This is a genomic window from Rheinheimera texasensis (assembly GCF_964031785.1).
Lineage (GTDB): Bacteria > Pseudomonadota > Gammaproteobacteria > Enterobacterales > Alteromonadaceae > Pararheinheimera > Pararheinheimera texasensis_A.
This window is the reverse complement of the sequence record NZ_CAXIRE010000019.1, coordinates 115,344-230,686: the sequence shown is the minus strand read 5'-3', so window position 1 is coordinate 230,686 and position 115,343 is coordinate 115,344. Positions and strand designations below refer to the sequence as shown.

At 53.6% G+C, this 115,343-nt stretch carries 92 protein-coding genes and 1 tRNA gene (1 of these 93 only partly in view); 52 read left to right on the top strand and 41 right to left on the bottom strand.

Annotation, left to right across the window (positions count from 1 at the left end; all coding sequences use genetic code 11):
• Positions 1-167: 167 nt before the first annotated feature.
• Genes ABNT34_RS09520 through ABNT34_RS09510 form a run of 3 tightly spaced genes read right to left on the bottom strand, consistent with a single transcriptional unit; the run spans position 168 to position 2,332 of the window.
• Positions 168-1,322: a glutathionylspermidine synthase family protein gene (locus ABNT34_RS09520; protein ID WP_348731001.1), complete on the bottom strand. Its 1,155-nt coding sequence runs from the start codon at positions 1,320-1,322 to the stop codon at positions 168-170.
• 10 nt (positions 1,323-1,332) lie between these two features.
• Positions 1,333-1,908, bottom strand: coding sequence for a DUF1190 domain-containing protein (locus tag ABNT34_RS09515; RefSeq protein ID WP_348730999.1), 576 nt, complete (start codon positions 1,906-1,908; stop codon positions 1,333-1,335).
• Between the two features lie 10 nt (positions 1,909-1,918).
• Positions 1,919-2,332 carry a DUF350 domain-containing protein gene (locus ABNT34_RS09510; protein ID WP_348730997.1) on the bottom strand — a complete coding sequence of 138 codons (414 nt, stop codon included), beginning with the start codon at positions 2,330-2,332 and terminating at the stop codon, positions 1,919-1,921.
• 167 nt (positions 2,333-2,499) lie between these two features.
• On the opposite strand from ABNT34_RS09510, the gene ABNT34_RS09505 reads away from it, so the two are divergent.
• The 8 genes from ABNT34_RS09505 (at position 2,500) to ABNT34_RS09470 (ending at position 16,851) form a co-directional block, all read left to right on the top strand.
• Complete coding sequence (locus tag ABNT34_RS09505; protein WP_348730995.1) at positions 2,500-4,125, top strand: methyl-accepting chemotaxis protein; 1,626 nt, start codon at positions 2,500-2,502, stop codon at positions 4,123-4,125.
• Between the two features lie 190 nt (positions 4,126-4,315).
• Positions 4,316-6,382, top strand: a complete 2,067-nt coding sequence (locus ABNT34_RS09500) for a M13-type metalloendopeptidase (RefSeq protein ID WP_348730993.1) — start codon at positions 4,316-4,318, stop codon at positions 6,380-6,382.
• A 182-nt stretch (positions 6,383-6,564) separates the two neighbouring features.
• On the top strand, positions 6,565-8,010 hold the full coding sequence (locus ABNT34_RS09495; protein ID WP_348730991.1) for a capsule assembly Wzi family protein: 1,446 nt from the start codon (positions 6,565-6,567) through the stop codon (positions 8,008-8,010).
• Positions 8,011-8,459: 449 nt separating this feature from the next.
• Entirely contained in the window at positions 8,460-11,273 is a 2,814-nt protein-coding gene (locus ABNT34_RS09490) for a TonB-dependent receptor (RefSeq protein ID WP_348730989.1), read from the top strand.
• A 165-nt stretch (positions 11,274-11,438) separates the two neighbouring features.
• Positions 11,439-12,938, top strand: coding sequence for a tryptophan halogenase family protein (locus tag ABNT34_RS09485; RefSeq protein WP_348730987.1), 1,500 nt, complete (start codon positions 11,439-11,441; stop codon positions 12,936-12,938).
• 7 nt (positions 12,939-12,945) lie between these two features.
• Positions 12,946-15,555, top strand: a complete 2,610-nt coding sequence (locus tag ABNT34_RS09480; protein WP_348730985.1) for an alpha-amylase family glycosyl hydrolase — start codon at positions 12,946-12,948, stop codon at positions 15,553-15,555.
• An 85-nt stretch (positions 15,556-15,640) separates the two neighbouring features.
• A complete protein-coding gene (locus ABNT34_RS09475; RefSeq protein ID WP_348730983.1) occupies positions 15,641-15,865 on the top strand; it encodes a hypothetical protein in 225 nt (74 codons plus the stop codon).
• A gap of 56 nt (positions 15,866-15,921) precedes the next feature.
• Positions 15,922-16,851, top strand: a complete 930-nt coding sequence (locus ABNT34_RS09470; protein ID WP_348730981.1) for an endonuclease/exonuclease/phosphatase family protein — start codon at positions 15,922-15,924, stop codon at positions 16,849-16,851.
• Here ABNT34_RS09470 and ABNT34_RS09465 read toward each other — a convergent pair.
• Positions 16,838-17,002 (bottom strand): hypothetical protein, encoded by a 165-nt coding sequence (locus tag ABNT34_RS09465; protein ID WP_348730979.1) that lies wholly within the window; start codon positions 17,000-17,002, stop codon positions 16,838-16,840. The genes ABNT34_RS09470 and ABNT34_RS09465 overlap by 14 nt on opposite strands.
• A gap of 36 nt (positions 17,003-17,038) precedes the next feature.
• Positions 17,039-17,788, bottom strand: a complete 750-nt coding sequence (locus tag ABNT34_RS09460) for a transporter substrate-binding domain-containing protein (protein WP_348730977.1) — start codon at positions 17,786-17,788, stop codon at positions 17,039-17,041.
• 252 nt (positions 17,789-18,040) lie between these two features.
• Here ABNT34_RS09460 and dusC point away from each other — a divergent pair, with 252 nt between their 5' ends.
• The gene (dusC, locus tag ABNT34_RS09455; protein WP_348730975.1) at positions 18,041-18,982 is read left to right on the top strand and encodes a tRNA dihydrouridine(16) synthase DusC; all 942 of its coding nucleotides are present in this window, start codon (positions 18,041-18,043) and stop codon (positions 18,980-18,982) included.
• 5 nt (positions 18,983-18,987) lie between these two features.
• Here dusC and ABNT34_RS09450 read toward each other — a convergent pair whose 3' ends face one another.
• The 3 genes from ABNT34_RS09450 to ABNT34_RS09440 all read right to left on the bottom strand — a co-directional run bounded on the left by ABNT34_RS09450 (position 18,988) and on the right by ABNT34_RS09440 (position 22,404).
• On the bottom strand, positions 18,988-20,163 hold the full coding sequence (locus ABNT34_RS09450; RefSeq protein ID WP_348730973.1) for a multidrug effflux MFS transporter: 1,176 nt from the start codon (positions 20,161-20,163) through the stop codon (positions 18,988-18,990).
• 185 nt (positions 20,164-20,348) lie between these two features.
• Positions 20,349-20,906, bottom strand: coding sequence for a sugar O-acetyltransferase (locus tag ABNT34_RS09445; RefSeq protein WP_348730971.1), 558 nt, complete (start codon positions 20,904-20,906; stop codon positions 20,349-20,351).
• 16 nt (positions 20,907-20,922) lie between these two features.
• The gene (locus ABNT34_RS09440) at positions 20,923-22,404 is read right to left on the bottom strand and encodes a hypothetical protein (RefSeq protein WP_348730969.1); all 1,482 of its coding nucleotides are present in this window, start codon (positions 22,402-22,404) and stop codon (positions 20,923-20,925) included.
• Positions 22,405-22,639: 235 nt separating this feature from the next.
• Here ABNT34_RS09440 and ABNT34_RS09435 point away from each other — a divergent pair, with 235 nt between their 5' ends.
• Complete coding sequence (locus ABNT34_RS09435; protein WP_348730967.1) at positions 22,640-23,317, top strand: DUF3334 family protein; 678 nt, start codon at positions 22,640-22,642, stop codon at positions 23,315-23,317.
• 44 nt (positions 23,318-23,361) lie between these two features.
• Here the strand turns inward: ABNT34_RS09435 and ABNT34_RS09430 are convergent, their stop codons facing one another.
• Genes ABNT34_RS09430 through ABNT34_RS09415 form a run of 4 tightly spaced genes read right to left on the bottom strand, consistent with a single transcriptional unit; the run spans position 23,362 to position 26,586 of the window.
• Complete coding sequence (locus tag ABNT34_RS09430) at positions 23,362-24,618, bottom strand: ATP-binding protein (RefSeq protein WP_348730965.1); 1,257 nt, start codon at positions 24,616-24,618, stop codon at positions 23,362-23,364.
• 2 nt (positions 24,619-24,620) lie between these two features.
• Positions 24,621-25,313: a response regulator transcription factor gene (locus ABNT34_RS09425; protein ID WP_348730963.1), complete on the bottom strand. Its 693-nt coding sequence runs from the start codon at positions 25,311-25,313 to the stop codon at positions 24,621-24,623.
• Positions 25,313-25,699: a DUF3019 domain-containing protein gene (locus tag ABNT34_RS09420; protein WP_348730961.1), complete on the bottom strand. Its 387-nt coding sequence runs from the start codon at positions 25,697-25,699 to the stop codon at positions 25,313-25,315. The genes ABNT34_RS09425 and ABNT34_RS09420 overlap by 1 nt, the downstream gene beginning before the upstream one ends.
• A complete protein-coding gene (locus tag ABNT34_RS09415) occupies positions 25,699-26,586 on the bottom strand; it encodes a MipA/OmpV family protein (RefSeq protein WP_348730959.1) in 888 nt (295 codons plus the stop codon). Before ABNT34_RS09415 ends, ABNT34_RS09420 begins: the two co-directional genes overlap by 1 nt.
• A gap of 160 nt (positions 26,587-26,746) precedes the next feature.
• Between ABNT34_RS09415 and ABNT34_RS09410 the strand changes: the two genes are divergently transcribed.
• The 3 genes from ABNT34_RS09410 (at position 26,747) to rlmF (ending at position 29,102) form a co-directional block, all read left to right on the top strand.
• The gene (locus ABNT34_RS09410) at positions 26,747-26,953 is read left to right on the top strand and encodes a hypothetical protein (protein ID WP_348730957.1); all 207 of its coding nucleotides are present in this window, start codon (positions 26,747-26,749) and stop codon (positions 26,951-26,953) included.
• 164 nt (positions 26,954-27,117) lie between these two features.
• A complete protein-coding gene (locus ABNT34_RS09405; RefSeq protein WP_348730955.1) occupies positions 27,118-28,164 on the top strand; it encodes a LacI family DNA-binding transcriptional regulator in 1,047 nt (348 codons plus the stop codon).
• Positions 28,161-29,102, top strand: a complete 942-nt coding sequence (gene rlmF, locus ABNT34_RS09400; protein WP_348730953.1) for a 23S rRNA (adenine(1618)-N(6))-methyltransferase RlmF — start codon at positions 28,161-28,163, stop codon at positions 29,100-29,102. Before ABNT34_RS09405 ends, rlmF begins: the two co-directional genes overlap by 4 nt.
• A gap of 153 nt (positions 29,103-29,255) precedes the next feature.
• Here rlmF and ABNT34_RS09395 read toward each other — a convergent pair whose 3' ends face one another.
• From ABNT34_RS09395 to ABNT34_RS09370, 6 genes are all read right to left on the bottom strand, one after another.
• Complete coding sequence (locus ABNT34_RS09395) at positions 29,256-31,658, bottom strand: glucan 1,4-alpha-glucosidase (RefSeq protein WP_348730951.1); 2,403 nt, start codon at positions 31,656-31,658, stop codon at positions 29,256-29,258.
• 46 nt (positions 31,659-31,704) lie between these two features.
• Positions 31,705-33,186, bottom strand: coding sequence for an MFS transporter (locus tag ABNT34_RS09390; RefSeq protein ID WP_348730949.1), 1,482 nt, complete (start codon positions 33,184-33,186; stop codon positions 31,705-31,707).
• A gap of 457 nt (positions 33,187-33,643) precedes the next feature.
• Complete coding sequence (locus ABNT34_RS09385) at positions 33,644-34,516, bottom strand: HDOD domain-containing protein (RefSeq protein WP_348730947.1); 873 nt, start codon at positions 34,514-34,516, stop codon at positions 33,644-33,646.
• Positions 34,517-34,647: 131 nt separating this feature from the next.
• Positions 34,648-35,643, bottom strand: coding sequence for a hypothetical protein (locus ABNT34_RS09380; protein WP_348730945.1), 996 nt, complete (start codon positions 35,641-35,643; stop codon positions 34,648-34,650).
• A gap of 72 nt (positions 35,644-35,715) precedes the next feature.
• Complete coding sequence (locus tag ABNT34_RS09375) at positions 35,716-35,889, bottom strand: DUF2256 domain-containing protein (protein ID WP_348730943.1); 174 nt, start codon at positions 35,887-35,889, stop codon at positions 35,716-35,718.
• 77 nt (positions 35,890-35,966) lie between these two features.
• Positions 35,967-36,431 carry a hypothetical protein gene (locus ABNT34_RS09370; RefSeq protein WP_031570078.1) on the bottom strand — a complete coding sequence of 155 codons (465 nt, stop codon included), beginning with the start codon at positions 36,429-36,431 and terminating at the stop codon, positions 35,967-35,969.
• Positions 36,432-36,589: 158 nt separating this feature from the next.
• On the opposite strand from ABNT34_RS09370, the gene glpE reads away from it, so the two are divergent.
• Entirely contained in the window at positions 36,590-36,913 is a 324-nt protein-coding gene (gene glpE / locus ABNT34_RS09365; RefSeq protein ID WP_348730940.1) for a thiosulfate sulfurtransferase GlpE, read from the top strand.
• A gap of 5 nt (positions 36,914-36,918) precedes the next feature.
• Complete coding sequence (locus ABNT34_RS09360) at positions 36,919-37,752, top strand: rhomboid family intramembrane serine protease (RefSeq protein WP_348730938.1); 834 nt, start codon at positions 36,919-36,921, stop codon at positions 37,750-37,752.
• A 9-nt stretch (positions 37,753-37,761) separates the two neighbouring features.
• Here ABNT34_RS09360 and ABNT34_RS09355 read toward each other — a convergent pair whose 3' ends face one another.
• On the bottom strand, positions 37,762-38,145 hold the full coding sequence (locus ABNT34_RS09355; protein WP_348730936.1) for a flagellar basal body-associated FliL family protein: 384 nt from the start codon (positions 38,143-38,145) through the stop codon (positions 37,762-37,764).
• Positions 38,146-38,434: 289 nt separating this feature from the next.
• Between ABNT34_RS09355 and ABNT34_RS09350 the strand changes: the two genes are divergently transcribed.
• The 3 genes from ABNT34_RS09350 to ABNT34_RS09340 all read left to right on the top strand — a co-directional run bounded on the left by ABNT34_RS09350 (position 38,435) and on the right by ABNT34_RS09340 (position 40,405).
• Positions 38,435-38,953 (top strand): chorismate lyase, encoded by a 519-nt coding sequence (locus ABNT34_RS09350; protein WP_348731704.1) that lies wholly within the window; start codon positions 38,435-38,437, stop codon positions 38,951-38,953.
• Positions 38,954-38,955: 2 nt separating this feature from the next.
• Complete coding sequence (gene ubiA, locus ABNT34_RS09345; RefSeq protein WP_348730934.1) at positions 38,956-39,816, top strand: 4-hydroxybenzoate octaprenyltransferase; 861 nt, start codon at positions 38,956-38,958, stop codon at positions 39,814-39,816.
• Positions 39,817-39,961: 145 nt separating this feature from the next.
• Positions 39,962-40,405: a DUF3429 domain-containing protein gene (locus ABNT34_RS09340; protein WP_348730932.1), complete on the top strand. Its 444-nt coding sequence runs from the start codon at positions 39,962-39,964 to the stop codon at positions 40,403-40,405.
• Between the two features lie 91 nt (positions 40,406-40,496).
• On the opposite strand, the gene ABNT34_RS09335 is transcribed toward ABNT34_RS09340, so the two are convergent.
• The 7 genes from ABNT34_RS09335 to ABNT34_RS09305 form a co-directional block, all read right to left on the bottom strand.
• Positions 40,497-42,593 carry an amidohydrolase family protein gene (locus tag ABNT34_RS09335; RefSeq protein ID WP_348730930.1) on the bottom strand — a complete coding sequence of 699 codons (2,097 nt, stop codon included), beginning with the start codon at positions 42,591-42,593 and terminating at the stop codon, positions 40,497-40,499.
• A 106-nt stretch (positions 42,594-42,699) separates the two neighbouring features.
• Positions 42,700-43,899 carry a hypothetical protein gene (locus tag ABNT34_RS09330; RefSeq protein WP_348730928.1) on the bottom strand — a complete coding sequence of 400 codons (1,200 nt, stop codon included), beginning with the start codon at positions 43,897-43,899 and terminating at the stop codon, positions 42,700-42,702.
• The gene (locus ABNT34_RS09325; protein ID WP_348730926.1) at positions 43,896-45,068 is read right to left on the bottom strand and encodes a hypothetical protein; all 1,173 of its coding nucleotides are present in this window, start codon (positions 45,066-45,068) and stop codon (positions 43,896-43,898) included. Before ABNT34_RS09325 ends, ABNT34_RS09330 begins: the two co-directional genes overlap by 4 nt.
• Before the next feature lie 2 nt (positions 45,069-45,070).
• Complete coding sequence (locus tag ABNT34_RS09320) at positions 45,071-46,300, bottom strand: arginase family protein (RefSeq protein ID WP_348730924.1); 1,230 nt, start codon at positions 46,298-46,300, stop codon at positions 45,071-45,073.
• Complete coding sequence (locus ABNT34_RS09315) at positions 46,284-47,468, bottom strand: hypothetical protein (RefSeq protein ID WP_348730922.1); 1,185 nt, start codon at positions 47,466-47,468, stop codon at positions 46,284-46,286. The genes ABNT34_RS09320 and ABNT34_RS09315 overlap by 17 nt, the downstream gene beginning before the upstream one ends.
• 65 nt (positions 47,469-47,533) lie before the next feature.
• Positions 47,534-47,674, bottom strand: coding sequence for a hypothetical protein (locus tag ABNT34_RS09310; protein ID WP_348730920.1), 141 nt, complete (start codon positions 47,672-47,674; stop codon positions 47,534-47,536).
• Positions 47,675-47,726: 52 nt separating this feature from the next.
• The gene (locus ABNT34_RS09305) at positions 47,727-47,885 is read right to left on the bottom strand and encodes a hypothetical protein (protein ID WP_348730918.1); all 159 of its coding nucleotides are present in this window, start codon (positions 47,883-47,885) and stop codon (positions 47,727-47,729) included.
• A gap of 278 nt (positions 47,886-48,163) precedes the next feature.
• On the opposite strand from ABNT34_RS09305, the gene ABNT34_RS09300 reads away from it, so the two are divergent.
• On the top strand, positions 48,164-51,331 hold the full coding sequence (locus ABNT34_RS09300; RefSeq protein WP_348730916.1) for a DEAD/DEAH box helicase: 3,168 nt from the start codon (positions 48,164-48,166) through the stop codon (positions 51,329-51,331).
• Positions 51,332-51,613: 282 nt separating this feature from the next.
• Here the strand turns inward: ABNT34_RS09300 and ABNT34_RS09295 are convergent, their stop codons facing one another.
• Complete coding sequence (locus tag ABNT34_RS09295) at positions 51,614-51,994, bottom strand: DUF3718 domain-containing protein (RefSeq protein WP_348730914.1); 381 nt, start codon at positions 51,992-51,994, stop codon at positions 51,614-51,616.
• Positions 51,995-52,352: 358 nt separating this feature from the next.
• On the opposite strand from ABNT34_RS09295, the gene ABNT34_RS09290 reads away from it, so the two are divergent.
• Positions 52,353-52,952, top strand: a complete 600-nt coding sequence (locus ABNT34_RS09290) for a hypothetical protein (protein ID WP_348730912.1) — start codon at positions 52,353-52,355, stop codon at positions 52,950-52,952.
• A gap of 3 nt (positions 52,953-52,955) precedes the next feature.
• On the opposite strand, the gene ABNT34_RS09285 is transcribed toward ABNT34_RS09290, so the two are convergent.
• The 4 genes from ABNT34_RS09285 to ABNT34_RS09270 all read right to left on the bottom strand — a co-directional run bounded on the left by ABNT34_RS09285 (position 52,956) and on the right by ABNT34_RS09270 (position 57,429).
• Positions 52,956-53,684 (bottom strand): response regulator transcription factor, encoded by a 729-nt coding sequence (locus ABNT34_RS09285; RefSeq protein ID WP_348730910.1) that lies wholly within the window; start codon positions 53,682-53,684, stop codon positions 52,956-52,958.
• Positions 53,650-54,762: a histidine kinase gene (locus ABNT34_RS09280; RefSeq protein WP_348730908.1), complete on the bottom strand. Its 1,113-nt coding sequence runs from the start codon at positions 54,760-54,762 to the stop codon at positions 53,650-53,652. Before ABNT34_RS09280 ends, ABNT34_RS09285 begins: the two co-directional genes overlap by 35 nt.
• Entirely contained in the window at positions 54,759-55,799 is a 1,041-nt protein-coding gene (locus ABNT34_RS09275) for a histidine kinase (RefSeq protein ID WP_348730907.1), read from the bottom strand. The genes ABNT34_RS09280 and ABNT34_RS09275 overlap by 4 nt, the downstream gene beginning before the upstream one ends.
• Before the next feature lie 130 nt (positions 55,800-55,929).
• Entirely contained in the window at positions 55,930-57,429 is a 1,500-nt protein-coding gene (locus tag ABNT34_RS09270) for a YifB family Mg chelatase-like AAA ATPase (protein WP_348730905.1), read from the bottom strand.
• A gap of 171 nt (positions 57,430-57,600) precedes the next feature.
• On the opposite strand from ABNT34_RS09270, the gene ABNT34_RS09265 reads away from it, so the two are divergent.
• The 6 genes from ABNT34_RS09265 to ABNT34_RS09240 all read left to right on the top strand — a co-directional run bounded on the left by ABNT34_RS09265 (position 57,601) and on the right by ABNT34_RS09240 (position 65,776).
• Positions 57,601-59,070 (top strand): TrkH family potassium uptake protein, encoded by a 1,470-nt coding sequence (locus ABNT34_RS09265; RefSeq protein ID WP_348730903.1) that lies wholly within the window; start codon positions 57,601-57,603, stop codon positions 59,068-59,070.
• 99 nt (positions 59,071-59,169) lie between these two features.
• Positions 59,170-59,952, top strand: coding sequence for a TetR/AcrR family transcriptional regulator (locus ABNT34_RS09260; RefSeq protein ID WP_348730901.1), 783 nt, complete (start codon positions 59,170-59,172; stop codon positions 59,950-59,952).
• Entirely contained in the window at positions 59,949-62,261 is a 2,313-nt protein-coding gene (locus ABNT34_RS09255; RefSeq protein WP_348730899.1) for an MMPL family transporter, read from the top strand. The genes ABNT34_RS09260 and ABNT34_RS09255 overlap by 4 nt, the downstream gene beginning before the upstream one ends.
• A gap of 1 nt (position 62,262) precedes the next feature.
• Positions 62,263-63,105, top strand: coding sequence for an outer membrane lipoprotein-sorting protein (locus ABNT34_RS09250; RefSeq protein ID WP_348730897.1), 843 nt, complete (start codon positions 62,263-62,265; stop codon positions 63,103-63,105).
• Positions 63,106-63,261: 156 nt separating this feature from the next.
• Positions 63,262-65,001: a FimV/HubP family polar landmark protein gene (locus ABNT34_RS09245; RefSeq protein WP_348730895.1), complete on the top strand. Its 1,740-nt coding sequence runs from the start codon at positions 63,262-63,264 to the stop codon at positions 64,999-65,001.
• Between the two features lie 19 nt (positions 65,002-65,020).
• The gene (locus ABNT34_RS09240; protein ID WP_348730893.1) at positions 65,021-65,776 is read left to right on the top strand and encodes a transporter substrate-binding domain-containing protein; all 756 of its coding nucleotides are present in this window, start codon (positions 65,021-65,023) and stop codon (positions 65,774-65,776) included.
• Here the strand turns inward: ABNT34_RS09240 and ABNT34_RS09235 are convergent, their stop codons facing one another.
• The gene (locus tag ABNT34_RS09235; RefSeq protein WP_348730891.1) at positions 65,777-67,114 is read right to left on the bottom strand and encodes an amidohydrolase; all 1,338 of its coding nucleotides are present in this window, start codon (positions 67,112-67,114) and stop codon (positions 65,777-65,779) included.
• A gap of 191 nt (positions 67,115-67,305) precedes the next feature.
• On the opposite strand from ABNT34_RS09235, the gene ABNT34_RS09230 reads away from it, so the two are divergent.
• Complete coding sequence (locus tag ABNT34_RS09230) at positions 67,306-68,049, top strand: TerC family protein (RefSeq protein ID WP_348730889.1); 744 nt, start codon at positions 67,306-67,308, stop codon at positions 68,047-68,049.
• A 68-nt stretch (positions 68,050-68,117) separates the two neighbouring features.
• On the opposite strand, the gene ABNT34_RS09225 is transcribed toward ABNT34_RS09230, so the two are convergent.
• Positions 68,118-68,744 carry a trimeric intracellular cation channel family protein gene (locus ABNT34_RS09225; RefSeq protein WP_348730887.1) on the bottom strand — a complete coding sequence of 209 codons (627 nt, stop codon included), beginning with the start codon at positions 68,742-68,744 and terminating at the stop codon, positions 68,118-68,120.
• A gap of 227 nt (positions 68,745-68,971) precedes the next feature.
• Here ABNT34_RS09225 and ABNT34_RS09220 point away from each other — a divergent pair, with 227 nt between their 5' ends.
• The gene (locus ABNT34_RS09220; protein ID WP_348730885.1) at positions 68,972-70,801 is read left to right on the top strand and encodes a M4 family metallopeptidase; all 1,830 of its coding nucleotides are present in this window, start codon (positions 68,972-68,974) and stop codon (positions 70,799-70,801) included.
• Between the two features lie 70 nt (positions 70,802-70,871).
• Here the strand turns inward: ABNT34_RS09220 and ABNT34_RS09215 are convergent, their stop codons facing one another.
• Complete coding sequence (locus tag ABNT34_RS09215) at positions 70,872-72,215, bottom strand: DUF2252 family protein (RefSeq protein WP_348730883.1); 1,344 nt, start codon at positions 72,213-72,215, stop codon at positions 70,872-70,874.
• A 471-nt stretch (positions 72,216-72,686) separates the two neighbouring features.
• Between ABNT34_RS09215 and ABNT34_RS09210 the strand changes: the two genes are divergently transcribed.
• A complete protein-coding gene (locus ABNT34_RS09210) occupies positions 72,687-75,701 on the top strand; it encodes an EAL domain-containing protein (protein ID WP_348730881.1) in 3,015 nt (1,004 codons plus the stop codon).
• Between the two features lie 109 nt (positions 75,702-75,810).
• Positions 75,811-77,454, top strand: coding sequence for a S41 family peptidase (locus ABNT34_RS09205; protein ID WP_348730879.1), 1,644 nt, complete (start codon positions 75,811-75,813; stop codon positions 77,452-77,454).
• 36 nt (positions 77,455-77,490) lie between these two features.
• Here ABNT34_RS09205 and ABNT34_RS09200 read toward each other — a convergent pair whose 3' ends face one another.
• The 6 genes from ABNT34_RS09200 to leuA all read right to left on the bottom strand — a co-directional run bounded on the left by ABNT34_RS09200 (position 77,491) and on the right by leuA (position 85,163).
• Positions 77,491-77,952 (bottom strand): hypothetical protein, encoded by a 462-nt coding sequence (locus ABNT34_RS09200; protein ID WP_348730877.1) that lies wholly within the window; start codon positions 77,950-77,952, stop codon positions 77,491-77,493.
• A 2-nt stretch (positions 77,953-77,954) separates the two neighbouring features.
• On the bottom strand, positions 77,955-80,159 hold the full coding sequence (locus ABNT34_RS09195) for an adenylate/guanylate cyclase domain-containing protein (RefSeq protein ID WP_348730875.1): 2,205 nt from the start codon (positions 80,157-80,159) through the stop codon (positions 77,955-77,957).
• Positions 80,160-80,458: 299 nt separating this feature from the next.
• On the bottom strand, positions 80,459-81,061 hold the full coding sequence (leuD, locus tag ABNT34_RS09190) for a 3-isopropylmalate dehydratase small subunit (protein ID WP_348730873.1): 603 nt from the start codon (positions 81,059-81,061) through the stop codon (positions 80,459-80,461).
• The gene (gene leuC, locus ABNT34_RS09185) at positions 81,058-82,470 is read right to left on the bottom strand and encodes a 3-isopropylmalate dehydratase large subunit (protein WP_348730871.1); all 1,413 of its coding nucleotides are present in this window, start codon (positions 82,468-82,470) and stop codon (positions 81,058-81,060) included. Before leuC ends, leuD begins: the two co-directional genes overlap by 4 nt.
• Positions 82,471-82,480: 10 nt before the next feature.
• Entirely contained in the window at positions 82,481-83,551 is a 1,071-nt protein-coding gene (gene leuB, locus ABNT34_RS09180; protein WP_348730869.1) for a 3-isopropylmalate dehydrogenase, read from the bottom strand.
• A 25-nt stretch (positions 83,552-83,576) separates the two neighbouring features.
• Positions 83,577-85,163 carry a 2-isopropylmalate synthase gene (leuA, locus tag ABNT34_RS09175; protein WP_348730867.1) on the bottom strand — a complete coding sequence of 529 codons (1,587 nt, stop codon included), beginning with the start codon at positions 85,161-85,163 and terminating at the stop codon, positions 83,577-83,579.
• A 552-nt stretch (positions 85,164-85,715) separates the two neighbouring features.
• Between leuA and ABNT34_RS09170 the strand changes: the two genes are divergently transcribed.
• The 20 genes from ABNT34_RS09170 (at position 85,716) to ABNT34_RS09075 (ending at position 112,053) form a co-directional block, all read left to right on the top strand.
• Positions 85,716-85,802: transfer RNA gene (locus ABNT34_RS09170), tRNA-Leu, on the top strand.
• Between the two features lie 103 nt (positions 85,803-85,905).
• Positions 85,906-87,135, top strand: coding sequence for an adenosine deaminase family protein (locus ABNT34_RS09165; RefSeq protein WP_348730865.1), 1,230 nt, complete (start codon positions 85,906-85,908; stop codon positions 87,133-87,135).
• A 508-nt stretch (positions 87,136-87,643) separates the two neighbouring features.
• Positions 87,644-87,838 (top strand): hypothetical protein, encoded by a 195-nt coding sequence (locus ABNT34_RS09160; RefSeq protein ID WP_348730863.1) that lies wholly within the window; start codon positions 87,644-87,646, stop codon positions 87,836-87,838.
• A 166-nt stretch (positions 87,839-88,004) separates the two neighbouring features.
• Entirely contained in the window at positions 88,005-90,017 is a 2,013-nt protein-coding gene (locus ABNT34_RS09155) for a M64 family metallopeptidase (protein ID WP_348730861.1), read from the top strand.
• Positions 90,001-90,468, top strand: coding sequence for a hypothetical protein (locus ABNT34_RS09150; RefSeq protein ID WP_348730859.1), 468 nt, complete (start codon positions 90,001-90,003; stop codon positions 90,466-90,468). The genes ABNT34_RS09155 and ABNT34_RS09150 overlap by 17 nt, the downstream gene beginning before the upstream one ends.
• A 127-nt stretch (positions 90,469-90,595) precedes the next feature.
• Positions 90,596-92,008 carry a HAMP domain-containing sensor histidine kinase gene (locus ABNT34_RS09145; RefSeq protein ID WP_348730857.1) on the top strand — a complete coding sequence of 471 codons (1,413 nt, stop codon included), beginning with the start codon at positions 90,596-90,598 and terminating at the stop codon, positions 92,006-92,008.
• A 2-nt stretch (positions 92,009-92,010) separates the two neighbouring features.
• Positions 92,011-92,589 (top strand): hypothetical protein, encoded by a 579-nt coding sequence (locus tag ABNT34_RS09140; protein WP_348730855.1) that lies wholly within the window; start codon positions 92,011-92,013, stop codon positions 92,587-92,589.
• 1 nt (position 92,590) lies between these two features.
• Positions 92,591-93,955 (top strand): sigma 54-interacting transcriptional regulator, encoded by a 1,365-nt coding sequence (locus ABNT34_RS09135; RefSeq protein WP_348730853.1) that lies wholly within the window; start codon positions 92,591-92,593, stop codon positions 93,953-93,955.
• 20 nt (positions 93,956-93,975) lie between these two features.
• The gene (locus ABNT34_RS09130; RefSeq protein WP_348730851.1) at positions 93,976-94,293 is read left to right on the top strand and encodes a DUF2288 domain-containing protein; all 318 of its coding nucleotides are present in this window, start codon (positions 93,976-93,978) and stop codon (positions 94,291-94,293) included.
• An 88-nt stretch (positions 94,294-94,381) separates the two neighbouring features.
• On the top strand, positions 94,382-95,791 hold the full coding sequence (locus ABNT34_RS09125; protein WP_348730849.1) for an HDOD domain-containing protein: 1,410 nt from the start codon (positions 94,382-94,384) through the stop codon (positions 95,789-95,791).
• Between the two features lie 355 nt (positions 95,792-96,146).
• Positions 96,147-96,302 carry a hypothetical protein gene (locus ABNT34_RS09120; protein ID WP_348730847.1) on the top strand — a complete coding sequence of 52 codons (156 nt, stop codon included), beginning with the start codon at positions 96,147-96,149 and terminating at the stop codon, positions 96,300-96,302.
• A 120-nt stretch (positions 96,303-96,422) separates the two neighbouring features.
• The gene (locus ABNT34_RS09115; RefSeq protein ID WP_348730845.1) at positions 96,423-100,280 is read left to right on the top strand and encodes a two-component regulator propeller domain-containing protein; all 3,858 of its coding nucleotides are present in this window, start codon (positions 96,423-96,425) and stop codon (positions 100,278-100,280) included.
• 108 nt (positions 100,281-100,388) lie between these two features.
• Positions 100,389-101,180: a DeoR family transcriptional regulator gene (locus ABNT34_RS09110; protein WP_348730843.1), complete on the top strand. Its 792-nt coding sequence runs from the start codon at positions 100,389-100,391 to the stop codon at positions 101,178-101,180.
• 2 nt (positions 101,181-101,182) lie between these two features.
• The gene (glmS, locus tag ABNT34_RS09105; protein WP_348730841.1) at positions 101,183-103,012 is read left to right on the top strand and encodes a glutamine--fructose-6-phosphate transaminase (isomerizing); all 1,830 of its coding nucleotides are present in this window, start codon (positions 101,183-101,185) and stop codon (positions 103,010-103,012) included.
• A 135-nt stretch (positions 103,013-103,147) separates the two neighbouring features.
• Positions 103,148-105,865 (top strand): DUF2339 domain-containing protein, encoded by a 2,718-nt coding sequence (locus tag ABNT34_RS09100; protein ID WP_348730839.1) that lies wholly within the window; start codon positions 103,148-103,150, stop codon positions 105,863-105,865.
• A complete protein-coding gene (locus ABNT34_RS09095) occupies positions 105,858-106,628 on the top strand; it encodes a DUF3800 domain-containing protein (RefSeq protein ID WP_348730837.1) in 771 nt (256 codons plus the stop codon). The genes ABNT34_RS09100 and ABNT34_RS09095 overlap by 8 nt, the downstream gene beginning before the upstream one ends.
• Before the next feature lie 371 nt (positions 106,629-106,999).
• Positions 107,000-107,380, top strand: a complete 381-nt coding sequence (locus ABNT34_RS09090) for a PadR family transcriptional regulator (protein WP_348730835.1) — start codon at positions 107,000-107,002, stop codon at positions 107,378-107,380.
• Position 107,381: 1 nt separating this feature from the next.
• Positions 107,382-107,951, top strand: a complete 570-nt coding sequence (locus tag ABNT34_RS09085; protein WP_348730833.1) for a hypothetical protein — start codon at positions 107,382-107,384, stop codon at positions 107,949-107,951.
• Positions 107,952-107,976: 25 nt separating this feature from the next.
• Positions 107,977-109,170 (top strand): metallophosphoesterase, encoded by a 1,194-nt coding sequence (locus ABNT34_RS09080; protein WP_348730831.1) that lies wholly within the window; start codon positions 107,977-107,979, stop codon positions 109,168-109,170.
• A 432-nt stretch (positions 109,171-109,602) separates the two neighbouring features.
• Positions 109,603-112,053: a TonB-dependent receptor gene (locus ABNT34_RS09075; protein ID WP_348730829.1), complete on the top strand. Its 2,451-nt coding sequence runs from the start codon at positions 109,603-109,605 to the stop codon at positions 112,051-112,053.
• Between the two features lie 182 nt (positions 112,054-112,235).
• Here the strand turns inward: ABNT34_RS09075 and ggt are convergent, their stop codons facing one another.
• Entirely contained in the window at positions 112,236-113,978 is a 1,743-nt protein-coding gene (gene ggt, locus ABNT34_RS09070; RefSeq protein WP_348730827.1) for a gamma-glutamyltransferase, read from the bottom strand.
• Positions 113,979-114,083: 105 nt separating this feature from the next.
• Between ggt and ABNT34_RS09065 the strand changes: the two genes are divergently transcribed.
• Both ABNT34_RS09065 and ABNT34_RS09060 read left to right on the top strand, forming a co-directional pair.
• A complete protein-coding gene (locus ABNT34_RS09065) occupies positions 114,084-114,908 on the top strand; it encodes an AraC family transcriptional regulator (protein ID WP_348730825.1) in 825 nt (274 codons plus the stop codon).
• A 45-nt stretch (positions 114,909-114,953) separates the two neighbouring features.
• Positions 114,954-115,343 carry the 5' portion of a DUF4256 domain-containing protein gene (locus tag ABNT34_RS09060; RefSeq protein ID WP_348730823.1) on the top strand. It continues 156 nt past the right edge of the window, so only the first 390 of its 546 coding nucleotides appear in the window; its start codon is at positions 114,954-114,956; the stop codon falls past the right edge of the window.

Genomic DNA, 115,343 nt, shown 5'->3' with positions numbered 1-115,343 from the left:
GCTGCCATCAAGATGAAACAAATGACAGCGTTGTCAAAATCAACTTTCAGACAAGAAAGTGATTTTTATCTGATTAAATTCTGATATCAGGGCAGGTGTGTGATTTAGTGAGGATTTCAGTAAAGACGCCACAGGCAACGCAAACAACTGTCTGTGGCGATAACGGGTTAATCGAGAATGATATGTGGCAAAAACCTGGAGCTGTCTTTGGTGATCAGCGAATTGTCCTCGCGAATGCCGATGCCGGCGGCACTGTCACCCACCAGCCACGAGCCAATCAGCGTGTAGCTGTCGCCAAATTTTGGTAAGGCGTGAAAAGCCTGACGGATATAACCACTGTCGTGGTAAGGGCCATCGACTTTTAGCCGCTGACCACTGTGATCGACCAGTTCAATATTGGCGCCTTCGCGCGAATACAAAGGTTTACGCACCCAGCCGCTACTCAGAACGCTCTGCGGCTCGCTGTCAAAAAACGCTGGCAACAGATTGGGATGATTCGGGTATTTTTGCCATAACAGCGGCAAAATGCCTTTGTTGGACAACAGCATTTTCCAGGCAGGTTCCAGATAGGCTGTTTTGCTGCTTTTCAGGTGTACGCCGAAATCTTCCCGCAGCATAAATTCCCACGGATAAAGCTTAAACAGCGACTGCAGCGGATAGTTGTCGGTATCAACCAGCTGGCCGCTGATTTCGCCGATTTGATCGAGGCCAATAAACCGCGCATCAATGCCGGCCTGCGTGGCGATATCCATCAGATAATGCACTGTGCCTTTATCTTCGATATTGTCGGCCACGCAGCTGAAATACAGCGGTTGCAGTATGTTCAGCGTGGCAAAACGGTGCTCCAGTTGGTCCTGCAGCGAATTAAACTGGTCGGCGCCTTGTGGCAGTTTGCCGCGCATCAGCTGGTCTTCCAGCCAGACCCACTGGAAAAAGCCGGTTTCGTACAGTGAAGTTGGCGTGTCGTAATTCAGTTCCAGCAGTTTGGCCGGGCTTTTGCCGTCATAGGCCAAATCCAGCCGGCCATACAAATGGGGTTGTTGGCTACGCCAGCTTTCTGCGATCCAGTCCCAATACAAAGCCGGCACATCCAGCTGTTGTAATAGTTGTTCGCTGGCGAGAATTTCCGGCACCAGTGACAAAGCCATCTGGTGTAGTTCTTCTGTCGGCTCTTCAATGTCCTGCTCAATTTGCTGCAGGCTGAACTGATAATAAGCCGACTCGTCCCAATAAGGTTCGCCATCAAAGGTATGGAAATTAAAACCGACCGATTCGGCATAACTACGCCAGCCGGCCCGTTCGGCGATACGGACTTTTTTCATCGCAATAACCCTATCCGCCGAATGAACTGCTTTGCTGGTCGCTGCGCCGTTGCGCCTGAGCACCAAAACCACCACGATTGACCATTTTGCCGGGTGCAACCTGCATCCGTGATGGCATCACATTGACCGGGCCGGTTTGGCGGGCGACCGGCTGATTGTTGGCAGTGCGGAAGGTCGACAGGTCGTCTTTGGATTTATACAGCGGCTGAGTTGGCACATGTTGTTTGGCTGAACTGCTTTTATTCAGCATCTGACCGGCAAGAAACCCCATCATCATTGGCATAAAAAAACCACCGGAGCTGGCTTGTTGCTGCTGGGGTTGCGGGCAGTTGCCGACGCCAAAATCGGCTTCACATTCGGCCTGAGTCTGATATTTCGGCGCCACCTGCTGGTGCAGTGCTTCGGCTTTGGCAAATTCGGCTTTGCAGCTTTCTGGTGGATTGTAAAAAGCAGCACATTCATCGGCGTCTTTATACACAGCGCTGGTGACTGGCTCTTCACTGCTGCAACTGGCGAGGAAAAATCCGGTCGCCGGTACCATCAGGATCAGTGCCGCTTTACGGCTGCGTTTAGTCATTTTGCTCATAATGCCTCCGTCAGAATGTCATGCTGGCGGCGTTGATGAGGCCCACAGCGATGGAAGCGCCAGCCGCGAGAATACCGGAGGCAATTTCACCTGCGCTGATACGTTGCGGTAATTGGCGCACGGTTAAACGTACGGCGACAAAGGTCAGAATTTGGATCACCAGCGCAAAGGCACCCCAAATTGCACAATCTGCCAGTGAAATTGAATGTTCGATGGCGCTGGCCAGCGGCAGGGCAAAACCAAGCAGCGCACCGACAAAAGCGATGGCTGCGGCCGGGTTATTGGCGCGGATCAGGGCAAATTCGTCGTGCGGCGTGACCCAACTGTAAAAGCGGCAAAACAGCAGTATTAATAAAATGGCTAAAACAAAAAAGCTCAGAAAAGCTGGTAAACCAGCGATGGAGGCAAGAATAGAGTCTGTCATGAGGAAGTCCTTGTCGACGAAAGCCTGAGGGTTTTCCCTATCATCCTGAAATTTATTCATAAACGCAATCATTGCTGCGGCCCGCACCTGGCCGCACAAGGTGATTTGCCTTGGGCTGGACTATGCTCAAAAAGCGATATCCCGACGTCAATTCCGAGGTGTTCATCATGTTCAATCAACTGAAAGTGCGAAGCCGCCTGGTGCTGCTCGCTGCTCTGCCATTGACGGCGCTGGTACTGATGTGTCTGTTGTCTTTATATGATATGAAATTGTTAGCTGCTGGTGTCGACAGCCTGTATCAGGACAGAGTCAAACCGCTGCAGCAAATCAAACAGGTGTCCGATGCTTATGCGGTGACTATCGTCGATACCTTGCATAAACACCGGGCGGGTTTACTCGACGCCGGCCAGACGCTGCAGCTGTTAGATCAGGCTGAAGCTCAGGCTGAACAAGCCTGGCAGGCCTACCGCAATACCCGCATGACGGCGGATGAGCAGCAACTGCTCAATGAAGCTGAACGTGATATCAGTATCTGGACCGCGCAGCTGGCGCAGTACCGGCAACTGCTGGGTAGTAATCAGCTGACCGACGAAGCCGCTAAAAGTTTTAATGAAAAATTGTATGCCAGCGCCGATCCGCTCAGTGCCGCGCTGACCAAACTGATTGACCTGCAGCTGAGTGAATCCGGGCGTTTTACCGCTGAAGCGCAGCAAACACTGGCGAAAACGGTCTGGTTGTTTATTTGCATAGTGGTGCTGGTCAGTCTGGTCTTGCTGTTGTTATCAGTGCTGGTCAGCCGTTCTATTCAGCGACCGTTATCTAATCTGCAATCGACCATAGTGGCGGTTGGCCAGCATTCAGACTTGCGGCTGCGGGCGACAGTCACGGGCCAGGACGAAATTGCGCAGACGGCGTTGGCGTTTAACCAGACGGTGAGCCGGGTTCAGCAGTTTTTTGCCGAACTCAGTCAGGCGGTCGCACAACTGGCGGCGGCTTCAGAGGAAATGAGCACTATCAGCCATCAGGTCAGCAATACGGCGTTTGAGCAGGAGCAGCAGGCAAATTTAATTGCCACAGCGATTAATCAGATGTCAGCAGCGATTCAGGAAGTGGCGAATAGCGCGCAGCATACTTCTGATCAGGCGAATCAGACCGATGTGCAGACCCAGCAAGGTGTGCAGCAGGTCAATGCCAATATCATCGCCATCACCCGCTTATCCGAGGCTATTCAGTCGGCGGGTACTGTGATTAGCCAGCTCAACAGTGAAACGGACAAAATCAGCCAGGTGCTGTCGGTGATTCAAAGTATCGCGGCGCAGACCAACCTGCTGGCGCTCAACGCAGCCATTGAAGCCGCGCGGGCCGGCGAGGCGGGCCGTGGTTTCGCAGTGGTGGCCGATGAAGTGCGGACGCTGGCGACCAATACCCAACAGGCGACTGAGTCGATCCGCAGCATGATTGACAAGCTGCAGGGCGCGGCGCGCGAGGCGGTCAGTGCCATGACAGAATCGCAGGGCCACGCTGAGGGCAGTGTGCACAATGCCGAGCAGGCCGGTACTGTCCTCGAGCAAATCAAACAGTCGATTTCTGCAATCGTCGATATGAACGTACAAATCTCGACGGCCACTGAACAGCAAACCATTGTTGCGGAAGAAATTAACCGGAACATTACCGACTTTAACGGCAGTATCTCAGAGGTCAGCCGCAGCTCGGCGCAAAGTGCTGATGCCAGTGAAGCGCTGGCTGAACTGGCGGCGCGTTTGCGGACTCAGGCGGCGTCGTTTCAGGTGTAATGGCACTACTGATCGGCAGATGGCGGGTGCTGGTGCCGGACGAGCAGTGCCATCCCGTCTGCCCCTGCGTTCATAGCAGCTAATGCTCTGTCCGTCGCAGATCGGCGCTGCTGCGCCTGTCGGGTGCTGGACATTCAATTCCTCCTCACTACACTCGGAACAAATTTCATTGTTGTTCCGGGAAACTCTTATGTCGCAAAAAACTGTGATTGCGCTGGCCGTGGCGGCCGCGCTGACTTTTCATCTGACGGGCTGTGGCAAAGCGCCGGAACCTGTGGCCCCGCAAGCTCAGGTTGAAGCCGTGCAGCTGAAATCAGGCATTGAACTGGGCAATCTGGATACGCAGGTCAAACCGCAGCAGGACTTCTTCCGTTACGTCAACGGCAACTGGCTGGCGAAAACGGAGATCCCGGCAGACAAATCGCGTTGGGGCAGCTTTGACGAACTGCGTTATAACGCGGAAAAACATGTGCTGGAACTCGTTCAGCAACAAGCCGTCAAACCGGCCGAAAGCGGTACCGATGCGCAGAAAATCGGCGATTTGTACCGTGCTTTTATGGACACAACCACCATTGATAAGCTGGGCCTGCAACCGCTCGCCACAGACATCGCCGCCATTGATGGTCTGAAGAACGCTGATGAATTGGCTATGTTCTGGGGCAAACTGCAAGCACAACGTTATGGCACACCGGTGACTTTATTCGTCGGCCAGGACCAGAAAAACTCCACCCAATATATCAGCCTGATCAATCAATCTGGCCTTGGCATGCCAGACCGGGATAACTATTTAAAAACTGACGAAAAAGCAGAAAAAATCAAACAGCAATACCGCTGGATGATTGCAAAATTCTGGGAATTGGCCGGTTGGCCGGATGGCTCTGCCGCAGCGGACCGGATTTATGCAATTGAACAGCAACTGGCGACTATTCAGTGGAGCCGGGTGCAAAACCGCGACCGCACTGCGACTTACAACAAAATGACGCCGGCGGAGCTGGCAACCGCAGCGCCTGGTTTTAACTGGGCGGGTTTCCTCGAAGGCGCGGGAATGCCGGCGATCGACAGCCTGGTCGTACGTCAGCCGACGTATTTAACCGAATTTGCCAAATTACAAAGCCAGATCAGTCTGGCTGACTGGCAGCTGTACCTGAAGTTTCATCTGATCCGCAGCCATGCCGCCTTGCTGGCAAGTAGCTTCGAGCAGGCCAGTTTTGATTTTTATGGTCGCGCACTGAATGGCCTGCAACAACAAAAACCACGGGAAGAACGTGCTGTTGCCGCTATTGATGAGGCCTTGGGTTTTATGGTCGGCAAGTTGTATGTCGAAAAACACTTCAAACCGGAAGCCAAAGCGCGGATGGAGCAGCTGATTAAAAATCTGCGCGCTGCTTTTGAGCAATCCATCAACGGCCTGGAGTGGATGAGCCCTGAGACGAAGCAACAGGCGCTGGCCAAGCTCGCCAAGTTTAATACCAAAATTGGTTACCCGGATGTCTGGCGTGATTACAGCTGTCTGGAGATCAAAGCCGGTGATTTAGTCGGCAATATGCAGCGCAGCAGCGCCTGTGAATATCAGCGCAATACCGGCCGTCTCGGCAAACCGGTCGATCGCACCGACTGGGGCATGACCCCACAAACGGTCAACGCTTATTACAGCTCGACGATGAATGAAATTGTGTTCCCTGCAGCAATTCTGCAACCGCCGTTTTTTAATGTCGAAGCCGACGACGCGGTCAACTATGGCGCTATCGGCGGTGTGATTGGCCACGAAATTACTCATGGATTTGATGATCAGGGCCGCCGCTCCGACGGGGACGGTAACCTGCGTGACTGGTGGACGCCGGACGATGAGCAGAAATTTAAACAACGCGCCCAGCTGATGATTGACCAGTACAGCGCCTTTAATCCGATTGATGACTTGCACCTGCAAGGCGCGTTGGGCCTTGGCGAAAACATCGCTGATCTGGGTGGTTTGACCGTGTCCTACCGTGCTTATCAGAATTCGCTGGGCGGCAAACCAGCACCGGTGATTGACGGCTTTACCGGCGAAAAACGTTTCTTCACCGGTTGGGCGCAAGTCTGGCGGATCAAATTCCGCGACGAAGCACTGCGTCAGCAAATTATCACCGGGCCGCACTCACCGGGCATGTACCGTGTGCTGGGGGTTTTGTCGAATATGCCGGAATTTTATCAGGCCTATGACGTCAAACCGGGCGACGGTATGTACCGGCCTGATGATGTGCGCGTGAAGATCTGGTAACAGCAGTTATTTGCCAGACAAAACGGGACTTCGGTCCCGTTTTGCGTTAGAGCGGTCACACATCGCATGACGCACGGCAACCGCAGATTTGTACTGAAATTGTACCGGATGCGGCGGCTGCCATTTGGTGGCTGAGTGTCGCCGTGTATAATCGGCCCAACTTTTCGCCAAGGGAATGAATTTTGAAACTCAAATTGTTATCTCTGTTGGTCTGTGGTGCCGCAGCTATCAGCACACCGGCTTTGGCCGGCTGGTGGATTGAAGCGGATGATTTGTCGCTACGCAACGATATTCAGCTGCTGTCGGATGCAGGTTTTATTCGCCAGCCCATCAACACCTATCCGCTGATGTGGAGCGGCATCCTGCAGGACTTACAACAACTGGACCCGTCGACGCTGGACCAGGACGCACAACAAGCGCTGCAGCGCGTGATGATGATCTGGCAACGTGACCGCCGTGAGGTGCAGGCCAGCCTGAGTCTAGCCGGTGAAACTGAACAGCCGGCCTTTGTGCGCTTTGGCGATACTTTACGTGACAAAGCCCAGGCGCAGGCCAGCGGCAGTTATCAGACCGAGCATGTCAGTGCGCGGCTGCAGGTCAGTCAGGTCAGTCAGCCGTTTGACCAGAATAAATCCCGCCTCGACGGCAGTTATGTCGCGGTCAAAGCCGGCAACTGGATTGTCAGTGCCGGCGCTCTGGAAAAATACTGGGGCCCGTCTTTTGATACCAGCGCCATTCTGTCGACCAATGCCCGGCCGGTACCGGCCATTACGCTGAGCCGTAATTCCAGCGTAGCTGATGCAGATGACTGGCTGCCGGCCTGGACTTTCACTACCAGCTTTGGCCAGCTCAGCAGCCGTGCCCATGTGCCTGATGCCAAACTTTGGCAGGCGCGGCTTGGCATCAAACCGCTGAATTCACTGGAAATGGGCTTTAGCTGGGTCATGACTTATGGTGGCGAAGGTTTTGGCAATGGCCTGAATGACTGGTTTGACGGCCTGTTTCGCGGCGGTCAGATTGAAGGCACAGAAAACATGCTGGCCGGCTATGATTTACGTTGGAGCACCAGCCTGCTGGGCCAGCCAGTCGGTATCTACTGGTCAGCGATTGCTGATGACTTTGGTACCAAAAATCTGCAGCTGTACAAAGTGTCTTACCAGCTTGGCATCGATACTTATATTCGCGCGCTGAGCAGCCGCGTTTATCTGGAAGCGCTGGATACGGCGATTGACTGCAGTAATGACCGCAAATTTAACTGTTATTATGAGCACAGTACCCATTTTGATGGTTACCGCCGTTATGGTCGCGCTTTTGGTACCTCGTATGACAATGACAGCAAAGTCCTGAATATCGGTATCCTGACGCAGCTCGACAGTCAGACCAGCTGGCATAACAAGCTGGCCTGGTTACGGCTGAACGTTGACGGTGGCCGGGTGGATTTACCCTCGCAGTGGACCCAAACCCAATTGCCGGCCCGTACTGTGTTGTTGTGGCGTACCGAACAACAATGGCGCGAACAGGCCGACCAGTGGAAATGGGGGCTGGAGTTCAGTAATACCGAGGATAAAGCCAGTGGTAGCCGTGACTGGCAATCCGAACTATTCCTGAGCTGGAGCCGCCAGTTTTAGCGGCTGTTGCATAGACAGCTAAAACCTTTGTGCATACGTATGCAATTTGTTGCTGCTTGGCAGCAGCAAATTGCCTGATTTTTGCTATTACCCACCCCAAATTTCCCGCTGTATCAGCGTCGTCTGAACTAATCATCGCTTCAATTTGAAACTAATCATTTTTTTCACAAATTCTGTGCTATTCGTTACATGGGACTGGCCTTGATGTTGGGACATTTCAGTGCGGATCCGCCGGAAAAACCAACAACAAAAGCGCTGATTGCACGTGGCTGGTGCAAGGTTTCGAAAAGTTGCACTGCCCCGGCGCAAAAGCGCGATTATGAATACGTATTCATGTTGTATCGGGGGGAGGTTCCACATAGAAATAGCATGGTTGTCATACTTCATGCCCCTTGGTATGGAGCACACAACCAAATAACTATGAAACACCACACCGGGGATGAAGGGCAATGAAACACTATAAACTCAGCGTACTGACGCTGGCACTGGCCGCGGCCGGTTTCAGCACCTCAGGCTTTGCAGCACAAGAAGCTGCTGCAGATGCCGGCAAAAAACTCACACCTACTGAAGCCCGTGCTAAAGCAAAAGCCGAAGCTGCAGTTGAAGTTATCGAAATCAAAGGTTTCCGTCGTTCTGTTGTTGAATCCATCAACACCAAACGCTTCTCTACCAACGTCGTCGAATCTATCTCTGCGGAAGACATCGGTAAATTACCGGATTCCAGTATCGCCGAATCAATTTCGCGCCTGCCGGGCCTGGCATCACAACGTTTGGACGGCCGCGCCAGCAAAGTCAGTATCCGTGGTTTCGGTGAAAACGAAAGCGCCACCACCTTCAACGGCCGTGAGCAAGTCTCTATCGGCGACAACCGCGGCGTAGAATTCGATTTATACCCGTCTGAAATCATGAGCGGCGTGACCGTGTATAAAACACCAAACGCCACGCTGGAAGCCGAAGGCATCGCCGGTGTTATCGACATGCAGACGGTCAAACCATTAAGCCGCGAGCGCACTATTCAGTTCAACGGCCAGTATGAAATGACCAGCCTGGACAAACTGAACCCGGACGGTAAAGACTCAGGTGCCCGTGGCACTTTCTCTTACATCGACAAGTTCGCCAATGACACTATCGGTGTAGCCTTTGCTTATTCAAAAATGAGCTCACCAAACCAGGAAAAACGCTGGAACGCCTGGGGTTACCCGGAGTTTTCAGTTGCTGGTAAAAACTATTCCATCCTTGGTGGTGCCAAGCCGTTTGTACGTTCATCGGTACTGGACCGTGACTCCGCTTTGTTAGTGATTGAAGCTGCACCAAACGACAAGCTGAAAATGACTTTTGATGCGCTGTACGTTGATTTCTCTGACGAGAAAATCCTGCGCGGTATCGAAATTCCATTCGCCTGGGGTTACAACCGTGGCACTTCAGCAGTTGAAGTAGACCCGGCCACAGGTTTCGTTACTAAAGGTAAAGTCAGCAATGAATACCTGGTGGTACGGAACGACCTGGAAAACCGCGATGCCAAAATGAACGCTTTTGGTTTTAACGCCGATTACAACCTGAATGACGACTGGACTTTAAACTTCGATGCCAGCCACTCATCGGTTGAGCGTGAAATTTGGTCTTTCGAAAGCTACGCCGGTACTGGCCGTGGTGACAAGCTGGGTGTCGGTGACAACCTGAGCTATGAATTAAAACCTGGCAACTCAGGCGCCGTCTTTACGCCAAGCCTGAACTACGGCGACTACAACCTGATTAAACTGGGTGGCCCACGCAGCTGGGGTTGGAGTACAGCACTGAACCAGAAATTCGGTGTAGTCGGTAACGATCTGTACGAAAACACTGCACAAGATGGTTTTATCAACGCGCCAACCGTTGATGACGAAATGAATGCATTTAAGCTGGCTGCGACCCAGATGCTGGAAGACGCCGGTATGTTTACCAAAATGCACTATGGCGTGTCGTACAAAACCCGTGAAAAAGACAAAAAGTCTGAAGGTTACTTCATGACTTTAAAAGATTTCCCGGCGATGGTGTCAGTGCCTGAGCAGTACCGCATGGGTACTGTGAACCTGGATTTCATCGGCATGGGCAACATGATTGCTTATGATTCCGGCGCTATGCTGAACGACGGTTATTATGTACTGACCGCTGAAAGCCTGACCAACCAAAGCCACTCATTCAAAACCTGGACAGTTGGTGAAGATGTCACTGCGCTGTATACCCAGGCCGATTTAGAAGCTGAAGTCGGTGGAATTCCGGTCACCGGTAGTGTTGGTGTGCGTTATGTCAAAACTGAACAGGACTCACAAGGTACAGCCTTTGGTACTGTGAATGGCCTGATCGTGGCTTCACCAACAGATATCGACCACAGCTACAGCCATGTGCTGCCAAGCCTGAACCTGATTTTTGATGTGGCAGAAAACCAATCCGTACGTTTTGGCGCTGCAAAAACACTGTCTCGTCCGCTGATGGGGGATATGAACGCCTCTATTGGCGCGACTTACAGCCAGCAGGTTGACAGCAATGGTAACAATTGGAGCGTCAACGGTGGTAACCCGCTGCTGGAGCCAAAAGAAGCGCTGGGTATCGACCTGTCCTATGAGAACTACTTCTCTGACGAAGGTTATTTCTCTGTGGCTTACTTCTGGAAAGACCTGAACGAGTGGATCTTCGACGGTAAGTACCAGGTTGATTTAGCTGGTGTGGCAGATCCAAGCACAGGCCAAGTGCCTCCATCTTCACGTGCAACCGGTTCAGGTAAAGTCAACGGTGGCGGCGGTACGCTGCAAGGGACTGAATTCTCTGCAACAGTACCACTGAGTGCTGTCAGCGACATCCTGGAAGGTTTTGGTCTGATCGCGAGCTACACGATTGTTGATCAGGATATTCAGGACCCACTGGGTAAAGATTACGAGTTGCCAGGCCTGTCAAAAGAAATCATTTCTGCGACGGCGTTCTTTGAGCGCAATGGCTTCCAGGCCCGCGTCAGCGCGCGTAAACGTGGCGACTTTAAAGGTGACGTCTACGGTATCGGTTTCGACACGCAACAAGTGGATATCGAAGGCGAGACAATTGTTGATGCTCAAATTGGTTACGACTTCGGTGAAGCCGGCTTTAAAGGTCTGGAAGGTCTGTCGATTTTCCTGCAAGGCCAGAACTTAACCGACGAGCCATTTGTGTCAACCCAAGGCGATGCGCTGAAGATCCGTGACTATCAGGAATACGGCAAAACCTACCTGTTAGGCTTCAGCTACAAGCTGTAATTTCTGCCACAATCAAAGCCCTGGTTCGCCGGGGCTTTTTTATGTACAGGATGTACGGTATGCCGCAAATGCATGGAGCAATTTGTGGCGATGTACAGGATGTACGGTATGCCGCAAATGCATGGAGCAATTTGTGGCGATGTAAAGTGACAAAACGGAGTCGTGATGCAAGCAAATAAACCGGTGCGTGAGGTAGTGATTTTAGGCGGCGGCACAGCCGGCTGGATTTCAGCGTCGCTGCTCGTGAAGTTACTGGGTAAATCTATTCGCATCACTTTGGTGGAAAGTGATGAGATTGGCATTGTTGGCGTCGGCGAAGCGACTATTCCGCCGATCATGACCTTTAACGCGGCACTCGGTATTGATGAAAAAGCCTTTGTCCGCGCCACTAAAGGCACAATTAAACTCGGTATTGAGTTTGAAAACTGGCGCCAGATTGGCGACCGCTACATGCATGCGTTTGGCAGCATTGGTAAAGAATTCCCCAGCTGTAACTTCCATCATTTTTGGGTGCGCAGCCAAAAACTCGGCATGCCTTATGACTTCTGGGATTTTTCGCTGGCCTATCAGGCGGCAGTGCAGCATAAATTTGGTCATCTGGCGAAAATCGACGGCGTGAATCTGCCGGGTCTTTCTTACGCCTATCATTTTGACGCCGGTTTGTATGCGCAGTTTTTGCGTCAGTTCAGCGAAAACCTCGGGGTGCGGCGCATTGAAGGCAAAGTCAGTCAGGTGCTGCGCCATGCCGACAACGGCGATGTGGCCACACTGGTGCTGCAAAACGGTGAGCAGGTGCACGGCGATTTATTTATAGATTGCAGTGGCTTACATGCGCTACTTATCGAAAAAACTTTAAACACCGGTTATGAAGACTGGAGCCACTGGTTGCCGGCCGACAGCGCGCTGGCGGTGCCTTGTGCCTCGGTGGACCCTATCACGCCGTACACCAAATCCATCGCTCACGCCAAAGGCTGGCAATGGCGCATTCCGCTGCAACACCGCATCGGCAATGGCTTTGTCTATTCGTCAAAATATTGCAGCGACGAAGAAGCCAAAGCGACTTTGTTGGCCAACCTCGATGGCGAACCTTTGGCCGAGCCGCGCAAAATCAGCTTTAAAACCGGCCGGCGCCGCAAACAATGGAGCCATAACGTGGTCAGCATCGGTTTATCCAGTGGTTTCCTCGAACCGCTGGAGTCGACCAGTATCCACCTCATTCAATCTGGTGTGCTGCGTTTACTGAAGTTTTTCCCCAATAACGGCATTTCGCCGGCGATGCGCGACGAATTTAACCGTTTGTCGCAGATTGAATTCGAGCAAATCCGCGATTTTATTATCCTGCACTACAAGCAAAACGAACGCACCGACAGCCAGTATTGGCTGGACTGCGCACGAATGGACGTACCAGAAACCCTGCGCCGTAAAATGGCGATGTTCCGCGAAACCGGCATGGTGCAGCGTGAACAGGATGAGCTGTTCTCTGAGATCGCCTGGCAGCAGGTGATGATAGGTCAGGGCGTGATCCCGGCGGATTATCACAGTATGGCCAATGCCATTGATGAAACCGCGCTGAAAGAGCTGCTGGATAACCTCAAAGCGGTGATGCAGGTCACGGTCAACCGCTTGCCTGCGCATCAGGACTTTATTGATTTCTGTGTACGCTGAGGGACGGATGTATAAAACGAACAAAGGATTCATCTGGCTGACGATGCTGGCGATGAGCACCGCAGCAACTGCTCAGCCCGGACCTTTACAGGTGCCGTCACCGGACTGGCGCGACCAGGTGATTTATTTTGTGCTGACCGACCGTTTTGCCGATGGTGACCCGGCCAATAACAACCAGGGCGCCGGCGAATATAACCCGGTCAAATCAAGCCACTACAGCGGGGGCGACCTTCAAGGTATTCAGCAAAAGCTGGATTATATTCAGGGGCTTGGCGCAACTGCCGTCTGGTTGACACCGCCGGTGGCGAATCAGTGGTGGAGTGACAAAGCGCAGTATGCCGGGTACCACGGTTATTGGGCCACCGACTTTGCCAATATCGACGCGCACTATGGCATGCTGACGGATTATCAGGCGCTGTCGCGTGATTTGCATGGTCGTGGCATGTATCTAGTGCAGGATATTGTGGTCAATCATACCGGCAATTTTTTTGGCTACGACGGCCCATATGATGCGGCCGATACGGCGAAAAACTTCGTGTTGTATGAGGGCGACAGCAGCGCTCAGCGCGCGCCGGTGCAGCCGCCTTTTGATCAGATTAACCGGTTAAATCCGGCGCACGCTGCTGCCGGCATTTATCACTGGACGCCACCGATCAGTGATCCAACCCTGCCAGGCCAGGAATTTAGTTATCAGCTGGCGACGCTGGCCGACATCAACACCGCCAATCCGCGCGTGCGGCAGGCGCTCAAGCACAGTTACCGCTATTGGCTGGAACAAGCCGGGGTAGATGCCTATCGCATTGATACCGCTAAATATGTGGAGCACGAATTCTGGCAGGATTTTTTGCATGCACCCGATGGGGTGCTCGCCAAAGCGCGGGAGCTCGGCAAACAGAATTTCCTCGCCTTTGGTGAAGTGTTCGAAGCCTCCAGGCCGTTTGAGGCCGATGGCGAAGCCAAACTACGGCGTTTTCTGGGCAGCGAAGAAAAACCAGAACTCAATTCTGTCATCGCCTTTCCGCTGTATTTTGAGCTGAACCGGGTGTTGGCAGAAGGCCAGCCTGCGGCGCAACTCGGTTACCGGCTGCAACAGCACGTCAGCCAATTCCCGCAGCCGCATTTGTTGCCGACTTTTTTAAATAATCACGATACCAAACGCTTTTTGGCCGCTGGCAGCCCGGCGGCATTTTTACAGGCTTATGCGCTGCTGTTTACTATTCCTGGCATCCCGGTGATTTATCAGGGTGATGAACAGCTGTTGCCGGAAACCCGTCAGGCCATGTTTAAAGGCGGTTGGGGCGCTACGCAGGATGCTTTCCGGCCAGAGCACAGCATGTATAAGCATATTCGTCAGCTGGCCGATTTACGCAAGCAACACCGCTTATTCAGCCGCGGCGAGTTTAGCCTGCTGCAGGCTGAAACTGCCGGTGCCGGCATTCTGGCTTATCAGATGCAGCATCAGGGGCAAAAGGCTGTGGTGGTAATGAATACTGCCGACAGCCCGCGTTTATTGGCCGGACTAAAACTCGGTGCCAGTCAGGCCCGCGTGTTATGGCAAAGCCCAGGTGCGGGATCCGGCCCGTTACCGGTTAATCCCGCTGGCGAGTTGACGCTGGAATTGCCGGGGCGTGCCGTGTTGGTGTTGCAACCGGCGGGCGAGGCTGCCAGTCAGGCTGTTGCCGGTGGCAAGTTAACGTTCAGCGAGTTACCGCCAAGCTCGTTAACAAGCAGCCCGTTACAGCAGGACGTCTGGCTGCAAGGCAGCACAGACAGACCGGATCTGCCAATCTGGCCGGTGCTTGATGGCCAGTTACATCAACTGCCGCCAGTGCACGCTGCGGCGGATGGCAGTTTCCGCTTATTGCTACCAGTGCGGGACTTGGGCCTGCAGCAGCATCGTTTACAGCTGTATCAGGCCGAAACCGGCGTGCTGAGCCCGGTCTGGCAATATCAGACCGACGTCAAAGCTGCCAGCTGGACTGCTACTGCAGAGGACCCGCCAGACGATGACAAAGGTTTTGACGGCAATTACACAGGCCCTACCCAGCCGCACGCGCAGCAGCAGCGCGATATCCGCGGGCTGAGTGCCCGTGCTGGCGGCAATATACTGGAACTGGAACTGCAGATGCAGCAAATCAGTCAGTTCTGGGCGCCGGCCAACGGCTTTGACAATGTGCATCTGGCGCTGTTTTTCCATCTGCCGCAGGCGACACAACTGCCCGGTGCCACTGTGTTGCCAGGGCTGAACCGCAGCATGCCGCATCAGCTTTCCTGGCAACTGGGGCATTTCCTGTTTGGCTGGGGCAATTCGGTGTTTAATGCCGCAGGAGCCAACGCCACGTCGACCGGGCAAAAACTTGGTGCAGCGCCCGAAGTGACTGTGGATGCGGCCAAAGGTCTGATCCGTATCCGTTATAACGCCGCAGCACTGGGTTTGCCGGGTTGGGATGGCGCGAAAATTTACCTGTCGACCTGGGATAAAACCGGTGAGGGCGTGCTGCGCAGTATCGAATTAACACCGTCGCCATGGAATTTTAGTGCGAAGACCACAGATGCACCGAAAGTGATGGATGACCTCTGGCTGGAACTGAAAACGGTCAACAGCTCTGACCACTGACAAGCTCGGGAACCTGCCGTGCTTCTCTCAGTCACATCAAGGCCCGTGTTTATTTCGGGCCTGACAGTGATGCGAGGAGAAGAGGATGTTGTCAACAATCCGCAGCCGGATCATCCGGTTTTTGCAGCTCAGCCAATGTCGTTTTGATATCGACGGTCAGAAAATTCATACCTGCAACGCCTGCCTGACTTTTCAGCAGCAGGCGTTGCTTATTGAACGTCCCGGCAAACCCAGCCGGCTGATGCCGTATGAAAAACTCAATCTCGACCGTTTATTGTTTTTGATTAATCCTGCCATCACAGTGCACTAACCGCTGTGTTCCAGCTGAAAAGTTGGGGGTAGTTGTCCGCGTCAAGGAGTCCGGGCTTGGCTGAACTGCGTGTCGCCACTTTAAATCTGCTGAATTTTGCCGCGCCGCCGCTGGCTTGTTATGAATGGGACAATATTTATAATCAGGCGCAGTGGCTGCAAAAAACCAACTGGCTGAAAACTCTGCTGCAACAGCAGCAGCCGGATATTCTGGCGCTGCAGGAAGTGTTTTCCGTCACTGAATTGCGTGAGCTGCTGGCGACCTTGGGTTATGCCTGGTTTGCCGTGGTCGAGCAGCCGGAATTACTCGACCAGCACGTGTTTACCCGCCCGGTGGTCGCCATCGCCAGCCGTTACCCCATGCTTGAGGTTGCAGAAATCACTGCCGATGTGGCTGGACTGGCGCAGCTTGGGCTGAATAACTTCCAATTCAGCCGCAAACCTGTGCTGGTGCAACTGGAAACGCCACAGTTCGGCAAGGTCCGGGTGGCGGCTGTGCATCTGAAATCACGCCGGCCGGCAGAATTGCCGGATGCTGCGCTGGCACTATGGGCGTCTGAGCTGCAGCGTGGTTACGAAGCGGCGTTACTACGTCAGGCGTTGGCTTTGCATTGTCGGTCTGAAAAAGGCCAGGCTGAACCGCTGATTGTGGCCGGTGATTTTAATGATGTGCTGAGTTCGGCGTTGTTACAGCCGCTGCTGGCGACAGATCGCAGCCAACAGCCATTATTCCTGTTGCAGGATGCAGCAGAGCTGGCGGCTGAAGCTTACCGCGCGCCGACACATTATTATGGTGCTGGCGGCCAGGTACTGGATTATGTATTAGTGTCTGCTGCTTTTGATCCACGCCACCATCATGCTTGTGGCGAGGTTAGCAACTATCGGGTGGTGGACCGGCATCTGGTGAGTCCGGTATTTGCGCGTGATGGCTACAGCAGCGACCACGCGTATGTGGAAATTTGTCTGAATCCGCTTAAATGCCGCTAGTAGCTGGTTCTGTGGTGGCCGGGGCTTCTGTGGCCGGACTGGTTTCAGTGTCTGCTTTTTGTTTCAGCCGGATCGAATTTTTCACCTGAATATTTTTTTTCTGTTTGGCGCGTTTGGCGATTTTCTTTTTCAGGGCTTTGGCTGAGCTCATGGCAGGGTTCCGGTACTAGTCATCAAAAGCCCTATTCTAGCGGATCGTCGGCGTCGCGCCCAGCTTTGCTTGCTTTGCCAGCTGTTCGCTTAATACTTTGGGCCGGTAACTTTGCTCCAGCCGCTGCAATTCGCCGCTTTGCTGCAGGCGCCGGATGGCTTTATTCAGCGCCGCCATCGTCGCCAGATTCACCGTTTGCTGACTGGCCATCAGGTGGGCCGGTGTCACATGTAATTGAGGGCTGGCCAGTCGGATATCCATGATCCGGTCCGGTCCGACAAAATGATAAAACAGGTCGGCGTCGATCAGCACCAAATCACCGCGACTGGGTGTGGCGAATAACAGTTCAGTGCCAACCTGCGCGTCCGGATAAGCCGTGTAACGTTTTTGCTGTTTAAATCTGTTACGGTACTGCTCAAACTCAATGCCATACCAGCCGCTGGCGGGGCCTATCATCCGCAAACCAAGCCGTAGCGCATCGGCGAGGCCCAGCTCGTCCGGCAGGTCGCTGCGCGTGCGGGCGAACAGGCCAACCACTTCCTGCCGGTACGGCTGGCTGAAGCAGGCAAAACGTTCGCGGTCCGGGTTTTTTGAGGCGCGGATCATCAAATCAATCTCGCCATCCTGCAGGCTTTTGACAATACGGGCGCCGGTCATCGGCGTCACATGCCAGCGGATCTGACAGCCGGCCGCCTGCATAATAGCGCTGACCAGCTCGACGTCCATGCCACGCAGCTGGCCGCTGGCATCGTGATAAGCCGATGGTGCATGCAGATCGAGGTGCACCCGCAAGGGCTTCGGACACACAGCATTCGCTGCAGTTGCAGCTATGGCTTGGGCTGCATACAGCAGCACAGAGAGAGTAAAAATCAGCGCTTTAAACACACAATACCTATCAGCTCGGCCTGACCACTTCAACGGGCCGTATCGGCGCCATTATCGCGGATCCGGGGCCTGTGTCTGGTCTTATCTGCAGATTTGGTAATTGTCGCCGCTTCTGGCTAAAATGTCGGCCTTTTTCTGACAATTGGCGCAAATATGCGGATTATTCTGGCTCCGATGGAAGGGGTGGTCGACCATTTAATGCGGGACATGCTGACGCGCATTGGTGGTTTTGATTTATGTATCACCGAATTTGTCCGGGTCGTGGACCAGTTGTTGCCGCGCCGGGTTTTTACCCGCTTGTGCCCTGAACTGCTCAATGGCGGCAAAACGCCGGCAGGCACGCCGGTGCGGGTGCAGCTGCTGGGGCAGGAACCACAATGGCTGGCGGAAAATGCTGCCCGCGCTGTGGCGCTCGGCTCGCCGGGCGTGGATTTAAACTTTGGCTGTCCGGCCAAAACGGTCAACAAAAGCAAAGGCGGCGCAGTGCTGCTGAAAGAAACCGAAACGCTGTACCGCATCATGCAGGCGGTCCGCAGTGCAGTACCGGCCGAGTTTCCGGTCACGGCGAAAATGCGGCTCGGTTTTGATGACACCAGTCTGGCGCTCGACAACGCCCGGGCGCTGGCCGAAGCCGGCGCGTCGGAGCTGACGGTGCATGCCCGCACCAAAGCCGATGGTTATCGCCCGCCGGCCTATTGGCCCTGGATTGCTGAGATCCGCAAAGTCATCAGCATTCCGGTGATCGCCAATGGCGAGATTTGGCAGCCGGCCGATGCGGCGCTCTGCCGCGAGCAAAGTGGTTCCAGCGATATTATGCTCGGGCGTGGCGCGCTGGCGCAGCCGAATCTGGCACTGCGCATTCGCGACGGCGTGCCGTTGCTGCCGTGGCCTGACGTGTTGGCGATGCTGATGCGCTACTCCGAATACGAAATCGCCGGCGACAAAGGCTTGTATTACAGCAACCGCATCAAACAATGGTTCAGTTATCTGCGTCTGCAATATCCGGAAGCTGAGGTATTGTTCCAGCAACTGCGGCTGCTGCGCAAAAGCGCCGACATCGTCGCGCTGTTGCAACAGCAGCTACAGCGCCACTGAAACCATTATTGGGCGTGCGCGAGGCGGCTGTGCCTGAACCACAGCGCCAGCCCCATACCGCCAACACCGCTCAGCATCAGCAGCGCAAACGGCAGCACCGACGTCTGACCGCCGAGTGCCAGTAATGGCCCGGCGGCGGCGCCGGCACCAAAACGTAAAGTGCCAATCACTGCGGTCGCAGTGCCGGAATGCTCTGGAAATTCCATCAGAATCAACGCGTCGGCGTTGGTGGCACAAATGCCGAGACTGGCCATCAACGGAATGATCGCGGCGACTACCGCCCACAACGGCGCGTCCAGCACGCCAACGGCCGTCAGCAGCAAAGCCCAGAGCGCAGCGCTGCCAAAAGCCACCTTTAATAACTTCGCGCTGCCAAGATGCACCACGAGCCGGGCATTGGCAAAATTTGCACCGATCAGCGCCAGCACGTTACAGCCAAACAGAATACTGAAAGTGCTGGTGTCGACATGGAAATGACCAATGTAGATAAAAGGCACTGCGGTCAAAAAACAGAAGAAACTAAAGGATGCAAACATCGACACGGCAATCAGCGGCTGTGCCAGTTTGCGGCTTAATACAGTCCGGTAGGCGCTGAAAAACTCCGGTTTGCGTTTGTTGTCAGGATGGGTCGCCGGAAAAAACTTTGCGCTGCACAACAAAATCAACAACCCGTAACCAGCCAAAGTCAGAAAAATCCAGCGCCAGTCACTGATCGCCAGTACAGCGCTACCAATGGCCGGTGCCAGCAGCGGTGCCAACATCATCATCATCGACACATAGGACATGCCCTTGGCGGTATGCTCCTGATAGAGCTGTCGAATCAGGCCTGGCACCACCACAGTCGCCGCGGCGCCAAAAAATGCCTGCAGGGCACGGCCTGCCAGAAAACTGTTAATGTCGGTGCTGCGGCTCAGCCAGATGCTGCTGAGCACAAAACCAGCGAGGCCCAATAGCGCCAGCGGCCGGCGCCCGACGGCATCGGCCAGTGGCCCAAACAACAACATGCCGAGCGCATAAAAAGCTAAAAAGATACTCAGCGATTGCTGTACAGCGCCGGGGTCTGTCGCCAGCGCCTGACTTAACAGCGGCATCGCCGGCAGATACATATCGATGGCCAGCGGCGTAATGGCCACGACAGAAGCAAAAAGTGCGATTAACGCGAGCGAAGGGCGATGGGCCATAACTTTTATCAGTTCGGAAAAAACGATATTTTACCGCATCGAAGGCATTTAAATGATCGTAAAAGCTGAAAGGAAGCGAACCTCTGAATGCAGAATTGTGAATTGTCGCCGCGGGCAAATTGTGGGCAAAGTCACCCGCGGCGCTGCTGAGGCAGGTTCCCTCAGAGCCCGCAACAAAATAACGCTCAGCGCGGTAATGTTTTAATCAGCTTTGCCGGCTGGCCTGCCACCAGGCTGTATGGTTCCACGTCACGATTCACTACAGCACCTGCCGCAATCACCGCACCTTCGCCAATGTTGACGCCTGGCAGAATAATAGCGCCGCCGCCGATCCAAACCCGGTTGCCGATAAAGATCGGATGCGCCTGCTCAATACCTGTGACCCGCTCGCTGGCAGCCATCGGGTGGCTGACAGTATAAATCTGTACCGCGGGCCCGAGCATCACGTCATCGCCAATGGTGATAGTGGCAGCGTCGAGCATCACACAATGATGGTTGGCGTAAAAGCGCTGGCCGAGCAGGATATTGATACCATAATCGCACCAGAAGTCTGGTTCGATATAACAGCTGCCGACACGGCCGAATAATTGGCGGGCCAGTTGCTGGTGGGCTTTAAAGGGTTCCGGGCCTTGTTGGTTCAGCTGGCGGCACAGCTGTTTGGCGCGGCGGCGCTGTTCGGCCAGTTCGCGGTCTGCTGGGCTAAACCATTGTTGCGTCGCCATTTTTTCACGTTCAGATGTCATAAATTTCTACTGCTGGTTAATTTTGTTGCAGCTCAGTGCGGTTCCATAAATTCTGATGCTTTGCCGGCGCAAAAAATTCATCCGGATGCCAGCAGCGCGGCAAAAAATGCCGCAGCTGTGCCGGCTCAAAGTTCGACGACAGTTTACTCAGGATCTCTTGTAACCGCGCTTCCGGGATCACTGCGAGCTTCTGCCGCGCCGGTTTAAAATACAGATTGTGGTCGACGCTGACGGCCAGATTCTGGCCTGAGGTTTTAAACCGCAGGTTGCGGGTCACACCACGACAGAGCGGCGTTTCCGGGCTTGGTGGATATAACGAATTCACAATGGCAAATTCATAACGTTCCGGCGCAGCCGCAGATTTCTCCTTCGGCAGGTACACGATGCCGTAACCTTGCGGAAAAATGCCGGTGATCATCAGCAACTGGTCGACCATACGTTCATCATATTGACCGGTACGGGCGCCATTTTTCAGGATCAGTGCGACTTTCGGTAACGATTCATAGATAAAACGGGCCCGCCCCGGTAACACGGCTGACGCGTAAACTTGCGGGATACGCAGCAAATTGCCAACGCCGCTGCCGGGTGCCGCAGCGGTACGCAACACTGTTGCGGCAAAAGCGATTTTTTCCTGTTCATTTTGCTGAAATTCGGCGCGTTCACTTTTGGAATTACCACGATACAGTGGCATGCCGATGCCTTTGAGTAAAAACCGCAAACTGGCCTGCAGACTGACGTCGAGAAACTCCTGGCGCTCGGCGGCACTGAATTGCAGGCGATAATTCGGCTGGCTGCCGTCAGCCCGCAACACACGCAGCGCATCCGGATGATAGTGGCCGACGTCCTGCAATAACACCGCCATCAGCAGCGGGATTTGCACATCGTCGCGAAATGGACAATAAGGCTGTGGCCCGGGTAAATGCAGCATTTCTGCGCGTTGTTGGGCTCTTTTCAGGATATAACTGTTGGTGATGAGGTTCTGTTCCAGCAGATGGTCCAGTAAGCGCAGGCTCAAAACGGCTTTGTAAAACGGTTTATATTTCTGCTGCATTGCCGCCATCGAGTCGCCTTCGCTCGGTGCCAGTAATTGCAGTGTGCCAAGCAAACGGGATGAACGCAGGATGGTTTCCGGCCGGTTTTGGCCGTCGGTCAGCTCCAGCAACTGCTGGCAAATCAGATACAACTGGCTGTAGCGTTGTTGTTGCAACTGTTCGTAGCGGTGCTCGGCATCAAACAGCTGCTGGCGTTTTTGCTGCACATCGGCAATGAGGCTGGCTTCGGTTTTGCGGTTCGCCTGCGCCAGCCGGGCCTGACTTAGCTCCCAGGCTTCGTGCAGCTGAGCGATGTCGGCGGTATCCTGTGCGTCCCGACTGAAAAAACGTGCTGCGCTGCCGTAAACCGACAACTGAAAACGCGAGCCACTTAATAAGCCGCCAATCAGTTTTGCCAGATTTTTGCTGTAACTGTTTTCAACCGATGTATTCGGGTCGGTGGCCATCCACGCTGTTCCCTGTTGTGAGGCGTGCGCAAAACTACACGATAGCTGAAGTTGGCGCCGGCGTGAAGCCAGCTGCGGTGACCGGACCATATTTGGAACAAAGTTGCGCGGCGTGGCTGGCTGGCATAGTATTCAGCTTAACATTCAGCTTAATATTCGAAGACATGTCCTTTTGCGGTGTGATGCTTTGGTTTGAACATCATGCAGTTGCAATCCGGCCCAACCAGGAGCCTTCATGAGAAAAAATAAAATTATTAATACCGATGACGTCTTACTGACGCTCTGTACCGCCGTGACTCAGGTCTTCGCCGCTGCCGGCAACGCGCAAATTGCTTATTCGCCGATGGTGCAGAAGATCCATAAAACCTGTTTACGGCCGGATCTGGGCTGTTTTGTGTTATTTGATGGCGGTTTTTCCGGCCTGGTGGTGATCAATTTCACCGCAGAAGCGGCGATGGAAATTTACCGCAAGTACATGATGAGTATGGGAATGCCGGAAACAGAACTGGCGCAGTTCCACACGTCAGACGAAGTCGGCAACGTGATGGGCGAGTTGATGAACCAGATTGTCGGTGACTTCACCAACCGGGTGCGTCAGGAATTACAGACCTCGATTAACCAAAGCCAGCCGAAGATGATGGCGATTAATAAACAAGTGCAGATCCTGATTAATACCCAGCTGGACCAGCCACAAGCCCGGCGGGTGACTTTTAACACGCCGCTGCACAATATTTTCTATCTGGAACTGGCGATGGATAAAACCGAGTTTATTCAGCTCCATGAGTTTGAAACTGCCGAAGAAGAAAATGTTGATGACATTCTGGCCAATGCAAACAATCAGTCGACAGCCGCCGCGGATAGCTCTGCAGCGCAGGATGTGGATGACGACTTCCTGGCCAATCTGGGGCTTTGACCACAGAGCTTGAGTGGTTGCTCTTTACCCAATAACGCGGCCCTTCAGGCCGCGTTATTGTTTTTAGCTCCGGTCTGCAGTAGCGGTAATTCCAGACTAAAGCGCGCGCCGCCGAGCAGCGAATCGTCAATCCGCAGACGCCCCTGATGCCAGCCGACTATGCGGCTGACGATAGCGAGGCCCAGCCCAAAACCACCTTTGTCGCGGCTGCGGCTTTGGTCAACCCGGACAAAAGGCTGCAGGATAGCGTCTCTTTGCTCGGCAGGAATGCCGGGGCCATCATCTTCGACGACAAAACTCAGCCAGCTGCCTTGTTGTTGCACCGACAGCAACACCTGACTGCGGGCATAGCGTTTGGCATTCAGCAGCAGGTTTTGCAGCGCCCGTTCCAGATAATGGCCATCGCAGGTCCAGTGCAGCCGTGCCGGCCTTTGCAGCAGGATCGGTGCACCCGGCAGCGGTGCCAGTTTTTCCAGCAGGTTTTCCAGCAGCTCCACCAGATTGACGTCCTCAAAGCTTAACCGCACCGTTTGCGCTTCCAGCCGGGCATAATCGAGCATTTCATCAACCAGTTGATCAAGTTCGGCTAAATCCTGCTGCATCGCGCGTTTTTCGCTGTCCGGCAGCGCTTGCAGTTCCAGTGCAAACTTCAGCCGGGCCAGCGGGGTGCGCAGTTCATGGGATACGGCGTGGGTCATTTCGCGTTGCAGCGACATCAGCCGCAGAATTTGCCGGGCCATTTGTTGCACGCTACCAGCGATGGGGGCGAGCAACGAGCGTTCCGGTAACGGCTGATCAGGCAACTGCATGCCCTGACCAAACTGGCGCAGCTGGCGCTGCAGTGTTTCGATATCACGGGCGACCGGCCATAAAAAACCGGCCAGCGCTATGCCCAGCAGCAGGAAAAATAACAGGGTAAACAGATAAGTGTTATGTGCCGGAACTTCGACCTGCACAGGACCAAATTGCAGCAGCTGATCCTGCAGCATCTGGTAGAAATACACCTGATTGTCGCTGAATAGCGGGACTAACTGACCGCGTTCCAGCGCTTGATATTCAGCGTCGGACCAGGCGATGCTTTGTGGTGGCAGGGGTTGCAGCCCCAGATTCAGTTGTGCGGCTACTTGTTCGGCACTTTGTTCCGGTGCGGCCAGCTGGTAGGCCAGGCTTTGACCTAACAGCTCCACCCAGCCAGGCAATTCCGGGCTTTGACTCTGTTCCCACAAACGCTCGACTGACCAGCCGACCGCCAATAACACCAGCAGAATAAACAGGTAAAAGCGCAGGAACAAACGGCGCATGGTCAGTTCCAGGCGTCCGCAACGAATAAATAACCTTTGCCCCAGACCGTTTTAATGCGAAATGGAGTTTCGGCGTTATCGCCCAGTTTGCGGCGCAAATGTGAGACCCGCACATCGACAGTGCGGTCCAGCCCGTCATACTCGCGGCCGATGATTTGTTTGTGGATAGCTTCGCGGCGTACCGTCTGGCCGGCATGTTTGGCCAGCATCCACAACAAATCAAACTCGTAACTGGTCAGTTCGACCAACTGATTATCATAATAGGCTTCGCGAGCGGACTGATTGAGCTTAAGTTTGCCAAACTCCAGTCGCTGCTGATCTGCGGCACTGCCGCCTTGAGTACGGCGCAGCAAAGCGTGAATACGGGCCAGCAGGACACGCGGCTCGACCGGTTTAATCACATAATCGTCGGCACCCAGTTCAAGGCCAAGCACTTGGTCGATGTCGCTTTGTTTGGCGGTCAGCATTAGCACCGGCTGTTTGTACCAGGCGCGCAGCGCGCGACAAACGGCAAAACCGTCGAGTCCCGGCAGCATCAGATCCAGCACGACCAGTTCAGGGCCAAACTCTTTGCATTGCTGTTCTGCCTGCAGACCATTGTCACAAACCTGGACTGTAAAGCCGTGTTGTTGCAAAAAACTCTGCACCAGGCTCGCCAGTCGTTGATCGTCTTCAACCAACAGAATTTTACTCATCAGAACACACTCCAGGGTGCGACCAGCCGGCGTTTGCGTGCAGGCTGGCGACTTAACACGGATAATTGACGGGACAAACGTGGTTGTCCCTCAGCACGTAACAGCAACAGCGCCGAGCCTTCGAGCTGGGCCTGATAACTCAGCTCGCCAGAGGTTTGTTGCTGCCAGCAATGTAACGACAGCCCTTCAAGCTCGGCACACAGCGAGATCGGTTTGGGGTGTTGCCACGACAGACGGAAATCCAGCTGGCAACGATCTGATTTCTGGTCGGCGACACAGACAACAGGGGCAATTTGCCAGCACAAGGTCTGGTCACATTGCCTATCCGCCGCTGCGGCCTGCGCAGCGGTATGAACCAGCAAAATCAGCCACAGCACAGACCGCATCAGAGAAACCGGTAACTGAAGCCGATAAACCAGCTATGCGCAGTGGACTCCTGCAGCAACGGGCTTTGTACCTTGCCACCTGCCGCCGGCACTGCGACGTCAGTGTTGAGCCAGCGATGTCGCCACAAACTCAGCAGTTGCCAGCGCTCGGTCAGCGGATACTGCCATTGCAGACTGATTTCTGGCTGCCAGCTGGCCAGCGCACGATATTCCAAGCCTTCGCCTTCACTGGCGTTCAGACCATAATAGGTATTCATTAAATGCTGATCCTTCCATGCCAGCGCTACACCGAGTTGCCAGTGTCCAATCCGGCTTTGCCAGCCGGAGCTCGCCGCCAGACGCAGATGCTGCCCGTCATATTGTTGGCTGATATCATGCCACCAGTTCAGTTTCAGCTGTAATCCGGGTAAAAACCAGTCCAGTTGTAAACCACCATCCAGCGCCAATGGCCTTTTGTCTGCCTCGGCAATAGAAAGTTCTTGTTTCATCGCAACTTTTTGTACGGGGCCTGCTACACCGGTGCCAGAGATAAATTGTGTTTCAAACAGGTTGACGGCAGACCGTCTGCGGAAATACCCTTGTTCTTCGTTCAGACGACTGACCAGGCTGAACTGGATGTCATCGTGCAGTTGCCAGCTATAACCTAAGGTCGCATTGTCGAAAAACCAGTGTTCGCCGTAATAGCTGATGTCTGGCATCAGCCAGAGCGGAAAATTGTGACCGCCGTAGAGTGGATTGGAACGAAATCCGGCGCCTATGGCCAGATTGATTTGCCATTGTTCTGTGGCAACGCAGGGAGCCTGCGTGTTGCTGTCCGTGCAGTCGGCGTGTACCGGTGTGGCGACACCGATAACAACAAGAATGAAGTACAATGCCCGTAACATCATGATCTGAGCCTGTGCTGCTGTAAATGTCGGCACTTTAGCATCGTGGCCCAAGGCAGGCAGCAAAAATAACATTGTTTCACAAATTGGCCGGGGAATTGTCACAGAAGCGTCGTGAGCCGCTCTTTAGACTAAGCCTACATTTTGTGGATGGAGACTTATTGTGCAAAATGATTTTAATGCACCAGCCCCGGGCCGTTTTTGCCGGCTGCAAATTCTGGCTTTTCTGGTGCTGAATTTGTTAGGCTCCTGCGTCCATGTACCGCCTGTCCATACACCAGCGCAGGCGGTCAGCGCCACTCAACCAGACCAGCAAACAGCCGCGCAGCCGGTCACTAAAACGGCGACAGTCGCGCCTGTGCAGCGGTAAACACCGCGAATTCCAGATATCCCCCGTTGGTTTGCTTGCCCACAGCAGCCTGTTGTGGCACCTTATCCGCCTGATAAAAAGTCTGCCCGCTCGTCAACAGCCCTTGGCCGTATGGCGGAGCAAAACACTAGCAGGCGTTGCAGGCCGATGGGGAATTTTGCAGTATGAAAGGAAAAGCCACTTCGTTTGATATTGCCTACCTGGCTGGAGTGTCGCAATCAACGGTATCCCGTGCCTTACGTGACAGTCCGGCGGTGAACCAGGAAACCAAAGACAAGATCTTCGCGATCGCCAAACAACTCAATTATAAAGTCGACAAAAATGCCAGCAACCTGCGGAAACAGCGCAGCGGAACTTTGGCTTTGTTGTTATTTGAAGACCCCACAGTTGATGATTCGCAAATTAATCCGTTTTTTCTGTCGATGCTCGGCAGTATTACCCGCGCCTGCACCAAACGCGGTCATGATTTATTGATCTCATTCCAGCAGCTCAGTAACGACTGGCATGCCGACTACGAAGACAGCAAAAAAGCCGATGGTATTATCCTGCTCGGTTACGGCGATTACATCGACTATGAAGAAAAGTTACAGCAACTGCTGGCGCAACAAACTCATTTTGTCTGTTGGGGCGCGCAGGTTGAAGGTCATCCGGAATTTACTATTCGCAGCAATAACCGCGAAGGTGGCCGCCAGGCGGCTGCTCATCTGTTAAGTCTGGGCTATCGCAGTTTTGCTTTTATCGGTATTGCATCCGACCATGCGCCAGAGTTTTTTCAGCGGTTTCAGGGTTATCTTGAAGTGCTGGCTGAACATGGTATACCGCCAGAACAAGTGCCGCAGTTTGATGCGATTTCAACCGAACAGGCCGGCTACAGTGCGACCCAGCAGTTGTTTGCCGCAGGCCACAGACCCCGCGCTATCTTCACTGCCAGCGATCTCATTGCCATAGGCGTGATCCGGGCGGTGCAAGCCGCAGGTTTACGCGTGCCGGAAGATGTTGCAGTGGTGGGGTTTGATGACATTCCGATGGCCAGTTTCTGTACGCCACCTTTGACCACTATTCAGCAGAACACCACTTTAGCCGGCGAGATGCTGGTGGTGAATCTGTTGAAGCTGATTGCACAGGAAAGTATCAGTCAGACGGACATTGAACCGAAAATGATTGTGCGCCGCTCTTGCGGTAGCCCTCAAACTGCACTCATCGGCAAATGACGGCCAATAAAACCAGTCTGCATCCGCAGAACCCTTTTGCCGCGCCTTATCCGCTCACAGAGCTGGTCAAGCTACAGCCGGTATTGGCGGCGTATTTAAAAACGACTCCAGATGGCCGGCAAACGCTGAATTTTGCCGAGCCGGAAGCTGTCACTTTACTCAATACCGCGTTATTGCAATGGCAATTTGGCCTGGCGCACTACCAAATTCCGTCTGGTTATTTGTGCCCGGCCGTGCCGGGACGGCTGGATTACCTGCTGTATTTACAGGATTTATTAACCACCAGTTTTCAGGGTAAAAAGGTGCCGGCGGCTGCAGTTCAGTTGCTGGACATCGGCTGTGGCGCCAACCTGATTTATGCATTATTGGCGGCCAAAGCGCTGCGCTGGCAGGCCATTGGCAGCGATATCGATACCAGAGCTTTGCAAAATGCGGCGTCGCTTATCGAACAAAATGGGCTGCAACGCCAGTTGTCGCTGCGTCAGCAAGCTAATCCGCAGGCAATTTTCCATGGCGTGATTCAGCCTGGTGATTATCTGGACCTGACCTTATGTAATCCGCCGTTTCATGACAGTCCGGACGCAGCTGCGGCCGGCAGTGCCCGTAAACAACGCAATTTAGGGCTGGAGAGTTCGGCGCCGCTGAATTTTGCCGGTCAGGCCAATGAGCTCTGGTGTGAAGGTGGTGAACCAGATTTTTTACGCCGTATGCTGGCGGAGAGCAAAGATTTTGCCCATCAGGTGTACTGGTTCAGCACGCTGGTGTCGAAACAGCAGCACCTGCCAAAACTGCAGCAGCAATTACAGCAGTTAGGCGCGACGCAAGTGCAGGTGATTGCGATGGCGCAGGGCAACAAACAAAGCCGGATTTTGGCCTGGAGTTTTCTGACACCTGAGCTTGCGGCGTTATGGCAGCAACACCGCTGGCGGCGGCGTTAATTTCCTGCCGTTGTGTTGTTCACACAGCCTGAAAGCCAATACAAAGAAAAACTCCCGGCCTGCTGCATCGCAACAACAAACCGGGAGCGGGAGAGTCGTGCGGTACCGGCGAACCGGCCCGCCGTAGCGTGTTATTTTGCGTAACGCTGCGCTTTATTTGGCGTAGCGCTGCTCTACCAGCGGATAACGGTCCCAGACTTTCTGGTCCTGCAGCGATCGTAACAGCTTGATGTACTCGGCGTGAGTCCAGGCCAGTGGTGTCGCGCCATTGGTGCCTTCACCCGGCTGATACTGGTAATGGCTGTTATTGCCGACGCCATCAAACACCTGCTCCGGTAACATCAGGCCAGCATTGGCAAAATGTTCCATCGCACCGACATACTGCGTGCGCAGTGGTGCCAGTTCGGCTTCCCCGAGCTGTGTTTTTTGCAGCAGCGCCCGCGCCAGCTCATAGTGACCGCGTTCACCGGAGAAAAACGGCCAGACACGGCCGCGTTGGCCAGCCGTGTTGGTCTGACCCGGTCCGTTGGCATAAGCCTCGCCGCTGACAATATCTTCGCCATATCCATCAATGCCGTACCGGCGCCAGCCTGACACGGTTTGGCCGCTAGTGGTTTTAAACTCATAACGCACCCGCGTCAGGTCCGGCAACGTCAGGTCGTCCATTTCGCCTAAAGTGGCGAGCACCGCCGGATGGTCGGCTTTGCGCACGCCATAACGCACCAGTTCGAGGAAACCGCCGTCAACGACATGGCCTTCGCGCGTATCGGCCTGGCCGTTACGCAGTTCCAGCACACTGTTGTCGTTTGGGTCTTCGTTGCTGTTAATGCGCAGATAATATTTGCCATCACTATTGGCGGTTTTCAGCTGGCCTTGTTCGGTGTAAGTCAGGGCTTCAAGCTTGCCGGCAAACTCGTCAGCTTTTTGCTGATACAGCGTTGCATTGGCGCTGTCACCAGCCTTGGCCGCGATATCGGCCGCGCTGACCAGACCGCTGATGATGGCGGCCATGGTCGATGGTGAATAACCGTATTGTTCTTCCCAGCGCTCTTGTTGGGTCGCTGGCGATTTTAAATCGATGTCGTTCCAGTCCAGTTTGACTTTGCCGCCGTGCGCGAGGAAATCCGCCGCCGGTTTTAGCATGCTGTGATACCAACTGGTGATCTCGGCGTCGGACAGCACGCCGTCCTGCCACAAGCGCCAGCCCAGCATCACCGGCATGGCGGTTTGGTCCATCTGGATGCCAACCCATTCCAGCGTGCCATCGACATGGGTTTTTTGCAGGAACCAGCCGGGTGTACCGCTATAACCCGGGGTTTTGTCAGTGACCTGTACTTTTTGCAAATATTGGAACGCCACTTTCGGACTTTCTTTATCACCCAGCGCTAACAGCGCCATCGCCACCTGATAAAAATCACGTGGCCAGACGGCTTTATAACCGGTCTGGGTCTGTTCAGCCGATTTGGCTTCGCCCCAGGGATTGGACAACGAGGCGATAAAAGCGCCGGCGTGGGTTTTATCTTCCTGCGCTTTTAACACCAGCGCACTGGCATACAGCAGCTTGCCCTGGTCCGTGCTTTGGTCGGTCAGCTTCGCCAGCGCCGGCAGCTGCGCCAGATAATCCTGCCAGCCGATGGCATCGCCATCGCCCTGATAATGCGTCAACACGGTATCCAGGCCGCGTTGCAGCGTTTGTTGCGCTTGCGCCTGACTTTGTGCCGCGTCACTGCCAAAGCCAATCACCTGGTCCCAGCTCGCCGTTTCACCTTTTTTCAGCGTGGCGTGGGTCAGTAAAGCAGCCACGTTGCCGGTTGCTTCACCTGTGCTGTGGTAAGTTGGCACTTTGCCGGATGTTTTCAGCTCAGTCAGACCATCTGACACACCGACGAAGCCGACGGTGGCCTGGACTGGTGCCGGTGCGGTCAGCAGTGTCAGACTGCTGTTGCCATCCTGTGCCTGCAGCATGCCATCTTTGATGGTCGCGCTGTCGTTGCTGCCGGTATTGGCCAGCGCCGGGTCTATATAGGAATAAACCGTCAGGCCATCAGCCAGAGCTTTGAACTTGGTCCGCACCACCATAGTTTGGGCAGTTGGGTCAGTAAAATACTGTTTCTCGATTTCGTATTGGCCATTTTTAGCGGTGTTGGTCACCCGGTACGACAGCGCCAACGGGCGACCTGCTGCATCTTTGTGCAGGTAATCGGTCTGGCTGTTGGTGGCGGTTTTTTCTTCGTCGACAAAGCCCTGACCCTGTACCACCAGCTGTAATTCGCGCAGCTGGGCTTCATGGATAAGGCCCGCCATGGTTTCGGTCAGAATACCCTGCGCCAGCGAAAACCAGACTTTGGACACCACGCCGGTACTGGCGCTGTCGGCATAACGGCCATCCTGATATTGCTCGTAGGAGGTGCCGATGCCGGTTTTACCGGCATAAGACCAGGTGGAAGGCTGACCCGGTGCGCCCGGCGCCGTCGCAGCGGCAGGGTCTTGCTGTGGCTGGCAGGCCGACAACATGAAGGCGGCACTGAGCGCCGACAGACGAAAAACAGCTTTCATCAACAATTTCTCCTTTACTTCGCAGCGGTTGCGTAGCGGCCTTGGCTCAGCTGCGCTCAGTTTTTACAGTCAGGACATAGCCGGCAGCGATCAGCAGACTGACTGCGCCCAGCGCCAGCGCATAAATCGCTTCGGCGTTAAATAAATGATTAATCAGCGAACCCAGAATAGTGGCGGCCAACAGCTGCGGTAACACGATAAAGAAGTTAAACATGCCCATGTACACGCCCATTTTATTGGCCGGTAACGAGTCCGCTAACATGGCGTAGGGCAGCGACAAAATCGACGCCCAGGCAAAGCCAACACCGATCATCGACAGCCATAACAGCGCCGGGTCTTTAATCACCAGAAAGGACAGATAACCAGCTGCGCCTAAGACCAGATTGATGCAATGTGCCACCTGCAGTGAGGTGCGGCGTACGATGTACGGGATCACTAAGGCCGCCAGCGCGGCAAAACCGTTATAAAACGCGAACAGCATGCCGACCCAGTCGGCGCCGTCGTTATAAGCGGCAGACGTTGGATCTGAACTGCCGTAGTGCACAGATGTGACAGCGGCAGTGGTGTAAATCCACATCGCAAACAGGGCGAACCAGGAGAAAAACTGCACCACAGCGAGCTGACGCATTCGGCCTGGCATCGTATACAGGTCATCGACAATTTGTACGACCATGCCATTGTTCCCCCGCGTTTTGCTGCGGGATACCTGGAACTGTAACAAACCAAAGGCCAGCAGCGCGCCGCCGAGAATATACAGCTGTTGGTCCAGTTTAAATTGCCAGACTAAGCCGAGCGAGACGATACCAATCAGCGCAGCAATCACGCCTTCACGCCAGTACTGGCGTTTATTACTGCCCGGCAGGCTTTCTTCATGTGCTTCACCAAAAGCCGCCAGTTGTTGCGGGCTGTATTCGGTAGAGCGCATCACGGTCCACAGCACTGCGATAAACAGCACCACACCGCCGCAATAAAACGAATAACGTACTGAATCCGGAATTTCACCCGGTGCCGCGGTGTTGGCGACGTCAAACCAGTTGGTCAGCATATAAGGCAGGGCGGACGCGACGACGGCACCAATGCCGATAAAAAAGCTCTGCATGGAAAAACCCAGTGGCCTTTGTTGCTCGTTCAGATTGTCACCGACAAAAGCGCGGAAGGGTTCCATGGTGATATTGATGGAGGCATCGAGGATCCACAGCATGCCGGCGGCCATCCACAAGGTTGGCGAATTGGGCAGGAAAAACAGCGCCATGGTGGTCAGTACTGCGCCATAGAAAAAATACGGGCGGCGGCGGCCTAAGCGGTTCCAGGTGCGGTCCGAAAAATAACCCACCACTGGCTGCACTAACAAACCGGTCAGTGGGCCGGCGATCCATAAAATCGGCAGTTCATCGATACTGGCGCCTAAGGTCTGAAAAATCCGGCTGACGTTACCGTTTTGCAAGGCAAAACCAAACTGGATCCCCAGGAAGCCGAAGCACATATTCCAGATTTGCCAGAAACTCAGATTCGGTTTGGCCTGCTGCATAATGATTCCCCGTATTGTTATTTTTTGAGTTTTGTCTTATCACCCACAATGGCTGCCGGTACTGACAGTGGCAGGCCTTCAGAGCATAGCAGAGTGCTGTTTATACTATGATTTTCTGCTGTTTTGCCGGGAAACACCCAGAAAAAAGGGGAGCATAAACTCCCCCGCAATTGTGTCTCCAGGAAACTGTGGGACCTGGTCTGTAAGGCCTGTGGCGCAAGCAGACAGATAACCAGAGCTTCTTGATATCGCGCTTTGCCGGCAACAACAACATGAATACGTATTCAAACCAGGCCAGATGCGGCGAAATGAGGCATTCGGCAGCCTGAAGCGCGGAGATTGCACCAGCGTGCAACAAAAAACCGGCCTTACGGAGCCGGTCTGATAATGACTGGTGCAGCAGCGCGCGCTGTTGCTCAGCTTTGGGCGTTGTATGCTGAGCTACCCAATGCGCCGCTTAGCGGTGGAACTGGTTTTCGACGCCGTTTTCCAGCAGGAAATCGCCGAGGTCAAGTAAATGCATCTCGTCCAGTTCCAGCGTGTCGAGCACCGCATCGGCGATCGCTTGCCACTGCGCGTCGTCCGCCACGTCAAACAATGTCTGTTGCTCGCCGACCATATGTTCCGCCAGCTTTAAAATCGCACAGAGGCGTTTTTCATACATATCGGTGGAGTGGAACAGCAATTCTGGCTGATGGTGATAAGCGATGACGTTGCTGATCTCCGGCGCCAGTCCCCAGCTTTGAGCGATCATAAATCCCAGCATTTCATGGCTGGTATTAAAATAACGTTGCTCTATATCGCCAAAATTCATCTGTTGGCTCAAGCCAACTTTCAGCACTTTCGGATAATCCGGGAACTGCGCGTGGATTAACGCCATACCGGCGTTATGGAACAAACCAATCGAATAACAATCGTCGGCGCAGTCCGAGCCCAGACGTAAATGCTGGGCGATCAGCATCGCGGCACTGCCAACATCCATCGCGCTGTTCCACTGACGCAGGGTGAAAGGGTCGGCTTTGCCATCGCTGAGGGTAAAACGCAGCACCACGCTGGACACCAATTTCACCACGCGGTTTAAGCCAAGAAATTTACAGGCATGTTCAATCGAACTGATTTTGCGGCGCAGGCCAAAATAGGCGGAGTTGACGACTTTTAACGTAAAACCGGCAATACCAATATCCATGTTGATGAGCGTCGCGATGGTATTGATATTCGGATCTTCCAGTTCAATTTCCTGTTTGATCCGCAGCAGCACTTCAGGTTGCGGGGGGATGGTGAAACCGGCCAATGCATTTTCAACCGCTTTCATATCAATAGGTTTGACCATAAAGCCAGACTCCGGAAGGCAAGGACTCAATTGAATAAGTGCCTAGTATATCTGCTCTGGGGGCGAACTGCAGTGTCTGTTTGGGGAAATCCGGCGTGGCGGACACCGCGCCGGATTTGTGTGCAGATGGCTTAGCTTTTCAGCTTTTTCAGTTGTTTTTGTATGGATTTCAGTTCTTTTTCCAGCTTTTCTGGCTTGTCGGCTAAGGCCAGCACCGGTTGCAGCGTTTGCTCGGCGTCGGCTTTATTCTGTTCCAGTAAATGGATTTGCGCTAAGCGGACCCGGGCCCATGGCAATTGTTGATTTTCACCGTCTTTATAAAAATCAATAAATTGCTGCAATGCGGCTTTACCGGCTGCTTTGTCCTGTTGTTCGACTGCGGCCAGCCGGCCAATTTGATACAGGTAGCTGTATTTTTGCTGCGGTTTTTCTGCCAGTTGTGCGGCCTGCTGATACAGTGCCGCGGCTTCAGCCATTTGTTTTTTGCTCAGCAGCAACACGGCTTTTTGTGCCAGTAAACGGGCCTGTTGCGGTTGTTGTTTTATGGCCTCATCGATGACTTTCAGTGCTTCATCGGTTTTTTCATCGTTATTCAGCACCATCGCCTGTGCCAGCGGGCCTGCCACTGGGTCTTTGCCGGATAAAGCCTGTGCCATTTGTTTGGCTTCGTCTTCATCACCGCCGGCAATGCCGGGTGCCTGCAGATAAAAGCCAATCAGATTCAGCTGCAGATCGGCATCTTCCGGCGCCAGGCTGACGGCTTGTTTCAGCAGCGCCAGACCGTCTTTGGCATGACCAGCGGCCGAGAAAATGCTGGCTTGTTGTGCCAGCGTGAACTGATTCATCGCTGCCAACTGCAGCAGGTCGGCATCTTTGGGAAAGGTTTTGCTGGCTTGTTGCAGAAATTCTGCCGCAGCTTCAGTTTGCTCCAGTCCGATCAGCGCCTGAGCATGGGCTTGCTGCAGCTCGGCATCTGAAGCAAAGGTGGGCAGGGTGGTGACGTGTTTTTCGATATTTTTAAACTGATCTTTTTCCAGCCACTGCTGGATTTGAGTCGCGTTGACTTCAGTCTGACTGTGTAATAAACCAGAGAAGATCGAAGCGCATAACAATAAAGCGGTTTTCATCGGCCTATCCTTGTAATTTATATATCAATGGATATTAACCTGATGGTTACAATTTGTGCAAACAGGCGCGCGTCAGGTCTGACCTTTGCTGCTACGCCTACAGCGTTCGGAACAATATTTCACCGTTGCCCAATCACGTTGCCACTTCTTGCGCCATTGAAACGGACGCCGGCAAACCGGGCAGATTTTTTCAGGTAAATGTAATTTGTGGTGGGCCAACTGAATAGCTCCTGAACTGAAAAGCATGCCGGGAAACCGGAATACGGCTCAGTTCAGGCGACGGATTGTTACCGGGTGGGCGCGAAATGGAATTTCGGTGATGGTTACGAGTCGAGATATGGCCGGCCGGCCATCATTTTTTGCGCTAACTGAATTTCAGCGTCTTTGTCTTCCAGCTGCAGATTGGCAAACTGCACATCAAACTGAATTAAATCATCTTCCGGCATATTCAGCGCAATCAGCCGGTCCGGCACATGGCCGACCTGACGATAGGCATTAATCGCCACTTGTGCGGCCTGTTCCATCAGCATAAAGAAATAACCCAGTGGGAAATTTTGCAGCTCCGGTGCGTCCAGCTGTGCCCAGCCGAGTAAATCGCCACTGATACTTTCGTCGGCATGGTCGGTAAATAACAGTGAAACCGCAGCAAATGGCGGGTTTTCACCGGATTTATAGGCTGCGGCATCCGCTTCGCTGAATAACAGTACATAACCAAAGGCCGGGCAGCCTTCTGCGTCCATATCGTCAAAGGCAGGGTCGTACACTAAAAACAGGCGATTGTCAGACATGGCAGGTACTCAAAACACAACAGGCCGCGTATTGTACCTAAGGCTGCCCGGTTGCAGAAGCATAAATTTGCAGCAACAGCGCCTTTCACCGGAACTACAGCTGATCTTTTGCCGGGACTGGGCTAACATGCGGCGGGTCTTTGACGGGAGAATCAAGCATGTCCGAATTTAAACATATTTCTACCAGCGAAACTTTTGCCGCCTTAGCCGCCGGTGATGTGGTGATCGCCGATATCCGTGACGACCAGAGCTTTGCCAGCGCCCATATCGACGGTGCTTATCATCTGACCAATGGCACTTTGCACCAGTTTATGCAGCAAACACCGCTGGATCAGCCGGTGGTGGTGGTGTGTTATCACGGTCGTTCCAGCCAGGGCGCGGCGCAATATCTGGCCGAACAGGGTTTTGACACCGTGTACAGCATGGACGGTGGTTTTGAGAGCTGGCGTCTGGCTTATCCGTTCAGCAGTTCGCAGGAGTAAGCGGCATGCAACAGCTGGCCGTGCTGAATTCTGCCGCCGCCGCCCAGACTTTTGCTGATTATTGCCTGACACAGGGCTGGTCGGTCAGTGTGGTGGTGCATAGCGCAGTGCATGCCGAAATCTTCTGCGAGGCGGCGGATGAACCGCAAGTTGCCGCAGAGTTGCAACAATTTTTACAACAGCCGGGGCATGACAAATACAGTGCCGCCGCCTGGCAACGCAGCCAGCCGGCAGAGAATTCCGGCAGCAGCGGGCTTGGTGCTTTAGGCCAGGGGTTTTTGCAACAAACCGGGCCTGTAGTCTGGTTACTGACTATCCCGGCGTTGCTGGTATTTATTTGTTTGCAGATCTGGCCTCAGCAAGTGTTTGATAGTCTTCGTTTTTTCAGTGCAGACGCGCCAGAGCTACTGAGTTATCGCTGGTGGAGCCCGATGCTGCTGCACTTTTCTGCCGGGCATCTGATGTTTAATTTACTGGCGTTATGGATTTACGGTGGCCGGCTTGAAGTCTGGCTGGGCAGCCGGCAGTTATTGCTGTTGGCGCTGGTGGCTGGCTTTGTCAGTAACCTGAGCCAGTTTCTGCTGATCGGGCCGAATTTTGGCGGTTTATCCGGCGTGGTTTATGCGATTTTTGGTTTTGTTTGGGTCTATGGCTGGCGTTTTCCACAACAACCGCTGCAGTTATCCAAACCAGACCTGGTGCTGGCGCTGGCTTTTCTCGGTTTAGGCTTTGCCGATTTATTGTGGGTCAATACCGCAAACTGGGCACACTTAAGCGGATTTGTCTGTGGCATGGCGCTGGCGACACTGGCCCGAAGCCCGGTGCGCCAGCCGGGTTAGTCCAGGCTCTTACTGGTACAGGTATTTGGTAAATAACACGTCCTGTACCAGCTCCGTCCCTGTCTCTTTTTTCATCAGTTCATTGATCTTCTGCAGAATTTTCATCCGGACTTCTTCGCGGCCCTGCAGAGATTTGATAGTAGTGTCCGCTTCTTTACCAAACACACCAACAATGGCGTCCAGAATCAGCGGTTCATGGTGTTCAATCAAAGGTAAATATTTTTCGTCTTTGATCATCAGCTCCATCGTCACCCGCACATAACCTAAAGATTTTTGCCCGTCGGTCACGTAGTTAGTCACGATATCCGGGTCAAACCCGTGATAGACCACTTTGGGCTGAGCCGGCGCTGCCGGTGCGGGCTCCTGCGCAAACGCGACAGGGACAAACAACAAAAAGAAAAGGCCGAGAAGAGTCTTGTTGGCTAACACAGCTGAGTCCGCTTAATTGGTTTGTTAACAAGTTTACCCGAGAGCTTGGCAGAACACTATCCTGCGCATGCGGGCGAATGATGAAAAAAATCAGTTGCCATTTTCGTGCCACCGGGACTATCTATGGTCGATTTTTCCGGCGCTGTCAAAGGCGTTTGCCTGACACCAGTCCTTGTGGATGAAAACAGTCGGCAGAACTTGGTATGATGCGCGTTTAACAAAACCGTTGTTATCAGGTGTTGGTTTGAAAGATGTGGATGTAGCGCCCATTTGGCAGGCGGATTGGTTGGCGCAACAGCCCGCCGGCATAGCGTCGTTGTGGCTGGATTGGTTGCTCGAGCCCGGCTCGTTGACCGCGCGCCTGCAGGGTACGGGGCATGCCTTTAGTTTGCAGTTGTTGTTGCAACAACACATTGAATTACCAGAATTTTTACAGCAACGTTGGCAAACCCGGCGTGGCTTGGTCCGCGAAGTCGTGCTGCTGCTGGACCAGAAACCTTGTATCTATGCGCAGAGTTTTCTGCCGGACCATACTGTCGCAGCTTTGCAGCCGCTGGCCGATCTCGGCACTATGCCGCTCGGTCATTATATTTTTACCCAACCGGATTTACAGCGCAGCGCCATTGAACTGGCGTGTTTTGACGCCGGGCTGCAGCTGCGGTCCGGCGGTAATTTGCCGCAGCTGTGGGGCCGGCGTTCTTATTTCACTTTGTCACATCACGAATTATTAGTGCAGGAACTGTATTTACCTGCATTAGCGGAGTTTATCTGAGCATGAACTGGCAATTGACCCTGGCGCACTGGCCTGAATATAAACAACTGATGCGGCTGGATAAACCTATTGGCATCTACCTGTTGTTGTGGCCGACCGCCTGGGCTTTGTGGCTGGCGGCTGACGGATTTCCCGGTGTGACCATGCTGCTGGTGTTTAGCCTCGGCGTGGTACTGATGCGCTCCGCTGGTTGTGTGATTAACGATTATGCTGACCGCAATTTTGATGGTGCGGTAGAACGCACCAAAAACCGCCCTTTGGCGGCAGGGCGGGTCAGCAGTCGCGAAGCTTTGCAGTTATTTGTGTTGTTGCTGGTGTTGTCGGCCTGTCTGCTGCTGTTTCTAAACTGGAAGACCGTGTTGTTAAGTGGTGTCGCTGTGCTGCTCGCAGCCATTTATCCTTTTATGAAGCGGGTCACGAACTTGCCGCAAGTAGTACTCGGCGCCGCATTCAGCTGGGGCATGCCGATGAGTTTTATGGCGATACAAGGCCAGCTACCGCTATTGGTCTGGGTGTTGTATGGCGCCAACTTGTTGTGGACTGTGACCTACGACACCTTTTATGCCATGGTTGATCAGGATGACGACGTCAAGATTGGCGTTAAATCCACAGCACGATTATTTGGCCGTTATGGGTTTTGGATCATCGGGTTGTTACAACTCGGAACTCTGGCCTTGCTGGAATGGGCCGGCCAGCTGGCTGGCCTGGGTGAAGCATACAGCTACGCGCTGCTCACAGTACTGCTGTTGTTTTTTTATCAGCACCGGCTGGCCCGGCAGGGCCGCGACGGCTGTTTCCGTGCTTTTTTGCACAATCATTATGTGGGCGCTGTTGTCTTTGCCGGTATTGTGTTGGGGCAGTGATGGTGTAGTGCTTGTGTTGTGACTGTGTGGTGATTGTGCCGTGGTGGTGTTTTTCCTGCAGTTGAACGGACTTCGGTGCATGCTGTCATCAACTGATGTTATGGTGATGCGATCCAATTGCCACACAGTCCCGTAAGGCTTTGCTATGCAACATCACCAAAACGCTGATACCCCTATGCCCGCTTTACATATTCTTGGTTATCTCGGTTTATTGCCGTTTCTGGCCTTAAGCCTGCTGACATTTTTCCCGATACCGGGTTTTGATGCCTTAGCGATGTTCCAGCGTTACAGCGCCATTATTCTCGGTTTTATGGCTGGGGTGTTGTGGCCGGTCTGGTCACAGCGGCTGTCGGTCTGGCCTTTGGCGGTGTTCGCCGTCAGTTTACCGGTGTTGACCTTTTTGGCCGGATTTCTGCCACAGGCAGCGACTTTAACCGTCGAATTGCTGCTGTTTATTGCGCTTAGACTCGGCGAGCGCTGGTTTGAACTGGACCAACAATATCACCCGGCTTATCTGCAATTACGCAAACAACTGACGGCTGTCGTGGTGGCCTGTCACGCCGCTCTGCTGGTATTTTTGCTGATGTAATAGCGGCGATATTGCTGCTGCAATTTTGGTATCCTGTAGATAAAACAAACCCGGCTGGCGGCCGGGTTTTTTACTGCGGTTTTCGACGTGATTAGTGCATATGGCGATGGCCGGTTCTGGCGCCGCCGCTGGCCGCTTTGCTGGCAGGTTCAGCAAAATCGCGGATGGTCACTGTAGTTTTGGCAAATGGCTGCACGCCGATGCGTTGATAAATCTGCGATGGCACCATGGCTTTGCCCTGCGTCACCACCAACGCCAGTTGGCGGATGTCGGCGATATTTTTCGTCGGGTCACCGTCGACCAGCAGTAAATCGGCATCAAAGCCGGGTTTAATCTGGCCTTTGCTTTGGGCAACTTTACTGAATTTCGCGCCGTTTAACGTGGCGACCTGCAGCGCCTGCGCCGGGGTTAAACCAGCTTTGACCAGCAGTTCCAGTTCGCCTTGCAGCGTAAAGCCAGCCAGTTCGTCGGTGCCTGCCACCACCGGAATACCGGCTTTGTACATCATGCCAACAAACTCGACCATCTTGGCGTAGGACTTGGCGTAGCGCTGCGCTGTGGCATCATCCGGAATATCCAGTTCGGCGCGGGCATAACGGCGCTGTACATCTGGCGGCAGGTTTTTCACGATGGCGCGCCAGGGTTCGCCCACGCTGCCGTCGACTTTTTTCAGGAAGTCAAAAGTCGCCAGTGTCGGGTCGACTGACAGATTATTGTCTTTCAATAACTTAATGAAATCCTGCACTTTTTTGCTTTGCAGGTCTAAATCTGCCACTTGTTTGGCTGGCAAATAAAACCGTTCCAGCGTGCGGGTGTCGGTGTCCGGTTTCACCAGGAAGTTCAGCAATAACTGATTAATATGCTGAATTTCATCAAAACCGGCGGCAACGACATCTTCAGCTTTTAAAAACGCTGGCACATGGCCGCTGACACGCATGCCACGGCTATGCGCATAAGCCACAGTGTCTTTTAGGATGGATTTCGGGAACGAGTTATAAATTTTCAGCTGCGGGTAACCATGGGCGGCGTACCAGTCAATCGCCTGTTTGGCGCCGGCTAAGTCTTTGACCACAAAACCACTGCGCGATGAATACGGGCTTTCACCTTCGAGGAAACCGGTCGGCACTATGGTTGGCGCCAGTAACTGGTCGTTGGCAATTTCGTCGATCATCAGCTGCATATTGGCGTTGTCGTTGCCCATATCACGCAATGTGGTGACACCGGCCGCCAGATGGAGCGGGCCTTCCCAGCGCGAAATATGGCCGTGCATATCAAACAGGCCAGGCACGACGATGCGGTTCGCGGCGTCGATTTCATGCTGCACCGGGCTTTGCAACGAGCCGGCTGGCACTACTGTAGTGATTTTGCCGCGCAGCAGATAGATGTCGCTGGGCGCGCCAACCTGCAAGGTCACGCTGTCAAAAATCCGCGCGTTACGCACCACGGTCAGGCCGTGCAGCTCTTTTGGCAGCTCAGTCGCCATTTTTTCCAGCAAAGTGGTTTCGGCTTTGAGCTGCATCGCCAGCATCGCATCGGCGTTGCCCTGCCAGCCTTCTTCAATCAGCGTCAAATAACCGGGCGCAATGCTGGCAAACAGTCGCGGTGTTTCGCCTTTGGTGGCCCAGACAAAATTCGGCTCAAAGCCAACACCGGTTTGCACTAACAACTGGACTTGCTGTTTCTCACCGGCATTTTCAACAATCAGTTCGCCGGCGACTTGTTGTTGCAAGGTGCCGCTTGGCAATAAAGGCAGGCTGTTTTTACCGCTTTTCGCCATGGCAGCGATAGCAACTGTCGCCAGCTGCGGTGTGCCGTCGACCGGCAGATACAGCGCGTTTTGACTGTATTTGGCGCTGCCTTGTTCTTTACCGGTGCTCCAGCGCGCGGTGCCGCCTTCGACTTTAAAGCTTTCACTGACCACAGAGCCAAAAGTGGTGGCGCCTTTAGCCTGATAGTCGGTGATAAAGCCGTCTTTATTCAGCTTGATGGTTTCATTAATTTCCGGCCCACGGCCGTTGTCTTTAAAGATAAAGCGGACCGAGGTTTCGCCGTTGTCTTTGATGTCGACGATTTGTTCGCCGGCTTTGACGCCGTTATCGACCAGAATAGTGTATTTGAGTTGTTCGGCTGCTAAAGCCTGCTGGGCAAAGGCCAGCATGGTCAGCAAGCTCAGAGTTTTTATTTTCATTAGGGAGTTCCGCAGCGAAGACAAATAAACATCCAGCATAAAACAATCTGACCGGCCCGTGCGGTAATTTCGGCACCGGTCTGATGGCTTTAGTCGCTGCAGAATGTCAGTTGGTCGTATTTGCCGGACTGATGCTGCCCACGGCACTCTCAACGAAACAAGGCTGATGTTGAGCGTTTTGTTGTGGTTTGCAGGACGCCGGCAGCGGAACCGGTGACTGTAACAGGCCGGCTCGGTTGCGGATTTCAATACGTTTGGCCTGTACCGGCCACTGCTGCAGGCGAATGATGCCCCGGTCGGTAACAATCTGCAGTTGCTGGGCCTGAACACCTTCTGCTAATGCAATAGGGCCATTATAACTGCTCAGATCCAAATCGCCGTTGGCCTGACTGAGCTGCAAACTGCCATTGTGGCTTTTATAGCGCAACGGACCATGTAGCTGTGTCAGTTGCACACGGGCATCGCTGCTTTGCAGGGTGACCGGCCCGGTGAGCTGCTGTAAGCGAATTTCGCCGCCCTGGGCATTTAGTTGCAAGGCGCCTTGGAATTGACTGAGGCTAAACAATTCACCCTGGTGCTGCGCTTGAATTTGTCCTTGGATATCGGACAGCAATACCTCGCGACCGGTATTCGTCAGACGGAGATCACCCCGATGGTGGGAGATCGACAGTCGTTTTGCTGCTGTGATATGCGTATTTGCTTGCTGTAATCGTTCCAGCTGGATCTGTCCGGCCGGACTCGCCAGCTCCAGCGCATTGCGTAATTGACCGGCGTACAGGTCGCCAAGCGCCTGCTGAACTTTGAGTGTCATGCCGGCCGGAACCTTCACATCGAGGTGGACAAAAAAGGCCGGTGAGTTGTGGTCAGGTCGGCTTTTAAGTTGAAACTCGCGCTGCTGATAGCGAATGGTACGGGTAGAGCCTGAGCCAATAAAATAACCTAATTTAAAGCTGGCACGTGGCAGCAGCAATTCAGCCGGAACCGCATCGTCCAAATCTATATGCAGTTGTAAGGTGTCGCCGCTGGCGTGCAACACGGGATTAATTTGGCTCAGTAACAGCTGTGCCTGCGCTGCAGTCGCCGAATGCAGCTCGATGCGATAATCGACCCGAACCGCTGCAGTGTCACTGGGCGTGATGCGGATATCACCGATAAATTGGTCAACCTCCAGTCGTCTAATGGTATTGGTAGCCAACTGTAACTGGCCTTTGCGCTGTGCGACCGGTGTCGTTTCATCGATTTTTTCCGGGCTGCTGTGACAGGCACTGAGGCAAAGTAAAAATGGCAAAAGTATTTTGTAGTTCATTGTTGGATCCAGGGCATTTTTTGCAATTGCGGCTGCCAGGCTGAAAGTTGGTCGGCACTGAGTGGTTGCCGGTACAAATCTTCAACGACAGCAGTGCAGTCAGCCGGCACTGTGAAATAACGAAAATACGTCGGGTCAAATACAACGAGTTGCTCGCCGTATTTTAACAACTGGTACTTTTGGTGATTAAATGACAAAGTCATGTCGTTGCAGATACCTTGAGTTTCCGGCGCGACGGGCAAGGGAGGTGCGCTGATAAAGCGATGCAGATACATCCATGCTTCCCATTGGCTTGGGTCTTTTTTGACAAAATCTGCGAGAAAATCGAATAGCTGTTGTGTCACTTGCTGATGCACATCAGCGGTCGCAGCTTGCTTCTGGGGTTGCAATGCTTCACCAAAATACAAGGTATTTTGCAGTAACCCGCGCCGGTAGCACAACACGGGCACTATTGGTATTTGCAGGAAATGGCTGATAAAACTGAGACCGATCCGTGACTGGATGGCATGATCAAACCAACGGATTTGTGTCATGTTTTCGTTGCTGCTTTGCATGCCGCCGACGCCGGCATTGCCATCCAGATAGAACAGCAGTGAGTGACCGGCTTTGACCTTCCGCCGCAGCTGCAGTAGTAATGTTGAAGCTTCGGCATCCAGCAGTTGCATCTGTCCGAGCGCTGCCGGCGACTGTTCTTGTAGCAATTGCATGTTCCGGTCATAGCGCGGTTTCAGTTGCTGAAAAATCTGGCTGCTGACCGGTAACGCAAAATCAATGCCCCGGCTTGCCAGCAAGCCATTGATAAGTCCATAAGAGCCGTAGTGGAAGGTACAAAACAGCACTGGTTTGCCGCTCGCGGCCGCCGCCAACCAATGCTGCGGGTCAGTGATTTCAGTTTGGGCGAACTGTTGTTGCAGCAGCGCCGGTTGTTCAACCAGACACTCATCAATTTTGCTGAGCTCCTGATTCAGCAAGACCCGGCGTAGTATTTGTTGATGATTTGCCTCATCGGGCAGAAAGTAACGCAGACTGGCCAAACATTGCCGGCTCATCCGGCCAACTGAACTGCCGTAGTCTGAAAAATCCAGCTGCTGAAAGCGCCGGTGAGCCTGCAGGTATTGCGCAAGGTACTCAGGCGCCGGGAATTGTGCCAGCGGGCAAAGGTTATCCATATTTACTCTCCACTATTCATCAGCAACAGCAGGGCTTCCAGCGCGGTTTTGACACTGCGGCCACTGTCATCAAGAGCAGGATTCAGCTCAACCATGTCCATACCAATCACACGACGGTGACTGCAGATCTCCCGCAACAACAACGCCAGTTGAGTCAGGCTGAGCCCGCCGGGCAAAGCTTCACCGGTACCGGGCAGCCAGACCGGGTCCAGTACATCCAGATCTAAAGTGATGTAGACAGGTAAGGTTGGATCAGGAAAGACGGCCGGACTTGTTTGTAAATCGTTGGCCCAAATGACATGTTGGCGTGGACTTGCCGGCAAATTAAAATTAGCAAGGCCACGCAGCCCAACCTGCACCACTTGCCGGATCTGCGGGAAGTCCCGCAGGGCCAATGCCATAAAATTGGCATGGTGCGGTGGAACCACATCGCCATATATCTCGTCGGTGCCAGACCAGTAGGTGTCGCTGTGAGCGTCCAGTTGCAGCACATAAAATGCCGGATGTTGAGCTGCCACTTCCTGTAACGCCGGATAGGTGACACTGTGATCTCCACCCAACATCACCGGGACTAGTCCTTGGGCCAGACAGCTGCGCCAGGTAAGTGCTATTTTCCGCTGCGCCAATGCTGCACTTTCAAATGGCGAAATATGCAGATCTCCACAGTCGAGCAGTTCCGCATTCACCCGGTTCTGTAAGGTATTAAAACTATAATCCGGCGGGACCTGACATAAGTTGGCCAGTTGCCGGACCGCTGCTTTGTGCAGGTTAATACCGATTTTCTGCGCATATTGACGCAGACTGTGACTTGCTTGCCGACAGCCTAAAGTCGCCGGAAAACTGGCGGCAAATGGTGCGCCATACAAACAAAGCTGGCCGGCCTGATGCTGGGTAAAATTCACACAGCGCGTAGCGCCGAACAAAGGTGTTGTCGGTGCCTGAAAAGACAAAAGTTGCCGGGTCTCCACATCCGCATCGGCTGGTAACAGGATACCGGTGTTAACCAGATACTGATGGATGGTCGTGACAGTCTCTGCATTCAGGTTGCTGAGTTGTTGACCTGCGGCAAACCGGATTTGCTGACTGTACAGACGAGCGTAGTCTGCGGACAGCTGATCGAGTTCAAACCGACGGCCATTGAGCCTGTGTTGCACAGCAAACCGGCCATTAGGATTGGCATTGAACTCGACGGCTTTGCTCAGCACCCACAAACTGTCAGCGCAATAAGACATAAAACCCCCGCCCAAACTGCCAGATTGATTTGCTGAGCACCAAGCAAATCAATAGAAAAAATACTAACGGGAACAGACCAAATAGCAGCACCGAAAAACTTGTGATGTCATTGGCCATCAGCCATTTAAACTGCAAGCTGTGCCAAAGCTGCGGCAGGTTGTGAAAAAATGTCTGTACGTACAGGGTGAAAAATCCGAGAAACAAGGCGGTAAAGGCAAAAGTCAGGACGGCGTAAGCGGTCAGCCAGGGCGCTTCAGTAAGCCGCAGCAACCGGCCACGCCAGCTGTTTGTTTTCAGGATCGCTGCGGCTTGTTGCAGCATTTGTTGCCGCAGATTACTGGTGTTCAGTATATCACTCAGCACCCAATAACCATCAAAATGCAACACCGGGTTTAGTGCATACAACATACTGATAAAATTCAACAAAATGACACTCGCCAGCAGATTTTGGCTGATGCCGCTGCCTTGGCTGAGCCAGCACAGCAACAGCAGGCTGTTGACGAGGGTCTGAAAATAGACACCGGCCAGATTAACAACGATGCGCTGTGAAGGCCGTAATGCCCAGACCCGGCTGACATCGGAAAAAAACGCCGGGAAAATAAAATAAAAACCAAAGCCAATCCGGCCACAGCGCTGTTTGTAGTAGCGACAGGCGCTGATATGACCCAGCTCATGAGCAAGAAATGACAGCAACAGCAAACTGAGAAACTGGCCAAACTCAGCAAAGCTCTGAATATGAAAGCTGGCGTCAAAAGGGTGCGGGCTTTGCCAAAACAAAAAATGACTGCTCAGGATCAGCAACAAAAAAAGTACAACGATTGCTGGCCTGAACAGCTGAGCAAAAATGGCTGCCATTGTGTTGCTGGCTGTTTCGGGCAGAAATGTCACGGCCAGTTTCACCGGTGAATTTGTTGGCCTTGCTGCACGCCGGCAAATGCGTTGCAACACATCTGCCAGTGCAGGGTGTTCTTGCAGTAGCTGTTCTGACGCCTGCTCATCCTGTTGTGCGGCGAGTTTTTGTAAGCAAATAAGATGTTGGTACAAAGCTGTACTGAGGTAAAAGTACTGTTGCTGGTAGACAGCCAGATATGCCTGGTTGTCTGATTCGGGCATCGCTGTCGCGGACAACTGTAATTGCGTCCAGTCCAGTGGGTATAAAGTTGACATCGAAGTAGTCCTTTGCGGGCGCAGAAAGACTGCCACAACATTGTGGCAGTCATCGTCAGTGCTGATTAAGGCACTTTGCACTCATAGCAGCAGCGGTAAGTATCTTCAGCTGCTGCTGATGGTGCGTCACCAAACAGCGCTGACAGTTCCAGACGTTCTTCGAGTTCGGTCAGCACCAGCGGCTGTAATTCAGTTTGTTGTTGCATGTTTTAATTCCTTTGTTGAATTTATAAAAGCGACTAATCAGCCGAAGCTGGCTCAGTTCGCGGTAGGTTGTGTTGGTGCCGGTGCGTCATTGCACTTACCACAGCAACGGAAAGTGTCCTGTGGTGTGGCAACACCACCGTCAAAAAAAGCAGACATTTCCAAACGGGTTTCTAATTCAGTCAGCGTCAGCTGTGGATGAACTACTTGCATGAGGTTTTCCTTTTTTCATTGTTGATTTGAATAGTTCAGCTGCGGCTGGCCGCAATGAACTGACATGATGTTAACTTTATGTTCATTGTTTGTTGTTTGATAATTAACTGATTTGTTCTGAATAAACTTGTGATAAATCGCTGATTTCTGGACAAAAAAAATGTATTCGGAACAAGTGGGAGCAAAGTTGCGGTGAAATTCAGCGCTGTGCTTTGGCAACCTCACGCATTCCGGTACACTAGCGGTTTGCCTTTTTTCCGCGAAGGAATAATTCAGCTGTGTTTCCGATAAGTCCTGTACAACTGCAACTCTGGTTTGACCCTGCTACTTTTCAGCGCGCCCGCGCTTATTGGCAGGCCGGCAAAGTGATCAAACTGGAATACAACGAGGATTTGTCGTCGATCAGTGCGCAGGTCTGGGGCGAAGCTTTAGCGCCGTACCGGCAATATTTGTCATTAAAACAACGGGATGGCGACTGGCAACTGACCGATTCCTGCAGTTGCCCGGTTGGTGGCCGTTGTAAACATGTGCTGGCCGTGCTGCTGAAGTTAAAACAAGCCTGGGAGCAACAACAGGTTGATTTGCAGCAGCTGCCGCTGCGTCAGCTGACGCAATGGTTTGCCGACGCCGAGCGTCAGACCGGGCAGTCGGCCGACAGCGCCAAACTGCGTGAAGTGGTGTTGTACATCTTAAGTTATGGCCAAAGCGGCCTGCAGCTTTATCCGCGCCGGGTCAAGGCCAGTAAAAAAGGCGGTTACAGCAAAGGCACGGCTATCACAGCACAGGATTTTTCCGGTTATCTGCAGCCGTATTGGATTGAAGAAACCGATTTTCGCCTGCTGAATTTGTTCCGCGCGCAGAATTTAAAAGATCAGGCTTTGCTGGAAGACGACTGGGGTTATGCCCTGTTGCAACAGATGATGGCGACCGGCCGTTGTTATTTTGGCGAAGGCCGGCACATGCTGAGCTGGGGTGCGCCGCGTTCGCTGCAGCTGCGCTGGTTAGCCGGCCGTGAAGGTTATCTGTTGGAATGGGATTTGGGTGACGATGCCGAACTGGAAGTGGTGTACACCCAACCGCCTTGTTATCTCGACACCAGCAACTATCAGCTGGGCCTGCTGGAAACCGATTTGACCGGCCGCGAGCTGAAGTTGTTGTCGCGGATGCCACCCATTCCGGTCAATGCCGCCGCAGATAGTCTGGTCCGGCTGCAGCAGTTGTTTTCCCGCGTCAGTTTGCCCATTCCACGCGGGGTTGGCTTAAGCCGGGTTGAAGCCGATGCGGTGCCGGTGTTAAAGCTGGGTCAGAGTGATGCCGGCCAGGACGAGGCCATTTTGGCGTTTGATTATGGCTCGCACCGGCTGGCGCTGGATTTAAGCGCGCATCAGACTGAAATTCAGCAGGGTAATGAGCGGATTTTTATTAAACGCCAGCGTGCCATTGAAGTGCAGGCGGTGGAGCAGCTGACGGAACTCGGGCTGGTGCAGACCGCGCCGGCCAAAGATCCGGCCCGTTTTGGCACCGGCGAAGGGCCGGACAATCCGCTGTTATGGCAGCAATTACTGCAGGCGTTACCGGAGCTACGTGCCAGCGGTTGGCGCGTCGAGCAGGACAGCCGCTTTAATCAGGCGATTTTAAGCGACCGGCCTTATCTCAAAGTACAGGACAAAGCCAAAGGCGGTTTTGGTGTTGCCATTGAAGTGGAAGTCGATGGCGTGCAGGTGCCGCTGTTGCCACTCATCAGCCAATGGCTGCGCCAATATGGTCTGCCGACAGCGCAGCAGGAAATTTGGCTGAAGTTACCGCAAGGCCAGTTGGCGCTGCCGGTGAGTCTGATTCAGCCGCTGATCGACACTATTGTCGAGCTGCTGAATCTGCAAAAAACGCCGCTGGAACTGGAATTACCCGACTACAAAGCGGCCATTTTGCCGCCGCCGGGCGCGGCCGAAGTCAAATACTTAAACGCCAGCCGGGTGGCCAGTTTAAGCACCAAGCTGCAGCAATTTGATGGCATCGCTGAAGTGCCGGTGCCGGCACGGCTGCACGCAACGCTGCGGCCTTATCAGCAACAAGGCCTGAACTGGCTGAGTTTCCTGCGCACTTATGGCTTAGGCGGCATTTTGGCCGACGATATGGGCCTTGGTAAAACGCTGCAGACGTTAAGTTTTATCCAAAGCGAGCGCGAAGCCGGTCGGCTCAATACGCCGGTGTTAATCGTCTGCCCGACCAGTTTACTCGGTAACTGGCAGCAGGAAGCGGCGCGGTTTACGCCCGAGCTGCGCGTGCTGCAAATCTACGGCAGCAAACGCCAGCATTTGTTTGAGCAGCTCAGTGATTATGATTTGCTGGTGACCACTTATCCGCTGATTGTGCGCGATATCAAGGTGTATCAGCAGCTGCGCTTTAGCCTGGTAGTGCTGGATGAAGCGCAGCATATTAAAAATTCCGGCAGTCAGGCGGCGCAGGCGGTGCGTCTGTTAAAAGCTGATTTCCGTCTTGCTTTAAGCGGCACGCCGTTGGAAAACCATTTAGGCGAGCTGAAATCGCTGTTTGATTTTGTCTTGCCAGGTCTTTTAGGCACTGAGACCTATTTTCAGCAGGTGTTCCGTAAACCTATTGAAAAACAAGGCGATATGGAGCGCTCCAATGCGCTGAAGCAACGTATCGCGCCTTTTATGCTGCGCCGCACCAAAAACCAGGTGGCGACTGAACTGCCGGATAAAACCGAAATCATCCAGCTGCTGGAACTGGAACACGATCAGCGCAATTTATACGAAAGTATCCGGTTGGTGATGGAAACTAAAGTGCGGGAGCTGTTCCTGAAAAAAGGCGTGGCGGCCAGTCAGATTGAGTTCCTCGACGCGCTGCTGAAACTGCGCCAGGCCTGCTGCGACGCGCGTTTAGTGCCGATTGAACAGGCGCAGTCGGTCAAACACAATGCCAAATTAGAATGGCTGCGCGACAACCTGCCGGAAATGGTGGAAGAAGGCCGCAAAATCCTGCTGTTCAGCCAGTTCGCCAGCATGTTGGGGCTGATTGAGCAGGAACTGCAGTATTTGGGTATTCCGTATAGCAAACTAACCGGCCAGACCAAAAACCGTCAGCAACAAATCGACGATTTCCAGCATGGCAGCAATCCGATTTTCCTGATAAGCCTTAAAGCCGGCGGTACCGGGCTGAATTTAACCGCCGCTGATACCGTCATTCATTACGACCCCTGGTGGAATCCGGCGGCGGAAAATCAGGCCACAGACCGCGCGCATCGCATCGGTCAGGACAAAGCAGTGTTTGTCTATAAGCTGATTGCCCGTCACACCGTCGAAGAAAAAGTGCAGCAAATGCAGCAATATAAACGCGGCCTTGCTGACCAGCTGTTCGCCGGCACGCAAGGCCAACCATGGCAGGGCAGTGCAATGGACTTACTGGCACTGTTTGGTGAGGGTTGAGGTTCGCTAGGCGAGCTTGTTGGAGTCTGGTTGATGCCAAAAGCGGGTGTTTATTCTGGGGATTGCTTAGCGTGGAAGATAGCAGCAAACAGCTCGGACACTTACACAGCAGACACGCCGTTAATACGTTCCCTGTAGGCTCCTCTGCGGCATCCTTGCCGCAGAGGGTCTGCTTTAGTAATCGCCCGGCAGTTTTGAGGGGGCATTTGAATCGTCACTTTGTGCCGATAGCGGGCAATTAACAAGGCGGTTCCTACAGCGCATTAAATTTCCGCCTTTTAATTAAAGCGGCGCATCCACATCTTTAATCGTCACATTGCCATTGATGCGGTTCTCGACCGGCGTTAACAGTTTCACCACTTTGTGGGCCTGTTCGGCGCGGGCGAAGTCCATCAGGGACTGCGCATTACACACCACTTTTTTCACCGCGTTGTCTTTACTGATGCGGTAGGCTTTTAAGGTTTTCACCAGGCCGTAGGCGTCATCTTGCGAGGCTTCGACACAAACACTCAGCACGGCTTGGTCGATGTAAGACATCTCACCTTTGCTGGCGGTGGCAGGCATCGCAAGGCTGGTGGCGACAGTGATGGTCAGGGCGGCACTGCGTAATAAGGTCATGCTGTTCATAAAATATCCCTCGTGGTTATGAGTGGTGTCAGACATCGGCGCTGCTGTCATTGGCTCAGCATGCGGCCATGGCGTCATTATTCTGCCTGTGGTGGTGCTTGTCTGAACAAAAGGGACGGCAGGTGTGGCAGCGGTGACTAAGTGACCAGCGCTGAACTATGCGGGCTGACAGGGGATTGCCGCTACTTCGGTTTGGTGACTGCGCGAGAGTATCTCCCGCATTTTTTACAAAATAGTTAAATATTGTGTTAAAAATTGGCGGCTGTCAGTCGCTCGTGCACCGAATTTGCGTCTGGGCTTGATGTGAGTAGCCCCTAGCTGGTTTTCTGCAGCTAAGGGATGTACTGGTGAGCAGATGAGAAAAACGCGGCAATATCTATGCTGAGAAAACGACATGAAACGCAACATTGTATTCATTTGGGCCGTTGCGGCCAGTTATCCGCTGTTCGCAACTTTCGTGTTGCTCGGTGCTTCGACTGAGCTGATTCAGTACATCTGGCTCAGTGCCAGCCTGTTACTGCTGCTTTATATGAGCCCGCAAGTGTTTGAGCGGATCCGATATCTGACCAGGCCGGCTTTGTATGCCTGTTTGCTGATTGCTGCCCTCGTGTTGCTGCGGCTGATTTGTATCCCTTTCTTTGACAGAAGCTGGTGGTTGCAGATGCCGGGGATTTTCCATCTGGCCTTTGTGTTGTGTTTTATCCTGGTTGGACAAAGTTTGCATGGCTTTCGTTTGGACCGGACGCCAGATTATTTATACCGCGCTGTACATTGGCAGGATTTCAGTGTCGCGTTGAAATGGGCAGTTGGCCTGATACTGGCGAGCGCAGCAGTCTTGTTGCTGCTTATCCTGCAGCAAATGCCGGGGGCAGGGGCTGCGCACGAATTTTCCATAGCGATGTTGCTGAATCAATTGTTTGCGGTCCTGTTACTCGATGTATTAAGGCTGCGCAGTCAGTACGACCAGCATGACCAGCAACTCACGCATCGATGAGGCCTATAACTCCGCCAGCCGGCCTTCCCAATTTTGTTTATAACGCCTGGACGCATTCACCACTTTGCCGTCGGACAACGTGAACTGATAGTCGTTGTGGTGGGTTTTCACCTTATGCACATGGTGCAGATTAACCAGAATCGAGCGGTGGATTTGCACAAAATGCGCCGGCAGCCTTTGCAGTAACTCTTTGATGGTTTCGCGGATCACCAGATTTTCTGACAACGTCTGCACACACATATAATTGCCGGCTGCTTCTATCACCCGCACGTCGATATCATCCAGCAGTAACGTGGAGGCGCCGGTGCGAAAGGTCAGCTTGTGGGGCGGTACCACTTCGCTCAGCGGCTGGTTTTTATCCAGTGTGGTGCGTACGTCGAGCAGGCACTGCGCCAGGCGCTGGCGTGACACCGGTTTGAGCAAATAATCAAAAGCAAAATGCTCAAAAGCGGAAAAGGCATATTGCTCATACGCCGTCACCAACACCAGCAGCGGCGGGCTTAGCGCTGAGGCTTTATTCAGCTGTTTCAGAATGTCGATGCCCTTCAGGCCCGGCATCTGAATATCCAGAAATACCAAATCGACCTGATGCTGCTGTAAGTACGACAATGTGTCGTCGCCATTATCAAAACAGGCGTCAATCTGCAGATTTGGGTAATTCGCCAGTTTGGCTTTTAAGTTACTGATCGCCAGCGGTTCATCGTCCGCGATCACGAGCCGGATGGGCTGCATATAACACCTCCAATGGTAAATTCAGCCGGGCATAAAAACCAAAGGCCGGGTTTAAAAGGGTCAGACTGGCGCGGGGGCCAAACAGCAGCTCCAGCCGCTCCTGTAGCTGCTGTAAACTCGCGGGCACCTGACTGGCAGGCCAGAGCTGGGTCTCGGTGCCGGTGGTATCGCTGCGGATAATAAACTGCAGCATGTCAGCGTGCTCGGTCAGCTCAATATGTAAATGAATAGGCCCGCTTTGTTCGGCCACAGTCCACAGAATGGCTTGTTCGGCCATCGGCTGGAATAACAAAGGCGGCAGTTGCAGTGGCCTGGTGGCGCTTAACTGCCAGTCCAGCACCAGTCGCTCGCCAAACCGCACCTGCTGAATAGCCAGATAAGCTTCCAACGCCTGTAATTCTTCGCGCAGTGGCACCCACTGCTCGTCCTGATTTTTCAGTGAGTGGCGTAAAAAGGCTGACAATTGCTGGATCAAATCTTCGGCGGCGAGGCCCTTCCTGCTGACAATCAATGAATTCAGCGCATTCAGCGTATTAAACATAAAATGCGGATTGAGCTGATAGCGCAGGACTTTCAATCGTGCCTGCCGCGCTTGTTTTAGCAGTTGCTGACGGTTTTCCAGTTGCTGCAAGGTGAAGAAATTCAGCTTCATCAGCAAAAACACCGCCACCCAGCCACAGAGCGGCAACAGCACCAGCGGAATACCAACGACTAAATAGTGGCTCCAGTGCGTCATCATGTCGGGGCCGCTTTTCATCGCATAATGCGTCAGCAGATACTGGCGCAGCGGAATTAACAGCAATAACAACGGGATTAACCAGACCGCCAGTCGCTGCAGTTGTTGCGCCGGGGTACAGGGCCGGGCCAGTTCGCGGGCACCGAGCCAACCGGTCAGGCTCAGGTTAATGACCGTGATAAGCGTGTATGTCGCCAGGTAAGGAAAAGCTGCTTCCTGTTGCAGTGGGATCAGCAAGCTCAAGTGGGTGTATTTCAGCAACAAATAGCCGAGCCAATACAGCTGATGCCAGAACCAGAAGCGGGTCAATGTTAAGGCTGGGTCGTTGGCGGGCCTGATCATAAAGCGCTGCTCTGTTGCGGTGGCAAGGCAATCGCCACACTAAAACCTGCCGGTAAACTCTGGACCACCAAACGTGCCTGTTCGCCAAAATGCTGGTACAGCCGGTCGCGGATATTTCTAAGCCCGACGCCGGTACCATGGCCGGCAGCACTTTGTGCACCGGGGCCGTCATCCTGCACCGACAATTGCACCAGGCCGTCGCACTGGCCGCCGCTGATGGTGATAGTGGCGCCATTTTGCCGAGCGGCGACGGCATATTTAATCGCATTTTCAACCAGTGGTTGCAGTAACAACGCCGGCACCAGTTGTTGTTTGACCTGTTCGTCAATGTGCCATTGCACCCTGAGCTTGTCGCCGAAACGGGTTTTCTGCAGCGTCAGATAGGCCTCAATCGCAGAGAGTTCATCGGCGAGGCGGACCAAAGAATCCGGCGAATGGCTCAGCGAATAACGTAAAAATGTGGAGAGCTGTTCCGACATCAGCTCGGCATCTTCAAAACGTTCGGCTTCGAGCAAAGCGCAGACCGAATTCAGCGCATTAAAAGTAAAATGTGGATTGAGTTGATGGCGCAGCGCCTGCAGTTCCAGCTGCTGAATATTCTGTGCCAGCCGGTGGGATTCCTGAGCTTGCGCCTGTTGTTGGCAATAACGGCTGAAACTGAGAAAACCGGCCGCCCAGACAAAAAACGCCAGTGCGTGGGTGTCGAGCTGTCCGAGCAGCAAATTCAGGTGGAAATCATATTTTTGCCATAACAGCATACTGGCGTAGTTGAACAACGGGATATAACACAAAGCCAGCAGCGCCGTTGCCAGAAACAGTCGTAGCGCCGACAACTGCCAGCGATGCGCCAGCGTCATCAGCGCGCTGGTTAACGCCAGTTGTACCGCTAAGGAGCCGAACGATAAGAACAAATATTTCAGTTCAAATTTTTCTTTCCACACCAGCACTTCCAGCAGCAGGTTCGTCACTTCAAACAAAGCGACGCAGCACCAGAACCACAGGTTAAATCGAAACAGTCGCGGTAAGTCTAATGGCATGAGCCAGCGCTCCGGCAGCAGCAATGACACTCAGTATATGAATAAAGCCACCATCGGATGCAAGTGCGGGTTCAGCGGGCGCCGCACCGGGACAAGCAGGGATAAGCGGGGGGCTGCACTGGAGCAATGGTTAATCGCGTAAATACCTCAGTAGCTTGTCAAAGGCGCGATAACTCAGTGCTTCCAGCAAATGTGGCCGGTCAATGCTGGGGTCGCCGGCCAGATCGGCAATAGTCCGTGCCACTTTCCATAATTTGTGAAAACTGCGGCTGGACAGCTGTAGCTGGGAGACCGCCTGCTCGAGAAAAGCGCTGTCGGCACTTTGCAGCGGGCAATATTGTTCCAGTTCGGCGCTACTGAGCCTTGCATTCGGTTTGCCTTGCCGCTGCAGCTGATGCTCCCGCCCGGCCAGCACCCTGGCTGCGATGGTCTCGCTGGTTTCGCCGCTGCTGCTTTGACTCAGCCCGCCGGCCGGCAACAGGGGGACTTCGAGCTGTAAATCAATCCGGTCGGTCAGCGGCCCGGAAATACGTGCCAGATAACGTAAAATCTCTGCTTTGCTGGCGCGACCGTCCAGATGATGGCCGCTGGGGCTTGGGTTCAGCGCCGCGACCAGCTGGAACTGGGCCGGGAATTCTGCCTGCCGGCCGGCGCGGGAAATATGCACCAGCCCGGTTTCCAGTGGTTCACGCAGCGCATCGAGCACATGGCGCTGAAATTCGGGCAATTCGTCGAGAAACAACACGCCGTGGTGCGCCAGCGAAATTTCGCCGGGTTTGGGTAAAGTGCCGCCGCCTGCCAGCGCCGGCGCTGAACTGGTGTGATGCGGCTGACGAAACGGCCGCCGGCGGAAATCAGCGGCAGCGGGTAAAGCAGCAATCGAATAAATCGCTGCGCTTTCTAAGGCTTCATGAAACGTCAGTGGCGGCAAAATGCCGGCCAGCCGCTGCGCCAGCATCGATTTGCCGGTTCCTGGCGGACCGTAAAAAAGTAAATTATGCGAACCGCAGGCAGCAATTTCCAGCGCCCTTTTAGCGTGTTGCTGGCCTTTAACATCCGACAGGCATAACGGCGAAGGAGTGGCCGCGTGGGGCAACACCGGAATGGCCGGTAACGGCTGTTGCGCCAGTAGATGACTGTGTACCTGCAACAGATGACTGGCGCCAAGCACCAACACGTCCGGCACTTGCCGGGCAATGCTGGCATTTGGCATCGGCAGTAGCAAAGCCCGGCCGGCCTGTTGTGCTGCGAGCGCTAACGGAATTTCACCGACGATAGGCCGGATCTCGCCCGATAGTGCCAGTTCGCCATAAAATTCAGTGTCAGCTACCGCAGCGGCGGGCAGCTGACCACTGGCCACCAGAATGCCAATAGCGATCGGCAAATCAAAACGGCCGCCTTCTTTGGGTAAATCGGCCGGCGCCAGATTGACGATAATTTTGCGGTCGGGAAAATCAAAACCACAGGTCAGCAGCGCACTGCGCACCCGGTCACGCGCTTCCCGCACTGTGGTTTCCGCCAGCCCAACCAGCTGAAAACCGGGCAGGCCAGCGGATAGATGTACCTCGATAGTCACGGCCGGCGCCTGCAGGCCAAGCCGCGCTCTGCTATGGATTAATGCCAGTGTCATCAGCGTCCTTGCTTGTTGCACAGAACTAAAGATGTAGTTCAATGTTAAATAAATGCAAATAAATAGACGATAGCAGTCCGTGCCAGCAGCCTTTCTTCTGTGCCAAGAAGCCGTTACACTGAACCATCTTGTCGTGAATCACTTGTCTGACTGCATTAATCCCGGGCCCTCATGCGTATTGAAGTACAAACTGCAAAAAGTCGTTATCTGTTTTACCGGGTGATTGGATATCTGCTGGTGATTTTGTCGATGTTTATGTTGCTGACCGCCGGTGTCGCCGTGTACTTCGATGAGCAGAGTTTCTGGAGTTATCTGGTCAGCAGTCTGTTAACAGTCAGCGTCGGTTATAGCCTGGTCTACAAAGGCCGCCATGACTTTGTGTTGATGAAACGGCAGCTGTTTTTGCTGACCACCTTATGCTGGGTATCGATTTGTTTGTTTGCTACTTTGCCTTTTGTGCTGGTACTGCCGCAGCTCAGTTATGTCGATGTGGTGTTTGAAACCGTCTCGGCGATCACCACCACGGGCGCGACAGTGCTCAAAGGACTGGATAACATGCCCAGAGGCCTGTTGTTCTGGCGGGCGGTGCTGCAGTGGATTGGTGGCGTCGGTATTATCGTGATGGCGATTGCCATTTTACCGGCGTTAAAAATCGGTGGGATGAAGTTATTTAAAACCGAAAACTCGGATATTTCTGAGAAAATTCTGCCGCGCAGTGCGAGCTTGTCTTTGATGATTGGCGTGGTCTACCTGAGCATGTCAGCGAGCTGTATGACGCTGTTTTATCTGTTTGGCATGAATGGCTTTGATGCTATTACCCACGGTATGACGACAGTCGCAACCGGTGGTTTTGCCAATTACGACGCCTCTTTTGGCCACTTTAATGACAAGCCGGCACTGCTGTGGATTTCGTCGTTGTTTATGTTGCTGTCGGCGCTGCCGTTGGTATTGCTGGTCGGCACTGTGCGCGGCCACAAGTGGCTGTTGCTGCGTGACCCGCAAGTGCGGGCTTTTTTAGCCATCACGGCGTTTTGCGTTACTTTGTTGACGTTATATCAATACCATCATAATGGCCGGCCTTTTTTTGATGCGCTGACCCATACCACCTTTAACGTTGTTTCTATTATTACCACTTGCGGATATGCCAGCGAGAACTACGCGGCCTGGGGCGGACTGGCGTTGATCCTGTTCTTTTACCTGACTTTTTCCGGCGGTTGTTCCGGTTCTACCAGCGGCGGTCTGAAGATTTTCCGCACGCAGCTGGCTGGTTTGTTATTGATTAAGCAGTTTAAATTACTGGTACACCCGAATGCGGTCTGGGTGCAGAAATACGGCAGCAAACCGGTCAACGACCAGTTATTGGGTTCAGTGCTGGCTTTTTGTTTTATCTATTTCGCCTCTATTGCCGCGCTGGCGCTCGGTTTGTCGATGTACGAACTGGATTTTGTTACGGCGCTGACCGGCGCTGCGACAGCGATCAGTAACGTCGGCCCTGGCCTTGGGCCTGTGATTGGCCCGGATGGTACCTTTGCCAGCTTACCCGATGGCGCCAAATGGCTGATTAGTTTTGGTATGTTATTGGGCCGGCTCGAAATTCTGACGGTCTTGTTATTGTTTACCCCGATTTACTGGCGCTTCTGAACCCTGAGTTCGGCCTCTGGTTGATTTTTCCGCTTTGACCTTGCGTTGTGGTGGTTTTCACCTAGAATGACGATCCGTCAATTTTTTACGGTTCTGTGCATGTCTCCCCAACCGCCATTGCAAAATTCGCGCAGCCTGGCCCGGCAACAACGGGAACAGGCGCTACTTAAGCTGGCGCAACAGATTTTACGGCAGGACGGTTTTGCCGGCCTGACCATGGACCGGCTGACGGCTTTATCTGACGTGTCCAAAGGCACTTTATATAATCATTTCAGCAGCAAAGAAGACGTGCTGACTGCGCTCAGCGTGGATTCTTTAGAACGGCTGCAACAACTTTTCCGATTAGCACTTGGTTTTAGTGGCCATAGCCGGGAACGCGCGCTGGCCCTGCATCATGCTTATCATCGTTTCAGCGCCGCCGAACCGACCTTGTTTTTATGTTTATTAACCGCTGCCACGCCGGGAGTGATGGAAAAAAGTTCACCAGAGCGGCTGCAACGCCGTCAGCAACTGGAAACTGAATTATTAACCATGTGCCAGACTGTGCTTGCCGCTGCGCTGGCGGATGGTAGTTTAACCTTGCCAGCCGGAGCTGCGGTCGAGCAGTACGCTTTTATCAACTGGGCGCTGGCTTTTGGCTGTAATGCGCTGTTCGCGCCACTGCGCCAGCTGGGCTTGTTTGCCGGCCTTGAGGCTGGGCAGATTAATATTCATAGTATTAGTTTATTGTTTGATGGCATGGGCTGGTTACCTTTGTCGCCAGACTGGGATTATCAGGCCAGCTGGCAACGGATAAACCACATGTTCAGCCAGCAGCTGACTGGTGCCGGATCCGACAGTTTTATTCACCCGATGTTGAGCAATGCACAGGAGCACGCATGAATCATCCCTGGTTAGACAATGCGGTAAAAAGGCCATGGCTGGCGGTTTTTCTGGTCATGCTGGTCACGGTGTTATTTAGCTGGGGCGCGAAAAATCTGTATTTTCGTGGTGATTTCCGTATTTTCTTTTCGGCCGATAATCCGCAGATGCAGGCGTTTGAGCGGATGCAGGCGCAGTTTAATAAAAGTGACAACATGCTGGTGGCAGTGTTGCCGGCTGAAGGCGATGTATTCACGCCAGAAGTGCTGACGGTGGTGAAAAAACTCACCGACGCGGCCTGGCAAACGCCGTATTCGCTACGGGTCGATTCCATCACCAATTTCCAGCATACCGAAGCGCAGGAAGACGACTTACTGGTTGAAGATTTACTGCTGGACGTTACCGATTTGTCAGCAGAGAAAATCAGCAAAATCAAGCAAGTGGTGCTGAGTGAACCGGCGATTTTGAAGCGGCTGGTGTCGGCCGACGGCAGTATGACGGCGGTAAATATCACGGTACAGCTGCCGGAAAAAGACCAGAACAAGGAAGTGGCGGACGTTTATTCCTCGGTAGCAGCTTTAACTGAACAGCTGGCAAAAGAGCATCCGACCGTCAGTTTTAAACTGGCTGGTGTGATAGCGCTCAACAATGCCTTTACCACCGAAGCGCAGCATGATGCCAGCGCTTTGGTGCCACTGATGTTTGTTACTATTATCCTGTTGTTGGCGCTGATGTTGCGCTCCGCGCTGGCGGCGCTGGCCGTGGTGATCATCATTATTATGACCATCAGCGCCACGCTGGGTTTGGCTGGCTGGGCCGGTATTTTCCTTAGCACTGCGACAGTCAACGTGCCGACGCTGGTGATGACACTGGCGGTCGCCGATAGTGTACATCTGATTGCCTCCACCCAGTTTTTGATGCGACAAGGTCAGTCCAAACCTGATGCTATTCGCCAGGCCATGCTGATCAATGCGATGCCGGTCTTTATCACCAGTGCGACGACAGCCGTTGGTTTTCTGACGCTGAATTTCTCCGAAGTGCCGATTTTGCGCGACTTCGGCAATATGGTGGCCGTCGGCGTGATGCTGGCCTGGTTGTTAACCATCCTGTTGTTGCCGGCGTTATTGGCGTTATTACCGATAAGTAAAGGCCACGATTCTAAAGCCTTTGGCGGTATGGACCGCTTAGCTGAATTTGTCATTCGCCGGCCCGGGCCGATTTTAATCGGCACTGTGCTGCTGACGCTGGCGGGTGGTTATCTGACATTGCAAAACCGCGTCAATGATGAGGCGGTCAAATACTTCTCCACGCAAACAGAGTATCGCCAGGCCGTTGATTTATTAGAAGAAAAACTCGGCGGTGTGTCGCTGATGGATTTTGCCATAGAAAGCGGTGGCGAGTCCGGCGTTAATGATCCGGCTTTTATCGCCGCCATTGATGCCTTTGGCGATTATCTGCAGAGCTTGCCGGAAGTCACCCATGTCAGCCGGATCAGTGACACCTACAAACGACTGAACAAAAGTATGCATGGCGACGACCCGGCCTTTTACCGGCTGCCGGAAAGTCAGGAGCTGGCGGCGCAATATCTGCTGATGTATGAAATGTCATTGCCTTTTGGTCTGGATTTAAGCAATCAGCTGGACCTGGATAAAAGTGCCACCAAAGTTGGCATTACGATGCAAAACCTCGGCAGTAAAGAAATGACGGCGATTGAAGCTAAAACCATTGCCTGGTTCCAGCAGCATTATCCGCAGTATCCGATTGAAGCCTCCAGTACTGCGCTGATGTTTGCGCATATTGGTGAACGTAATATGGCCAGCATGATGCAAAGCCTGCCGCTGGCGGCTGTGCTGATCTCTGCGTTGTTGGTGTTAAGCCTGCGCTCCTGGAAGCTGGGCACTATCAGTTTGTTACCGAATATGGTGCCGGCGCTGATGGGTTTTGGTGTCTGGCAGTTGTTGTCTGGTGAAATTAACTTAGGTTTGTCGGTGGTCGCGTCGATGAGTCTCGGCATTATTGTTGACGATACCGTGCATTTTCTCGCCAAATATCAGCACGCCCGTCAGGAGGGCCGCGATGCCGAAGATGCGGTGCGGTACGCCTTTCATAGCGTGGGCTGGGCTTTGGTGGTGACCACAGTAGTGCTGGTGATTGGGTTCTCGGTGCTGCTGTTATCCGATTTCCGGCTAAATTCTGATATGGGTCTGCTGACCGGCATTATTTTGCTGATCGCGCTGATTGTTGATTTCCTGTTTTTACCTGCGGTGTTGCTGAAGCTGGACCGCAAAGCCTATGCCCCGGCATCTGTTTCTCATTCGAATGGAGTCTGATATGAATACCACTTCCATCAAGTTTAATCGCCCAAAAGCAGCAGTGCTGCGAACTCTGTTGTTGACCGGCGGCCTGTGCTTAGGCGCGTTGAGTGTTGGTGCTTTCAGCACAGCTGCGCTGGCCGACGATGGCGGCAAGGGCCTGCAAATCGCCACAGAGCGCAAAACCCGCGACGAAGGCTGGAAAGACAGCGAGTCAAAAACCACGATGGTGTTGCGCAATGCCCAAGGTGAAGAAAGTACCCGTGAAATTCGCAGCATCAGCCTGGAAGTCGCCAACGATGGCGACAAAGGCCTGACCATTTTTAATGAACCAAAAGATGTGCGTGGTACCGCGTTTCTGAACCACTCGCATACCGGTAAACCGGATGACCAGTGGCTGTACCTGCCGTCGGTCAAACGGGTCAAACGCATCGCCTCACGCAATAAATCCGGGCCATTTATGGCCAGTGAATTTGCCTATGAAGATTTAAGTTCGTTTGAACTGGAGAAATTTAAGTTCAGCTGGCTGCGTGATGAGCAGCTTAATGGCGAAGCGGTGTTTGTAGTGGAACAGGTACCGCTCGACGAATTTTCCGGTTACAGCAGAAGTGTGGTCTGGATTGATCAGGCCGAGTACCGCGCCCGCAAAATAGAGTTCTATGACCGGAAAAATGCACTGCTAAAAACGCTGGTGATGAGCGACTATAAACAGTATCTGAATAAATACTGGCGGCCGCTGAAGCTGCAAATGACCAATCATCAGACCGGCAAGAGTACCGATTTACTCGTGCGCGATATCGAATTTGGCAAAGGCCGGACTGATGCCGATTTTGATACTAATGCGTTGCAACGCAGCCGGTAAGCGGCGACTCAGGTCAGCATTCAGACTGGCCTGAGAATTGCTGAATGACTCGTTTTGAACAGGCAAGTAATCGCCGTGTAGTTGGTAAATAAGTCTGACTTCAGCCATGCTGAAAGCAGCTTTGACGTCGGCAGTGTCAGATCCCGGAACCGAATCATGCAACTAAATATCTGTTGGGTTTTATGTGCAGCAGCTTTTGCCACAGCCACCTCCGCGCACGCCGCGACCCTCGGGCCTGTCACCGGCAAAGAGACTTTATGGAGTCTGGCCCGCGCCGCCCGTGGTGATGCGCCATATTCGATGTATCAGGCCATCATTGCGCTGCAACAGAAAAATCCAACCGCCTTTATTGGCAACAACGTGCATCACGTCAAACAGGGTGCAGTACTGGAGCTACCGACAGCAGCTGAAATTGCGGCTGTGGATGCACTCAGTGCTGAGCAAAAAGTGGAAGCGGATGCTGTGGCCTGGCGGCAATGGGTTGCCACCCGGCAAACGTCGGGCGGCAGTGCGCAGAGCGCTGTTACACTGCGTAAAACCGGCGGTTTGTCATCGCAGGCCACTGCGGCTTTGGCCCGGCAGGTGCAACAACAAAGCAAAGCCGTGCCGGTGCTGTTAGCGGCGCCGGCAGCAACAGCAGCTACCGTGGCCGAAGCGGCACCCGTTTCGGCGGCATCAGCGCCATTGGCACCTTTGCCACCAGAACCATCGGCACCGGATATTGCTGAAGCGCCGGCGGTACTCACGCGTGAACCGCGCACTGACTGGTCTGAACGTTTGCAAACTGACACCACTTTGGGGCTGGACTGGCGCTGGTTTGCCAAGCGCGGCTTACAGGGCCAAAGCCGCAGTGCATTCAGCGGCAGCGCGTTGGTCGAATGGTACTGGCAATCCGAAGATGAGCGCAGCAGCTGGACAATCAGCCCTTACCTGCGCTGGGACCAGCGCGACAGCGAACGCAATCTGGTGGATTTGCGTCAGGCTTATTGGCTGAGCGTGGGCGACGGCTGGGAGTTTAAAGCCGGCGTCGACAAAATTTTCTGGGGCGTGACTGAGTCGATCCATCTGGTGGATATTATCAACCAGACCGACTGGGTGGATGCGGTGGATGGTGAGTCAAAACTGGGCCAGCCGCTGCTGCAACTCAACCTGAGCGGTGACTGGGGCAATCTGCAAAGTTTTGTACTGCCGTATTTCCGCGAGCGTACCTTAAGCGGCGAACAAGGCCGTCTGCGGCTGCCATTGCCGGTGTTAGCCGATGACGCTGTGTATCAGTCGTCGCGCGAACAGCGGCATGTCGATCTGGCGCTGCGTTACAGCCAACAAATCGATCAAATGGACCTGGCGCTGTCGTATTTTACCGGCACCAACCGGGACCCGCGGTTTATGCCGGTGGGTCAGGGTAATGCGGTGGTGCCGTATTACGAGCAAATGCAGCAGTGGGGGCTGGAAGGTCAATGGATTATCGACAGCTGGATCTGGAAGCTCGAAGCTATCCGGCGCAGCAGCGATATCGAAAGCTTCAGCTCAGCGGTGGCGGGTTTTGAATACAGTAGTGTCGGCGTATTTGATTCGGCGGTGGATCTCGGCTGGTTGTTAGAATATCAATACGACAACCGCGGGCAATTTGCGCCGGTGCCGGGGCAGCGTGATCTGTTTGCCGGCGTGCGCGTAGCATTAAATGATGAAGCCGGCAGTGAGCTGTTATTTGGTATCGCGCAGGATTTGCAAAATGGTGGCACCCGCAGCGGTATGCTTGAAGCGTCGATGCGTTTCAGTAACAATCTGCGTTTGCGGCTGGATGCCTGGTTTTTTCAGACCATGTCGCTGCAACAACCGACCTGGTGGTTCAGACAGGATGACTATATTCAGTTAGGTGTTGATTATTATTTCTGACAATTCCGGGGTATGTAGTATGAGACTTTGGGCGGCGGCAGTGTTGTTGTGTTGGTCTGCGCTCGTCAAAGCTGAACCCCGGCACATTGTGGTTGGAATTGAACAAATCGATTATTACCCGCATTACGATTTTAGTAGCGGCCAGCAACGCGGTTTTTTCTATGACTTGATGCAGCTGTTTGGCAAAACCGCCGGTTATCAAATTCGCTTCTCAGCTTTACCGGTCAAACGCCTGTATCAGGAAGCCAACAGCGGGATTGATTTGGTCTATCCGGACAATCCGGCCTGGCAACAATATCTGGTGGCGGAATATCCAAAAACCTTCAGTGACCCGGTGATTTATACCTTGGGCAGTACTATGGTGCTGCCAAAAAACCAACAGATGTCACTGGAACAATTTCGCTCCCTGGCGGTGATCCATGGTTTTGCACCGCATCGTTGGCTGGAGCTGCAAAACCGCTACAAATTCCGCATGGTCGATGTGGCGGATAGTGCGTCTGCATTAGGATTAGTGCTCAGAGGGCGGGTGCATGGTGCGTCGATTGAACTGAATGTCGCCAATGAATATCTGCGCCGGATTGGCCAGCCCGGTGCGCTGGTGGCGGCTGATACTTTGCCCTTCTCTGAGTTGCCGTTTTTATTATCCAGCGTGAATCAGCCAGCACTTATCATTGAATTTAACCGTTTTTTGCGCCAGCAGCAGCGCGCTATCCAGCAGCTGAAAGACAAATATCAGCTGCTGGAACACAAGGAACAGCTCAAACCAGCCAGCTGATTAGCGCGGCGCCTGCAGTAAGTCAGTCAGTGCCCGCACTGTGGCTTCCACGCCAGTGCGAACTGCCGGTTCAGGTTCAATCTTAAATAACGGGCTGTGATGGCTCGGCACCGCAGGCCCACCGTTTTTCTCGGCGGCAAAAGCCGCTGCCGGCGTGCCACCGACAGCAAAGTATACGCTGGGGATGTATGGGTCTGTGGTCAGAAACGGAAAGTCTTCTGCGCCCATGCCAAGCCGTTTGTAATTCTGATCAAAAATATCGGCACCCATTTGCTTGGTCCAGGTGGCTTTGAGGCGTTGCGTCAGCGGGATGTCATTGACGGTCGGCGGTGTGGTGCCATCGCGCACTATCACTTCCGGCAGTTTATCTTCCGGCAAGCCTGCGACCCGGCCCATATTGACCGCGACGCGTTTAATCGCCTCAATCAGCTGATTACGGGTGTCCATATTGTCGTTACGAACCGTCAGCTGCAGCACGGCCTGGTCTGAGATAATGTTGTGTTTAGTGCCAGACTGAAAGGAACCGACTGTGATGACACCAGGCTCTTTCGGCGGTAATTCGCGGCTGATGATGGTTTGCAGCGCCAACACAATCTGCGCACCCAGCACTATCGGGTCTTTACCGCGATGCGGGCTGGCGCCGTGCGCACCGACACCATGAATAATGATATCCACGCTATCGACGCCGGAATAAGGCGAGCCTTCCACGGCGACCAGTTTACCGGCTTCAATTTCGCTCGACACATGGAATGCCAGCGCATAATCCGGTTTGCCGAATTTCTGATACAAGCCGTCCTGCATCATGCCTAAAGCACCGCCACTGCGCTCTTCGGCCGGCTGCCCGATTAACATCAGCGTACCGGACCAGTCTTTTTTCCGTGCCGCCATCTGCCGGGCTGTGCCGACCAGACTGGTGATATGCACATCATGACCACAAGCATGCATCACCGACACTTCATGGCCGTCCCAATCTTTGGTTTTCACTTTGGAGGCATAAGGCAAACCGGATTTTTCTTCAACCGGCAGGCCATCCATATCGGCCCGCATCATCACCAATGGCCCAGGGCCATTTTTCAGGATGGCAACCACACCGGTTTTGCCGATGCCGGTATGCACCTCAAAACCGGCCGCTTTGAGTTCCTTCGCCAGCCGGGCAGCTGTGTTGACCTCCATATGCGACAGTTCAGGGTTCTGGTGAAAGTGGGTAAATAAGGCGCCCAGATGTTGTTGATAATCGCTGGCCACTGATTGCGGCAATGCGGTCTTCGCATCAACGGCGGCCTGAGCGGATACAGCATATAACGCGGTACTAAGCAAAGTGAGAGAAAAAGCACGCATCAGGTTGTTCCCGGAATTGTTGGAAAATTCAGCATAACAGAGCGGTTGGAGATTCGTCGCGTTGTTCAGCGCTTCAGTGCTGATATTCACCGCAGTTGGGGGAATTGGCGGCAAAGCCACGTTTTCATTGGCAGGGCAGAGCTTCGCAAGTAAACTAGCCGGCAGTTTTTAGCTTAACTTGTGAGATCGATATGTTTGAGTGGATTGCAAGTCCGGAAGCCTGGATAGCGCTTGGGACCCTGGCGGCGTTAGAGATCGTATTAGGTATTGATAATATTATCTTTTTATCAATCTTGGTTGGCCGGTTACCGGAAAAACAACGTGCCTTTGCCCGTCGTCTGGGTTTGGGCCTGGCGATGTTTGCCCGACTGGCGCTGTTGTTCTCGATCTCTTGGGTGATGGGGCTGACCGAAACCTGGTTCACGGTGCTCGGCAATGATATCTCCGGTCGTGACGTCATTCTGATTGGCGGTGGTCTGTTCCTGCTGGCGAAATCGACACAGGAAATTCACCATAGCCTCGAAGGCGCCAACGAAGAGCCAGGTGCACCAAAAGTAGTGGCCAACAGCCTGATGATGGTGTTGATCCAGATTATGATCCTCGACATCGTATTCTCTTTAGACTCAGTGATCACCGCGGTTGGCCTGGTGAATAACATCGAAATTATGGCGATTGCGATTGTTGCTGCAGTAGGCGTGATGATGTTTGCCGCTAAGCCAATCGGTGATTTTGTTGACGCGCATCCAACTATTAAAATTCTGGCACTGTCGTTCCTGATTTTAGTCGGCGTCACATTGATGATTGAAGGCTTTGATGTACATGTACCAAAAGGTTACATCTACTTCGCGATGGCGTTCTCGTGCTGTGTTGAGATGATTAATATCCGCCTGCGCAAGAAGTCGAACCCGGTACAGCTACACAAAGATTTGCCATAACAAGGCATCCTCTGCTTCTGTAAAATAAAAAGCCCGCACTGCGGGCTTTTTGCTGCCAAAAGGCCAGATTATTTGCCTATCTGGCCACTACGGCCAAACACCGGAATGGTCAGATGCCAGCGGATTGCAGCAAGTCGCAGCAACAGACAGGCCAGCATGCCGGCCAGCATCGCGGGCAGCGGCGCGACCTGCAGGGCCAGCGACTGGGTATAAACCAGGCCGCCAAAAATACAGGTGACGGCGTAGAGCTCACCACGAAACACCAGCGGGATCTCCCGACATAACACGTCGCGGATCATGCCGCCGCAGACCCCACTCATAGTGCCCATCATGATGGCGACAAAATCTGACGTGCCATACGCCAGTGCTTTCTGCGCGCCCATTACGACAAAAAAAGCCAGCCCAATAGCGTCGGCGATTTGCAGTGCATTATTCGGAATGGTCAGGCGTTTGCGTACAAACAAAATCGTCAGCGCGGTCGCGCCAAAAATGGCATAAAAGTAACTGTTGTCGCTGAGCCAAATCACCGGCACGTCCAAAATCAGATCGCGAATAGTGCCACCGCCAATCGCCGTGACAGTGGCGAGCACGATGACGCCAAAGCCATCCATTTGTTTGCGCCAGGCAGCCAGCGTGCCGGCGACGGCAAAAACGCCGATGCCCATTAAATCAAACCAGTGAAAAAGCTGTTCCATCCGCAGATCCCAACTGAAAAAAAGTCATCTTATCGCAGTTTGCCGACATTGACGAAAACCAGCTTGATGACAGCATGGCGCGACGGGGTTGATAAGGAGTTAATAAATTACTGATATTAATATGATGTTAATTTCAAACGATTTTTCTTGTCTATGTTAGCTGAGCCGCACTGTATCAGCGCGGTATTCAGGAACATTATTGATAAAAAAATCTAAGAGGAAACCTCATGAAATTACCACATCTGAGCCCATTGGCCATCGCTGTAACCGTGGCGTTCTGCGCGCCATTACAAGCAGCACAGGTAGTCCCGGCCGCCAACCTGCTGAATGGTCAGACCCTGAGCAGTCTGGATGGTACGCTGGACGATCGTAGTGCTGAGCCGATGAGCTTTAAAGCCCTGCAACAAATCAAACGCTTCGACGGCAAACTGAAAAGCCGTTACCAGCAGCAATTCCGTGGCATCCCGGTATGGGGTCATAACGTTGCAGCCATCAACGCCAATGGTCAATACAGCGATATCAGTGGCACTGTGGTGACCGGTATCGAAGACGATTTGCCGGATGCACGACCAGCGCTGGCGCCAGAGCAAGCCATTCTGGCCAGTCGCGGCGGCGAAAGCCTGCAGGCATTGTCGGCTGATGAGCAAACTACATTACAGGCCGAGCTGAGCGCACAAAGTGCTAATGCCAAACTCTGGGTCTATCTGGATCAGAACGACACGGCCCGGCTGGTGTATATCACCCATTATCTGACGCAAAAAGGTCAGCATCCGAGCCGGCCTTACAGCATTATCGACGCCAACAACGGCAAAGTGCTGCAAAGTTGGGACGGCATTGCGCACGCCAATGCCACAGGGCCTGGCGGCAATACCAAAACCGGTCAGTATCAGTACGGTACTACTTATGGCTATCTGAATGTCGATGCCAATTGCCGGATGACCAACGCCAATGTTGATACCATTAACCTCAATGGCGCGACTTCAGGTGGCAGCATTCACCAGTTCACTTGCCCGAATAACACTTTTAAAGCCATTAACGGTGCTTATTCACCACTGAATGACGCGCATTATTTTGGTGGTGTGGTGTTTAACATGTACCAGAGCTGGTTCAGTGTAAATCCACTGAATACCAAACTGAAAATGCGTGTGCATTATGGCAGCAGCTATGAAAATGCCTTCTGGGATGGCACGCAAATGACCTTCGGTGACGGCGCCAGCCGCTTTTATCCGCTGGTGAGCCTGGATGTGTCGGCGCACGAAGTCAGCCATGGTTTTACTGAATTTAACTCAGGCCTGGTTTACAGCGCGCAATCTGGTGGTATTAACGAGGCGTTCTCTGACATGGCCGGTGAAGCCGCTGAATACTTTATGAAAGGCAGCAACGACTGGTTAGTCGGTGCCGATATTTTCAAAAGCACAGGCGCGCTGCGGTATATGGACGACCCGACCAAAGATGGCCGCTCTATTGGCCATGCCAGCAACTACACCAGCAGCATGGACGTGCACCACAGCTCAGGCGTGTTTAACAAAGCGTTTTACCTGTTAGCCAACAAAGCCGGCTGGAATACCCGCAAAGCCTTTGAAGTGTTCACTGTCGCCAACCAGGTGTACTGGACTTCGAATGCGACTTTTGTGTCGGCTGCCAACGGCGTCTGTAAAGCGACCAAAGATAAAGGCTATAACACCGCCGATGTGGCGGCTGCCTTCTCTGTGGTCGGCGTGACAACAGCTGATTGTGGTACTGTGACCCCACCGGGCGGCGATTCCGGCACTTTAACCAATTTGGCTGCCACCACTGGTAACTGGACACGGAATACCATTACGGTGCCTGCCGGCAAAACCACGCTGACGGTGACTATCAGCGGTGGCACCGGTGATGCGGACCTTTATGTGCGTTTTGGCAGTCAGCCGACCACCACCAGCTACCAGTGCCGGCCTTATAAAAACGGTAATGCTGAAAGCTGCGTGATTAGCAATCCACAAGCCGGCGTCTGGCATGTCGGTGTACGCGCGTACAGCAGCTTCAGCGGCGTGACGCAGAACTGGTCCTATCAATAAGCGCTGACCCGTCTTGCGTTAAATTAACAGTGTTGAATGAAGCCAGTTGCAACTTGCAACTGGCTTTTTATCAGCCTTGTTTTGCGGCCGTCTGAACCAATAAAGTCGCCAGTAGCTGACAATCCTGTTGTTGCTGCGTCGCGTATTGCTGGCAGGCTTGCAGTAATGCTTCAGCTTCAACAGCCAGCGCCTGTTGCATCTGCACGGCGAAACGCGCGGAGCGCCGATCTGCTCTGTTATGCGCCAGCGCCAGGGCGTGACCACAGGCTTCGGCATATTGGCGCAATGATTTCGCCGGGTCCTGCATTTGCAGACAGATATCTTCCGGATCGACATCCACATTGGCATGGTGCAGCGAACGCACCAGATAATGTGCGCCCTCAAACTGCACTTCATCGAGCACTGAATCGGGCCGGCGCTGCATCAGACGCTGGCAATCCACCGTCAGGTGCGCATCATTGAGCCGGTTGACCGGGTGTAAATCCGGGAAGAAAAATAACGGCGCTGAGCGGCGTTGTTGTTTCACTTCAACCACCTGACACAAAGCCAAATCGGCATCGGACGCCAACTCTGCCGGGCCAACCAGTAAATAATAGCGCTGCATATTCAGCGAACCGGTGCCGGCGCCATGCCGGGTGACGATATCAAGAATGCGGTCGTGTACATAAGGTGCAAAAGCCTGTGCCAGCTCGGCGTAACGGTTGGCTTCAATCCGGCTGAATTTGCCGCTGTCGGCCTTAAACTGCAGCGGTCGGGCGCTTAAATCCACAGATTTGGCCAGCGTACTTTTACTGAGAAAGTCCGCTCCTGCTGCTGAACGTTTAATGGCTTTTTTCAAAAAGGGTTTCAGCACATGTTGTTTCGGGAAATCATCCTGAGTGGTGAAACGGAATTCCGGGTCTTTCGCCACTGCAGCACAGCAATCGACATAACTTTGCAGAAAACGGCGGGCGGCGGCGTCGGCATCGGCGGCGCTGGCTGCGGTTAAACCGGTCAGATCCGGCGCATCTTCGCTGTGATATTGCCTGCTGGTCAGGCCTCGGCAATAGTCCGCCGCCAGCAGCAGACTGACGATAAAGCGGCTTAAATCCCACACCGCCGGGCCAATACAGGCATCGTCGAAATCATTGGGGGCAAAAATCACCCGTGCGCCATAACTGCCATCTTCGGTGAAAAAACCGAAATTGGAGATGTGGCAATCGCCCATCACTGTGGTGAGCGGCACTTGTGTATTAAGCGCAGGCGGCAATTGCAGCAAACCCGACTGAATATCGGCATAAAACAAACCGGAACTGCCGCGTAAAAACCGAAACGGGTTTAACGCCATTTTCTGGTGTTTGGCCAACAGTTGCTGGCTGGGGTCGACCTGATCGGTACGGCTGAATTCGTGGATCAGTTGGTGCAGGCGCTGCATCTGAATATCTCCGTTTATTAGGGCGTGTTGATGTTTGGTGTTTGTTTTTGCAGCATCTTGGCGGCTTTTTATGCAAGGCAATGCGAGAGCCGTGTAGTTATTCTACACAAACGAGCATTAACGCCGCAGAAAGAGCCGCCAAACGCTGCCCTTCGGGTTCGTTTGGTGGCGCTTTGGGCTTTGTCACTCGTTGCTCACATAGAATCACTATGCTACGCGCCTCGTTTCGCACCCAAAACGCCACCAAGTCGAACAAAACCTAACCACCAAAAATCAACACGCCCTAGGCTGCGATAACCTGATGCTAATGCAGAACTTGGGCGCTGGCGACAGAAAAAACCATCTGCTTTTGTAAGCAAAGGTCACATTTATCAATGGTCTGAGCAGCGTTGTTGCCTATTTTGAAACTTGCTGCGGCATCGGGTCTCTATTATCCTTGCTGGCATTGTCCGCGTTTTCGGGTTTGCCCTGTTGTCACTTCGCCAAAGATATATCTTCATTGTGGTGCTGGCTTATCTGCTGTTGGCGCTCAGCTGGATTTTTCTGTCTGATCAGCTACTGCTGTTGCTGATAAGCCCGGAGCAGCTGCTGAAAGTTTCGATGCTCAAAGGCATGTTATTTGTGCTGGTCAGCGCGGTAGGTTTGTCGCTGGCGCTGAAAAATGTGCCCTTGCCGGTAGGCTCAGAACTCAGTGTGCTGCCGCTCAATCACCGGCAAAGTCAGGTGCGGGATTATCTGCTGGCGACGTTGCTGGTGGGGATGATGCTGTGGTTCCGTCTGCTTTTGCCGGTGGATATAGCCACCAAGCCAATGATGATCCTGCAGTTATTTCCGGTCATTCTGGCGGCCGTCTTCGGCGGTTTTGGCCCTGGTATTTTTGCCACCCTATTCTCAACCCTGGCGGTTGGCTGGATTGTCCGGCACACGCTGAGTGGCCCGGAGCAAAGCCTGTATATGCAGCTGCAATGGCTGTTTTTGATCATTAACGGCGTGACAGTCAGCTGGTTATGTCAGCAACTGCGTAATAAAACTTATCACGTGGGTCTGCAGCAGCGCTTGTTAGATGCGGTCATTGAAGGCACTGACGACATTGTGTTTACCAAAGACAATGCCGGGCGCTACCAGCTGGTCAATCAGGCGGCCTGCCGTGCTTTTGGCCGGGAGGCCAGTCAGATCCTTGGCCGCGCTGATATTGAGTTACTGGACCCGGCGCAGGCTGTGGTCTGGCAGCAAAATGATGCCAAAGTGCGGCAACAGCAACAAGTGCTGCATTTTCAGGAACAAATGCAGGCAGCTGATGGCCGCACGCTGTTGTATTCAGTCAGTAAAGGTCCACTGTTCGACCATCGCCAGCAACTCAGCGGCACTTTTGGTATCGCCCGTGATATTACCGCGATGGTTGGGCAAAAACGTCTGTTGCAGCGTGTGCTGGAAGGTGCAGAACAGGGTTTCTGGGAATGGGATTTGCAGCAGCAACGGATGCAGGTCAGTGAAAGGTTTGAAACTATGCTGGGCTATCAGCCCGGTGAAATGGATGTGCGGCCGGATAATTGGCCGCAGATGGTGCATCCGGCGGATTTTGCCGCAGTACATCAGTCAATTGAACAACATCTGCAAGGCCTGGCGCCGCTGCATGAAGTGGAGTTCCGTGCACGTTGTAAAGACGGCAGCTGGCGCTGGGTACTGACCCGCGGCAAAGTGGTGACGCGCACGGCGGATGGCGCACCGTTGCAGCTGGCCGGCACCCATACCGATATTCAGCAGCGCCGGCACAATGAAGAAACTCTGCGGCTGGCAGAACTGATGTTTGCCGGCAGTTATGACGGCATGATGCTGGTTGATGCCCAGAACCGCATCATCCGGGTCAATCCGGCATTTTGCCGCATTACCGGTTACAGCGCCGCTGAGGTTGAAGGCAAATCGCCGCGCATTTTATCGTCCGGTCTGCATGAAAAAGGTTTTTATCAGCAGATGTGGCATCAGCTGCAGCAACATGGTTTCTGGCGCGGCGAAATCATCAATAAACGCAAAGACGGCACTGTATATACCGAAATGCTGTCGATTTCGGTGGTGCGTGATGCGGACGGCATTATCCGCCAGTACATCGGTATTTTCGCTGATATCAGCCAGCTTAAAGCTCATGCGGCGGAACTGGACAAAGTGGCGAATTTTGACGCCTTAACCGGCCTGCCAAACCGGCGGTTGTTATTGTCGCGCTTTAATCAGACCTTGATCCGGGCTTTGCAAACCGGACAACGTTGTGCGGTTTGTCTGATTGATATCGACGGTTTTAAGCAGATTAACGAAGAACATGGCAGTGCTTTTGGCGACCGGGTGTTATTGACGCTGAGCCATCAGCTGCAGACTGTGCTGCGCCATGATGACACGCTGGCGCGGCTGGGCGGTGATGAATTTGTCGTGTTATTGTCGGATATGCCGGCGCTGCCGGAGGGCAATCATATCGTCAAACGACTGCTGCAGGCAGTGAACCGGCCTTTACAGCTCGACAGTATCGAAATTGTGCTGACCAGCAGTATTGGTGTCAGCTTATATCCGGATGACAACGCCGACCCGGATACGCTGCTGCGCCATGCCGACAAAGCGATGTATCAGGCCAAAGAAGCCGGCCGCAACCGCATCCAGTGGTTTGACCCTGAGCACGAGCGCGAAGCGCAGGAACACCGGATGATGCTGGAACAATTGCAGGAAGCGTTGCAGCAACATCAGTTTGTGTTGTTTTACCAGCCGAAAGTGAATTTACGCAGCGGTGCTGTAGTGGGGGTCGAAGCGTTGATCCGCTGGCAGCACCCGCAGCGCGGTTTATTGTCGCCGGCGGCATTTTTGCCGTTTATTGAAGGCAGCGAACTGGAAAGCCAGTTTGGTCAGTTTGTATTACATGCCGGTATTATGCAGGCCGCCAGCTGGCTGGCGGAAGGCATTCATCTGGAAGTGGGTATTAATATCAGTGCCAGCCATTTGCTGAATGCCGACTTTGCCACACAGCTGTCCGGTTTATTGCAGCATTATCCGCAGCTGAGCCCGGGACAGATTGAACTGGAAATTCTGGAAAGCACTGCCATCCGTGATTTGGCCGCCGCGCGTGAAGCTTTGGTGCGCTGTCAGGGTTTTGGTGTGCGTTTTGCGCTGGATGATTTTGGCACCGGTTATTCGTCTTTGACCTATCTGCGCCAGCTACCGGTGCATAGCCTGAAAATCGACCAGAGTTTTGTCCGCGATATGCTGGAAGATCCGGACGACCACAATATTGTCGCCGGTGTGGTCCAGCTGGCGCAGGTATTTGATCGCAGTGTGATCGCCGAAGGCGTGGAAACCATGGCGCACGCCAAGGCTTTGTTAAGTATCGGCTGTGAGCTGGCCCAGGGATTCGGTATAGCCCGGCCCATGCCGGCTGCAGATGTTGCGGACTGGATCCGGCACTGGCAGAGTACCCAACCCTGGCGTCAGCTGCAGGAATCTGACCGCTGATTGTGTGCGGGGCTGCGACTGCCGGTTGCGACAAAACGTGCTGCATTTGCATAACTTTTTGTTATCATCAGGCAAAGTGAGCTGGTAGCAACAACATCAGGAGGTTGTAATGAACGGATGGATTTCGGGCAGCATGGCGCTGCTCTCTCTGGCACTGCTCAGTGCTTGTGGCGGCGGTGGGACCATTGGTGGCGGCGACAGCAACAGCGGCACCACACCCGGTACTGGCACCACAACGCCGACGACACCAACGGCACCAAGCTGGGTGGCCGGCCAATACGCCGCAGAGTCGACGCTGCAGAACTTCTGCGCCACACCACGCAGTGGTACAGACCCCTTCAGTAACAGCGCTTATCCGGACAAAGCCGGTACCTCCATGCATGAAAAGCTCTGGCTGCGCTCCTGGAGCAACAGAACTTACCTGTGGTACAAGGAACTGCCCGATCTGGACCCGGCCGCATACAGCACTTTGGCTTATTTTGACCTGCTGAAAACCAGCAACAAAACCGATTCCGGCGCCGCCAAAGACAATTTCCATTTTTATCAGGATACTGCGGAGTACAAAAAGCAGACCCAATCTGCGGTCACCAGCGGTTATGGTATTGAGTGGATTTTCACCGCGACCCGGCCCCCCCGGCAGCTGACCGTGGCGTATACCGAACCCGGCAGTCCGGCAGCATCCGCTTTGCTGAGCCGTGGCTCGAAGCTGCTGGAAGTCGATGGTATCGATTTCGTCAACGACAATACCCAGGCTGGCGTGAATACCATCAACGCTGCGTTATTCCCGGCCAAAGCCGGTGAAAGCCATCTGTTCACGGTGCAACAAGCCGACGGCAGCCGCAAATCCTTCACTCTGCAGTCGGCCGATGTGTCGACGGTGCCGGTGCATAACGTCAAAGTGTTGCAAAGTGGCAGTAAAAAAGTCGGTTATCTGCAGTTTAATACCCACATCGCTGCTGCACAGCCGCAGCTGATTAGTGCGGTCGAGCAATTCCGTAACGAAGCAGTGAACGAGCTGGTGGTCGACCTGCGTTACAACGGCGGTGGTTTGCTGGCGCTGGCATCACAGTTTGGTTATATGGTCAGCGGCCCGAACCAGATCCAGTCGCGTTATTTCGACAAGCTGCAGTTTAATGATAAATACCCGAACACCGATCCTGTGACCGGCGAAGCGCTGGAACCCACACCGTTTTATAGCCGTGGGATCGACTATAACGCCGGGCGCCTGACCAGTCAGACTTTGCCTAACCTGAGTCTGAACCGGATTTTTGTGCTGACCACCGACAACACCTGCTCGGCCAGCGAAGCCTTTATTAATGCTTTGCGTGGTATTGATGTAGAAGTGATCCAGATCGGCGGCAAAACCTGTGGCAAACCTTATGGTTTTTATCCGACCGACAACTGCGGCACCACTTATTTCACCATTCAGTTCAGCGGCGTGAATGCCAAAGGCTTTGGCGACTATGCCGCTGGTTTTACACCCAAACCGGCCCCGCAGTTTGCTGCTGATATCAAAGGCTGTGCGGCGATTGACGATTTAACCAAGCCACTGGGCGATGCGCAGGAAGGTATGTTAAGAACAGCTTTGTTTTATGCCGGTAATAACAGCTGTCCTGTAGTTGCTGTATCGCAGCAGGCCGACACACCGGCGGCTGCGCCGGTCGATGCCAGCGGCTTATCCATCCGCGACCCGCGTCAGGAACAGCAACTGCGGGATGTCAGTATCCGTCAGCCGATCACTGGCGGCCTCTGAACTTCATTACCACGGCTGCAGCGCCAGCCGTGGTGCTTAGTCCACACTTGGCCGCGGATTAATAATGATGGTCGGGTCGACTTGCTGGTCCTGATAAAACACCAGATAAGTGAGTGCACAGCTGGCCGACCCGGGATCAGCCCTGTCGCAGCCGCTTTTTAGCCGGTGCACATTCAGCATGCAGACAAAATCATTGCCATCCGGGTGACAATTGACCTTGCCCCGGCTGGCACTGTCGACCTGCTGTAACTCAATACGGCACTTGCCGGAGCCGGCCGGCATGCAATCCTGTCGCATATCCTGAAACAGCCAAATCACGGCGCGCTGCGGCGAATCATTCAGCACCGGGCAGTTTTTATCGGCCTCGTCGGCGAAGCTGACCACACCGGCGGCTTTTTGCAGCAGGATGCTGGCATCAGTACTTTGATTTGGACAGGCGGCGCTTGCGCTAAACGCAAAGCCAAAGAGGAACATCAGCAAATACAGAGGTTTGTGCATAATCAGCGTCCTGTGGTTGGGTGGATCAGTTTCTGAAATTCGGTTTTATTGCTGAGCGTGGTCAGATCCGGCTCGACTGCCAGCAGTTTGGCCGGAAAACCGTACTGCAGCGCCTGACGCACCGACGCCATGCCCGCCGCCGGCTGGCCCAGCCGGACTTGTAGCATGGCGTCGAGCAACCAAATCTCAGCGTTTTTGTTGTCCTGCGTTAAAGCGCTCGCCATCAGGCTGCTGGCCTGTTGCAGATCGGTGTGACTGAGGTAATGCGCCTGCAACGCCAGTTCACGTGGGTCCAGCCGATGTTGCCGGCTGAGCAGTTGCAGCGCCTGCGCATAATGACGGCTGGCATCGGCATTGGCGCCGCTCTGGCGATAGGCATCGGCGATATTGCCGTGCAGCTCAAATTTGTCCGGCAGTTGCAGCAGCGCCTGCTGATACAGCCGGATCGCATCCGGCATCCGGCCGAGATAATAATAAATGGTCGCCAGATTGGCCTGGGTAGACGCTTCGGCGCTGAGTTCCAGCGCGGCCTGATAAGTGTCGGCTGCCGCCTGGATTTGGCCCTGCAGTAAATAGGCGGAGCCCAGATTGGTCAGCGCATTGGCACTTTGCGGCAGCAGGGCAATCACTTTTTTAAAATTGGCGACGGCGCTGTCGAGATAACCGCGCTCCAGCTGAAATACGGCCAGCGCCTGTAGCGCGTACCAATGTTCCGGTTGCATCAGTACAGCCTGCTGATAGACCCGCTCGGCTTCCAGCGGCAGACTGGCGGCCTGGTATAAGCGCGCCAGTTCAGTGTAGGCGGCTGCGGAACCGGGCCGCAGCGCAATGGCCTGCTGCAAAGCCTGTTCGGCGCTGTTAAATTCTCCGCGCAGACTCTGATATTGCCCGTAGACCAGCCAGTCGGCGGCGGTCGCGGCTGCTCCTGTCAGCGTCTGGCAAGCAGCATGGATTTGTTCCAGCACCGCCGGTTGCTGACTGAGCTGGTAGAGCAGCGTGCCGGCGCTGCATTTGCTGCGTTGGGCCGGCCGGTATTGTTGTAATGCTACGCCACCTTGTTCCAACAACTGCAGGACGGCCTGCACCGCCGCCAGTTCGTTTTTTTGCCGCGCTGTGGATAATTGATATTCAGCTTTGAGCCAAAGCTGAAAAACCGCCGGGTCGAGCTGATTCTGCGGCTCTGCCGCATCCGGCTGACCGCCGAGCTGACGCACCACACTTTGACTGACTTTTTGCAGCAGCGCTTCGGTCTGGTCGGCCTGCCATTCCAGCGTCAACCCCGCGACGCCGGCTTTTTGAAAATGCACAGTGACAGTATTGGGCCGCGGATAAACCGCAGTGCTGACCTGAAGCCGGATCCGTTCAGCAGCCTGCGGCGCTGTCTGTTGATCGGCCGGATAATAACCGGGCACCTGTTCAATCGCCTGATACACGGCATTGACCAGGCCAAATTGCTGCTCCGCGCTAAACGCCACTTCGTCCAGCGCTGGCGCGTCAACAGCAACATAACGCGCCGCCTTGGCTGGGGCTAACTGCGCGGGCAGATTGGGCTGGAATTCTTGCTGCGGCCAAAACCACCAGCTGAGTCCACCACACAGCAGCATTGCCGTCGCCACGAATGCGCCATGTTGCAGCGCCGGCTGGTTTACCGGCAACAAATCCGCGCTGTGGCTGCCAAAGGGCAGCGCCGGCGGCGCACAATGGCAGACCTGATACAAATGTAAGGCGTGGCTGAAGCCTTCAAGCTGAAACAAACCAACCTCAGTGACCTGCACTTCGGTTTTATTCATCGCCAGAAACACCGCTTCCGACAGGTAAATTTCACCTGGCGGCGTCACGGCTTCGATGCGGGACGCCAGATTGACGGCTTCGCCAAAGATGTCATGGCGGGCGGTGCGGACTTCCCCCAAATGCGCGGCGATGCGGATCACAATCGGCTGTTCGTCCGGATGTTGCTGGTGGTGCAGTGCCAGCCGGTCCTGCATGCGACAGGCGCATAACATGGCGTCAGTTGGCGAGCGGAAGGTCAGCAATAAGGCATCGCCAATCGATTTCACCAACTGGCCGGAAAAGCGTTTAATTTGTGGTTTTAACAGACTTTCAAAATTTTGCAGCAAAGAGGCGTTTTGCCGGCGCGACTGGCGGTTGGTGGTGGCGGTAAAGCCGGCAATATCAACAAACAGGATCGTCAGATTTTCGGTATGCACTGTCGGTTTGTCCTGCGCTTGGCCCCGGGTTCCGACAGCTTCACAGACCCTGTTTTGAACTCTGGATGTGGTTCAGGTGCTCTTGTTGGAGAATAGTCAGGAAGTCTTTGTTTTACCAAATAATATCCGGGTATTTTCCGGCGTAGCAGCATAAGGGGAGCTGCTGTAAAAAAGGCTTGATAAAAATGAAGGAAATTTGCTGAAAACTTGCGGATAAATTGCGGATAAATTGCGGATAAATTGAGAGCAAACAGCGATGTACCGGCAATTTTGCCAGTACACCGCTCAGTAGCGCCGACTTAGCCTAACCAGGGCTGGGCAGCGCGGCGGCGCGCTTCATACTGATCAATCTGCGGGCTGAAGGTTTCGCTGGCACCGATAAAATCCAGGCCGCTGAGCAGGCGCTGTTTGATATCCGCGTCAATGCTAAAACCAATAGCGGCATTGTTGCCGAGCAGAATTTCCTGGTTGGCCAAATCAATTTGCCACTGCTGCGGCCCTTGTTTGCAGCGGTTAAACAGGAATTCGATGTTGGCGGCGCTGAGGCTAATCAGCAACATGCCGTTGTTGATGCTGTTGTTAAAGAAAATATCAGCAAAACTTTCGGCGATGACGACGTTAAAACCATATTGCTGAATGGCCCAGGGCGCGTGTTCGCGGCTGGAACCACAACCAAAGTTGGCGCGGGTTAACAGTACAGATGCGCCCTGATATTGCGGCTCGTTCAGCACAAATTCCGGGTTGGCACTGCCGTCGGCCAGATAACGCCAGTCAAAAAACAGCGCTTCGGCAAAACCGTCTCGGCTGACCGACGTCAGAAACTGCTTTGGGATGATTTGGTCGGTATCGACATTATTTTTGTCCAGCGGGCACACCAGGCCCTTGGCGAAGATCTCACTCATGCGCTTGCTCCGGTTAAAGTGGCCACATCAACAAATTTGCCGTGAATAGCAGCAGCGGCGGCCATCGCCGGGCTGACTAAATGGGTGCGGCTGCCGCGGCCTTGCCGGCCTTCAAAGTTACGGTTCGAGGTCGAGGCGCAGCGCTGGCCGGCGTCGACGCGGTCGTCGTTCATGCCGAGACACATCGAACAACCCGGTTCACGCCATTCAAAACCTGCGGCTTTGAAAGTATCGGCTAAGCCTTCCGCTTCCGCCTGACGTTTCACCTGACCAGAGCCCGGTACTACTAAAGCACGCACGCCAGCGGCGACGGTTTTACCAGCGACGACTGCAGCGGCGGCACGTAAATCTTCAATCCGGCTATTGGTACAGGAACCAATAAAGACGACATCAACGCTAACGTCGGTCAGCTTCTGACCGGCCTCTAAACCCATATAAGTCAGCGCACGGCGCGCAGCGTCGGCCTTAATCAGGTCAGTAAAAGATTCTGGCGCCGGGACCGGCTGATCAATCGCAATCACTTGTTCCGGGTTAGTGCCCCAGGTCACTTGTGGTTTGATTTGGCTGCCTTCGATATGGACCACTTTGTCAAACTGCGCATCAGCGTCTGAGTACAGGCTTTGCCAGTAGGCGACAGCCGCATCCCAATGTTCAGCTTTGGGCGCAAAACGCCGGCCTTGTAAATAAGCAAAAGTGGTGGCATCCGGCGCAATTAAACCGGCTTTGGCGCCCATTTCAATGCTCATATTACACAGCGTCATCCGGCCTTCCATCGTCATGCCTTTGATGGCATCACCACAGAATTCCGCGACATAGCCATTACCACCGGCAGTACCCAAAGCGCCAATCACTGCCAGAATCACATCTTTTGGTGTGACAAAAGGCGACAGCGTGCCGGTCACTTCCACTTTCAGCGTTTTCGCGACTTGTTGCGGCAGCGTTTGCGTCGCCAGCACGTGCTCGACTTCTGAGGTACCGATACCAAATGCGATGGCGCCAAAAGCACCATGGGTGGAAGTGTGTGAGTCGCCGCAGACGATGATCATGCCAGGCTGAGTTAAGCCCAGCTCCGGGCCAATCACGTGCACTATGCCCTGATCCGGGTGATATAAGTCCAGCAGCTCAATACCGCTTTCGGCGCAGTTGGCGGCTAAGGCTTCCAGCTGTTTACGCGAGGTCTCGCCGGCGGCGTCGTAGCTGCGCACTTGCGTCGAAGTGTTGTGGTCCATGGTGGCAAAAGTTAAATCCGGCCGGCGCACTTTGCGCCCGGCCTGACGCAGCCCGGCAAAAGCCTGTGGACTGGTTACTTCGTGAATAAGATGGCGGTCGACAAACAACAAATCGGTGCTGCCGTTTAAGGCGCCGACCACATGGCTCTGGTAAATCTTCTGGTATAAAGTCTGGCCCATGGTGGACTCCTTAAGCTGCCTGAATAAAACGCACTATGGCGTTGCCGATATCCGCGGTGTTGTATTGGGACCCGGAATTGATATCGCGGGTAACGATGCCTTGTTCCAGGCTTTGCTCGACCGCAGCTTCAATGGCTCGCGCCGCCGCTTCTTCGCCACAGCTAAAACGTAGCAACAGCGCCGCACTTAAAATCTGCGCCACCGGGTTGGCAATGCCCTGGCCTGCGATATCCGGCGCGCTGCCACCAGCTGGTTCATATAAACCAAAGTTCGAACCGTTTAAGCTGGCGGACGGTAACAAACCTAATGAACCGGCAATAGCGGCTAATTCATCGGATAAGATGTCGCCAAACAGGTTGTCGCACAGCAGCACGTCAAACTGCTGCGGCGAACGGATCAGCTGCATCGCGGCGTTATCGATATACATATGATCCAGCGCCACTTGCGGATAGTCTTTGGCAATGCGGCTGACCACTTCGCGCCATAACACGCTGGTCGCCAGCACGTTGGCTTTATCAATAGAGGTTACTTTATTGCTGCGTTTGGCCGCGGCTTCAAAAGCAACGCGGGCGATGCGTTCAATTTCGGCCACGCTGTACGTTTGGGTGTCAAAAGCGGCAGTCTCAGAGCGGCCTTTTTCACCAAAATAAATGCCGCCGGTCAGCTCGCGCACACACAGAATGTCCATGCCTTTGGAACTGGTGCGTGGGTGGATCGGCGATAAATCAGCAAAAGCCGGGTAAATTTTGCCAGGGCGTAAGTTACAGAACAGGTCAAAGGTTTTGCGCAGCGGTAATAAAGACGCGCGTTCCGGCTGTTGCGCCGGCGGCAGGCTGGTCCATTTCGGGCCGCCGACCGAGCCGAATAAAATCGCGTCGCTTTGTTTGCACAATTCTAAAGTGGCGGCTGGCAGCGCTTCGCCGTGTGCGTCAATGGCGGCGCCACCGACTAATGCGCTTTGGGTTTTGACCGCAAAACCAAACTTCTCACTGACCGCATCCAGCACTTTTAATGCTTCTGCCATCACTTCCGGCCCGATGCCGTCGCCGGCTAATACTGCAATGTTGTAAGTCTTCATCATTTGTCTCAGATAAATTTAAAGCGAATTATTTTTCGATGGCGCTGTCGGCGTTTTTACGCGCCAGCTTCACCGCATCAATGCGTTTGCTGCGTTCAATCAGGTTCAGCACGTGGACGTAGGCCAACACTGATGAGCGCACGATGTCGGTGGCCAGGCCCGCGCCGTGATAACGCCGGCCCTGATATTCGATGATGATGTCGACCTGACCCAGCGCGTTTTCGCCTTCGCCTTTGGCCTGCAGGTTGTAATCCACCATCTTGGCATCTTCCAGTCTGGCGATGCGGTGAATCGCCTGAAACGCCGCTTCGACCGGCCCGTTGCCGGTAGCGGCTTCTGTATAAGTTTCATCGCCAACCGTTAAACCGACTGTGGCGCTGGCGACATGGCCGGTATGGGTGCTGGAACTTAAAAACGCCAGTTTGTAGCGCTCGTCGTCGTCTTTTAAGTTTTCGAAAAACACCAGCGCTTCTAAATCGTAATCAAACACCCGGCCTTTCTGGTCGGCCAGGGTTAAAAACGCCTGATAAACCTGGTCTAAATCGTAATCGTCTTTGCTGTAACCCATTTCAGTTAAACGGTGCGCAATGACGGCGCGGCCAGAGCGTGAAGTCAGGTTCAGCTCGTTAGTACGGATACCGACTTGCTCCGGCGACATGATTTCATAAGTGTTTTGCGCTTTTAACACGCCGTCCTGGTGAATACCGGAACTGTGGGCAAAGGCGTTTTCGCCGACAATGGCTTTGTTCGGCTGAATGGGCATGTGGCAAATCTGGCTGACCAAGTGGCTGGAGCGGTAGATCTCGGTGCTTTTGATGTCGGTATAAAACGGCAGATAGTCACCGCGGGTTTTGATGATCATCGCCACTTCTTCCAGCGAACAGTTGCCGGCGCGCTCGCCGATGCCGTTCACCGTGCACTCAATCTGGCGCGCACCGGCCTGAATGGCGCTGATGCTGTTGGCGACTGCTAAACCTAAATCGTTGTGGCAATGCACCGAAATCCGCGCCTGATCGATATTCGGTACCTTGTGCATCAGCTGGCTGATGATCTGGCCAAATTCGTTCGGAATGGTATAGCCGACAGTGTCCGGAATATTGATGGTATTGGCGCCGGCTTTGATAGCGGCTTCGACAATGCGGCACAAATCATCAATCGGTGTGCGGCCGGCATCTTCACAAGAGAATTCAACATCGTCGGTATAACGGCGGGCGTGCTGAATACAGGCGACGGCTTGCTCTGTGGCTTGTTCTAAAGTCTTACGTAATTTGTATTGCAGGTGCAGTGGGGAAGTCGCAATAAAGGTGTGGATACGACGGCGTTCGGCAGCTTTTAACGCCTCGCCGCAGGCGTCGATGTCGGCGAACACCGCGCGCGACAGGCCACAAATCACCGGGCCTTTGACGCTTTGGGCGATCGCCTGCACTGAAGCGAAATCGCCCGGTGAGGACACCGGAAAGCCCACTTCCATCACGTCGACATTTAAGCGCGCAATAGCATGGGCCAGCTGGATTTTTTGTTTATGGCTTAAGCTGGCCCGTAATGCCTGCTCGCCGTCGCGCAAAGTGGTATCAAAAATCCAGATTTTATTGTTTTCGTGTTGGGCGCTGCTCATATCCTGTTCCTCTTGCTGAAATTTTCACCCATCAGACCTTGAGGTAACAAAAAACCCCGGCCTGTGGCTCGGGGTTTGTTTGCTGGATCCGTATTTACGCTACGACCAATGCACAACACCCCGAGGTCCGATTAGGAGCACGAGGAGGCTGAGAAGAATGGCGGTCATAGTGTTTAAGTGATTCATTGCTCTGTCTTTTTTTGGCGCTAATGCAAATGTGCCGGCACATATTGCTGCAGATACACAACTGAACAAAGCTGCAGCGTTTTTAGTAATATCACGACAAAATACCGAATGCAACAGTATAGATGGCTAAATGGATACAACTTTAGGCGGATGAATTATTAAGCTGTTGGTTTGTATATAGATTTCTGGATGGCTAAATTTGAGATCGGAGCAGTCGTTGTCAGCTCCTTCATTCAGCTGTGACGGCGAAAAAAAGCACAACTACAGCAAAAATTTGGCCCACATTGCAAAAAGCGCATGACAGTAAGGCAAAAGCCAGCGTAAAATCGCCGCCGTTCTGCCAAGTGCGCCTGCACATGCGACTCTGCCCGGGTGGTGAAATCGGTAGACACAAGGGATTTAAAATCCCTCGCTCGAAAGGGCGTGCCGGTTCAAGTCCGGCCCCGGGCACCACTTCATTTTGTTTCCTACTCTTTGTATTCTACTGTTTTCTAAACTTCATCTGCTGCGAACTGCTATAACTAAAACCAGTTGTATTTTTGCTTCAGGACTCTTTATGCCTTTTTATTCCGCTGATTTCCTTAAAGAAATGCCAAAGTCTGATTTACACCTGCATCTGGATGGCAGTTTGCGGCTGGAGTCTTTGATCGAGATGGCAAAGCGCAGCAAGCTGGTGCTGCCGTCAAATACCGTTGAAGGTATGCAAGAACTGGTGTTCAAAGAGCGCTACAAAAATTTGGGCGAATACCTGCACGGCTTTCAGTACACCTGTGGTGTGTTGCGTGACCTGGAGAATCTGGAACAGGCGGCTTACGAGCTGGCGCTCGACAATCAGGCCGAAGGAGTCAATTACATCGAAGTGCGTTTTGCGCCACAGCTATTGATGGACCCGGCCACCGGCATCGATTTCGACCGCATTATGCATACTGTCAACAACGGCTTAAAGCGCGCCATGCATGAATACAATGCGCATGATCAGGTCCAGCTCGGTTATCGTCCACCATTCGCTTACGGCATTATTAACTGTGCTATGCGGATGTTCTCCGGCAAAGGTTTTTCACCTTATTACACCAATTTGTTTCAGCTGATGCGCGATTTTGACCCGATGCAGGTGATCAAACTGGCGGCGATGGAACTGGTGCGCGCCAGTGTACGGTTGCGCGACGAAGCCGGTATTCCAATCGTCGCACTGGATTTGGCCGGGCAGGAATCCGGGTTTCCGGCGCACAACTTTAAAGAAGTGTACGAATACGCCCATCAGCATTTTTTGCTGAAAACTTTACATGCCGGTGAAGCTTATGGTGCCGAGTCAGTATTCGAAGCTATCACCGAATGTTATGCCGACCGGATTGGTCATGGTTATTCGATGTTTATCCCGGAGATGATTAAAGATCCGGCCATCTTAGATAAACAGAAGTACATCAAAGAGTTGGCATCTTATATTGCCGATAAACGCATTGCGGTTGAAGTCTGCCTGACCTCGAACTTACAAACCAATCCGGCGATTGCGGATATCAAACAACACAAGTTTAAAGACATGCTGGAAAACCGCATCGCGACCGTGATTTGTACCGACAACCGCCTGGTGTCCAATACCACGGTGAGCCGCGAATATCAGCTGGCGGTAGACAATTTTGATATCCCGCTGAAACGGTTAAAAGACATTGTTGCGTATGGCTTTAAAAAGAGCTTTTTCCCGGGCAGTTATGTGGAAAAACGTGAATATGCCAAGCAATGTCTGAACTATTTCGATGTGATTTCACGCAAATACGGTTTTATTAATTAAGCGGTCTGTGTTGACCTGCAAAAGCGCCTTCGGGCGCTTTTTTGCTTTTGTGCGTCTCGTTATTTTTAAACAGCATTGCTGCAAGTCGGGCTGCGGCTCACGTTCAGCTGAAATTGGCGTGATTTGGCATCTGTTTAAGTTATTGAATTAAAGGTATTTTATTGGATTTAGCTGTTTGCGGCTAAAACTGTCGCAAAAAAGATACATGTTAAGTTATTGATTTTTATATATAAAATATTTGACTGCTTTTTGCTGTCGCTATTTAGCAACAGATCCTGTGATCCTTCTGCCGTCATTCTTGCTGTTCTGATGTTTGTCTAGTGATTAAATTCAATAAAAACAAAGCTTTAATATTTTGTTTTTAAGTTGGCACACCAGCTGCATATAGTTTATCAAGCAGGTAAATAACGAAAGTGATACAGCGAGTTCCACTTCCGTTTTTTACCTGAAACCCAAGGTAATCACAGTATGTAGTCCGGCAAAGTCCGGTGATGTAACGAGGTGTAAGATGGACACATTTTTAATCGCAGCAGCAGCTTTCTTCGTGGTTAATGCTTTTGTGTTTGTAACTTATCTGCGCAAGATTGACCTGAACGGTGAAGCAGTGCGCAAACTGGAAAAAGCCCAGTTTACTGATGCTTACAACCGTCAAGCCGCAAAAGTGCGCAAAGCCCGCGCTGCTGGTGTAACAGCAAACGCATAAGCGCAAAAGAATTTGAAAAAACCGGTCAGTTGACCGGTTTTTTTTCGTCTGCAATTTGTGCTGGTAAATGGCCGGTTGTCTGAGAACTCTTTGTTTAGCAGTACAGACTGCTGCTGTACTGATGTGATAAGCTGATAAAAATATGTAAACAAACATGGAGGTTTCGATGCGTCTGCCAGGACAGCGCTGGTTTTACCATGCCTGCTTTTTATTCTTCAGTGTCATCGGCTTGGCCGGTTGTGGCGGCGGCTCAGACAACACACCGACACCACAACCCACGCCACAAAACACGGCGCCAGTACCTGGTACCAATACCTTTCAGTTAAATGAAGACAGCAGCTTGCAGGCGCAGCTCAGTGCCAGTGATGCTGATAACGATGCACTCAGTTATCAGCTGAGCAGTCAAAGTCAGGCACAAGGTGTGGTGAGTTTACAAAGTGATGGTCGTTTTACTTATCAGCCCACTGCTGATTTTGCCGGCGAAGCCGGATTTACTTTTACCGTCAGTGACGGGAAAAATCCGCCGGTTGCCGGCAATGCCAAACTGACAGTACAAAATATCAATGATCTGCCGCAGGCCGCACTACAACAATTTGCCGGGGTAGAAGATACGGCAGCCACCTTTCAGCTTAAAGCGACCGATGCCGATCAGGATCCACTCACCTTTACCTTACAAAGTGTTAATCCGGTCAATGCCGGTGTGGTAGTCACCACGGCCGGCAGTATCAGCTTGAAACCAGCGGCAAACCTTAATGGCAAAATCGCGCTGCAGTTACAGGTCACCGACGGGAAATCTGCAGCAGTAGCTTTTAACGCCGAGATCACGCTGGCTGCAGTCAATGATGCGCCGACGCTGTCTATGACGGCATTACCAGCGCTGTTAGATGCAGGCCAGAGTTACGCACTGGCCTTCAGAGCTGAGGATGTTGATGGCGATATGGTGACGGTCAGTAATGCGCAGCCGGAGTTGTTCCGGTTAGATCTCAGCCAGACTAATCCAGCGCTACAGGTTTTAGCGCGCACTGAAGCTGTGGAAACTGAATTCCTGCTGCAAGCCTCAGACCCACAGGGCGCTACAGTCCAGTATAAACAGAAGGTGCTGCTGGCGATCCCAAATGGCAATAGCATGGGTCGTACTTTAGTCGGGCCTGTGCAAAGCAACCGGCTGAATCTGGTGATTGTCGGTGATGGTTTTACCGCCACAGAACAGCAGAAATTACGTGATGCTGCAGTCAAATTCAGTCAGGTGTTTTTCAACAGCAAAGAAATCGGTACTCATCGCGATGGCTGGAGCCTGCATGTGCTCGATGCGGTGTCGGCGCAAAGTGGTGCCGACGACCCGTCGACCAACACGCTGGTTGATACGCTGTTTGACGGCAATTTTGGCTGTGCCGGGGTTGATCGTTTGTACTGTGTTAACAGCAGTAAGGTGTTCAGCTACGTGTTCCAGCATTATCCGCAGTTTGATTTTGTGCTGGTCGCTGGTAACAGCACTAAATATGGTGGTGCCGGCGGTTCTATTTCAACTTTTACCCTGCATCCAAGCGCGACCGATGTAGCTATCCATGAACTTGGTCATTCCTTTGCCCGTCTGGCGGACGAATATGTCGATGAAGCATCAGCACCGATGTACCTGCCGTATTACTGCGAATCCTGTTACGCCAATATTACCCAACTGACGGATTTGAGCCAGGTGAAATGGCGGCACTGGTTCAGCGATCCGGCCAAAGTGCCGACGCAGCCGGGGCAGGCCGGTGTTGGTTTGTTTGAAGGCGGTTATTACCACAGCAAAGGTTTTTACCGGCCGAAACACAATAGTTTTATGCTTGAATTAGGCCAGCCCATTGGTGAAATCAATGGCGAAGCCTGGGTCAACCAGTTGTATCAGACTATCGGCATGTACCACAGCCAACAACCAGCGCAACCGCAAGTGGTGCAAGCGCGGGGACAGAGCCAGCAGTTTTCCCTGGTTTTGTCGGTTGGCAGTGCGCAGCAACAAGTGCAGTGGTGGCTAAATGGTCAGTTGTTGCCACAGTTTGATGGTAAAACCAGTATCAGCTGCTGTCAGGATCAACAGCAAAATTACCAGCTGAAGGCTGTGATCACCGATATCAGTGGTTTAATCAAAGCGCCAGCGCTTGTCAGCAAAGAGGTTCAGTGGAATGTTCAGATTCAATAAGTTAGCCGGCTTGCTGGCTTTGGCTGCCTGCACTGCCGTACCTGGATTTGCCGCCGAGTTCTGGCTGGTGAAAGTGGCTTTTGATGCCAATGGTAGTGAAATTCAACAAGTGCAGCGGGTGCAGCTCGCGGACGGGCAGCGCCGGACCACGCAACTGGCACACGCCGGTGCAGTGATGGTCAGTGTGAAAAATGCCGACGGCAAAGTGCTGCAGCAACTATCGATTGAGGATCCCAGAGTGATCCGGGTGCCGATGTTGCCGGGCTCTGCTCAGGGTCACCAGATGGTGCTACGGGATGAAGGTGATTTTATGCTGGTGTTGCCGGCACAACCGGATGCCAATTTGTTGCAGCTGCAATGGGCCGAAACGCCCGGCCAGCCGGTGCAGGCAAACAGCCCGCAGCAACAGCTTTCACTCCAGCAATTTGCCACTGAACTGCAGTTAAAATAGGCCGTTGGCCGCTTATGTCGGCAAAACTGAACAATTGACCGTGAGTTGCCGCATACAAATCCGCTATGATAGGCGCCAGAGTCCCAGACCGGCGCCTGATGCGCCTGATTGATGCGGAGCCTTCGGCATGCGAAGTCCTATCCAGCCGGCCTCATTGCGGCAGTTTATTTTATTAAGCTTTTTTCTGGCGTTGATCCCGCTGGCGGTGTTGCTGTGGCAAAGTAACAGCGCCTTATCCGATGTCAGCCGTTTTGCCGTGGCAGAAGCAGAATCTTCCGTCGACAGCGTGAAACGTGCCGAGAACATGCAAAATCTGGTGATTGATATCGAACGCGCCGTGCGTCAGTTTGGTATTTTACGCACCGATTCGTTAAGTACCCTGGCCACCACCCATCTATTAAATTACCAGCAGATGCTGCAGCAGGTTTGCCTGGATTTAGACGCGCCATTGCTTTGTCAGGCGCAGGCGGCGCAGGTGACAACCTTATTGCAGAATTTCCTGCATGCCAGCAATGAAGAACTCTCGCCCACCTTGCAGACGCTGCGCCAACAGCAACAGCAGCTGACTGAACAAATCTGGCAACGGCTGGAACAGCGTTTACAGACGCAGCAGAGTTTTGTTGTTGATGCGCAGAACCAGCTGGCCTGGCAATCCGTCACGCTGGTGCTGCTGACCCTGTTATTAGTGTTGTGGGCGCAGGCGCGCATCGCCTCACCGATTAAACAGCTCGATACCATGATCCGCTCCATCGGTCAGGCCAGTCACCATTTTCCGCACGAACAAGTGGTGGGGCCGCGTGAACTGACTGAACTCGGCGAGCAATTACGCTGGCTGGCATCGCGCTTACAACAACTTGAAGCCTTGAGGTTGATTTTATTACGCCACGCCTCGCATGAGCTGAAAACGCCGTTATCCAGTATCAAAGAAGGTTGTGCACTGCTCAGCGAGCAGTTGGTAGGGCCGCTGAATGGCCAGCAAATGGAAGTGGTAACACTGCTCAACGGCAGTGCCGACCGGTTGAGCCAGCTGACTGAACAACTGCTGGACTACAACCGCCTGTTGCAACAAGCCAAACCAGAATTTGCCTGGCATGACAGTGAGCAACTGCTGGACAGTTGTTTTGCCGACCACGCGCTGTCATTGCAGCAACGCCGGCAGTTCATCCAGCTGGACTGTCAGCTGCCGCGTATCTATACCGACGCTATGTTGTTTCGGCGTATTCTGGATAATCTGATCAACAATGCTCAAGCCTATGGCGGTGAGGGTAGCCCGGTGTGGGTCGTGCTAAAACCACATGAGAAATTTATGCTGCTGGATGTGGCGAATAACGGCACGCCGATCCCGGCGGAGCTCAGGGCCAAACTGTTCGAGCCGTTTCAGCGCGGCAAAGCGCCGCGTTTTGATGCGGTGCAGGGCTCAGGCCTTGGCCTGTCGATTGTGTCTGATTGCGCCCGGTTGTTGGGTGGTATGGCCGAGATCATTGACGTGAATTATGCCGACGTGTGTATCCGTGTGCGTTTGCCTATGGTAGAGGAATAAGTATGAACAAGTGGACCCTGCTTGGGGTAACGCTGCTGGTGGCCGGTTGTCAGGGCGTGCCGGCGCCGTTGCCGGTGATTTTAAAGCCAAAACCGGCACCGGAAAAAGTGGTGGAGCTGCCAAAAGAACCGCCGGCTCCGGTCAAACCGCAACTGGCGTTGCAGGATGATGTGGCCACGCTGAGCGCCTGGCAGAATTTCCGCACTGAAGTGCTGCAGATGAACGCGGCGCAGCGCGACGCCGTCAGCAAAACACTGGAGCAATCACCGGTTGGCGAATTACAGGGGCTATTGCTGCGGTTGCATCCGGATACACCTTATGCGGTGCGGTTTCGTGCCCAGAATCAGCTCAGTGAACAGCTGAGCCGTTTACCAGCTGGTCTTGCTGCTTTGCTGCGTTGGGATTACGCCTATAACCAGAAATTGCTGGAGTCTGAATCTGCGGTCAAGGCGCTCGGCCGGCTCAATGGTCAGCAACAAGACAATCTGGAAAAATTACAAAAACAAAATGCCGATCTGCAGAAGAAAATCGAAGCGCTGACCCAAATCGAAGCCAAGCTGAACCAGTCAGGCGGAGGTTAACATGCCAGGAGCTCCGACCGGCAACAATGCCCGTTTATTACTGGTCGACGACGACCCGAGTTTATTGCGGCTGATGACGTTACGCCTCGAAGGCGAAGGGTATCAGGTGATCTCAGCCGATTGTGCCGAAACTGCGTTGACGCTGTTGGCCAAGCAACCGGTCGACGTGGTACTCAGCGACTTACGGATGCCTGGCCTCGATGGCATGGCGCTGTTTGATGAAATCGCTAAACGCAGCCCGGGTTTGCCCGTGGTGCTGATGACGGCACATGGTTCCATCCCGGAAGCCGTTGCCGCAACGCAGCGCGGCGTATTCGGTTTTCTGACCAAGCCGCTCAATAACGTCGAACTGCGCGACATTCTGCAAAAAGCCGTGCATCAGTCGCATGTGCCGAGCAAAGACAGCTGGCGTCAGGCCATTGTCACCCGCAGCAAACCCATGGAGCAGGTGCTGGAGCAGGCGTACCGTGTGGCGCAGCGCGATGTCAGCGTGCTGATCACCGGTGCCAGCGGTACTGGTAAAGAGCTGCTGGCCAATGCCATCCACCTGGCGAGCCCACGAGCGCGCCGCGCTTTTGTCGCGATTAACTGCGGCGCTTTGCCAGAGCATTTATTGGAATCAGAGCTGTTTGGTCACGCCAAAGGCGCCTTTACCGGTGCGGTCACTGAACATGCCGGTTTATTCCGCGAGGCCGACGGCGGCACCTTATTCCTTGATGAAATCGGCGATATGCCGCTGCCGCTACAGGTGAAGTTATTGCGGGCATTGCAGGAGCGGCAAATCCGGCCGGTCGGCAGTGCCAAGTCGATTCCGATTGATGTGCGGGTAATATCTGCCACGCACCGCGACCTGAAGCAGGCGATGCAGGAACAAAGCTTCCGCGAAGACTTATATTACCGCCTCAATGTGGTCAATCTGCAACTGCCAACCTTACGCGAACGTGCCGAGGATATTCCGCTGCTGGCGCGGCATGTGTTGCAGCAAAGCGCTGAGCGCCACGGCGTGCAGGTCAACCGGTTTTCCGAAGATGCGATGCAGGCTTTAGTCACGGCGCAATGGCCCGGCAACGTGCGTCAACTGGTCAACGTGGTGGAGCAGTGTGTGGCGCTGACCAGCAACCCGGTGATTAGTCTGGCGTTGGTCAGTCAGGCGCTGGAACAAAACCGCAGCTTCTGGCCAACGCTCAGTGAAGCGCGGGATCAGTTTGAACGGCAATATCTGGTGCGGGTGTTAAAAATGGCCGAAGGCAATGTCACCCGCGCCGCTGAATTGGCCGGACGCAACAGAACTGATTTTCATAAACTGCTGAAAAAGCATGAGTTAAGCGCTGCACAGGTCTCCGAGCAAGGCGACGAACCTGAATAATCTGTAAGAATGAGTACAACATGCACGACAATTTTGATACTGAACCTGAAGTTTTAAAAGCCAAAATCACCGGTGAAACGGCGCGTATTCACTGGCATGAACTGCAAAAATTTTATGCTGCCGGCGCGGTGATTGAAGTCACGGCTGGTCTGGATTTGGTAGAAGTTGCCTATGCCTTTGCCGTCGATGACAAAGTCAAAGTAGGCGTCTGGTTGCAGGACCAGCAGATCCAACGTGTTGAAGATACCCGTGCCAGTCATTGGTTTCAGCAAAACACGGAGTTGTGGGCTGTGGTGGTATCACCCTGGGTGCTGGTGCAGGATAAACATTTGCACTGAACACCGAGGAATGTTGCCCGGCTGAGGCCGGTTCATGCATACTTCAGACTATACTGATATATCCGGGAATTGCGATGAGGTACCGGCATTGACTGAACCCAGAGGCCTGCAGGCCTGGTTAAAGCTCATTTTAAATCAACAGATGCCGGCACTGGATGTGGTGGTGCAGCAAATTTGTCAGCTGGACGAGCGCAATGAAGGCAATGCCGACGACTTAGCGAAGATTGTGTTACGCGATGCCGGTTTGACCACAAAGGTGCTGCGGGTCGCCAATGCTGTGCACTACAACAGATCCGGCAAACCTATCCAGACCGTGTCCCGCGCTATTATTCAGGTCGGTTTTCTCGAAATTAAAAACATCACGCTGGCCAGCAGCCTGATCGACAGCTTTCTGCAGGGCAAACCGCGCCAGCTGTTACTACAGCAATTAACCCAATCCTTTCATGCCGCTGTACAGGCGCGCGCCTTAGTGCCCCGGGCCGATTCAGCCAAACGGGAACTGGTGTTTATTGCCGCTTTACTGCGGCATATCGGTAAACTCGCGTTATTGGCGACGCGTGAGCCGGCGGCAGAACATTTTGTCCGCGAATGCCGTGAATATCCGGACGACGAACACGCTATTGCGATGAAATACCTCGGGATTGGCATCGACAGCCTGAACCGGGAATTGGTGAAAGAGTGGAAGCTCGGCGATTTTATGCTGGACGCGCTGCAGCAGAGCGCGCCGGCCGGGTCCGTTGGCGCTTTGGTTAATCTGGCAGACAGTATCAGTATGCATTTGTCGGAAGGACTGCAGTCTGCCACGATGCTGGAAAACTGCGCACAGGTCGGCCAGCTCTGTCAGCTGACGCTGGAAGAGAGCCAGCAGCAGGTCTTGCTGATGGCAGAAGAAGCAGCGCTGACGGCCAATCAGTATAACGCTGAGAGTCTGGTCCCTTTGTTGCCGAGCCGGGCGCAAATTCTGGCGCAGAATACCGAATACAAACCGACTGGTTATGAATTCAGTGTGCATCTGAATACTTTGTTAAAGCTGCAGCGCGTCAGCGACAGTTTGTCGCGTTTGCTGCACGCAACGGTGATTTGTTTGCAGGAGGGAGTAGGGTTGCCGCGGGTCGCCCTGCTGTTAATGGATTATCAGAGCAAAAGTTTTGTGCCCAGTTATGTCGCCGGCCGTGACACGCAACTGTGGCGCAATCAGGCGGCCATTGCACTGGAGCAGCTGCGCAAAGGTGAAGTGTTGTACGACTTGCTGCGTTCAGAGCAAATGTTGTGGCACAAAAAACTCAATGGCGCCGATATTGGTGTCTTACAGCAATTTTTACCCTACGACGGCGATTGTTTTGTCGCGCCGATACGGCTGGAACGCCGCCTGTTTGGTTTGTTGTATGCCGATGCGGCCGGTAAACCGCTGACCGACCGGCAACAAATTGAATTTGAATTAACCGCCCAGCTGTTAACGCTGATCGTGCAGCAAAGTGATGGGAAGGCAGTGGACTAAACACTCTACAGCGAATCGCCGACAATTGCTCCTGCATTGTCCATTCGCAGAGCGAATGGTGTTCGACAGGCGAAACGCCAAACTGTTGGCGTTTCGAAAGCCCTGACTCACCGTACCGTCCATCCCTGGACATAAAAAAAACGGGGGACGGCGCAAACTTCCCCCGCAAAGTCACTGCAGAACAGCAAACACCCAATCAACGACTGGGACTACCGTGGAGTGGATCCCTCCATGCACCGGGCAAGTATCGGTGTGTCATCCTGACGTTGCTTACCATACCCCAAGCTTTTTCTAATTGCAAATAATTCTCATTTAAATTATTTTAACTGAGAAATTTGACCATTGGAGCGGACAAATGCTGGGTTTAAGTTTATGGGTGCTGTCACCGGCGCTATTGATTTGTGGGCTGGACTTTTGGTTGTTCCGCCGGCTGGATTGGCGCAGTTTGCTGCTTGGCTCGGGCTGGGTGTTGCTGATGTTGTTGGTGGTCCTGAGTATGGCGGCGCAGTAGCCAGCAGACCTGCGACCGGCAGTTGAGCTGCAATCGCCGCTATGAGCCGGTTCTTTGATTGCAGTGACAGCAAAAAGCATTAATACTGGACAGAGTCGCTTTCCTTTCAGGTAGATACAGATGCTGAACTGGCGGATTTACTGCCTGTGCCTATTGTGTATTGTTCCTTTTTTAGCCTGGTCGCAGGTGCCGCAAGCCGTGCCGGCGCCAACCCAGGTTGAAGTCTACAGCCGTTTTTTGAATCTGACCCGTGTCACGCCGAAACTGGCGCAGTCCACTGCCATAGTGCAGGATCAACAAGGTTTCCTCTGGATTGGCACTCAACACGGCCTGTATCGGTTTGATGGCCAGCAAATCAAAGCCTGGCAGGCCGATCCGGCCGACCCGAATGCGTTGTCGGCAGATTGGGTATCCAGTTTGCTGGTCGACCGCCAGGGCATAATCTGGGTTGGCACCCGCTATGGTGGCCTGAACCGCTTCAATCCGGCGACTGAACAGTTCAGCCGGGTGGCGTTGCCGGCGTTACAGGGCGAACAGCAGCAAGTTGAAATTTCTGTGCTCTATCAGGACGACGGCGGCGAGCTGTGGGTCGGCACTTATGGCGGCGGGCTGCTGCGGTGGGAGCCGCAGGAAGCACGATTGGAAAATGTGGTATTGCCAGTCCCGCTGAATGAACTGGATAGTTTGTATATCAACGCGTTATTTCGCGATAGCAGTGGTTACCTGTGGATTGGCACCGGCAATGCGCCATTGCGCAACCGTCAGATTCAACAAGGTGGCGCTATCCGCTGGCACCCGCAACAAGGCCATAAACAGCTGTTCAGTACCCGCAACTCCGAGCTGACGGCTGCGGCCGTAACGGCGATTAAAGCCGACCCGCAAGGCCAGATTTGGCTGACCAGTTATGGCGGCGGTCTCTATCATTTCGACAGCGCCAGCGGCATTTTACAGGCAGAGCGCGCGCAGCCGGCTCTATTGGCGCAGGGGTTGCTGACGGACATCGGTTTTGATCATCAGGGCGGGCGTTGGATCAGCAGTTATGACAAAGGGTTGTGGTATCAGGCAGCTGGCAGCGCGCAGTGGCAATTATTCAAAGCCAATCCGTTAGTCAGTTATCAGTTGCCGAGCAATAATCTGACCGGTTTGTTGTTTGATAAACAGCAGACACTGTGGTTAAAAACGCCGGTTGGTGTTTTTGGCTTGTCGGCAGAGGCGCAGCAGGTGCGCAATATTCCGCTGGGCCCCGGGGAGACCGGCTTATTGGGGCATAGTGATGTCTTTGGTATCTGGTATCAGGACGAACAGCATGTCTGGCTCGCCAACCGCGATGCCGGCGTCGCCGAGCTGGATTTAACCCGCTTTTTGGTCAAAAAACGCTGGCCGCTGCCGGCGATAGCAGGCCTGAACAAGCAACCGACGCTCGTCAGGCAAGTGGTACAAAATAGCCAGGGCTTGCTTTATGTCGGCACTGACAATGGCTTGTTTGCGCTCGATCCCATCAAGGGGAGCTGGCAGCTGCAGCCACTTGGCGAAAGCCGGCAACCGCATATCGGCAATCTGCATCTGGACACTCAGCAGCGCCTGTGGATTGGTACCCGCGGTGAAGGACTGTATTTGCTGCAGCAAGGTCAGGTCCGGCAGTTTCATCAGCAGGTGCGGCCAGGCGTGCGGCTGGATAATGCGGTGATTTCTATTCTGGCGACGGACCAGCAGGATGCATTGTGGATTGGTCTGGCGGATCAGGGGCTGGTGCGGCTGGATAAACTGAGCGGTCAGCTGCAAAACTGGCAAGCGTCCGACGGTTCAGGCTTGCGCTTTGATGGCATTCAGCTGATTTATCCGGAAGGGGACCAGCTGTGGCTGCGGGCCGGTAATATCAATCATCGGGTATTGGTGCATCCGCAGCAGCCCGCTCAGGTGGAAGGTTTTAAAGCTTATCTGAGCCCGGCAGATCACGACAAATATCTGGAAGATGCCAGCCAGTTTTTACTGCTGTACCGCAATAGATTACAGTCGGGCGGTCTGGTTCAATATGGTGAAATGCATGGATTTCAGGGCACCACCTGGATTGGCGCCTGGTTTATTGATCAGCAACAACGCCAGTATCGGGGCGGCAGTCAGGGGCTGGATATTTATCCGTCGGCTTTGCTGCAAATGCCGGAGCAGACCTTTCCGGTCCGGCTAACCGGTTTTAGTTTGTTTAACCGACCGGTCAAGGTTGGTGACTCAAGGTTGCAACTGAAAAAATCGCCCGGCTTTGCCGAGCAAATTCAGCTGCAATATGAGCAAGATATGTTCAGTCTGCATTTTTCTGCGCTGAATCTGGTGGACCCGCTGTCGATGCAATATCGCTACCGTCTGCTGGGCTTTGACCGCGACTGGATTGAAACCGACGCGGCAAATCCGGTGGCCACTTACACCCGACTGGCACCGGGCCGCTATCAGTTTGAAGTGATGGCCAGAGCGCCGGGACAAAACTGGCAGGGCCAGCAGCCGAATCAGCTGACGTTGCAGATTTTACCGCCCTGGTGGCTGACCTGGTGGTTTAAAACGCTGGTGGTGCTGCTGACGCTGAGTCTGATTTGGTTTGTGATGCAATACCGGCTGCGGCATGAACGCAAAACCCGGCTTTGGCTGGAGAAAGTAGTCGACAGCCGCACCAGCGAGCTGAAAACCCAACATCTGGCGCTGAGTAATTCCTATCGCGATTTATCGCTGTTACAGACAGTTTCAAGGCAGATCACCGCGTCGCTGGATCTGCAGGAAATTCTGCTGCTGGTGCATCGTAGTCTGAACCAGCTGATGGATGTGCATGTGCTGGCGATTGGCGTGTACAAGAGCGAACAGCAGGTGCTGGAATTCAGTCACTGGATGGAAAACGGCCAACTGATGCCGCCTTTTGAACTGGTGCTGCAGGGCCAGACCAATCTGGCGGCGGTATGTTTTGCCCAGCAACGTGAGATCCAAACGCAAAATCGGCAGGACTTTTTATTGTATCTCAAAGAGTTGCCGACGCCGCTGGTCGGGGAGCCGATGCAGTCAGTGTTGTATTTTCCGCTTAGCGTCAAAGGCGAACAAATTGGTTGCCTGACGGTACAAAGCCCGCAGCAACATGCCTTTTTGGCTGAACAAACCGATTTATTGCGCACTTTGTGCAGCACTATTGCCATTGCCGTCGCCAATGCCAATGTGGTGCAGCGGCTGCAGCAAACCAGGGAGCAGCTGGTGATGCAGGAAAAAATGGCCTCGCTCGGTGGGCTGGTCGCCGGGGTGGCGCATGAAATTAATACACCGCTCGGCATCTGCGTCACCGCCGCCAGTCATCTGCAACATGAACTGGCGCAACTGACAGACATTCAGCGCAACAAGCGCCTGACCGCGACGGTGTTTAATGAGTATCTGGACACTGCCACAGCCACCTGCCAGATGCTGGCCGACAATACCCAACGTGTCGCCGCACTGGTACAAAGTTTTAAACAGGTGGCGGTCGACCGCTCGGCGATCAGTGTGCGGGATGTCGAACTGAGCAGTTATTTCGCCGAAGTGTTGCAGGCCTTAGCGCCGGAGCTCAGTAAAGCCGGCTGTCAGGTGCAGTTCGATGCCGAGCCGGGCCTGGTGCTGCATGCCGATGCCGGCATCCTGGCGCGATTGCTGGAACATCTGTTGATGAATTCATTGCAGCATGCGTTTTTGCCACAACAAACGGACCGGCACATCCGGCTGGCTCTGACCCAACAAGGCAATCAGGTAGCCATCCAGTATCAGGATAATGGTCAGGGCATGCCGGCTGAACTGTTGCCGCGGCTGTTTGAGCCCTTTTTTACCACCAAACGCCATGCCGGTTTTAGCGGCCTTGGCAGCCATATTGTCTACAATCTGGTGACGGTGGAACTTAATGGCAGTATTCAGGTGCGCAGTGAAGCTGGTCAGGGCCTGAGTTACCGGATATTGTTACCTTTACAACGCCGGCCGGACTAATCTGGCCGCTGGCGCTGTGCAGCAGTGAAATGCTTGCAATAATATTTCGAATGGATAGAATATCTTTCGAAACGAAACTTAAACCGAAATTTAAGCGCCCGCAGCCTGATGAATAAACGCAATACTCAACAAAGACGTCGTGGCATCCTTGACCTGCTGGCCGAGCAGGGTGAAGTCAGTGTCGACGACCTGGCGCTGCGCTTTGAAACCTCGGAAGTGACGATTCGCAAAGATTTAACGGCGCTGGAAGACAACGGCTTGCTGTTACGCCGGTATGGCGGCGCTGTGCAGCTGCCACATGAGCTGATCAGTGAAGCCGGCCCTGAAAAAATTTCCGCCCGTAAACAGGCGCTGGCTAAAGCCGCAGCGACGCTGATTAAAGATCATTACCGCATTATTCTCGACAGCGGCAGCACCACCGCCGCTTTGTTGCCGGAGCTTTCCGCCAAACAAGGCCTGGTAGTGATGACCAACTCGTTATACATCGCCAACAGCCTGCGTGAACTGGAACACGAACCCAAATTATTAATGACCGGCGGCAGCTGGGACGCACAGTCTGAGTCCTTTCAAGGCCAGCTGGCGGAACAGGTGCTGCGGGCCTACGATTTTGACCAGCTGTTTATCGGTGCCGACGGTATCGATTTACAACGCGGCACCACCACTTTCAACGAACTGACCAGCTTAAGCCGGGTGATGGCGGAAGTGGCACGTGAAGTAGTGGTGATGGTCGAATCCGACAAAATCGGCCGCAAAATTCATAATCTCGAACTGCCGTGGACGTCGATAAAAATCCTGGTAACAGACGACAAGTTACCCGACACGGCAAAAAGGCAAATCGAACAACAGGGCGTCCGGGTGATCTGTGCCCCTGTTTCAACTGAACATACGACATCGGAGTAAATATGTGTGGAATAGTAGGCGCAGTAGCGCAACGTGACGTCGTCGACATTCTGGTCGAAGGTTTACGTCGTCTGGAATACCGCGGTTATGACTCAGCCGGCGTCGCCGTGGTGAGCCCAACCGGTGAGCTGCAGCGCATCCGCCGTTTAGGCAAAGTGAAAGAACTGTCCGACGCGGTGAAGTTAAACCCAACCGTCGGCGGCACCGGTATCGCGCACACGCGTTGGGCGACGCACGGCGAACCTTCTGAGCGCAACGCGCATCCACACGTTTCCGACAAAATCTCCGTCGTGCACAACGGCATCATCGAAAACCACGGCCCCCTGCGTGAGATGCTGAAAAGCAAAGGTTATGTGTTTAACTCTGACACTGACACTGAAGTCATCGCGCACTTAGTGGAAGAAGAATTCAAAACGGCCGGCTCGTTGCTGGCTGCGGTACAAAAAGCGGTAAAACAGTTCAGCGGTGCTTATGGCACAGTGCTGATGGACAAAACCGACCCGTCGCATTTAGTCGTCGCACGCTCAGGCAGCCCGCTGGTGATTGGTCTGGGTATCGGCGAAAACTTTATCGCCTCTGACCAACTGGCTTTGTTACCGGTGACCCGTCGTTTTATGTTTTTAGAAGAAGGCGACGTGGCGGAAATTACCCGTTTTGATGTCACTGTCTATGACAAACACGGCAATAAAGTAGAACGCGCTGTCACTGAGTCGAACGTCAGCTACGACGCCGGCGACAAAGGCCAGTACCGCCACTTTATGCTCAAAGAAATCTACGAACAGCCACACGCCATCATGAACACACTGGAAGGCCGTTTGGGTTCAGATTCTGTGTTGGATGAAACTTTTGGTAACGGCGCGGCTGAGCTGTTTAAGAAAGTGAAACATATCCAAATCGTGGCCTGTGGTACTTCTTATCACTCTGGTATGGTCGCCCGTTACTGGCTGGAGTCTTTAGGCGGTATTTCCTGTAACGTTGAAATCGCTTCTGAATTCCGTTACCGCAAATCCTTCGTGCAGCCAGGTTCGTTACTGGTCAGCATTTCCCAATCCGGCGAAACGGCTGATACTTTAGCCGCGCTGCGTCTGGCCAAAGAAGCCGGTTACTTGGGCAGTCTGACGATTTGTAACGTCGCCGGTTCTTCGCTGGTACGTGAATCTGATTTAGCCTTTATGACCCGCGCCGGCGCCGAAATTGGTGTGGCATCCACCAAAGCCTTCACCACGCAGCTGGTTGGTTTAGCCATGCTGACGCTGGCAGTAGGTAAATACAACGGCTTAACTGCTGCTGCGCAAAAAGACATGGTTGAAGCGCTGAAATCGCTGCCAGCCAAACTGGAAGAAACTCTGACTTTAGCCGGCAAAATTGAACAGCTGGCGGAAGAGTTTGCTGACAAACACCACTCACTGTTCTTAGGTCGTGGCGATCAGTATCCAATCGCGATGGAAGGTGCACTGAAACTCAAAGAGATTTCATACATCCACGCTGAAGCTTATGCCGCAGGCGAGCTGAAACACGGCCCGCTGGCGCTGATTGACGCGCAGATGCCAATCATCGTGGTAGCACCGAACAACGAACTGCTGGAAAAACTGCAGTCCAACGTTGAAGAAGTGCGTGCTCGCGGCGGTATCCTGTATGTGTTCGCCGATGTGAACGCACACTTTAAATCGGACGCCACCCAGCGCGTGCTGAACGTGCCACACGTGCACCCGCTGATCGCGCCAATCATCTACACCATCCCGCTGCAGCTGCTGAGCTACTACGTCGCCATCATCAAAGGCACGGACGTCGACCAGCCACGCAATCTGGCGAAGTCGGTGACTGTAGAGTAAGTTATTGATTTATTTAAAAAGCCCGGCTTGATGCCGGGTTTTTTATTGCCTGCATTTCTGTGCTGTAAAACTTGTTGAAGCGGAAAGTCCGGTGCTATGGTAGTGAGTCATGGGTCATCACAAGGACGTTACGGCATGTGGGCACTGCTTGGATTTATCGCAGGTTATAGCCTGGGGGCGCTGGAAGGCGAGACGATGATCGGCGCCGTGTTGGGGCTGGCACTCGGTCTGGCATTAGATGCCTGGCGCAAAGCGGCTGGATTAGAAGTGCAGTTGTCCGCGTTACAGCAGCAAGTGCAGCAGCTGGGTCAGCAGACGCCCTCCAAATCGGTGGTTTGTGCTACTGCGGTGGTTGAACTTTATGATCCACAGACATCGCCGCTGTTGTCAGGCACCGGCGTAAGAACGGAGGACGGGGCCGCTGACAGCAATGTGGTGATGGTGGACTTTGCTGCGTCACCGCCAACCGCTCCGCAAAACCTTCCGCCAGATTCTGGGCAGGCTGAGCCGTCGGCTTCGGCAGATCCGTGGCAGTCACCCGCACCGCAATCTGCTGCTCCCACTTTAACCTGGCTACAACCCTTATTTGATTTGTTTCGTCAGGTAAGCCCACTGGTTTTGGCAGGCCTCACCGTGTTGTTTTTGGGCCTGAGTTTTCTCGCCACTTATTTTGCTCATCAGGGCTTGTTGTCGATGGAGCTGCGGCTTGGTTTTATCGGGCTTTGTGGCGGTGGGCTGGTTGGCCTTGGCTGGTGGAAACGGCGCCAGCTGGGCAATCACGCCGCCCTGTTACAGGGGGCCGGTTTTGCTGTGGTCTATCTGACCTTGTTTGCCGCCTGCAAATATTATCCGCTGATTGGTGGCACTACCGCTTTTGCGCTGATGTTGCTGACGGTGCTGGCCGGCAGTGCGATGGCGCTGTTGCAGCAATCACAGGCACTGGCCATTCTGGCCACCGCCGGTGGTTTTCTGGTGCCTTTGCTGACATCGGACGGCTCAAATCGTTTTGTCGGTCTGTTCAGCTATTACCTGCTGCTGAATGTCGGTGTGTTGCTGCTGGCCTGGTACCGGCAATGGCGCTGGCTGAACTGGACTGGTTTTGTCGCGACTTTTGGCATTGCGCTGGCCTGGCAGCTGGTCAATTATCACAGCAGTAACTACGCGCTGGTGCAGCCGTTTTTCGCCGCGTATTTCCTGATGTACCTGTTGATTGGTTATCGCTTTACGCTGCGCCAGGGCCATCAAAGCCGCGGTTTTATCGATGGCAGTTTAGTCTTTGGCCTGCCGCTGTTGTCCTTTAGTCAGCAGCTGTTGTTGACCGGTCATTTTAGCCAGGGCGATAGTTTCAGTGCAGCGGTTTATGCGTTGGTGTATGGCGCCATGTATCTGCTGGTGCGCCGGCAGCAACGCGACGACTTACGCCGGTTTGGCCACATTCAGCTGGGCCTCGCGCTGATGTTTGGCTCTTTGGTGTTGCCATTTTCGCAAGGCGCCAGTTGGACCGCTTTTGGCTGGGCCTTAGAAGCCGCCGGTTTATGCTGGCTGGGGTTTCAGCAACAAAGCCGCGCCAGCCGTGCCGGGGCTTATCTGCTGATGGCGGGGGCGCTGGTTGCTTTTGCCAGTGAATTGCCGGTCCAGACCGGTGGGCTGTGGTTTGTTCAGGGCGACTTTAGCAATATTCTGGTGCTCGGCCTGTCGTTGTTATTGCTGTCAGTGAGTAGTGACCGCAAGCCGGCGGATACACGCCTGTTGCCGGGTGAAACCGTTTTGACCTTGCTGTGGGCATTACTCGGCTGGGGCTTTTGGCATCTGGCGTTTTTTGCCGAACTGGATGGTCATCTGGCGCAACCTCTATCTGCTCAAATTGCCGTGGCGGCGCTGTCTTTGCTGTTGGCGTCCGCGCTTTATCAGCGCTGGCCATTGCCGACCTTGCAACGGTTTGGCTGGTGGCTGTTGCCGCTGCTGTATTGCTGGTATGGCGCCGAGTTTGTCCGCCAGCTCGACAGCGGCCTCTGGCTGCAGGTGTTGTCTTTGAGCGGTATCGTCGCGCTGGCCCTGGTGCTTTTGAGTTTCTATCGCTGGCTGCGGCAGGCGCAGGTCACTAACCCTTTGTATTTAGTGGCGATGCCCTGGCTGGTTGGGGTTTTAGTGCTGTGGCAGGCACGCTATCTGGCGAACAGCTGGCAGCTGGAGAATCAGCAGCTGTTGGGGCTGTTTTTGGTTGTTGTCGCAGCCCCGATGTTGTTATGCCTGTGGTTATCGGTGCAGCAGCGCTGGCCGCATCCGGCAGCGCCGGCACTGTTTTTAACACGGCTGCCTTTGCCCTGGCTCGTCGGGTTGGTGCTGCTGTGGGGCTGGAGTCTGGTGGAACCTGCCACAGGTTATCCGGTACTGAACGGTCCGGATGCCGTGATGCTGGGCACAGTGCTGGCGGCCGGCTTGCACTGGCGGGCGATCCAGCGTGCTTTACCGCCAACGCCGCGGCTTACGCAGCTTTTGGCGGCAGCGGCTTTTGTCAGTGCGACAGTGTTACTGGTGCGCGCCATCGCGCTGTTGCTGCAGCTGCCGTGGCAATTTGACCCGCTGTGGCACAGCAGCGAAGTACAGTTGGGGCTGTCGGTCGGCTGGACGCTGCTGGCATTGGTGTTGATGCTGCGCGGTCATCTGCTGGCGCACCGGCTACGCTGGCAAGCTGGCGCTGCTTTGCTGGCGGTAGTGCTGGTGAAGCTGTTTTTAGTTGACCTCGCCGATGCTGGTTCACTGAGCCGGATTGTGTCTTTTATCACAGTTGGCGGCCTCACTGTGCTGATAGGTATTAAAGCGCCGATGCCGAAGGGGGGCCGCAATGCGTAAAACCGCTCAGCAACATGGTTTCAGCGATTTCATCGTCTACGTTGACGAGAGTGGAGACCATGGAATCGCCGCGATTGATAAGGAGTATCCGGTCTTTGTCCTGGCCTTTTGTATATTTTATAAAGGACATTATCTTCATAACGTCGTTCCTCAGCTGCAACAGCTGAAATTTGATTATTTCGGCCATGATCTGGTTATTTTGCATGAACATGAGATCCGAAAGGAAAAAGGTGATTTTACCAGCTTTAAAAACCGGGAAGAGAAGCTCCAATTTCTGACCCGTTTAACGGACATTATTGAACGAAGCAATTTTATTCTGGCGTCCTGTGTCATTGAAAAGCAAAAAGTTCGAAGCCCGATGGAGATTGGTAACTTGTACCACGTAGCGTTAAAACACTGCCTGGAAACGCTCTACGACTTGATGATAGAAAAAAATCAGCAGCAGCTTTTAACACATGTGATTGTTGAACGACGTGGTCAAAAGGAAGATAACGAGTTGGAACTCGAGTTTCGACGGATCTGTGATGGTGAAAACAAATATCAGCATCAACTTCCGTTTAAAATTCGAATGGCGGCAAAAGCATCCAACTCAGCAGGTCTGCAATTAGCAGATTTGGTCGCGCGGCCAATCGGCAGGCACGTCCTAAACCCACAACAATTGAATCGTGCATTTGATATTCTCAAATCAAAGTTCTATTGCGAAGGTGGGCGATGTGCAGCTGGGGAAGGTTTTGACCAATGGGGTTTGAAGCATTTTCCTTGAAAACTAAGCTCGGGCGCAGCGGTTTCCTCAGCCCCAGATAGCGAAAAACCCCGATGATACTCACCGAGGTTATGACGCCGACCGGGTACTCCCAATCCACTTGCTAGCCAGTGTAGCGGATAGCTTGCTCAATTTTCAATAATTTTCAGCAGCCAATCCGGTCCTGCTGGTTGCCGGCTGTCGCGACCTCTTTCATGGCTACACCACTAAACACGCCAAACGAAATCACGTTTTGCCCCTGCGATTTTCCATTGGGTACTAAAAAGATTGTTGATCTTTTCATCAGGTGAAACTATGCTCAGCATCATACCTTGTATTGCAAGGTATTTCTGAATACATAGCAATGCCGGCCCGCCGGCCTACGCAGGTGAATGATGAACTCCACAGAAGATGTGATGGAAAAATGGGCGGTGCAGCTGCGCAAAGGCACGCTGGAGCTGGCCATTCTGGCGGCGCTGCAGCAGCGCACTTTATATGGGCTGGAGCTGTTGAAATTACTGCAAAGTTTGCCTTCGACGACCATTACTGAAGGCACTTTATATCCGTTGCTGGACCGGCTGAAACGTGACGAACTGGTCGATGCGCAGTGGGTGCAGGAAGGCGAGACCCGGCCGCGTAAGTACTATCAACTGACGCCGCTTGGCAACCAAAAGCTGACCGATCTGACCCGGTTCTGGCGCCAGTCAGTCAGCGATATTGAATGGCTGCTGGCCAACCCGGGCCCGCAACCGCTACCGAATACAGGAGTCTGAGATGTCTGCAGCAGAATTGCACAATAACGAGATGATCCATCGTTATCTCAATGATTTACGTCGTTATTTGTCCCGGCTTGCCCCGCATGAAGCGCAGGAAGTGATCCGTGAAATTGAAAGCCATTTGTTTGATGTGCTGGAGCAGAAAACTGCCGCTGACCAAGCCGCTGACGTGGCAGAAATTCTGCGGGGGTTCGGCGATGCACGCCAGCTGGCAGCGTTGTATGTCGCGCATATCGAAGAAGGCGCGCCGCCGCCACGTGGCTTTCGCGCTATTCAAAGCGTGAAAAAAAGTGTCACTGCCAGTCTGTATTTCGCCATGGCGGTATTTGGTTTCAGCACGGCGCTGAGCTTGTTATTTGTCGCCGGGGCGAAATTCCTGTTGCCTGAGTCGGTTGGTGTCTGGTCGACGCCGCATGGCAACAGCATTGTGGTTGGTTTTGTCTCAGTACCGCCGATGGCCACGCCTGAAGTGATGGGCTGGTGGATAGTGCCGGTGGCAGCATTGCTGGCTGTTGGTGTTGCCCTACTGACCCGCAAAGTGCTGCGGGTGCTGAAGCAACATATGTAATGGGCACTAAGAAAAGGAATTTGTGATGAAACTCATCTGGATTTATCTGAAACATTTTTGCATCACCAGCCTGTTGCTGCTGGCTTTGGCGCTTGGCCTTGCGGTGTTCTTCAGTATCGATATTGATTACGGCGACGACCGCCGCGCTTATAAAGTCGGCGGTGAAGGCCCACAGGTGTTTTTTAGCGGCGACCAGATGCAGCTGAATTTTATCCGCGGCGATGGCGAAAGCGGCTTTTACCTGGAGCAGCAAAACCTGCCTGTGACTGCCACAGCAAAGACGCAGGTGTATTTTCCGCTGGAAGATGATCATGTTGCCCTGACCATCAACGGCAGCAGCCCGGACCGGCGGCCGGATGGCAGTTTTATCTCACCGCCAGTGCGTTATCAGGACAACGAGCCTATTCTGGCGATTTCCGATATTGAAAGTGCCTATAAAACGCTGCGCGATTTTTTGCAGGCGCATCAGGTGATTGACCAAGAGCTGAACTGGACCTTTGGCAAAGGTCATCTGGTATTGCTGGGTGATATGACCGACCGCGGGCCTTCCACCACGCAGGTGCTGTGGCTGATTTATCAGCTGGAACAGGCGGCGCGGGCAGAGGGCGGCACTGTGCATTACATTTTGGGCAACCACGAAATCAAAAACCTGCAGGGTAATTTTCAGGCGGCAGACAAAAAGTATCAGTTTGTCGCGACTGTGCTGGGCAAACAGCAAGCCGATTTATATGACGACAACAGTTTGCTTGGCCGCTGGCTGGCCAGTAAAAATACAGCGGAACTGATCAACGGCCAGCTGTTTGTGCATGGTGGTTTGCATCCCAAGTTGGCGACGCTGAATTATTCGCTGGAAGAGCTGAATACCATAGTCCGGGCGCATTACCGCACGGCCTATTATCCGAAGAAAAACGCCGAAGCCAACGACCTGCTGTTATCCACCCGCGACGGTCCGTCCTGGTATCGCGGCTATTTTGAGGCCGATTTAACCCAGGATGAAGTGGAAAAGACTTTGGCCCGCTTCGGCGCCAGCGCCGTGGTGGTCGGGCATACGCCGCAGCGGCGGGTACATAGTTTGTTCGCCGGCAAGGTTGTTGCCATCAACGTGCGTCAGCCGCGGGATTATCGCGGCAGTATCCCCCCGCGCAGCAGTGAGGGATTATTGATCCGTGATGGCCAGTATTTCCGCCTGCTGGACGATGGCAGCGCCGATCCGCTCTGAACCACACCCGTTCATCGACCGTAACATTTGCCGCAATCAGTGGTTTAATTGGCTGCTGATTGCGCAATCATTAGCCAGTTAACGGCATAAATCTCTGATTTTCTCCGTGATTATCTCAGCATCTTTAGCGCCAAGACTGACGTAGCGACTTGCTATGGTCGGTGGTGTGGCAGGCAGATATTTATCGCAAATTTCTAAGATTGTTTCATAAAATGGTTGCGCTAACATTTTGTTGTAGGTAATTTAGCCGAACTCAGTAGCGCGGCAGGTAAAAACTGATGCTAAATCTGGCTTTTTGAGCAGATAAATGCCGGTTCTCGTTGCTTTGAGTACTGCCATACCAACAGATTGGCCGGCAATGCAACACCAAACTGATATTTGGTTGCGCTGTCAGGCTGGCGATTCCACCGTCAACAGGATAGGTATCAACAAGTGAATACATTCGCACTCCGCCCACTGGCGCTATTTACCAGTCTGCTGCTGACCGGCACAGTGCCGGCACTGGCGCAAACACAAGAGCAACAAGCCGGCGAAAACGCCGAACGCGAGATTGAAGTCATATCCGTCACTGCGACCAAAAGGGTCACCACCTTGCGGGAAACGCCTTTGGCGGTGACTGCCTTTGACCAGAAAACGCTGGACGAAAACCATGTGCTGCAGCTCGATGACCTGCAGGGCATAGTGCCGAGTCTGCAAATTGCCCAGAACGGCACGCAGAACACACCCATGGTGTACATCCGCGGTATTGGTTCTTCTGACCAGACTGAAAGTGGCGACCCGGCGGTAGCCTTCCACATTGACGGCGTCTATTCCGCCCGTTCGCAAGGCGCGTCCGCATTGATGTTTGACTTAGAAGGCGCTGAAATTCTGCGTGGCCCACAAGGCACTTTGTTTGGCCGTAACGCCACCGGTGGGGTGGTGAACTTACATACCGCCAAAGCGCGGCTGGACGGTTTTGAAGGCAACGCTGAAGTGACGCTGGGCAACTATGACCGCAAAGCGGTGCGCGCGGCACTGAATATGCCACTCAGCGAAACCTTTGCTGTGCGCGTCGCAGCAGCGTCGGATCAGTCCGAAGGCGTGGTGGATTTCCTGCCGGGTTCGGCTTTGGGTGATAAATACGGTTCAACTGATTTAGCCGCGGCGCGGATCAGCACTTTTTACCAGCCGGCCGACAATATCGACTGGACCTTCTCTTATGAAAATTTCACCGACAAAGGTACAGGTCAAATCCCAACGCTGACCGGTGGCTCAGACCGCAGTTCTTATGTACAGGAACCGGGTTACAACGATTTCCAGATTGATTCATTGCGCACCCGTATCAACTATCGCTTTGATTCCGGTGTTGAAGCCTCTTATATCGGTGGTTATACCGACTCCAGCCGTGTGTCGGTGTGGGACCGCACCTGGAGCCTGACCAAATACGAGTGGGGCGGTTGTGTCGAATGTACACATGAAGCGGTACAACACGAACTGCAGCTGAAAAACGCTGACGGCGAGCAGTTGCAATGGATGGTCGGTTATTTCTACTTCAAAGAAAACAACCTGACGCATTTTGATATTGTGCATCCTGGCACTGACTATGAAGGCGGCAAAACGCCGAATAAAAACCTCTGGTCCACCTATCGTCAGCCGGACCGCGGCTTGTTATCTAACAGCCTGTACGCACAAAGCACTTATCACCTGAATGACGACTGGCGGCTCAGTGCCGGTTTGCGTTACACCAAAGATGAACGTTGGGACCGCGGCGGCCGCAATATTATGTGCCCGGACGTCAAACGCACTGAAACCAAAGCACTGACGGTGTTCCCGAATAATGCCGCTGATCCTGCTAACCTGCTCGGTGGTCTGGCGCCGAATAAGTTTCTGGTGCAGCCGGGGCAATGCTGGGTCGATACTTATAACGACACCAGCCCGGAGTGGGACAAAACCACCGGTATGGCGCGGCTGGAATATGACCTGAGCAGCGACATCATGTTGTACGGCTCTTACGCCACTGGCTTTAAATCCGGCACTATTCAGGATGGCGCCACTTACAAAGGCACAGGTCCGTTTGACCAGGCGGCGCTCAATGCCATTATCGCCGCCAACAACGACGAAGCGGCCGGCACCAATGCTTATGTAGCACCGGAAGAAAACCAGAGTATTGAGCTCGGCATGAAAGGCATGTTCTTTGACAAGAGCCTGCAGCTGTTCGCCACTTTGTTCTCCACTGAATACACAGATCTGCAGGTGACCAGTAATGTCGTGACCGCGACCGGTGCTGATTTGCTGCGTAAAACCAACGCCGGTAAAGCCACCATCAATGGTCTGGAGCTGGAAGGCCGTTATCTGGTCGGCAGCAATGGCGAACTGAGTATGTCGGCATCATTGCTGGATGCGACCTACGACGAATTCCTGACCACAGATTCGAAATACGGCGGCGATGGCAAACTGTTTAACCCATCGGCAGGCGTGGCCAGTCAGCCAAACCTGCTGGATTTTTCCGGCAATCAGTTAGTGCTGGCACCGGAATTCAGTGCCTCGTTAAGTTACGAGCATCAGTTTGGCCTGCAAAGCGGCGCCACGTTAAAACCGCGGGCACGCCTGAGTTATTCGTCAGAAGTCTGGTTTGACCCGGCCAACCGCGGTGACAGACCGGCCGGTTTCCGTAATCTGCCGTTTGCCGCCGACATCGACCGGCAAGACGCGTACAGCAAGCTGGACCTGAGCCTGAGCTACGAGCCGGTCAACGCCGACTGGAGCTTAGAAGCCTTTATCAACAATGTGTCAGACCGCGACATTAAAAGCGACCAGGGCCGTACCCACGGCGACCCGGTGCCGAATTACATGTGGCAGGCTCCACGTACTTTTGGTGTCCGGTTTAATGTCAGCTTTGACTAAACCGCGGTAACTTTGTCAGAAGAACCCGGACCCGGCGCTATCCGCCGGGTCTTTGACCCTGGTGTGACCTTTGTATTGCCCGTTTTTTTGCATTGTCCTGCAACTCGTGTGTTTACACCTGCCAGCCCGCTGGCAGTTTTTTTATCGGGCAAGCTCAGCGTTCGCCGCCTGAGGTACTTTTTTCAGTACGCTGCTGCAACGCCGTCGCGCCTGGAATCAGAGCCGGCGACATAACCTTTCTCTGCTTTCATCACGCCCTGACCACCGCCAAAGATCAATCCAGGACTATTGCCATGAAAAAAGCCCTGCGCTGTGGCCATCAGCGGGTTTTGCGGTGCATGGCCCATGCTATATAAGCGTTCGACGGTACTTTGCGGGATCGCCTGTTCAAAACTCACTTTGTTGTCTTCCCAATGCCGGAACCTTGGCGCGTCGATAGCTTCCTGAATATCCATATCAAACAACAGCATATTCAGCAGCACCTGGACATGCGCCTGCGGTTGCTGCGGCCCGCCGACAATGCCATAGCTTAACCAGGGTTGCTGTTTGCCCTGAGCGTCGGTTTTGGTGACGAAGCCAGGGATAATGGTATGAAAAGGCCGCTTGCCCGGTGCGACGGTATTGGCTCTGCCCGCTTGCGCTGATAAGCCGACGCCGCGGTTTTGCAGTGCAAAACCAGTGCCCGGCACCACAATGCCTGAACCAAAAGGGCCGGCCAGGCTATTAATAAAAGACACCATATTGCCGTCTTTATCTGCAGCAGTTAAATAAGTGGTATCACTGGTGGTCAGCGACGGTTCCGGTGCTGCTCTTGGCAGCGCTTTGTTGGCATCAAGATATGCCCGGCGCTGTGTTATCACTTCGTCTGACAGTAACTGCTCAGGCTTAATCTGCATAAAAGCCGGGTCACCAACAAAATGTTCCAAATCGGCGTAGGCCAGTTTTTTCGCTTCAATCAAGTGGTGCAAATAGTCGGCGGAGTTGTGCTGCATCGCGGCCAAATCATAAGGCTCTAAGATCTTCAGCATTTCTAAGGCTGCAATGCCCTGACCATTCGGCGGTAATTCCCATAAGCGGTAACCCTGAAAGGATACCGACATCGGCTCGACCCATTCAGCACTGTAATTGGCAAAATCCGCTGCAGTGAGAAAACCGCCCAGCGCCTGGACACCGGCGGCAATTTTGTCGCCCAGCTGGCCGCCGTACAGTGCTTGTGGTCCCTGCGCTGCAATCAGTTTCAGCGAGTTGGCATAATCTGGGTTGGTAAACCATTCGCCGGCTGCGGGCGTCCGTTTACCATCAATGAGGAAAGTGGCGCGGGCGCCCGGGTCCCAGTTGATTTGTCCTTCAAACAAAGCCCATTCACTGGCGGTGGCTTTGGATACCGGGAAACCCTGTTCGGCCAGTGCGATGGCCGGCGCCAGCGCTTCCGCCAGGGTGATAGTGCCATGGGCTTCCAGCAGTTTGGCCCAGCCGGATAAAGCACCGGGAAGTGTGATGGACAGCGGGCCTTCACCGGGAATACGTCCACGCTTGGCAATGGCGTCAAAGGTCATTAACGCGCCGGCATGGCCACTGCCGTTGATGCCGACCAGCCGCTGCTCTTTTTCCAGCCAGACCATGGCAAACATGTCGCCACCAATGCCGGTCATATAAGGCTCGACCACACTCAATACCGCAGCGGCCGTCACAGCCGCATCTATCGCATTACCGCCGCGTTGCAGCACAGCTAAACCAGCCTGACTGGCCAGCGGCTGACTGGTGCTGACCACGCCGTTGGGGGCATAGACTGCCTTTTCGCGAAACTGTTCGGTCGGCGTACCTAAACCGGCGCGAAAGGAAAACCCGGCAACTATGGCCGCAATGGCGACCACAGCTGCAATTGCCAGCGTCCAGAGCAAAAACCGTTTGAGTCCATAAAGCATATTCAATTTCCAATTTGTTTACATTCAGCGATATAGTAAAGCCATCACTCTGCATGTTATTGCACGATATTGCGCTGCAAAGCCATATGAAGGAGTATCAGCCCGATGAGAAAAACCCAGGGATGGGTAAAACGCGCCGCCGGGGAGACTGAGCGATTCGAAGCTTGTTTCAGTGGTTTGGCGTATGCGCCGCATCGTCATGATACTTATACCCTGGCCTTAACCACAGCCGGCGTGCAAAGTTTTCATTATCGTGGGCAGCTGCGACATTCATTGCCCGGTGAGGTGGTGATCCTGCACCCGGACGAACTGCATGATGGCCAGGCCGGCACTGAAAGTCCGTTTGCCTACCGCGCTATCACTATCAATCCGGTCGAGGTGCAACAAGTGTTGCAAGGTGCCAGTTTGCCTTTTTTACCCAGCGGCGTGACCAAAGATCCGCTGTTTGTCCGTATCGCCGGCGCCTTGTTAGCGGAGTTTGACCGGCCACTGGAGACCTTAGAGCAGCAGGAGCTGATTTATTCCTTTGCCTGCTGTTTGGCGCAAAACACCAGTAACAGCAGCCGGCACACCACCGCCAACTACCATGCAATGTGCCGGGTGCGGGAATATATTGACGATATCATTGCCATCGATTCCTGCATGCCTGCTGAGATCACACTGGATGAGCTGGCGCTGATTGCCCAATATAGTAAGTGGCAAGTCACCCGCGATTTCAGGGCATTGTACGGCACTACACCTTACCGCTACGTGATCCTGAAACGGCTGCAGAAGGCCAAAGCCCTGATAGAACGCGGTTTGCCGCTGGTTCAGGTGGCCTACAGCTGTGGTTTTACCGATCAGAGCCATTTGCACCGGCATTTTAAACAGTGTTTTGGCACTACGCCCAAAATGTGGGCGAGCTTGCATCAGCACTCATCAGGGTGCTGAGATGTATTGTCAGCACCTAAGGCAATTTAGCAAAGGAGAGTATTGATGGATCCGAATCAGTGCGCAGCCCAGCTGCAAATCCTGCAACAACGTTTTGCACAGCAGCCAGACCGACATCCGGGCCTGAGCTGGCAGCAGGTACTTGTTCGCCTGCAAGCCGCGCCGGCCAAACTCGAAGTGTTGGTCGCGATGGAGGCCAGCGGCGGTGAGCCGGATTTGCTGGCGCTGGACGTGAACAGCGGCGAATTGTGGTTTTGTGATTTTTCGGCCGAAAGCCCAAGCGGCCGGCGTAGTTTATGTTTTGACCGCAAGGCACTGGATGGCCGCAAAGCCAATAAACCGGCCGGTTGTATCGATGAAATGGCTGCGCAGATTGGCATTGAGCTGTTAAACGAACAGCAATACCGCTTATTGCAAAGCATCAAGGCGGTGGAT

What these genes read in the sequence shown, in the direction of transcription:
- ABNT34_RS09380 (WP_348730945.1), bottom strand. Translation starts at nt 35,643, where the DNA reads ATGAAAACCGCTTTATTGTTATGCGCTTCGATCTTCTCTGGTTTATTA.
- ABNT34_RS09135 (WP_348730853.1), top strand. Translation starts at nt 92,591, where the DNA reads ATGCCAGGAGCTCCGACCGGCAACAATGCCCGTTTATTACTGGTCGAC.
- ABNT34_RS09115 (WP_348730845.1), top strand. Translation starts at nt 96,423, where the DNA reads ATGCTGAACTGGCGGATTTACTGCCTGTGCCTATTGTGTATTGTTCCT.
- ABNT34_RS09485 (WP_348730987.1), top strand. Translation starts at nt 11,439, where the DNA reads ATGCAAGCAAATAAACCGGTGCGTGAGGTAGTGATTTTAGGCGGCGGC.
- ABNT34_RS09480 (WP_348730985.1), top strand. Translation starts at nt 12,946, where the DNA reads ATGTATAAAACGAACAAAGGATTCATCTGGCTGACGATGCTGGCGATG.
- ABNT34_RS09375 (WP_348730943.1), bottom strand. Translation starts at nt 35,889, where the DNA reads ATGCTTTTCAGTTCAGGAGCTATTCAGTTGGCCCACCACAAATTACAT.
- ABNT34_RS09220 (WP_348730885.1), top strand. Translation starts at nt 68,972, where the DNA reads ATGAAATTACCACATCTGAGCCCATTGGCCATCGCTGTAACCGTGGCG.
- ABNT34_RS09225 (WP_348730887.1), bottom strand. Translation starts at nt 68,744, where the DNA reads ATGGAACAGCTTTTTCACTGGTTTGATTTAATGGGCATCGGCGTTTTT.
- ABNT34_RS09515 (WP_348730999.1), bottom strand. Translation starts at nt 1,908, where the DNA reads ATGAGCAAAATGACTAAACGCAGCCGTAAAGCGGCACTGATCCTGATG.
- ABNT34_RS09290 (WP_348730912.1), top strand. Translation starts at nt 52,353, where the DNA reads ATGAAACGCAACATTGTATTCATTTGGGCCGTTGCGGCCAGTTATCCG.
- ABNT34_RS09310 (WP_348730920.1), bottom strand. Translation starts at nt 47,674, where the DNA reads ATGCAACAACAAACTGAATTACAGCCGCTGGTGCTGACCGAACTCGAA.
- rlmF (WP_348730953.1), top strand. Translation starts at nt 28,161, where the DNA reads ATGACGGCCAATAAAACCAGTCTGCATCCGCAGAACCCTTTTGCCGCG.
- ABNT34_RS09270 (WP_348730905.1), bottom strand. Translation starts at nt 57,429, where the DNA reads ATGACACTGGCATTAATCCATAGCAGAGCGCGGCTTGGCCTGCAGGCG.
- ABNT34_RS09280 (WP_348730908.1), bottom strand. Translation starts at nt 54,762, where the DNA reads ATGATCAGGCCCGCCAACGACCCAGCCTTAACATTGACCCGCTTCTGG.
- ABNT34_RS09240 (WP_348730893.1), top strand. Translation starts at nt 65,021, where the DNA reads ATGAGACTTTGGGCGGCGGCAGTGTTGTTGTGTTGGTCTGCGCTCGTC.
- ABNT34_RS09440 (WP_348730969.1), bottom strand. Translation starts at nt 22,404, where the DNA reads ATGGCCACCGACCCGAATACATCGGTTGAAAACAGTTACAGCAAAAAT.
- ABNT34_RS09450 (WP_348730973.1), bottom strand. Translation starts at nt 20,163, where the DNA reads ATGGCCCATCGCCCTTCGCTCGCGTTAATCGCACTTTTTGCTTCTGTC.
- ABNT34_RS09165 (WP_348730865.1), top strand. Translation starts at nt 85,906, where the DNA reads ATGCCTTTTTATTCCGCTGATTTCCTTAAAGAAATGCCAAAGTCTGAT.
- ABNT34_RS09260 (WP_348730901.1), top strand. Translation starts at nt 59,170, where the DNA reads ATGTCTCCCCAACCGCCATTGCAAAATTCGCGCAGCCTGGCCCGGCAA.
- ABNT34_RS09080 (WP_348730831.1), top strand. Translation starts at nt 107,977, where the DNA reads ATGAAACTCATCTGGATTTATCTGAAACATTTTTGCATCACCAGCCTG.
- ggt (WP_348730827.1), bottom strand. Translation starts at nt 113,978, where the DNA reads ATGCTTTATGGACTCAAACGGTTTTTGCTCTGGACGCTGGCAATTGCA.
- ABNT34_RS09505 (WP_348730995.1), top strand. Translation starts at nt 2,500, where the DNA reads ATGTTCAATCAACTGAAAGTGCGAAGCCGCCTGGTGCTGCTCGCTGCT.
- ABNT34_RS09205 (WP_348730879.1), top strand. Translation starts at nt 75,811, where the DNA reads ATGAACGGATGGATTTCGGGCAGCATGGCGCTGCTCTCTCTGGCACTG.
- glmS (WP_348730841.1), top strand. Translation starts at nt 101,183, where the DNA reads ATGTGTGGAATAGTAGGCGCAGTAGCGCAACGTGACGTCGTCGACATT.
- ABNT34_RS09520 (WP_348731001.1), bottom strand. Translation starts at nt 1,322, where the DNA reads ATGAAAAAAGTCCGTATCGCCGAACGGGCCGGCTGGCGTAGTTATGCC.
- ABNT34_RS09320 (WP_348730924.1), bottom strand. Translation starts at nt 46,300, where the DNA reads ATGTCTTATTGCGCTGACAGTTTGTGGGTGCTGAGCAAAGCCGTCGAG.
- ABNT34_RS09085 (WP_348730833.1), top strand. Translation starts at nt 107,382, where the DNA reads ATGTCTGCAGCAGAATTGCACAATAACGAGATGATCCATCGTTATCTC.
- glpE (WP_348730940.1), top strand. Translation starts at nt 36,590, where the DNA reads ATGTCCGAATTTAAACATATTTCTACCAGCGAAACTTTTGCCGCCTTA.
- ABNT34_RS09255 (WP_348730899.1), top strand. Translation starts at nt 59,949, where the DNA reads ATGAATCATCCCTGGTTAGACAATGCGGTAAAAAGGCCATGGCTGGCG.
- ABNT34_RS09435 (WP_348730967.1), top strand. Translation starts at nt 22,640, where the DNA reads ATGAGAAAAAATAAAATTATTAATACCGATGACGTCTTACTGACGCTC.
- ABNT34_RS09215 (WP_348730883.1), bottom strand. Translation starts at nt 72,215, where the DNA reads ATGCAGCGCCTGCACCAACTGATCCACGAATTCAGCCGTACCGATCAG.
- ABNT34_RS09385 (WP_348730947.1), bottom strand. Translation starts at nt 34,516, where the DNA reads ATGGTCAAACCTATTGATATGAAAGCGGTTGAAAATGCATTGGCCGGT.
- ABNT34_RS09090 (WP_348730835.1), top strand. Translation starts at nt 107,000, where the DNA reads ATGATGAACTCCACAGAAGATGTGATGGAAAAATGGGCGGTGCAGCTG.
- ABNT34_RS09370 (WP_031570078.1), bottom strand. Translation starts at nt 36,431, where the DNA reads ATGTCTGACAATCGCCTGTTTTTAGTGTACGACCCTGCCTTTGACGAT.
- ABNT34_RS09325 (WP_348730926.1), bottom strand. Translation starts at nt 45,068, where the DNA reads ATGGATAACCTTTGCCCGCTGGCACAATTCCCGGCGCCTGAGTACCTT.
- ABNT34_RS09250 (WP_348730897.1), top strand. Translation starts at nt 62,263, where the DNA reads ATGAATACCACTTCCATCAAGTTTAATCGCCCAAAAGCAGCAGTGCTG.
- ABNT34_RS09305 (WP_348730918.1), bottom strand. Translation starts at nt 47,885, where the DNA reads ATGCAAGTAGTTCATCCACAGCTGACGCTGACTGAATTAGAAACCCGT.
- ABNT34_RS09475 (WP_348730983.1), top strand. Translation starts at nt 15,641, where the DNA reads ATGTTGTCAACAATCCGCAGCCGGATCATCCGGTTTTTGCAGCTCAGC.
- ABNT34_RS09360 (WP_348730938.1), top strand. Translation starts at nt 36,919, where the DNA reads ATGCAACAGCTGGCCGTGCTGAATTCTGCCGCCGCCGCCCAGACTTTT.
- ABNT34_RS09390 (WP_348730949.1), bottom strand. Translation starts at nt 33,186, where the DNA reads ATGCAGCAGGCCAAACCGAATCTGAGTTTCTGGCAAATCTGGAATATG.
- ABNT34_RS09145 (WP_348730857.1), top strand. Translation starts at nt 90,596, where the DNA reads ATGCGAAGTCCTATCCAGCCGGCCTCATTGCGGCAGTTTATTTTATTA.
- ABNT34_RS09430 (WP_348730965.1), bottom strand. Translation starts at nt 24,618, where the DNA reads ATGCGCCGTTTGTTCCTGCGCTTTTACCTGTTTATTCTGCTGGTGTTA.
- ABNT34_RS09065 (WP_348730825.1), top strand. Translation starts at nt 114,084, where the DNA reads ATGAGAAAAACCCAGGGATGGGTAAAACGCGCCGCCGGGGAGACTGAG.
- ABNT34_RS09415 (WP_348730959.1), bottom strand. Translation starts at nt 26,586, where the DNA reads ATGATGTTACGGGCATTGTACTTCATTCTTGTTGTTATCGGTGTCGCC.
- ubiA (WP_348730934.1), top strand. Translation starts at nt 38,956, where the DNA reads ATGAACTGGCAATTGACCCTGGCGCACTGGCCTGAATATAAACAACTG.
- ABNT34_RS09335 (WP_348730930.1), bottom strand. Translation starts at nt 42,593, where the DNA reads ATGAAAATAAAAACTCTGAGCTTGCTGACCATGCTGGCCTTTGCCCAG.
- leuD (WP_348730873.1), bottom strand. Translation starts at nt 81,061, where the DNA reads ATGAGTGAGATCTTCGCCAAGGGCCTGGTGTGCCCGCTGGACAAAAAT.
- ABNT34_RS09295 (WP_348730914.1), bottom strand. Translation starts at nt 51,994, where the DNA reads ATGTCTGACACCACTCATAACCACGAGGGATATTTTATGAACAGCATG.
- ABNT34_RS09245 (WP_348730895.1), top strand. Translation starts at nt 63,262, where the DNA reads ATGCAACTAAATATCTGTTGGGTTTTATGTGCAGCAGCTTTTGCCACA.
- ABNT34_RS09425 (WP_348730963.1), bottom strand. Translation starts at nt 25,313, where the DNA reads ATGAGTAAAATTCTGTTGGTTGAAGACGATCAACGACTGGCGAGCCTG.
- ABNT34_RS09235 (WP_348730891.1), bottom strand. Translation starts at nt 67,114, where the DNA reads ATGCGTGCTTTTTCTCTCACTTTGCTTAGTACCGCGTTATATGCTGTA.
- ABNT34_RS09160 (WP_348730863.1), top strand. Translation starts at nt 87,644, where the DNA reads ATGGACACATTTTTAATCGCAGCAGCAGCTTTCTTCGTGGTTAATGCT.
- ABNT34_RS09445 (WP_348730971.1), bottom strand. Translation starts at nt 20,906, where the DNA reads ATGACATCTGAACGTGAAAAAATGGCGACGCAACAATGGTTTAGCCCA.
- ABNT34_RS09330 (WP_348730928.1), bottom strand. Translation starts at nt 43,899, where the DNA reads ATGAACTACAAAATACTTTTGCCATTTTTACTTTGCCTCAGTGCCTGT.
- leuC (WP_348730871.1), bottom strand. Translation starts at nt 82,470, where the DNA reads ATGGGCCAGACTTTATACCAGAAGATTTACCAGAGCCATGTGGTCGGC.
- ABNT34_RS09340 (WP_348730932.1), top strand. Translation starts at nt 39,962, where the DNA reads ATGCAACATCACCAAAACGCTGATACCCCTATGCCCGCTTTACATATT.
- dusC (WP_348730975.1), top strand. Translation starts at nt 18,041, where the DNA reads ATGCGGATTATTCTGGCTCCGATGGAAGGGGTGGTCGACCATTTAATG.
- ABNT34_RS09230 (WP_348730889.1), top strand. Translation starts at nt 67,306, where the DNA reads ATGTTTGAGTGGATTGCAAGTCCGGAAGCCTGGATAGCGCTTGGGACC.
- ABNT34_RS09510 (WP_348730997.1), bottom strand. Translation starts at nt 2,332, where the DNA reads ATGACAGACTCTATTCTTGCCTCCATCGCTGGTTTACCAGCTTTTCTG.
- ABNT34_RS09130 (WP_348730851.1), top strand. Translation starts at nt 93,976, where the DNA reads ATGCACGACAATTTTGATACTGAACCTGAAGTTTTAAAAGCCAAAATC.
- ABNT34_RS09110 (WP_348730843.1), top strand. Translation starts at nt 100,389, where the DNA reads ATGAATAAACGCAATACTCAACAAAGACGTCGTGGCATCCTTGACCTG.
- ABNT34_RS09140 (WP_348730855.1), top strand. Translation starts at nt 92,011, where the DNA reads ATGAACAAGTGGACCCTGCTTGGGGTAACGCTGCTGGTGGCCGGTTGT.
- ABNT34_RS09200 (WP_348730877.1), bottom strand. Translation starts at nt 77,952, where the DNA reads ATGCACAAACCTCTGTATTTGCTGATGTTCCTCTTTGGCTTTGCGTTT.
- ABNT34_RS09420 (WP_348730961.1), bottom strand. Translation starts at nt 25,699, where the DNA reads ATGCGGTCTGTGCTGTGGCTGATTTTGCTGGTTCATACCGCTGCGCAG.
- ABNT34_RS09275 (WP_348730907.1), bottom strand. Translation starts at nt 55,799, where the DNA reads ATGCCATTAGACTTACCGCGACTGTTTCGATTTAACCTGTGGTTCTGG.
- ABNT34_RS09285 (WP_348730910.1), bottom strand. Translation starts at nt 53,684, where the DNA reads ATGCAGCCCATCCGGCTCGTGATCGCGGACGATGAACCGCTGGCGATC.
- leuB (WP_348730869.1), bottom strand. Translation starts at nt 83,551, where the DNA reads ATGATGAAGACTTACAACATTGCAGTATTAGCCGGCGACGGCATCGGG.
- ABNT34_RS09395 (WP_348730951.1), bottom strand. Translation starts at nt 31,658, where the DNA reads ATGAAAGCTGTTTTTCGTCTGTCGGCGCTCAGTGCCGCCTTCATGTTG.
- ABNT34_RS09465 (WP_348730979.1), bottom strand. Translation starts at nt 17,002, where the DNA reads ATGAGCTCAGCCAAAGCCCTGAAAAAGAAAATCGCCAAACGCGCCAAA.
- ABNT34_RS09120 (WP_348730847.1), top strand. Translation starts at nt 96,147, where the DNA reads ATGCTGGGTTTAAGTTTATGGGTGCTGTCACCGGCGCTATTGATTTGT.
- ABNT34_RS09095 (WP_348730837.1), top strand. Translation starts at nt 105,858, where the DNA reads ATGCGTAAAACCGCTCAGCAACATGGTTTCAGCGATTTCATCGTCTAC.
- ABNT34_RS09500 (WP_348730993.1), top strand. Translation starts at nt 4,316, where the DNA reads ATGTCGCAAAAAACTGTGATTGCGCTGGCCGTGGCGGCCGCGCTGACT.
- ABNT34_RS09315 (WP_348730922.1), bottom strand. Translation starts at nt 47,468, where the DNA reads ATGTCAACTTTATACCCACTGGACTGGACGCAATTACAGTTGTCCGCG.
- ABNT34_RS09150 (WP_348730859.1), top strand. Translation starts at nt 90,001, where the DNA reads ATGTTCAGATTCAATAAGTTAGCCGGCTTGCTGGCTTTGGCTGCCTGC.
- ABNT34_RS09405 (WP_348730955.1), top strand. Translation starts at nt 27,118, where the DNA reads ATGAAAGGAAAAGCCACTTCGTTTGATATTGCCTACCTGGCTGGAGTG.
- ABNT34_RS09490 (WP_348730989.1), top strand. Translation starts at nt 8,460, where the DNA reads ATGAAACACTATAAACTCAGCGTACTGACGCTGGCACTGGCCGCGGCC.
- ABNT34_RS09100 (WP_348730839.1), top strand. Translation starts at nt 103,148, where the DNA reads ATGTGGGCACTGCTTGGATTTATCGCAGGTTATAGCCTGGGGGCGCTG.
- leuA (WP_348730867.1), bottom strand. Translation starts at nt 85,163, where the DNA reads ATGAGCAGCGCCCAACACGAAAACAATAAAATCTGGATTTTTGATACC.
- ABNT34_RS09155 (WP_348730861.1), top strand. Translation starts at nt 88,005, where the DNA reads ATGCGTCTGCCAGGACAGCGCTGGTTTTACCATGCCTGCTTTTTATTC.
- ABNT34_RS09265 (WP_348730903.1), top strand. Translation starts at nt 57,601, where the DNA reads ATGCGTATTGAAGTACAAACTGCAAAAAGTCGTTATCTGTTTTACCGG.